At 44.8% G+C, this 115343-nt stretch carries 119 protein-coding genes (2 of these 119 cut by a window edge); 3 read left to right on the top strand and 116 right to left on the bottom strand.

Annotation, left to right across the window (positions count from 1 at the left end):
- From yfmH to smc, 92 genes are all read right to left on the bottom strand, one after another.
- Nucleotides 1-740 carry the 5' portion of an EF-P 5-aminopentanol modification-associated protein YfmH gene (gene yfmH, locus LOR49_RS06110; protein WP_240375374.1) on the bottom strand. 553 nt of this gene lie to the left of the window's left edge, so 740 of the gene's 1293 nt are visible here — the first part of the coding sequence; its start codon is at nt 738-740; the stop codon falls past the left edge of the window.
- A complete protein-coding gene (gene yfmF, locus LOR49_RS06105; protein ID WP_240375373.1) occupies nt 740-2017 on the bottom strand; it encodes an EF-P 5-aminopentanol modification-associated protein YfmF in 1278 nt (425 codons plus the stop codon). The genes yfmH and yfmF overlap by 1 nt, the downstream gene beginning before the upstream one ends.
- 43 nt (nt 2018-2060) lie before the next feature.
- On the bottom strand, nt 2061-4406 hold the full coding sequence (locus LOR49_RS06100) for a DNA translocase FtsK (protein WP_240375371.1): 2346 nt from the start codon (nt 4404-4406) through the stop codon (nt 2061-2063).
- A 137-nt stretch (nt 4407-4543) separates the two neighbouring features.
- On the bottom strand, nt 4544-4756 hold the full coding sequence (locus LOR49_RS06095; RefSeq protein ID WP_240375370.1) for a YlzJ-like family protein: 213 nt from the start codon (nt 4754-4756) through the stop codon (nt 4544-4546).
- Nucleotides 4753-5514: a ClpP family protease gene (locus LOR49_RS06090; protein WP_240375369.1), complete on the bottom strand. Its 762-nt coding sequence runs from the start codon at nt 5512-5514 to the stop codon at nt 4753-4755. Before LOR49_RS06090 ends, LOR49_RS06095 begins: the two co-directional genes overlap by 4 nt.
- 124 nt (nt 5515-5638) lie before the next feature.
- Complete coding sequence (locus tag LOR49_RS06085; RefSeq protein ID WP_240375368.1) at nt 5639-7306, bottom strand: ribonuclease J; 1668 nt, start codon at nt 7304-7306, stop codon at nt 5639-5641.
- 531 nt (nt 7307-7837) lie between these two features.
- Nucleotides 7838-8707, bottom strand: a complete 870-nt coding sequence (dapA, locus tag LOR49_RS06080) for a 4-hydroxy-tetrahydrodipicolinate synthase (RefSeq protein WP_240375367.1) — start codon at nt 8705-8707, stop codon at nt 7838-7840.
- An 89-nt stretch (nt 8708-8796) separates the two neighbouring features.
- On the bottom strand, nt 8797-9993 hold the full coding sequence (gene dapG, locus LOR49_RS06075) for an aspartate kinase (protein WP_240375366.1): 1197 nt from the start codon (nt 9991-9993) through the stop codon (nt 8797-8799).
- A 16-nt stretch (nt 9994-10009) separates the two neighbouring features.
- The gene (gene asd / locus LOR49_RS06070; protein ID WP_240375365.1) at nt 10010-11062 is read right to left on the bottom strand and encodes an aspartate-semialdehyde dehydrogenase; all 1053 of its coding nucleotides are present in this window, start codon (nt 11060-11062) and stop codon (nt 10010-10012) included.
- Between the two features lie 134 nt (nt 11063-11196).
- Complete coding sequence (locus LOR49_RS06065) at nt 11197-11793, bottom strand: dipicolinate synthase subunit B (RefSeq protein WP_240375364.1); 597 nt, start codon at nt 11791-11793, stop codon at nt 11197-11199.
- Nucleotides 11780-12685 carry a dipicolinic acid synthetase subunit A gene (dpsA, locus tag LOR49_RS06060; RefSeq protein ID WP_240375363.1) on the bottom strand — a complete coding sequence of 302 codons (906 nt, stop codon included), beginning with the start codon at nt 12683-12685 and terminating at the stop codon, nt 11780-11782. Before dpsA ends, LOR49_RS06065 begins: the two co-directional genes overlap by 14 nt.
- 283 nt (nt 12686-12968) lie before the next feature.
- A complete protein-coding gene (locus LOR49_RS06055; protein WP_240375362.1) occupies nt 12969-13214 on the bottom strand; it encodes a YlmC/YmxH family sporulation protein in 246 nt (81 codons plus the stop codon).
- 31 nt (nt 13215-13245) lie between these two features.
- Nucleotides 13246-14481 (bottom strand): M16 family metallopeptidase, encoded by a 1236-nt coding sequence (locus LOR49_RS06050; RefSeq protein WP_240375361.1) that lies wholly within the window; start codon nt 14479-14481, stop codon nt 13246-13248.
- Between the two features lie 35 nt (nt 14482-14516).
- Nucleotides 14517-15473 carry a polysaccharide deacetylase family protein gene (locus LOR49_RS06045; protein ID WP_240375360.1) on the bottom strand — a complete coding sequence of 319 codons (957 nt, stop codon included), beginning with the start codon at nt 15471-15473 and terminating at the stop codon, nt 14517-14519.
- A gap of 125 nt (nt 15474-15598) precedes the next feature.
- A complete protein-coding gene (locus LOR49_RS06040; protein ID WP_240375725.1) occupies nt 15599-17704 on the bottom strand; it encodes a polyribonucleotide nucleotidyltransferase in 2106 nt (701 codons plus the stop codon).
- Between the two features lie 159 nt (nt 17705-17863).
- Entirely contained in the window at nt 17864-18133 is a 270-nt protein-coding gene (rpsO, locus tag LOR49_RS06035) for a 30S ribosomal protein S15 (protein ID WP_240375359.1), read from the bottom strand.
- 143 nt (nt 18134-18276) lie between these two features.
- Nucleotides 18277-19233, bottom strand: coding sequence for a riboflavin biosynthesis protein RibF (gene ribF / locus LOR49_RS06030; protein ID WP_240375357.1), 957 nt, complete (start codon nt 19231-19233; stop codon nt 18277-18279).
- Between the two features lie 30 nt (nt 19234-19263).
- Nucleotides 19264-20172 (bottom strand): tRNA pseudouridine(55) synthase TruB, encoded by a 909-nt coding sequence (truB, locus tag LOR49_RS06025; protein WP_240375356.1) that lies wholly within the window; start codon nt 20170-20172, stop codon nt 19264-19266.
- Nucleotides 20173-20331: 159 nt separating this feature from the next.
- Nucleotides 20332-20679: a 30S ribosome-binding factor RbfA gene (rbfA, locus tag LOR49_RS06020; protein ID WP_240375355.1), complete on the bottom strand. Its 348-nt coding sequence runs from the start codon at nt 20677-20679 to the stop codon at nt 20332-20334.
- A gap of 20 nt (nt 20680-20699) precedes the next feature.
- Nucleotides 20700-20978 (bottom strand): DUF503 domain-containing protein, encoded by a 279-nt coding sequence (locus LOR49_RS06015; RefSeq protein ID WP_240375353.1) that lies wholly within the window; start codon nt 20976-20978, stop codon nt 20700-20702.
- Nucleotides 20975-23119, bottom strand: coding sequence for a translation initiation factor IF-2 (gene infB / locus LOR49_RS06010; RefSeq protein ID WP_240375352.1), 2145 nt, complete (start codon nt 23117-23119; stop codon nt 20975-20977). The genes LOR49_RS06015 and infB overlap by 4 nt, the downstream gene beginning before the upstream one ends.
- Before the next feature lie 18 nt (nt 23120-23137).
- Nucleotides 23138-23440, bottom strand: coding sequence for a ribosomal L7Ae/L30e/S12e/Gadd45 family protein (locus LOR49_RS06005; RefSeq protein ID WP_240375351.1), 303 nt, complete (start codon nt 23438-23440; stop codon nt 23138-23140).
- Entirely contained in the window at nt 23433-23756 is a 324-nt protein-coding gene (gene rnpM / locus LOR49_RS06000; RefSeq protein WP_420830404.1) for an RNase P modulator RnpM, read from the bottom strand. The genes LOR49_RS06005 and rnpM overlap by 8 nt, the downstream gene beginning before the upstream one ends.
- Nucleotides 23728-24909 carry a transcription termination factor NusA gene (gene nusA / locus LOR49_RS05995; RefSeq protein ID WP_240375349.1) on the bottom strand — a complete coding sequence of 394 codons (1182 nt, stop codon included), beginning with the start codon at nt 24907-24909 and terminating at the stop codon, nt 23728-23730. Before nusA ends, rnpM begins: the two co-directional genes overlap by 29 nt.
- 53 nt (nt 24910-24962) lie before the next feature.
- A complete protein-coding gene (gene rimP, locus LOR49_RS05990) occupies nt 24963-25433 on the bottom strand; it encodes a ribosome maturation factor RimP (protein WP_240375348.1) in 471 nt (156 codons plus the stop codon).
- Between the two features lie 239 nt (nt 25434-25672).
- Nucleotides 25673-29965 carry a PolC-type DNA polymerase III gene (locus LOR49_RS05985; RefSeq protein WP_240375347.1) on the bottom strand — a complete coding sequence of 1431 codons (4293 nt, stop codon included), beginning with the start codon at nt 29963-29965 and terminating at the stop codon, nt 25673-25675.
- An 8-nt stretch (nt 29966-29973) separates the two neighbouring features.
- Nucleotides 29974-31677, bottom strand: a complete 1704-nt coding sequence (locus tag LOR49_RS05980; RefSeq protein ID WP_240375345.1) for a proline--tRNA ligase — start codon at nt 31675-31677, stop codon at nt 29974-29976.
- 75 nt (nt 31678-31752) lie between these two features.
- Nucleotides 31753-33015, bottom strand: a complete 1263-nt coding sequence (rseP, locus tag LOR49_RS05975; protein ID WP_240375344.1) for an RIP metalloprotease RseP — start codon at nt 33013-33015, stop codon at nt 31753-31755.
- A 13-nt stretch (nt 33016-33028) separates the two neighbouring features.
- Nucleotides 33029-34177 (bottom strand): 1-deoxy-D-xylulose-5-phosphate reductoisomerase, encoded by a 1149-nt coding sequence (locus tag LOR49_RS05970; protein ID WP_240375343.1) that lies wholly within the window; start codon nt 34175-34177, stop codon nt 33029-33031.
- Nucleotides 34178-34314: 137 nt separating this feature from the next.
- Nucleotides 34315-35112 (bottom strand): phosphatidate cytidylyltransferase, encoded by a 798-nt coding sequence (locus LOR49_RS05965; protein ID WP_240375342.1) that lies wholly within the window; start codon nt 35110-35112, stop codon nt 34315-34317.
- A gap of 14 nt (nt 35113-35126) precedes the next feature.
- Nucleotides 35127-35891, bottom strand: a complete 765-nt coding sequence (locus tag LOR49_RS05960; RefSeq protein WP_420830415.1) for an isoprenyl transferase — start codon at nt 35889-35891, stop codon at nt 35127-35129.
- Nucleotides 35892-36012: 121 nt separating this feature from the next.
- On the bottom strand, nt 36013-36570 hold the full coding sequence (frr, locus tag LOR49_RS05955) for a ribosome recycling factor (protein ID WP_240375341.1): 558 nt from the start codon (nt 36568-36570) through the stop codon (nt 36013-36015).
- Nucleotides 36570-37289 (bottom strand): UMP kinase, encoded by a 720-nt coding sequence (gene pyrH / locus LOR49_RS05950; protein WP_240375340.1) that lies wholly within the window; start codon nt 37287-37289, stop codon nt 36570-36572. Before pyrH ends, frr begins: the two co-directional genes overlap by 1 nt.
- A 152-nt stretch (nt 37290-37441) precedes the next feature.
- The gene (gene tsf / locus LOR49_RS05945) at nt 37442-38323 is read right to left on the bottom strand and encodes a translation elongation factor Ts (RefSeq protein WP_240375339.1); all 882 of its coding nucleotides are present in this window, start codon (nt 38321-38323) and stop codon (nt 37442-37444) included.
- A 157-nt stretch (nt 38324-38480) separates the two neighbouring features.
- The gene (gene rpsB, locus LOR49_RS05940; RefSeq protein ID WP_240375338.1) at nt 38481-39236 is read right to left on the bottom strand and encodes a 30S ribosomal protein S2; all 756 of its coding nucleotides are present in this window, start codon (nt 39234-39236) and stop codon (nt 38481-38483) included.
- Between the two features lie 150 nt (nt 39237-39386).
- On the bottom strand, nt 39387-39842 hold the full coding sequence (locus LOR49_RS05935; RefSeq protein ID WP_240375337.1) for a DUF6115 domain-containing protein: 456 nt from the start codon (nt 39840-39842) through the stop codon (nt 39387-39389).
- 9 nt (nt 39843-39851) lie between these two features.
- On the bottom strand, nt 39852-40169 hold the full coding sequence (locus LOR49_RS05930) for a hypothetical protein (protein ID WP_240375335.1): 318 nt from the start codon (nt 40167-40169) through the stop codon (nt 39852-39854).
- Between the two features lie 34 nt (nt 40170-40203).
- The gene (locus LOR49_RS05925) at nt 40204-40974 is read right to left on the bottom strand and encodes a FliA/WhiG family RNA polymerase sigma factor (protein ID WP_240375334.1); all 771 of its coding nucleotides are present in this window, start codon (nt 40972-40974) and stop codon (nt 40204-40206) included.
- A 19-nt stretch (nt 40975-40993) separates the two neighbouring features.
- Entirely contained in the window at nt 40994-41494 is a 501-nt protein-coding gene (locus LOR49_RS05920; protein ID WP_240375333.1) for a chemotaxis protein CheD, read from the bottom strand.
- A complete protein-coding gene (locus LOR49_RS05915) occupies nt 41491-42126 on the bottom strand; it encodes a chemotaxis protein CheC (RefSeq protein ID WP_240375332.1) in 636 nt (211 codons plus the stop codon). The genes LOR49_RS05920 and LOR49_RS05915 overlap by 4 nt, the downstream gene beginning before the upstream one ends.
- 15 nt (nt 42127-42141) lie before the next feature.
- Nucleotides 42142-43212: a protein-glutamate methylesterase/protein-glutamine glutaminase gene (locus LOR49_RS05910; RefSeq protein WP_275899537.1), complete on the bottom strand. Its 1071-nt coding sequence runs from the start codon at nt 43210-43212 to the stop codon at nt 42142-42144.
- The gene (locus LOR49_RS05905) at nt 43209-44084 is read right to left on the bottom strand and encodes a MinD/ParA family protein (protein ID WP_240375330.1); all 876 of its coding nucleotides are present in this window, start codon (nt 44082-44084) and stop codon (nt 43209-43211) included. The genes LOR49_RS05910 and LOR49_RS05905 overlap by 4 nt, the downstream gene beginning before the upstream one ends.
- Nucleotides 44077-45210 carry a flagellar biosynthesis GTPase FlhF gene (flhF, locus tag LOR49_RS05900; protein WP_240375329.1) on the bottom strand — a complete coding sequence of 378 codons (1134 nt, stop codon included), beginning with the start codon at nt 45208-45210 and terminating at the stop codon, nt 44077-44079. The genes LOR49_RS05905 and flhF overlap by 8 nt, the downstream gene beginning before the upstream one ends.
- Nucleotides 45207-47243: a flagellar biosynthesis protein FlhA gene (gene flhA / locus LOR49_RS05895; RefSeq protein WP_240375328.1), complete on the bottom strand. Its 2037-nt coding sequence runs from the start codon at nt 47241-47243 to the stop codon at nt 45207-45209. The genes flhF and flhA overlap by 4 nt, the downstream gene beginning before the upstream one ends.
- 38 nt (nt 47244-47281) lie before the next feature.
- Entirely contained in the window at nt 47282-48364 is a 1083-nt protein-coding gene (flhB, locus tag LOR49_RS05890; protein WP_240375327.1) for a flagellar biosynthesis protein FlhB, read from the bottom strand.
- Between the two features lie 4 nt (nt 48365-48368).
- Entirely contained in the window at nt 48369-49148 is a 780-nt protein-coding gene (gene fliR / locus LOR49_RS05885) for a flagellar biosynthetic protein FliR (protein WP_240375325.1), read from the bottom strand.
- A 7-nt stretch (nt 49149-49155) separates the two neighbouring features.
- Entirely contained in the window at nt 49156-49425 is a 270-nt protein-coding gene (gene fliQ / locus LOR49_RS05880; RefSeq protein ID WP_240375324.1) for a flagellar biosynthesis protein FliQ, read from the bottom strand.
- A 43-nt stretch (nt 49426-49468) separates the two neighbouring features.
- Entirely contained in the window at nt 49469-50152 is a 684-nt protein-coding gene (gene fliP, locus LOR49_RS05875; protein WP_240375323.1) for a flagellar type III secretion system pore protein FliP, read from the bottom strand.
- A complete protein-coding gene (gene fliO, locus LOR49_RS05870; protein ID WP_240375322.1) occupies nt 50149-50835 on the bottom strand; it encodes a flagellar biosynthetic protein FliO in 687 nt (228 codons plus the stop codon). Before fliO ends, fliP begins: the two co-directional genes overlap by 4 nt.
- A gap of 17 nt (nt 50836-50852) precedes the next feature.
- On the bottom strand, nt 50853-51215 hold the full coding sequence (locus LOR49_RS05865; protein WP_240375321.1) for a response regulator: 363 nt from the start codon (nt 51213-51215) through the stop codon (nt 50853-50855).
- Nucleotides 51216-51232: 17 nt separating this feature from the next.
- Nucleotides 51233-52474: a flagellar motor switch phosphatase FliY gene (fliY, locus tag LOR49_RS05860; protein ID WP_240375320.1), complete on the bottom strand. Its 1242-nt coding sequence runs from the start codon at nt 52472-52474 to the stop codon at nt 51233-51235.
- A 1-nt stretch (nt 52475) separates the two neighbouring features.
- Nucleotides 52476-53459, bottom strand: coding sequence for a flagellar motor switch protein FliM (gene fliM, locus LOR49_RS05855; protein ID WP_240375319.1), 984 nt, complete (start codon nt 53457-53459; stop codon nt 52476-52478).
- A 33-nt stretch (nt 53460-53492) separates the two neighbouring features.
- The gene (gene fliL / locus LOR49_RS05850; protein WP_240375317.1) at nt 53493-53921 is read right to left on the bottom strand and encodes a flagellar basal body-associated protein FliL; all 429 of its coding nucleotides are present in this window, start codon (nt 53919-53921) and stop codon (nt 53493-53495) included.
- Between the two features lies 1 nt (nt 53922).
- Nucleotides 53923-54135 (bottom strand): flagellar FlbD family protein, encoded by a 213-nt coding sequence (locus LOR49_RS05845; protein ID WP_240375316.1) that lies wholly within the window; start codon nt 54133-54135, stop codon nt 53923-53925.
- A gap of 59 nt (nt 54136-54194) precedes the next feature.
- A complete protein-coding gene (flgG, locus tag LOR49_RS05840) occupies nt 54195-54983 on the bottom strand; it encodes a flagellar basal body rod protein FlgG (RefSeq protein WP_240375314.1) in 789 nt (262 codons plus the stop codon).
- A gap of 88 nt (nt 54984-55071) precedes the next feature.
- On the bottom strand, nt 55072-55458 hold the full coding sequence (locus tag LOR49_RS05835; protein WP_240375313.1) for a TIGR02530 family flagellar biosynthesis protein: 387 nt from the start codon (nt 55456-55458) through the stop codon (nt 55072-55074).
- A 27-nt stretch (nt 55459-55485) separates the two neighbouring features.
- Nucleotides 55486-56013 (bottom strand): flagellar hook assembly protein FlgD, encoded by a 528-nt coding sequence (gene flgD / locus LOR49_RS05830; RefSeq protein WP_240375312.1) that lies wholly within the window; start codon nt 56011-56013, stop codon nt 55486-55488.
- Nucleotides 56014-56022: 9 nt separating this feature from the next.
- On the bottom strand, nt 56023-57429 hold the full coding sequence (locus tag LOR49_RS05825) for a flagellar hook-length control protein FliK (protein ID WP_240375723.1): 1407 nt from the start codon (nt 57427-57429) through the stop codon (nt 56023-56025).
- Between the two features lie 70 nt (nt 57430-57499).
- The gene (locus LOR49_RS05820; protein ID WP_240375311.1) at nt 57500-58069 is read right to left on the bottom strand and encodes a MotE family protein; all 570 of its coding nucleotides are present in this window, start codon (nt 58067-58069) and stop codon (nt 57500-57502) included.
- A 4-nt stretch (nt 58070-58073) separates the two neighbouring features.
- Nucleotides 58074-58520: a flagellar export protein FliJ gene (gene fliJ / locus LOR49_RS05815; RefSeq protein WP_240375310.1), complete on the bottom strand. Its 447-nt coding sequence runs from the start codon at nt 58518-58520 to the stop codon at nt 58074-58076.
- A 3-nt stretch (nt 58521-58523) separates the two neighbouring features.
- Entirely contained in the window at nt 58524-59840 is a 1317-nt protein-coding gene (gene fliI, locus LOR49_RS05810; RefSeq protein WP_240375722.1) for a flagellar protein export ATPase FliI, read from the bottom strand.
- Entirely contained in the window at nt 59815-60618 is an 804-nt protein-coding gene (gene fliH / locus LOR49_RS05805) for a flagellar assembly protein FliH (RefSeq protein ID WP_240375721.1), read from the bottom strand. The genes fliI and fliH overlap by 26 nt, the downstream gene beginning before the upstream one ends.
- A gap of 1 nt (nt 60619) precedes the next feature.
- Nucleotides 60620-61633: a flagellar motor switch protein FliG gene (fliG, locus tag LOR49_RS05800; protein WP_240375309.1), complete on the bottom strand. Its 1014-nt coding sequence runs from the start codon at nt 61631-61633 to the stop codon at nt 60620-60622.
- A 16-nt stretch (nt 61634-61649) separates the two neighbouring features.
- Nucleotides 61650-63239: a flagellar basal-body MS-ring/collar protein FliF gene (gene fliF / locus LOR49_RS05795; protein WP_240375308.1), complete on the bottom strand. Its 1590-nt coding sequence runs from the start codon at nt 63237-63239 to the stop codon at nt 61650-61652.
- Nucleotides 63240-63272: 33 nt separating this feature from the next.
- Nucleotides 63273-63569, bottom strand: a complete 297-nt coding sequence (gene fliE / locus LOR49_RS05790) for a flagellar hook-basal body complex protein FliE (RefSeq protein WP_476693202.1) — start codon at nt 63567-63569, stop codon at nt 63273-63275.
- A gap of 52 nt (nt 63570-63621) precedes the next feature.
- Complete coding sequence (flgC, locus tag LOR49_RS05785) at nt 63622-64086, bottom strand: flagellar basal body rod protein FlgC (protein ID WP_240375307.1); 465 nt, start codon at nt 64084-64086, stop codon at nt 63622-63624.
- 4 nt (nt 64087-64090) lie between these two features.
- Nucleotides 64091-64483: a flagellar basal body rod protein FlgB gene (gene flgB, locus LOR49_RS05780; RefSeq protein ID WP_240375306.1), complete on the bottom strand. Its 393-nt coding sequence runs from the start codon at nt 64481-64483 to the stop codon at nt 64091-64093.
- Between the two features lie 337 nt (nt 64484-64820).
- The gene (codY, locus tag LOR49_RS05775; protein WP_240375305.1) at nt 64821-65603 is read right to left on the bottom strand and encodes a GTP-sensing pleiotropic transcriptional regulator CodY; all 783 of its coding nucleotides are present in this window, start codon (nt 65601-65603) and stop codon (nt 64821-64823) included.
- A gap of 24 nt (nt 65604-65627) precedes the next feature.
- Nucleotides 65628-67019 (bottom strand): HslU--HslV peptidase ATPase subunit, encoded by a 1392-nt coding sequence (gene hslU / locus LOR49_RS05770; protein ID WP_240375716.1) that lies wholly within the window; start codon nt 67017-67019, stop codon nt 65628-65630.
- A 30-nt stretch (nt 67020-67049) separates the two neighbouring features.
- Nucleotides 67050-67610: an ATP-dependent protease subunit HslV gene (gene hslV / locus LOR49_RS05765; protein WP_338021131.1), complete on the bottom strand. Its 561-nt coding sequence runs from the start codon at nt 67608-67610 to the stop codon at nt 67050-67052.
- Nucleotides 67604-68536 carry a tyrosine recombinase XerC gene (gene xerC / locus LOR49_RS05760; RefSeq protein WP_240375304.1) on the bottom strand — a complete coding sequence of 311 codons (933 nt, stop codon included), beginning with the start codon at nt 68534-68536 and terminating at the stop codon, nt 67604-67606. Before xerC ends, hslV begins: the two co-directional genes overlap by 7 nt.
- A 71-nt stretch (nt 68537-68607) precedes the next feature.
- The gene (gene trmFO / locus LOR49_RS05755; RefSeq protein WP_240375303.1) at nt 68608-69912 is read right to left on the bottom strand and encodes an FADH(2)-oxidizing methylenetetrahydrofolate--tRNA-(uracil(54)-C(5))-methyltransferase TrmFO; all 1305 of its coding nucleotides are present in this window, start codon (nt 69910-69912) and stop codon (nt 68608-68610) included.
- 165 nt (nt 69913-70077) lie between these two features.
- A complete protein-coding gene (gene topA, locus LOR49_RS05750) occupies nt 70078-72150 on the bottom strand; it encodes a type I DNA topoisomerase (RefSeq protein ID WP_240375302.1) in 2073 nt (690 codons plus the stop codon).
- Nucleotides 72151-72411: 261 nt separating this feature from the next.
- Nucleotides 72412-73245, bottom strand: coding sequence for a DNA-processing protein DprA (gene dprA, locus LOR49_RS05745; RefSeq protein ID WP_240375301.1), 834 nt, complete (start codon nt 73243-73245; stop codon nt 72412-72414).
- A gap of 140 nt (nt 73246-73385) precedes the next feature.
- The gene (sucD, locus tag LOR49_RS05740; RefSeq protein WP_240375300.1) at nt 73386-74294 is read right to left on the bottom strand and encodes a succinate--CoA ligase subunit alpha; all 909 of its coding nucleotides are present in this window, start codon (nt 74292-74294) and stop codon (nt 73386-73388) included.
- Nucleotides 74295-74313: 19 nt separating this feature from the next.
- Nucleotides 74314-75474: an ADP-forming succinate--CoA ligase subunit beta gene (gene sucC, locus LOR49_RS05735; RefSeq protein WP_240375298.1), complete on the bottom strand. Its 1161-nt coding sequence runs from the start codon at nt 75472-75474 to the stop codon at nt 74314-74316.
- 182 nt (nt 75475-75656) lie between these two features.
- On the bottom strand, nt 75657-75857 hold the full coding sequence (locus LOR49_RS05730; protein ID WP_240375295.1) for a hypothetical protein: 201 nt from the start codon (nt 75855-75857) through the stop codon (nt 75657-75659).
- Nucleotides 75858-75900: 43 nt separating this feature from the next.
- On the bottom strand, nt 75901-76176 hold the full coding sequence (locus LOR49_RS05725; RefSeq protein ID WP_240375293.1) for an EscU/YscU/HrcU family type III secretion system export apparatus switch protein: 276 nt from the start codon (nt 76174-76176) through the stop codon (nt 75901-75903).
- A complete protein-coding gene (locus LOR49_RS05720; RefSeq protein WP_240375292.1) occupies nt 76173-77564 on the bottom strand; it encodes a hypothetical protein in 1392 nt (463 codons plus the stop codon). Before LOR49_RS05720 ends, LOR49_RS05725 begins: the two co-directional genes overlap by 4 nt.
- A gap of 99 nt (nt 77565-77663) precedes the next feature.
- On the bottom strand, nt 77664-78449 hold the full coding sequence (locus LOR49_RS05715; protein WP_240375290.1) for a ribonuclease HII: 786 nt from the start codon (nt 78447-78449) through the stop codon (nt 77664-77666).
- A gap of 23 nt (nt 78450-78472) precedes the next feature.
- The gene (ylqF, locus tag LOR49_RS05710) at nt 78473-79339 is read right to left on the bottom strand and encodes a ribosome biogenesis GTPase YlqF (RefSeq protein WP_240375288.1); all 867 of its coding nucleotides are present in this window, start codon (nt 79337-79339) and stop codon (nt 78473-78475) included.
- Nucleotides 79340-79343: 4 nt separating this feature from the next.
- The gene (lepB, locus tag LOR49_RS05705) at nt 79344-79907 is read right to left on the bottom strand and encodes a signal peptidase I (protein ID WP_240375286.1); all 564 of its coding nucleotides are present in this window, start codon (nt 79905-79907) and stop codon (nt 79344-79346) included.
- A 151-nt stretch (nt 79908-80058) separates the two neighbouring features.
- Nucleotides 80059-80403: a 50S ribosomal protein L19 gene (gene rplS, locus LOR49_RS05700; protein ID WP_240375284.1), complete on the bottom strand. Its 345-nt coding sequence runs from the start codon at nt 80401-80403 to the stop codon at nt 80059-80061.
- 118 nt (nt 80404-80521) lie between these two features.
- A complete protein-coding gene (trmD, locus tag LOR49_RS05695; protein ID WP_240375712.1) occupies nt 80522-81259 on the bottom strand; it encodes a tRNA (guanosine(37)-N1)-methyltransferase TrmD in 738 nt (245 codons plus the stop codon).
- Complete coding sequence (rimM, locus tag LOR49_RS05690; RefSeq protein ID WP_338021130.1) at nt 81259-81780, bottom strand: ribosome maturation factor RimM; 522 nt, start codon at nt 81778-81780, stop codon at nt 81259-81261. The genes trmD and rimM overlap by 1 nt, the downstream gene beginning before the upstream one ends.
- Nucleotides 81761-82177 carry a YlqD family protein gene (locus LOR49_RS05685; RefSeq protein WP_240375280.1) on the bottom strand — a complete coding sequence of 139 codons (417 nt, stop codon included), beginning with the start codon at nt 82175-82177 and terminating at the stop codon, nt 81761-81763. Before LOR49_RS05685 ends, rimM begins: the two co-directional genes overlap by 20 nt.
- Nucleotides 82178-82330: 153 nt before the next feature.
- Nucleotides 82331-82561, bottom strand: coding sequence for a KH domain-containing protein (locus LOR49_RS05680; RefSeq protein WP_240375711.1), 231 nt, complete (start codon nt 82559-82561; stop codon nt 82331-82333).
- Nucleotides 82562-82585: 24 nt separating this feature from the next.
- Nucleotides 82586-82858: a 30S ribosomal protein S16 gene (rpsP, locus tag LOR49_RS05675; protein ID WP_240375279.1), complete on the bottom strand. Its 273-nt coding sequence runs from the start codon at nt 82856-82858 to the stop codon at nt 82586-82588.
- A 102-nt stretch (nt 82859-82960) separates the two neighbouring features.
- Complete coding sequence (ffh, locus tag LOR49_RS05670; protein ID WP_240375278.1) at nt 82961-84307, bottom strand: signal recognition particle protein; 1347 nt, start codon at nt 84305-84307, stop codon at nt 82961-82963.
- On the bottom strand, nt 84297-84656 hold the full coding sequence (locus tag LOR49_RS05665; protein WP_240375710.1) for a putative DNA-binding protein: 360 nt from the start codon (nt 84654-84656) through the stop codon (nt 84297-84299). The genes ffh and LOR49_RS05665 overlap by 11 nt, the downstream gene beginning before the upstream one ends.
- Before the next feature lie 91 nt (nt 84657-84747).
- Nucleotides 84748-85743 (bottom strand): signal recognition particle-docking protein FtsY, encoded by a 996-nt coding sequence (ftsY, locus tag LOR49_RS05660; RefSeq protein ID WP_240375277.1) that lies wholly within the window; start codon nt 85741-85743, stop codon nt 84748-84750.
- 5 nt (nt 85744-85748) lie between these two features.
- Nucleotides 85749-89366, bottom strand: a complete 3618-nt coding sequence (gene smc, locus LOR49_RS05655; RefSeq protein ID WP_240375276.1) for a chromosome segregation protein SMC — start codon at nt 89364-89366, stop codon at nt 85749-85751.
- Between the two features lie 212 nt (nt 89367-89578).
- Between smc and LOR49_RS05650 the strand changes: the two genes are divergently transcribed.
- A complete protein-coding gene (locus LOR49_RS05650; protein ID WP_240375275.1) occupies nt 89579-89800 on the top strand; it encodes a DUF1128 family protein in 222 nt (73 codons plus the stop codon).
- A gap of 97 nt (nt 89801-89897) precedes the next feature.
- On the opposite strand, the gene rnc is transcribed toward LOR49_RS05650, so the two are convergent.
- The 10 genes from rnc to LOR49_RS05600 form a co-directional block, all read right to left on the bottom strand.
- The gene (gene rnc / locus LOR49_RS05645) at nt 89898-90674 is read right to left on the bottom strand and encodes a ribonuclease III (protein WP_275899531.1); all 777 of its coding nucleotides are present in this window, start codon (nt 90672-90674) and stop codon (nt 89898-89900) included.
- Nucleotides 90675-90766: 92 nt separating this feature from the next.
- On the bottom strand, nt 90767-90997 hold the full coding sequence (gene acpP / locus LOR49_RS05640) for an acyl carrier protein (RefSeq protein ID WP_240375274.1): 231 nt from the start codon (nt 90995-90997) through the stop codon (nt 90767-90769).
- 172 nt (nt 90998-91169) lie between these two features.
- The gene (gene fabG / locus LOR49_RS05635) at nt 91170-91913 is read right to left on the bottom strand and encodes a 3-oxoacyl-[acyl-carrier-protein] reductase (RefSeq protein ID WP_240375273.1); all 744 of its coding nucleotides are present in this window, start codon (nt 91911-91913) and stop codon (nt 91170-91172) included.
- Nucleotides 91914-92867 carry an ACP S-malonyltransferase gene (fabD, locus tag LOR49_RS05630; RefSeq protein ID WP_240375272.1) on the bottom strand — a complete coding sequence of 318 codons (954 nt, stop codon included), beginning with the start codon at nt 92865-92867 and terminating at the stop codon, nt 91914-91916.
- 1 nt (nt 92868) lies between these two features.
- Nucleotides 92869-93864, bottom strand: a complete 996-nt coding sequence (plsX, locus tag LOR49_RS05625) for a phosphate acyltransferase PlsX (protein WP_240375270.1) — start codon at nt 93862-93864, stop codon at nt 92869-92871.
- 37 nt (nt 93865-93901) lie between these two features.
- Nucleotides 93902-94456, bottom strand: a complete 555-nt coding sequence (gene fapR / locus LOR49_RS05620; protein WP_240375268.1) for a transcription factor FapR — start codon at nt 94454-94456, stop codon at nt 93902-93904.
- A 76-nt stretch (nt 94457-94532) separates the two neighbouring features.
- Nucleotides 94533-96578, bottom strand: a complete 2046-nt coding sequence (gene recG / locus LOR49_RS05615; protein ID WP_240375266.1) for an ATP-dependent DNA helicase RecG — start codon at nt 96576-96578, stop codon at nt 94533-94535.
- Between the two features lie 3 nt (nt 96579-96581).
- Nucleotides 96582-97445 (bottom strand): DegV family protein, encoded by an 864-nt coding sequence (locus LOR49_RS05610; RefSeq protein WP_240375264.1) that lies wholly within the window; start codon nt 97443-97445, stop codon nt 96582-96584.
- A gap of 55 nt (nt 97446-97500) precedes the next feature.
- Nucleotides 97501-99183 (bottom strand): DAK2 domain-containing protein, encoded by a 1683-nt coding sequence (locus tag LOR49_RS05605; RefSeq protein WP_275899556.1) that lies wholly within the window; start codon nt 99181-99183, stop codon nt 97501-97503.
- 66 nt (nt 99184-99249) lie between these two features.
- Nucleotides 99250-99612 carry an Asp23/Gls24 family envelope stress response protein gene (locus LOR49_RS05600; RefSeq protein WP_240375262.1) on the bottom strand — a complete coding sequence of 121 codons (363 nt, stop codon included), beginning with the start codon at nt 99610-99612 and terminating at the stop codon, nt 99250-99252.
- 217 nt (nt 99613-99829) lie between these two features.
- On the opposite strand from LOR49_RS05600, the gene rpmB reads away from it, so the two are divergent.
- On the top strand, nt 99830-100018 hold the full coding sequence (rpmB, locus tag LOR49_RS05595; protein ID WP_240375261.1) for a 50S ribosomal protein L28: 189 nt from the start codon (nt 99830-99832) through the stop codon (nt 100016-100018).
- Between the two features lie 89 nt (nt 100019-100107).
- Here the strand turns inward: rpmB and spoVM are convergent, their stop codons facing one another.
- Nucleotides 100108-100188, bottom strand: a complete 81-nt coding sequence (gene spoVM / locus LOR49_RS05590) for a stage V sporulation protein SpoVM (protein ID WP_240375708.1) — start codon at nt 100186-100188, stop codon at nt 100108-100110.
- 243 nt (nt 100189-100431) lie between these two features.
- Between spoVM and LOR49_RS05585 the strand changes: the two genes are divergently transcribed.
- A complete protein-coding gene (locus tag LOR49_RS05585; protein ID WP_240375259.1) occupies nt 100432-101979 on the top strand; it encodes a BCCT family transporter in 1548 nt (515 codons plus the stop codon).
- Nucleotides 101980-102040: 61 nt separating this feature from the next.
- On the opposite strand, the gene rpe is transcribed toward LOR49_RS05585, so the two are convergent.
- From rpe to LOR49_RS05520, 13 genes are all read right to left on the bottom strand, one after another.
- On the bottom strand, nt 102041-102700 hold the full coding sequence (rpe, locus tag LOR49_RS05580; protein WP_240375258.1) for a ribulose-phosphate 3-epimerase: 660 nt from the start codon (nt 102698-102700) through the stop codon (nt 102041-102043).
- Between the two features lie 4 nt (nt 102701-102704).
- Nucleotides 102705-103583: a ribosome small subunit-dependent GTPase A gene (gene rsgA / locus LOR49_RS05575; protein ID WP_240375257.1), complete on the bottom strand. Its 879-nt coding sequence runs from the start codon at nt 103581-103583 to the stop codon at nt 102705-102707.
- An 8-nt stretch (nt 103584-103591) separates the two neighbouring features.
- Nucleotides 103592-105553, bottom strand: a complete 1962-nt coding sequence (gene pknB / locus LOR49_RS05570; RefSeq protein ID WP_240375256.1) for a Stk1 family PASTA domain-containing Ser/Thr kinase — start codon at nt 105551-105553, stop codon at nt 103592-103594.
- Nucleotides 105553-106305, bottom strand: a complete 753-nt coding sequence (locus tag LOR49_RS05565) for a Stp1/IreP family PP2C-type Ser/Thr phosphatase (RefSeq protein WP_240375255.1) — start codon at nt 106303-106305, stop codon at nt 105553-105555. The genes pknB and LOR49_RS05565 overlap by 1 nt, the downstream gene beginning before the upstream one ends.
- Nucleotides 106306-106313: 8 nt before the next feature.
- Nucleotides 106314-107399 (bottom strand): dual-specificity RNA methyltransferase RlmN, encoded by a 1086-nt coding sequence (rlmN, locus tag LOR49_RS05560; protein WP_240375254.1) that lies wholly within the window; start codon nt 107397-107399, stop codon nt 106314-106316.
- Between the two features lie 17 nt (nt 107400-107416).
- Nucleotides 107417-108763 (bottom strand): 16S rRNA (cytosine(967)-C(5))-methyltransferase RsmB, encoded by a 1347-nt coding sequence (rsmB, locus tag LOR49_RS05555; protein WP_240375253.1) that lies wholly within the window; start codon nt 108761-108763, stop codon nt 107417-107419.
- A complete protein-coding gene (gene fmt, locus LOR49_RS05550) occupies nt 108760-109701 on the bottom strand; it encodes a methionyl-tRNA formyltransferase (RefSeq protein ID WP_240375252.1) in 942 nt (313 codons plus the stop codon). Before fmt ends, rsmB begins: the two co-directional genes overlap by 4 nt.
- A 57-nt stretch (nt 109702-109758) precedes the next feature.
- Nucleotides 109759-112170, bottom strand: coding sequence for a primosomal protein N' (priA, locus tag LOR49_RS05545; RefSeq protein ID WP_240375250.1), 2412 nt, complete (start codon nt 112168-112170; stop codon nt 109759-109761).
- A gap of 2 nt (nt 112171-112172) precedes the next feature.
- Nucleotides 112173-113375 carry a bifunctional phosphopantothenoylcysteine decarboxylase/phosphopantothenate--cysteine ligase CoaBC gene (gene coaBC / locus LOR49_RS05540; RefSeq protein ID WP_240375249.1) on the bottom strand — a complete coding sequence of 401 codons (1203 nt, stop codon included), beginning with the start codon at nt 113373-113375 and terminating at the stop codon, nt 112173-112175.
- 116 nt (nt 113376-113491) lie between these two features.
- A complete protein-coding gene (gene rpoZ, locus LOR49_RS05535) occupies nt 113492-113695 on the bottom strand; it encodes a DNA-directed RNA polymerase subunit omega (RefSeq protein ID WP_240375248.1) in 204 nt (67 codons plus the stop codon).
- A gap of 2 nt (nt 113696-113697) precedes the next feature.
- Entirely contained in the window at nt 113698-114312 is a 615-nt protein-coding gene (gmk, locus tag LOR49_RS05530; RefSeq protein ID WP_240375247.1) for a guanylate kinase, read from the bottom strand.
- 33 nt (nt 114313-114345) lie between these two features.
- Complete coding sequence (gene remA / locus LOR49_RS05525; RefSeq protein WP_240375246.1) at nt 114346-114606, bottom strand: extracellular matrix/biofilm regulator RemA; 261 nt, start codon at nt 114604-114606, stop codon at nt 114346-114348.
- A gap of 84 nt (nt 114607-114690) precedes the next feature.
- On the bottom strand, nt 114691-115343 hold the 3' portion of the coding sequence (locus tag LOR49_RS05520; protein ID WP_240375245.1) for a YicC/YloC family endoribonuclease. 229 nt of this gene lie beyond the right edge of the window; only the last 653 of its 882 coding nucleotides appear in the window; the start codon falls outside the window, past its right edge; its stop codon occupies nt 114691-114693.

Raw genomic sequence — 115343 nt, 5'->3', positions numbered from 1 at the left:
CGAGCCCGCACCACTTCCGGCGGTTCCTCCTCAAAAAACCTCTCAATCGGTTCCGGCTGTGAAAACGTTTTAGCTTCTTGGTTTTGTTTTACCAAATCAATAATATGGTCAGGGTCAGCGTCACCGACAACGAAAAGCATCATATTGGAGGGATGATAAAAAGTCTCATAACATTCATAAAGATCATCTTTTGTGATTTTCTGTATGGATTCTGCGGTTCCTGCAATGTCAATCTTTGCTGGGTGATGGTGATACAGATTGCCAAGCAGATTAAAAAATAACTGCCAATCTGCGTTATCTTCATACATCCGAATTTCTTGTTCGATAATTCCTTTTTCTTTTTCCACACTTTCCTCTGTAAAGTAAGGGTGCTGTACGAAATCAAGCAGTGTTTTCAAGTTCTCATCTACGTATTGTGTGCTTGAAAATAAATACGCAGTTCTCGTAAAGCTTGTAAAAGCATTTGCGGAGGCACCTTGTTCACCAAATGTATGGAACACATCACCTTTTTCATCTTCAAACATTTTGTGTTCCAAAAAATGGGCAATGCCATCCGGTACCAACACCGGTTTATCTTTACCAAGCGGAATAAAACGATTATCAATGGACCCGTAATTCGTCGTAAAAGTTGCGAATGTTTTATGAAAATCCTTTTTTGGGATCACATAAACCGTTAGACCATTAGGCAATACTTCTTTGAAGACTGTTTCCTGCAGCTGTGTGAATTCCATTGTTTCCATTAGTTAATTTCCTCCTCTCCATGTAAAAAATAAGTTGTATCCAGTGATACGTTTAGAGCGCAGTCGGTAATGTCTTGTTTGGTTACGGCGTCAATTTCCGCAAGCCAGCTCTCTAGATCTCTTTTTCTACCGCCAATCACTCCTTGATAGTATAAATCAATGAGGCCGCGTGCAGAGTCTGCGGTTTCTAAGAGCTGATTTTTCAGCATTTTTTTCGTTTGGCTGATGCTTTCTTCTGTAAAACTGCCTTCTTTTAATTCGGCGAGCTGCTGTTCAATGATAGAGGTAACCTTCTTATAGTTAGATGCTTCAATACCGGCAAAAGCAAGCAGCAAGCCTTTTTGGCTATCATAACGAGAAGCAGCATAATACGCAGCACTTTCTTTTTCACGGACATTCATAAATAATTTAGAATGAGGAAAGCCACCGAACAATCCATTCATTACCTGCATAGCTGCAAATTCATCGTCTGCAAACCGGATCGGCACACGGTAGCCGATATGTAGCTTCCCCTGTTGGATATCGTCCGTTTCTAATACTTCATCTGGCTTCGTTTTCACATGGTCAAGAGCAGGCGCCGGTGTATGAAGTTCTGGGTGGGAAGACAGAGAAAACACATTTCCAGCGTTCACCGCCTCTTCTTCCGTGATGTTTCCAGTAACGAATAAGCGTATATCGTCTTCTGCAAGCATCCGCTCATACTCTTCTTGCAAATCCTTTGTTGTTAAATTGTCAATCTGATCGAAAAATCCGTAGGCGTGGATTGCATACGGTTCACCTTTACACATTTCTTCAACAAGACGCTTATTGGCGTAACGGATTTTATCATCGTAGATGGATTCGATTTGCTGTTTCAATATCCGCTTTTCCTCACGAATAATTTTTTCTGAGAAATCCCCCTCCTTATCAAGGTAAGGATCTTCAAGAACACTTTTTAAGAAATCTGTACTCTTCTGAAAGAGCGGTGTATTATCTTGCAGGAATTTTTCGTTAGCTGTTTCCATCTTCATGGTGATAACATGCTCTTCGCCTCTTTTCTGTACTTCCATCATAAAAGATGCGCCGTACAGATCATCTAAATATCGGCGTATTTCCTTACGTGACGGCAACGTTCGCGTAGCACTCTTTAACACTTGTGCAAGTAAAGCTCTTGCAGTCACGGTCTCCTCCTCTAACTTTGTGCTGATTTGCAGGACGAGAGTAGTTGTTTTGTATTTAGGTGAAGGCAGTAAGTGGATAGCTAGTTTATTTACGTCTAAAACCTTTTCTTTGATCATTCCAGTAAACCTCCTTTATATACTAGTAACTCTTATTTTCTCTTTATTGGGAGTTCAGTTCCCTTTCCTGTTGTTCAGGATGCTCGCTTATTAACACTTCTCTTGGCTTGCTCCCCTCATATGGACCAACGATACCGCGCAGCTCCATTTCATCAATTAGGCGAGCAGCCCGTGTATAGCCGATTCGAAAACGGCGCTGCAGCATGGATACGGAAGCACTTTGCATGTGTAAAACCAGCTGGACCGCATCCTCGTATAGTTCATCTTGTACTTTTTCCGTAATTTCCGGTTTTTCATCTGGAATCATTTCTTCCTGGTAATGCGCCTTCTGCTGCGAGACAACAGCCTCTACAACCTGCTCGACTTCTTCATCAGAAACAAACGCTCCTTGAATACGGGTCGTTTTATTGGCGCCAACCGGATGGAACAACATATCCCCTTTTCCTAACAATTTCTCTGCACCGGCTGCATCCAAAATGGTACGTGAGTCCGTCTGGCTCGAAACGCCAAAAGCAATCCGGGAAGGAATATTCGCTTTGATGACACCGGTGATCACATCGACAGACGGACGCTGGGTTGCGATGATCATATGAATACCGGCGGCCCGTGCCATCTGCGCCAATCTCGTTATCGCATCCTCCACTTCCCCGGAAGCAACCATCATTAAATCAGCAAGCTCGTCAACAATCACTACAATATAAGGCAATGCCGGCTGTTTAGAATCCGACTGCTTATTTTGCTTGTTAATCGATTCATTATAGCCCTCAATGTTACGGACGCCGGCATGTGAAAAAAGATCATACCGTCTTTCCATCTCTGCGACTACTTTTTTCAATGCTTGTGCTGCCCGTTTTGGTTCTGTTACAACTGGAGCCAGCAGATGAGGAATGCCATTATATACATTCAGTTCCACCATTTTCGGATCAATCATCATCAATTTCACCTCATGGGGCCTTGCCTTCATTAAAATGCTCGTAATAATTCCATTAATACAAACACTTTTCCCGCTTCCGGTTGCACCAGCGACAAGTAGGTGCGGCATTTTGTGCAACGAAGCAAGGACCGGTTCCCCCGAAATATCCCGTCCTAGCGCGACAGAAAGCACATGATCATCTACTTGCGAACCTGCTTCGAGCACCTCCTTGAGCGTAACCATTGCTACTTCTTGGTTCGGAACTTCAATGCCGATCGCGGCTTTTCCTGGTATTGGTGCTTCGATACGGATCCCTTTGGCTGCCAATGCAAGGGCTAGATCATCGGCAAGGTTGACAATTTTACTTACTTTAACACCAGTATCCGGCTGTACCTCGTACTTCGTAACTGCCGGTCCTAAATGCACTTCATTCACACGTGCTTTCACACCAAAACTGTTTAATGTTTCTTCTAGTTTACGCGCATTAGAAGAGATTAATCCCCGTTCCTGACTTTGGCTGTTGTACTTTGGAGAGCCCAACAACGTAAGAGATGGGAGTTGATAGTCCTTGTTTTCTGTTTCATTCGCCATAAAAGCCGCTTCAACCTCAGGAATATCCTCTTCTGCAACGGTTGATCCACCACGATCAGGCTGTGGTTGTTGGGGCTGAGGGGCCTGAATTGCTTGTTCAGCAAAGTTATAAATAACCGGCTCAGGAGGTTCTTCTTCTTTTTGCTTCGGTGACTCTTCTGGTATAGAATTGGTTTTTGAATGCGGAACAGCAGACTGCCGAACAGCTTTTTCTTTTTCCTCTTTACGTTTACTAAGCCATGCTTCTTTTTGCTCTTTTATTTTTTTTCGCAGGTTCATGAATCCGGTTTTTAGCGAAGGGCCGGCCTTCTTTGACAAGTACTGAACCATATCTTGTATAGAAAGTCCTGTAATTAGTAAAAATGAAAGCAAGAATAATAAAACAGCTATAACACGCGTGCCTCCAGCGTCAAACAAGAAGCGGGTTAACACGAACAAGAGTGCCCCTGCCAGCCCGCCGCCAAGATCATCTACTGCCCCTTGATCAAATGGGTCAAGTATAAACAGCTCCCATGTCGTGACAAGTGCGGAGGTCTCTTCATATTTACCTTGTGCAGCCAGATTTTCAAACATTTGCACATGGCTCATTAACAATAATGTCAACACTGCCAGATAGAAGCCAGTAAGACGTTTGCCAATGAGGACAGGCATTTTTCGATAAATAATAAAATATGCTGCTATTACGAGCATTCCAAGCGTTAATACCGGATACCACTCTCCAGCAAACAGACGAAAGAGCGCAAGCGTCACTTCCCCGGCTCGTCCTAAATGAAAAAGAGCAAGAATTCCGATTGTGAATAAAAAAAGTCCGGTTAATTCATATTTCATTTGTTCCTGCCATTTTTTGTCTGAACGTTTTTTACGTTTTTTGGACTTTTTTGCCATTCCATCACCTCGTTCCTCTTGACCTTTCACTTTGTTATGTAAGCACAAAGCAGGCTGTCTCTCTGTATCGAACGAGACAGCCTTCCACTCTATTAGTATAGCACAAATTTACTTTGTTTCCTCCCAAAACCTAAATATTACGGATTCTTCCATTCAGCTCCTGGCTGATATTCGGCCCGTAAATAATCTTGTGGATCGGAGCTCTGAAGTGCGCACACTTCCCAGGCGTCTTCCGATGCTCTCCTAATTGTTATCGTACCATTTTTAATAGCCACTTCTTTTCGATTTTTCCATTCTGTTTCATCGCAAGGAAATACATCTTCCATCGCAAGCGGTGTGTAAATAATCATTGTAGCATCTCCCCATTCTGCTGCTTCTGTTCTTCAATAAGACTGTTCAGTTTCTGGAGGGCGCGACCAATCCCGCCTACTTCTTCAATCAAACCAAATTCAACCGCATCAGTGCCGATCACATTTGTACCAATATCACGCGTTAAATTGCCTTTCGCAAACATTAAATCTTTAAATTTCTCTTCTTCAATATTCGAATGCCGCGTTACAAACTTAATGACCCTTTCCTGCATTTTGTCCAAGTATTCAAACGTTTGGGGCACCCCGATAACAAGCCCTGTTAAGCGAATTGGATGAATTGTCATTGTTGCGGTTTCCGCGATAAGCGAATAATCTGCGGCTACTGCCATCGGGACACCGATTGAATGACCGCCGCCTAGAACTAAGGCAACGGTTGGCTTGCTCATGCTCGCGATCATTTCTGCCATCGCAAGCCCTGCTTCTACATCGCCGCCTACTGTATTGAGAGTAAGGAGCAACCCTTCAATTTTAGGATTTTGTTCAGCTGCCACCAGTTGGGGGATAATATGTTCATATTTTGTTGTCTTATTTTGAGGCGGAAGCTGCATGTGCCCCTCAATTTGGCCGACAATTGTGATGGAATGGATATTGGTGTTTTCCATCTCTGCTACATTCGTCTGTCCTAGTTCCTGGATCTTCTGTACGATATCCGATTTATTATTGCTGTCTGGATTTTGAGCCGGTTGTTCCGAATTTGATGTCGGTTGGGAAGACGAGGGATTTTCATACTCTGCCATTGTTAAACCTCCTTATTCGTCATTATTTCTTAGTATGACAATTACCTGGTTTATCATGCAGATTAATAAAAGCTGCCTCACAAAAAGGAATATATTCCTTTGTGAGACAGCTTCTGAATGAAAGCTATACTTCCATGATTATTGGTAAGATCATCGGACGGCGCTTCGTTTTTTCGTATAGATAGCGGCTCAAAACATCACGAATATTACTTTTCAACGCAGACCATTCTTTGATATTTTCATTCATGCATTTCTCCAAGGTAGCGGACACCTTTTTATTCGCTTCTTGAAGCAGTTCTTCCGATTCCCGCACATACACAAAACCTCTTGAAATAATATCCGGACCGGAAGCGATCCCTTTTGTTTTTTTGCTCAACGTCACAACAACGACAAGGATCCCATCTTCTGCTAACAAACGGCGGTCGCGCAAGACAATATTACCAACATCGCCTACTCCAAGACCGTCTATCAATACATTGCCAGAAGGTACTTTACCGCCTTTTCTCGCTTCACCATTCGTAAATTCCACACATTCGCCTTTCTCAATCAGAAAAATGTGTTCACGGGAAACTCCAGTTGTTTCCGCCAATTCTCCATGAGCATGTTGCATTCGAAACTCCCCATGGACCGGAATGAAATATTGCGGTTGCAGAATGTTCAGCATGAGCATGAGTTCTTCCTGACTAGCGTGTCCGGAAGCGTGCACATTTCTGTGGCCATACACAACCTCTGCCCCAATTCTATAAAGAAAATCAATAATCCGTGAGATCGATTTTTCATTTCCTGGAATCGGGTTAGCGGCAATAATGACGGTATCACCTTTTTCAATCGTAATCTGACGGTGAGCTCCTTTCGCCATTCTTGCAAGTGCCGACATCGGCTCCCCTTGACTGCCTGTACATAAAATCGTCACCTTCTCTGATTCAAAATCATTCACTTTATCAGTATCAATAAATAAGTCATCAGGATAGTTTAAATGGCCGATTCGACGGGCAATATCAATTACTTTACTCATGCTTCGACCGGCAATCGCAATTTTGCGGCCTTGCTTTTGGGAAGCATCAATGACTTGTTGAATACGATGGACATTCGAAGCAAAAGTTGTAACAATAATTCGACCTTCCGCTTCTTGGAAAACATCTTTAATTCCTTGCCCGGTTGCTGTTTCTGACAATGTAGTGCCAGGGCGTTCCGCATTCGTGCTGTCGGACAGCAAGCAAAGTACCCCTTCTTTTCCTAGTTCAGCCAGCTTGTCGACATCCGTGAAGCGGCCGTCTACTGGTGTTTGATCAAATTTAAAGTCACCAGTATAGACAATCAGCCCCTGCGGTGTGTGGATAACAATTCCAACTGAATCGGGAATACTATGGTTGACATGAAAAAAACTCACAGGGAGCTGACCAATTGTGATACGGCTGTTGTGATCCACGACGCGAAGGTCTGATTTTTTTTGCAGCCCTTTTTCTTTCAAGTGATCTTCCACAAGTCCTAATGTTAATTCTGTGCCGTATACCGGTACGTTTACTTTTCTTAATATATATGGCAGCGCCCCGATGTGATCCTCATGGCCATGAGTCAGAACGATCGCGCGAAACCGGTCTTTATTCTGGACGACATAAGAAATATCCGGAATCACAATATCGACACCAAGCATGTCATCCTCTGGAAACATCAATCCTGCATCTACCATAATCATATCTTTGTCCGTTTCAACGATGTACATGTTTTTGCCGACTTCTCCGACTCCGCCCAGCGCAAAAACACGTATGTTATCTAAAGAATCTTTTGACAACGTGTCTTCCTCCTAGTATTTGATTTTTATGTGTGATAATACGTTAACGTCAACTTCTGTTTAAACTGTACCCCGATTTTATTAACGATTTCGCACCCGAACAGATCACTTCACGTAAGTATAACGCAACCTAATTTGAAAATACAAGTAAATTACCCAGAAAGTGTGCATCAAGTTTTTCTCTAAATGGTTATGAGAACAATGCTTTCAACACTTTGTTTTTACACATCTACAACCAACTTCCAATCGCTCTGGGCGGACGCTTTCCGCGGGCAACGCTTCAGCTTCCTCGTGAGCAAAAACCGCTCACTGCGGGATCTTCAGCTGTTGCTTTTCCCTCTGGAGTCGCCGCCCGACGCTCTTTTCAGTCCACAACTATCAGTTTTCTTTTGAAGTTATCGAGTAATATTTTACATATACACCTAGAAAAACCCAGACGCATTTCTTGCGCTTGCCAAACAGCCTTTATTATTTTTTGTCGCAGGTAAGATTGTCGTTTTTTGAATTCAAACATAGTAAAAAGACCTGGCTTTAGGCCAGGTGAAATGTATCAGCTAATTCTTTTGTTTCCGAATCGCTTAAAGGCAGGAGCGGTGATCTCGTACAGTTCGCAATTAAGCCGAGACGAGCAAGCAATGCTTTTAATGGAACAGGGTTCGGAGCGGAAAAACAGGCATTCATTTTCGGCAGCAACTGTCTATGCGCCTGTGAAGCCGCTTGGACATTTCCATGAACAAAATGATCAATCATCTGTCTCATTTCGTTGCCGATTAAATGAGAAGCAACAGATACAACACCGGTACCACCCACCGACATAAGCGGTATTGTCAGCGAGTCATCCCCGCTGTATACGTGAAATTCATCAGGACTGTTTTCTACTACAGCCGCTACCTGCTCCAGGTCACCACTCGATTCTTTCACTGCTGTTATATTTGGTATTTTAGTTAATTGGATAAGTGTGTCTGCCTCTAAGTTGACGATACACCTGCCCGGTATATTGTAAATCATAAGCGGAAGTGTACAGGCCTCCGCAATGCTTTTGAAATGGTGGTACATGCCCTTTTGATTCGGTTTATTATAATAAGGCGTTACCGCCATAATGCCATCCACGCCGAGAGAAGCAGCTTTTTCCGTTAAGAAAACGGAGTAGGCGGTGTCATTCGTCCCGGTACCGGCAATTACCTGCGCACGCGACCCAGTAATTTCTTTTACCCTTTTAAACAGTGACATTTTCTCCTCCGTGCTTAAAGTCGGGGATTCACCGGTAGTCCCTCCGGCAACAATCCCCTCCGTTCCAGTTGATAATAAATGTTCAATAAGCGGCTCTAAAGCCGGAAGGTCCACTTCACCCTTTTCATTAAAAGGGGTGACCATTGCGGTTAGCAAGCGACCGAAATCCAATTACATCCCGCCCCTTTCTTGTTGTCCGCTTTCCATAGCGGGAAGCTGTCTCAGTCAGTATAATGACTCTCTGAAAGCTGTTGGCAGTATTATTGGGCGTTATCTAATTGGAAGACGTTGTGCAAAGCGCAGACCGCTTTTTCCATGTCTTCTCCCCTTACTAATACCCAAATCGTTGTATGAGAGTCGGCTGACTGATAAATTTGAATGTTTTCCTCTGTCAAAGCAGCGACTATCTTAGATGCAACACCGGGCACTCCTGTCATACCAGCTCCAACAGCTGATACCTTGGCACATCCAGGAAGACAATGGGGCTCATAACCTTTATCTTGAAGAAGCTTCACTGCTTCATCTTTCCGTGCATCTGGAACTGTGTAAATCACGGACGACGGTTGAATATTAATGAAATCAACAGAAATATCTGCTTCTGTCATACTCTCAAAAACATCTGCCGATACATTCAGATTTTCTTCACTTTTCACTGTAATCTGAGTAATCCCCGAAAGATGGGCAATACTGGTGACAAGACGATTATTATACGATACACCTGCTGCAACCAACGTTCCTTTGTTTTCCGACAAGGTAGACCTTATCCGCATTGGAATCTTTGCTTGCATCGCTATTTCTACGGCCCTCGGATGGATTACTTTAGCACCTTGATTGGCAAGATTACAGATTTCTTCATACGTTACCGATTGGATCATGGCAGCTTTTTCAACAATACGTGGGTCTGCTGTCATAATCCCTTCTACATCTGTAAATATTTCAACTCGGTCTGCTTCAAGTGCTGCGGCGAGAGCAGCGGCCGTAGTATCACTGCCGCCCCGCCCCAGTGTCGTAATGTCACCTTGAGAAGTAGAGCCTTGAAAACCGGCAACAACGACGACATCCGTATTTTCCAGTGCTTTCTGTAATCCTTGGCATTCCATGTTCATGATACGGGCTTCCCCAAAAGCATCATTGGTGCGAATGCCTGCCTGTGCACCAGTCATCGCCTGCACCTTAATACCAGACGAACGCAGCAAGTCTGTCAATACAACGGCCGATATGATTTCTCCGCAGGAAATAAGCAGATCGGATTCTCGTCGAGCGTGGTGGTAATTGTTATCGAGGAGGCTTAAGAGCGTATCCGTTGCATAAGGATCACCCTTTCTGCCCATTGCAGAAACGACAGCAACTACTTTCCTGCCCTGCTTCACTTCATGCTCGACATGATGCGCTGCGGCACGTCTCATTTCCTCATTACGAACAGATGTACCTCCGAATTTTTGGACAACGACGTTCATATCCCACCCCGCGACCTTATTTTTTTAGTAGATGAAGACGAACAACACTTTCGGCTATTTGTACAGTATTATAAGCCGCTCCTTTGAGTAAGTTATCTGAAACAACCCACATATGATAGGCACTGTTATTATCTAAATCACGGCGGATTCGTCCTACAAACACATCAGGAAGCCCTACGCTGTCCACAGCCATTGGATATTCCTGTTCGGATGGATTATCTTTTAACGTAATACCCTGCCCTTCGGCAAGCGTACGTTTAATGTCTTCCACATCCGGATTTCCCTTTTCTACTTCAATATAAACAGACTCAGAATGGCCAGTCTCCACCGGAAGACGAACACAAGTGGCCGCCACGGCAAGATCTTCCTCATTCATGATCTTTTTCGTTTCATTGATCATTTTCATTTCCTCGAATGTATACCCATTATCTTCAAACGTATCGATTTGCGGGATTGCATTAAAAGCAATCTGGTAATGTTTTTTTTCACTTCCAACAGGAAGGATGGCTGGTTTTGCCTCTTGCCCATTCAACACGGCTTGTGTCTGCTCTTTCATTTCATCAACTGCAGAAAGTCCTGCACCAGAAACCGCTTGATACGTTGAAACAATTACTTTTTTCAGGCCATATTTATCACGCAGTGGTGCAAGGGCAACGACCATTTGGATCGTCGAACAGTTAGGATTTGCGATAATGCCGTTGTGCTTTTCAAGTGCTGCTTCATTTACTTCAGGGACAACGAGCGGAACATTGTCATCCATACGGTATGCACTCGTATTGTCAATGACAACCGTTCCTCTTTTAACCGCTTCAGGAGCAAGCTGCTTAGAGATAGAGCCGCCTGCCGAGAAGAGGCCGATGTCAATCCCTTCAAATGATTCAGGTTTAGCTTCTTCTACAATATAATCTTTACCTTTAAAAGACAGCTTTTTTCCGGCAGAACGTTTTGAGGATAATAGTTTTAATTCCTTAATAGGAAAATCTCTCTTTTCCAGTGTTTTCAAAATTTGTTGACCTACTGCTCCAGTCGCACCTAATACGGCAACTGAATATCCTGTTTGATTAGCCATTTCAAAAATGCTCCTTCCAACTTTTCATTTACTTCCAATTCTAGCTTTTGCATAAGAGTAAAGGAAGCTGCTATTTTTTCTTTATCTAGTTTACCATAAAAGATGCTAGCATAATTAGCAACAGGAAAGAGCGGCTAATCTTTATACTTTTCTACTATTACAGGCTGATACTGGCGTCCAGACAGTGCTTCTTCCAAAGTCGGCGCAATTGCTTCCATTCTTGCTACTAATGACGTTGGCTTTTTGTCCGGATTATCTTGGCCAAAAGGGACAAAATAAATGTTTTTGGCGCCCATCAGTTTCATAATATTTGAGCCATTCAAACCAAGGGCGTCATTTGTAGAAATAGCTAATACGACCGGGTTGCTGTTACGAAGGGTTGCTTTCGCTGCCATAAGCACTGGTGAATCGGTAATAGCATTTGCGAATCTGCTAATTGAATTTCCTGTCATCGGTGCGATTACCATCGCATCGAGTGGTATTTTCGGTCCAAATGGTTCTGCTTTGACGATAGAATCAATAACGTCTTCTTTTCCTGATGCCTTCTGAATTGCATTCAGCCATTTTTCGGCTGCCCCAAATTTGGTATCCGTTTTTAATACTGTTGGTGTGATAAAGGGGTAGACATCCGCCCCTTTATCACGCAGTTCTTTCATGTAAGGGATTGCTTCTTCCAGCGTGCAATGAGATCCTGTAACACCAAAGCCAATTCTTTTATTATGAAACGGCATTTCCATCCTCCTTTGTTGTTCCCTGTTCCGCGAGCAGCTGTGTAATTACATTAGCCAATATTTGACCGGCTGTTTTTGGAGCAACAGCTCCTGGCAGTCCCGGAGCGAGCAGCGCTTTAATGCCTCTTTGTTTTGCATACTTAAAATCTGTTCCTCCGGGATAGGAAGCAACGTCAATAATGAGACAATGAGACGGCATTTGAACAATAGTCTCTTCTTTTAAAACAGGTGCCGGAATCGTATTAATACATATATCTGCTGATTCAATAATCGAGTTTAGTTCCCCAAGATCAAATGTTTCCATTCCTAGCGCTTGGGCTCTTGCCTTTTCTGCAGGTACCGCTGTGCCTACTTTTACATATGCACCAAGCGCTGAAAATGTGTGGGCAATTGTCAGGCCCGTGCGTCCTAAACCTAAGACAACCGTATTAGATCTATGAATAGTAATGTTCGTTTCACGGAGGGCCATTAATAACGTTCCCTCCGCTGACGGCACCGAATTATAGATGGCGACATCATCACGTTCGAGCAGTTTTATCCAACGACGCTTCCATTCCACTGTTACCTTTTCAAGCTGCTCTGTTTGAATTCCCGTCATTAATAAACAACTTTCCTTGGTCTGTTGCACCCAGGCTTCTTCCAACACAATTTCCATGGACGAAAACTGCGCTTCCACTGTATTCCCTTTTTTCAACCCGCTGACAGGGAGTAAGATCGCGTCAATTTGAGACCAAGGTACATCTCCATTTCCAGAGACCTTCACGATCCCAGCTTCTTCCCGATTCCAGCGGTCGAATCCAATTAGAAATACAGTTACACCTGCTTCCCGCAAACTTAGCGCAATTTCAACCTGACGAGCATCTCCTCCAATAATTACTGCTTTCTTATCCATGTTATTTCCTCCCCTTCACCCAACGGTCCACCTTTAATACTTTATGAGTTCTTAAAAAGATAGTGAAAGGTTATTAAAAAAAAGTTAGGCAGCAGTAATTGCAAGTAGTGTTTTTATGCTCAATGCCATCATTTGAACGTTCTGTTCATAGGTCTAGAAAACAATAAAAAATTCGAAAATAAACGAAACAAAAGCACAAAAAAACTGTTTCAACAAATGCTCAAAGCTTTGCGCAAGCTTTAAGTTTATTGAAACAGTTATCTATGAGGAAGACAGATGGATGTTAGTTCGTAACATGATGCGGATCGATTATGATAAAGTCTTCACCAATTCTTTGGATGCTTTCCCATGGGATGACCCATTCTTTTGCCTTTTTACGAAAAGGGAGACTAGGGGCAGCAGGCAGAACAAGTGCCTCAATTTTTCCAGTTGTCTCATCAATAATGAGATCAATTGCTCCCGGGGCTCCCAACTTCTGACCAGCACGAGCATCAATCACTTCTTTATGGCTGATGTCACGGATACGCATGAGTCACCGTACTCCCTTCGGTGGAATAGTTTTAAAGAGACGATGGCAACTTGCCGTCGCGGCTTACCAGTGCAAGAGCAAAATCACGCCGAAACACTTCTTCAGCTACGTCATTGATATCACCGAAACTTACTCGGTCAATTGCGGCCATCACTTTGTCCAACGAGCGGTGGCAGCCAAACATCAACTCATGTCGGCCGTTTCGGTTCATCCGACTGTTCGTACTTTCCAGACTGAGTACTAAATTACCCTTTAATTGTTCTTTACCATTCTTTAACTCTTTTTCTGTCAGGCCGTGTTTGCGTAGAGTATTGATGCATGCCATCGTGGCATCAAACAATTGATCGAGCTGATCCATTCCTGTCCCGCCGTAGATCGTAAGCATCCCATTATCTTTAAAGGAAGAATGATAGGAAAAGACAGAATACGCAAGTCCTCTTTTTTCTCTAATTTCCTGAAACAAACGACTGCTCATACTCCCGCCAAGAATATTATTTAAGAGAATAAGAGCATACATGCGTTCATCGCCAGCGGCAAGCCCCGGATAACCGATACAGAGATGGGCTTGTTCTGTATCTTTTTGGCGGGTAATTTTGTTTGTATGAAAAGCCGGTTTTACTATTGCAGCCTCTGTATTAGCAGCCGGCAGTCCGCTAAACTTTTTTTCTAATTCCCTTATTAAATGGTCAGGGATATTTCCAGCGATCGAGATGACCACATTCTCCCCGGTATAAAACTCTTCCATATGATCAATGAGGTGCTGCTGCTCAAAAGAGGTTACCGTTTCTTCCGTGCCGAGTATCGGATTTCCTAATGGATGATTTCCAAAATAAGCCTCTCCTAAAATGTCGTGGATAATATCATCGGGCGTATCCTCTACCATTTTAATTTCTTCAAAAATTACGTTTCGTTCCTTCTCTAGTTCTTCCGGGTCAAAAGTAGAATGAAAGAACATATCCGTCAATACATCTAACGCAATATCAGCGTGCTGGTCCAATACCTTCGCATAAAAACACGTATACTCTTTAGAAGTAAAAGCATTCACCTGCCCACCAATTTTGTCAAAGCTTTCAGCTATGTCAGAAGGGGAACGTGTCGTTGTTCCTTTGAAAAACATATGTTCAAGAAAATGAGAAATACCATTTCTATGCTGTGCTTCAAAACGGGAACCGGATGCAACCCAAATTCCCATAGAAAGGGAGCGCACGTAAGGTATTGGCTCCGTCACGATGCGCACCCCGTTATTTAAAGTCATTGTTTGTACCAAATTGCAGTACCTCCTTCTAGATGACGGCAGCCTCCTTAATCTAAACGGGATTCATCAAGTAAACGGCTGACGGTATTTAATTGGATATTTTTTTCTTTTATTTGCTGGATCATCGATTTAAGCCCAGTTACAGCGGAATCTGTTGGGTGCATCAGTATGAGAGAACCGTTTTCCACTTTTGATGCTGTTCTATCAGCCATTTGGTAGGGATCAGGGTCTTTCCAGTCAATCGTATCGATCGTCCATAAAATGGTAGTCATATTCATACGATCAGCAATCCGCACAACTTCTTCATTATAACTTCCGGAAGGCGGTGCGAACAAGGTTGGTTTTACAGACAATACCGCTTCAATCGTTTCATTTGTCTGCTTGATTTCCTGTGTTATCCGTCCTTTTGAGATAGTGCTCATGTCCGGGTGGGAGTACGCATGATTGCCAACCTCATGCCCTTCTTCCAATATCATATTCGCTAGTTTCGGATTTTTCTGTACCCATTTCCCTTCCAAGAAAAAAGTTGCTTTTACTTTCTCTTCACGTAATATTTTTAACATTTTAGGGAGATGCTCTTCTCCCCATGAGACGTTAATTAAAAAGGATGCCATTGGCTTTGCCGGATTGCCTTTATAAAGAGGCGCCGGCGGTAAATCTTTCAGATGAACTTCTGGTGGAATTTCCTTAAAAATTAATTTATTTTTGTCAAATTCCCTTGATTTCTCCATCGCTTCATAAGAGGCTTTCATATCTACTACTTTGCCGTTATAACCTGGAATCGCTTTCCAAACCTTATCAACAACAGCATCTATTGGCGGTTCATTAAATGTTTCCGCAGCTTGTTCCAACTGATCGTATAATGAGGATTTCTCGGAATCAACCGGGGCCGTTGCTGCTGTTTGGCCATGTATGTAGGGGTCAGAATCAAAAGTTGCTCTATTTTGGGATACAAGAACCAAGATCAGAACAAATATCGTTAATGCGAATAATTGTTTTTTCATGTCATTCCCTCCTGTCCTTACTATATGCGAACAGGAAAGAATGAAGAACATATTTGCAGTTGATAGAATGGAAGCAAAAAGAACTTGGCCGCAGCCAAGCATCTTTTCAAGGATAGTGTATATCTTTATCTAGATTCGTTTTCGTTTTCGTTTTGTTCTTTAAGCAGTACTTTCCGAGATAAATTTACTCTTCCTTGCTTATCAATCTCTGTTACTTTTACCATGATCTCATCACCGATACTGACGACATCCTCCACTTTATTGACCCGTTCTTCAGCTAGCTGTGAAATATGGACCAATCCATCCTTACCTTTAAAAATCTCTACGAAAGCACCGAATTTCTCGATACGTTTCACTTTTCCGAGATAGGTCTCGCCAACTTTTACTTCACGGACGAGATCTTCAATTATTTTTTGAGCGTTTTTATTCGCATCGGCATCCGTAGAAGAGATATAGATCGTGCCATCTTGCTCTATATCAATTTTGACGCCAGTGTCTTCAATAATTTGGTTAATAACTTTGCCGCTCGGCCCAATTACGTCACGGATCTTATCAGGATCAATTTTCATGGTTAGAATTTTTGGTGCATACTCGGAAAGCTCACTTCGGAATTCGCTGATAGCTGTCAGCATATTATCCAGCACCTTCATACGGGCAGCACGAGCTTTTTCTAAGGCGTGTTCAAGGATCTCACGGTCAATTCCTGCAATTTTAATGTCCATTTGCAGCGCTGTGACCCCTTTAGCGGTTCCTGCGACTTTAAAGTCCATGTCACCAAGTGCATCTTCCATTCCTTGAATATCTGTTAATACCGTCACATCTTCGTCTTCCTTAACAAGCCCCATAGCAATACCTGCTACCGGTGCTTTAATCGGAACACCTGCGTCCATCATTGCAAGAATGCTTGCACAAATGCTCGCTTGTGAACTAGAACCGTTTGACTCCAGAACTTCGGAGACGAGACGAATGGTGTATGGGAAGTCTTTTTCTTCTGGGATAACCGGCTCCAGTGCTCTTTCTCCTAATGCACCATGTCCAATCTCACGGCGGCCAGGTCCGCGCATCGGGCCGGTTTCCCCGACACTAAAAGAAGGGAAGTTATAATGATGCATAAAACGCTTAGACTCTTCCATTCCAAGACCATCGATAATTTGCACATCACCTAAAGCTCCAAGTGTACAAACACTAAGTACTTGAGTCTGACCGCGAGTAAACAATCCTGATCCATGTGTGCGTGGAAGAAGCTTGACTTGAGAAGCAAGATCACGGATCGCATCAGGATGCCGTCCATCTGGTCGCCGTTTTTCCTTCGTAATCAGTTTCCGTGTCTCTTCTTTCAAGACGTTTTGCAATATTTCCTTCACTTCTTCTTGTTCTTCTTCGGTAAACTTTTCTGTAACAGCTGTTTTCACATCATCAATCGCTGCTTCACGGGCTTTTTTCTCCGTTACTTGCAGAGCCTCTTTTAAACGAGCGCCACCCAATTCCCGAACTTGTTCATCTAGTTCTGCACTTGGTAGTTTCAGCTCAATTTCCATTTTTTCTTTTATTCCGGCTTCATCTACGATTTTCTCTTGAAAAGCAACTAATCGTTTGATTTCGTCATGTCCAAACATAATAGCGGCAAGCATCACATCTTCAGGCACTTCTTCAGCACCAGCTTCCACCATATTAATAGCATCTTTCGTACCAGCAACTGTTAATTCAATGTCACTTTTATCCTGTTGTTCGGAAGTAGGATTAATAATGAATTCTCCGTCTACTCTCCCTACATTCACACCAGCTATCGGGCCGGCAAATGGGATGTCAGACAGCGAAAGGGCGAGAGATGAACCGAGCATCGCCGCCATTTCTGATGAGCAGTCTTGATCAACACTCATCACCATGCTGATCACTTGCACCTCATTCCTGAAGCCGTCTGGGAACAGTGGTCGGATCGGGCGGTCAATTAAACGACTTGTCAAGACAGCCGTTTCACTTGGACGACCCTCTCTTTTGATAAACCCGCCTGGTATTTTACCTGCTGCATATAATCGTTCCTCATAATTCACGGTAAGAGGAAAAAAAGGCAGATCTTTTGCTTCTCTTGAGGCTGTTGCTGTTGACAATACAGCCGTATCACCATATCTTACAAGGACGGAGCCGTTTGCCTGTTTTGCAAGTTGGCCTGTTTCAATTGTGAGCTCTCTTCCAGCCCAATCAAACGTAAAAGTTTGCGTATGTTGTTCCATATTCAAAGGATTTCCTCCTGTTATTCTTCATTTGTTTTATTTTAGTGTTTCCATTTGTCTTTTTACTATTAGAAATGTCATGTTTCATTCTCATACAACAAAAAGCGGGATCCCTCCCGCTTTTCCTTGTATGTGCCGACACTCCATCGGCATTTTTATTTATCGGCGCAACCCGAGCTTTTGAATAAGATCACGGTAACGGGTAACGTCTTTATTACGCAAATAAGTCAGCAAGTTACGACGCTTACCAACCATTTTTAAGAGCCCGCGACGAGAATGGTGATCTTTTTTATGATCACGCAAATGTTCATTCAGTGTGTTAATCTGTTCAGTGAGGATCGCGATTTGCACCTCAGGAGAACCTGTATCCTTGTCGTGAGTCTTGTACTCATCAACGATTTGTTTTTTTCTTTCCAATGTTAATGCCATCAAAGGCACCTCCTCTTATTTTTAACGCCGATTCCCTAGCCAGCCGCCGGAGGAACGTGCTGGCCAAGCAATGGGCTTTTGCTTGGTACAGTGACTAGAATACCTTTTTTTTACCAAAATTGCAAGCAATTATACGTTCAGACTCATATTTGTCCGCTTTTTAACAAGCGATATGCTGTTTCTTTATCTTTATTTATTTGCTTTATTAATTCTTCAGCAGAAGAGAATTTTTTTTCGCCGCGAATAAAGTGATGCCACTGAACAGTGGCAGGCTCTCCGTATATATCGTCCTCAAAATCAAACAGATGGACTTCTACCGCAGGTTCTTCGGTCTTGTCTTCATGGAAAGTAGGCTTATAGCCAATGTTGGCGACACCATCATGCCACTTCCCTTTCACTTTCATTTGCACAGCGTAGACACCAGAAGCTGGCAGTAAATACAGGGGGTCTGCATAAATATTTGCCGTTGGGAACCCGATCGTTCGTCCACGTTTTTCCCCTTCGCCGACCGTTCCTGCAATCGTGTAGCAGCGCCCGAGCAACTCGTTTGCATCTTGAACCCGCCCGGATTCCAGGTCACTTCGTATTTGGGTTGCACTGATTTTTTTACCGTTTTCACACACTTTCTCTACAGTTGTACTGCCAGCTCGATCTCCCAAATGATATGGAAGTGTTTCCATCGTCCCTGATCCCCGATTCCCATATGTAAAATCGAATCCCGCTACTACATGAACTGCCTGGAGAGCAAGCACATAGTCGTCAATAAATTCCTGTGGTTCAAGCGTAGCGAATGCCTGATTAAATTGGACAATAAACAAGTAATCCATCCGTTCCTGCTCTAATAGCTGTTCTTTTAAGGGAAGTGGTGTAATATAACGTACACTCTCTTCTCGAATATGGGGAGACAATACTGTTTTAGGATGCGGGTGAAAGGTCATTGCCGCGACCGCTGTTCCTTTTTTGGCAGCCAGCTCACGCGCAGTCCTAATCACTTTCTGATGGCCACGGTGTACACCATCAAAGTAGCCAAGTGCAAGAACTATGTTTGGGATCGATAACGCTTCAAGATCGCTTTGTTGACGAAGATAGATCGTTTCCACCGTTCAGTTCACCTGCCGTTTTCTAATAGATTATATCGTTCGAAGCATTGTTTTTGGCTTAATCAAACCTTCTTTCGTCGGGTGCTGCTGATACACCGCTAACAGCTCATCAGCTGAGACGAATAAAAACATCTTCTCTTTCATCTGCTTATCTGCAGGAAGCACACGTCCATTCAGTATTTTGGCTTTTGTTTGTTCATCGACTTCAACACGTGGAAGATGCGCTAGGCCTTTTGCCATTGGATAGATAACACTGCTGCCGCTCCCTTCTTGAAGCCGATTTTCAATTTCTTCCAATTTGATCGCTTCTTCGCAAGTAAATGGTCCAGAACGAGTTCGTGTCAGTTCAGACATGTGAGCTGGAAATCCTAATGATCTTCCAATATCCGTACAAAGAGTTCGTACATACGTCCCTTTGCTGCACGTCACGATAAAGCGAAAGGAAACGGTGTCCTCATGCTGGACAAGAGTGTTTCCCTTAAAAACCAACTCATAGATCTCAATGTCCTTGACCGGGCGCTCCACTTCCAAACCGGCACGTGCATATTCATATAGCTTTTTCCCTTGTACTTTTACCGCTGAGTACAGCGGTGGAATCTGCTGCTGTCTACCTTGGAAGGACTGGAGTGTTTTTTTTATGTTATTTTCATCAGGACAGGGCATGACTTGTTTCTTATCTATTATATCACCGCTTGCATCCTCAGTAGTCGTTGCATAGCCAAGTGTGATTTCTGCTTCATATTGTTTTGGGAGGTCCGTAATATATTCGGCAATTTTAGTAGCTCGTCCAATACAAATAGGGAGAACACCTTCCACATCTGGATCAAGTGTTCCTGTATGACCGACCTTTTTTGTTTTAAACAACTTTCTGATCTTAACCACACAGTCATGAGACGTCATGCCTTTTTGTTTATAGAGTGGGATAATTCCTGATTCCATATGTAATCACCTGCAATAGACATAACAGGATAAAAAAAGCTGTCTCTAAAGAGGGTTGCAGCGAAATTTAGTCTCCGGCCTTCCGGGCGGCATACTGCATTTCATGTCTGCACCCTGTCCCTAGAGACAGTACCTGGTTCTGAGCTGTTATTCATCCGGTTAGTCTTCATTATTAATTTCTTTTAAAAGCGTTTCAATGCGATTGCCATATTCGATAGACTGATCAAAGTGGAAAAAGATTTCCGGGGTTTTCCTCAACTGCACCCGGTTACCGATCTCCTTCCGGATAAATCCACGTGCTTTTTCCAGTGCTGCAAATGTTTCCTTTCTGTCTTCTTCTTCTCCTAAGATCGTCACAAAAACATTGGCCTGCTGTAAATCACCAGTAACCTCCACATCGGTTACCGTGACAAACTGGATACGAGGGTCTTTCATTTCGCGGGTAAAGATATCAGCCAGTTCCTTTTTAATCTGCTCTCCCACACGTTCCGCCCGAAGATTAGCCATCGTCACGGCCTCCTTTTCCATTAAAACCACTCATATTCTGTGATGGTTCTTTCCACTTCTGGAGTGCTGTCTATCAAATCAAGTGCTTTCTGAAGCTCTTTTTCCACTACCCGACGGTCTTGATTGACGGATACTACCGTAATAGCCGTACGCTGCCACAGGTTTTGATAACCGGTTTCCGCAACCGCTGTGTTTAGTCTTTGCCTCAATCTCGTTATTATGCTTTTAACGACTGCTCGTTTTTCTTTCAAAGACTGTGCCTGATAAATGAGACATTCACAATAAACGGATCCGATCATGTACGTTTAATTTCCTCCATAACATAAGCTTCAATGATGTCGCCTTCTTTAATATCATTAAAGTTCTCCAGCGTGACGCCGCATTCATAGCCGTTGTTTACTTCTTTTACATCGTCCTTAAACCGTTTTAGCGCGTTCAGCTTCCCTTCATATATCACGACGCCGTCACGGATGAGACGGACAGTAGAATCTCTTGTAATTTTGCCCTCTAAGACATAACTACCAGCAATAGTGCCGATGCGTGATACCTTAAACAGCTGGCGAACTTCAAGCTGACCGATTACTTTTTCTTCATATTCCGGATCAAGCATTCCTTTCATTGCTGCTTCTATTTCTTCAATCGCGTCATAGATGACACGGTGTAAGCGGATATCTACTTTTTCAGCTTCAGCAGTACGTTTAGCATTCACGTCAGGACGCACGTTAAACCCAATGATCAACGCATTCGAAGCAGAAGCAAGGATTACGTCAGATTCTGTGATAGCACCGGCACCCGCATGAATAATATTAATTTTGACTCCTTCTACGTCAATCTTCTCTAAAGAGCCACGCACCGCTTCTACTGATCCTTGTACGTCTGCCTTAACAATCACATTAATTTCTTTAACGTCACCTTCTTGAATTTGACTGAACAGGTCGTCAATACTCACTTTTGCGGTATGGCTTCTTTCTTCTTCACGGGCTCTTGTAGCACGTGCTTCTCCAAACTGTCGTGCTTTCTTTTCATCTTCAAAGATTAAAAATTGGTCTCCTGCTTGCGGCACACCATTTAGACCAGTGATCTCCACCGGTGTAGACGGCCCGGCTGTTTGAACCCGGCGTCCAATATCATTTACCATTGCCCGGATTTTACCGAACATGTTCCCAACCACAATCGGATCGCCGACGTTCATTGTTCCTTCTTGTACTAAAAGAGTTGCCACAGGACCGCGTCCTTTATCAAGCTCCGCTTCTACAACGGTTCCACGCGCCCGTTTGTTAGCATTTGCTTTCAACTCCTCTACTTCGGAAACAAGGAGAATCATTTCTAACAACTCGTCAATTCCGTCCCCATTTAAAGCTGACACATTTACGAAAATTGTCTCCCCGCCCCAAGCTTCAGGAACAAGCTCAAATTCCGTCAACTCTTGCATAACGCGATCCGGATTTGCAGCCTCTTTATCCATTTTGTTAACAGCTACGATAATCGGAACTCCTGCTGCTTTCGCATGGTTAATTGCTTCTTTTGTCTGCGGCATTACCCCGTCGTCAGCTGCTACTACTAAAACGGTAATATCGGTTACTTGTGCCCCTCTTGCACGCATCGTTGTAAATGCAGCGTGTCCGGGAGTATCAAGAAATGTAATTTTTTTACCGTTCTCTGTTACTTGATACGCACCGATATGCTGGGTGATACCTCCTGCTTCTCCTTCACTCACTTTCGTATGGCGAATAGAGTCAAGCAAAGTTGTTTTCCCGTGATCAACGTGACCCATAATTGTTACGACCGGCGGGCGCTCGGCAAGCTCAGATGGATCGTCTTCTTCCACTTGATTGTCAATATCCAGCTCATCGACAACGACCTCTTCCTCAACTTCTACACCGTAATCTTCAGCAAGTAATTCAATGGTATCCTTTTCTAAATCCTCGTTTTTCGTAGCCATTACGCCAAGAAACATCAGTTTTTTAATAATTTCAGACGAATCTTTGTTAAGTTTCTCAGCAAGTTCCCCCACCGTTAATGTACCGGAATAGGTGATTTTTTCAGGAGGTGCTGATACTTTTGGTGCCGCTTGCTGACGATTCCGATTATCGCGGTTATTTCCTTTTTGCTGTTTACCGCGTTTGTTAGTCTTTTTATTTTGGTTATTCTGGTTGCCTTGTTTTTTCGTGTTTTCCGTTTTAGTTTTGTTCATTGGTTTTTTATTACTATCCTCTCGTTTTTGATTTGTGTCCTGCTGTCTATTGTTTTTTTTCGGTGCAGATGCAGTGCTTGCTGCTTTATTTGCCTGATTGCTGCCTTCAAGCTTGGCAATCGTTTGTTCATCAATGACGGACATATGATTCGCTACATTCACATTCATATTCTTCAATTTATCTACGATTTCTTTACTTGTTTTGTTAACCGATTTCGCATATTCATAAACTCGCATTTTTTTCATAAGCACAACCTCCACCTTCTAATAATCCAGCATTGAGATCATCTTATCGGCAAACCCTTTTTCTGTAATCCCGATAATCACACGACTGCCTTTTCCTATCGCTTCGCCGAGGCTGTCCCTCGAACCAGCAACCCGTAGCGGAATTCGATAGGAGCTGGATTTATCTTTGAATTTTTTTTTCGTATTTGGTGAAGCATCTGCGGCGATTAAAACGAGATAGAGGGACTGATTCCTAATCTCTCTCAGTACTAATTCTTCCCCAGTTTTCACCTTCCCTGCTTTCGCTGCTAAACCAAGAAACGAGTAAAAAGCTTTATCCATGAGTACGGTCCTTTCTTTCAGCAAGCAGACGATCGTAATCTTCGGGAGATACTTGAACATTTAGATGCCGGGAGAGAACATCTTTTTGTTTCGCCTCCAGAAAGCAATGATCGTCGTCTGTCAAATAAGCACCGCGCCCGTTTTTTTTACCAGTATGGTCTACAGACACGGTGCCATCCGGAGCTCTTACTATCCGTACAAGTGCTTTTTTTTCTTTCACTTCCCCGGTAACTACACACTTTCGTAAAGGCTTCTTCCGCTTCACTTCTTCCGCCCCTTTGTCCCTGTTATTGTTCGTCCTCGTAATCCACTTCATTGGCTGTCACTATTTCATCGTCTATCGAGTTATCCTCGAGCCAATCATCATCTAGCAGTTCTTGTTCATTTTCTTGCGTTTCTGGCTCAGCCGGCTCATCCTTGTTCAGGAGACCTAGCTCTTCTGCTTCGGATTCACTTTTAATGTCAATCTTCCACCCTGTTAATTTGGCAGCGAGCCGTGCGTTTTGGCCCCGCTTCCCGATTGCGAGCGAAAGCTGGTAATCAGGCACAATAACAAGTGTACTTTTATCTTCTTCGTTCACTTGTACATCGATTACTTTGGAAGGACTGAGCGCGTTTGAGACATACACGAATGTATCCTCTGACCATTCTACAATATCAATTTTTTCCCCTTTTAGCTCATCAACAATCGTCTGGACGCGCTGTCCTTTTGGCCCGACACAAGCACCGACTGGATCCACTTCAGGATCTTGAGCGTAAACCGATATTTTAGAACGGTCACCCGCCTCTCTCGCTACAGATAAAATCTCTACAGTTCCATCATAAATCTCCGGAACTTCCAATTCAAATAATCGTTTTAGAAGCCCGGGATGACTTCGTGAAATAAGGATTTGCGGACCTTTGGTTGTTTTTTCTACTTTTGTAATATAAGCTTTCATCCGGTCATTATGTTTGTAGGTCTCATTTGGCATTTGTTCACCTTGTGGCAGCAGTGCTTCCACTTTACCCAGATCAACATAGATGAACCGATGATCCTGTCGTTGTACAATACCGGTTATAATATCTTCTTCACGATCAATAAACTCAGAGTAGATAATGTCCCGCTCTGCTTCACGGACACGTTGTGTAACTACTTGTTTCGCAGTCTGAGCAGCAATACGCCCGAAATTTTTAGGGGTGACTTCAAGCTCGATAATATCGTCAAGCTCATAGTTAGGGTCGATCCCCTTCGCTTCCTCAAGTGACGTTTCCAAGCGTGGATCAAACACTTCTTCGACGACTTGCTTCCGGGCAAAGACTCGTATGCTTCCATTCTCCCTATTAATATCAACACGAACATTCTGTGCTTGGTTAAAATTACGTTTGTAGGCAGAGATTAACGCCGCTTCTATCGCTTCAATGATGATCTCTTTCTCTATTCCTTTATCGTGTTCTAACGTAGTCAAAGCATCCATAAAATCACTATTCATGGAGTTTAATCCCCCTTTTCCAGCACCACACTCAAATCCCACTGATCAGTCTTTTAAAATTGAACAGCCAGCCTGGCTTTAGCAACCTTGTCGTATGGTACCGTATATGTTATCTGTTTTTGTTTTACTTTTGCCGAAATTGTTAAATGTTTTCCGTCAAATTCAGTAAGCGTGCCTTCAAATGCTTTAATACCGTCAATCGCTTCATACGTCGTCACGTATACCTGTTTTCCAACAGAACGTACAAGATCCTTTTCAGTCTTTAAAGGACGTTCTGCACCTGGTGAGGACACTTCTAAGTAATAGGCACCTTTTATCGGATCTTCTTTGTCAAGCTCGTCACTAAGCTTTTCACTGACTGTTCCACAATCCTCAATATCTACACCTTCAGGACCGTCAATAAAAATACGCAAAAACCAATTTTTTCCTTCCTTTTTATACTCCACATCAACTAATTCCAAGTTCATCTCTCGTACGATCGGCTCTGCCAGCTGAGCAGCTGTTTCCTTGATATTATTACTCATCTTTTTTCTCCTTTAAATCTAATTGTCGTGCCCATAGTATGCTGCAAATGCCACCTTTCCAATCATCCTCATCAGGAGGAAAAATCCATCTAAACAAAAAAATATCTATAAGTGCAAACGAAAGAGTGGGTAAAAACCCACTCTTTGGCACGTGCTTATTAAGGTATCCACTAAGAAAGACTACCATATTTGCCAGAAGAATGCAATTAGAAGGATAGGGAGCTCCCAGTACTACGCACTTAGAATAAAGAGAGCTGGTTCGACTCCGGCAGTCCTTCCAAGCAGCCGTGCAGGTCAAGGTGTTCCATTACGGTTTTCGTTGCCCGGCTTCGCTGCTGCAAATCCTCTTTTGAAAGAAATTCACCATGTTTGCGTGCTTTGACGATGTTGACTGCTGCGTTCGTACCAACTCCATCCAGAGAACTGAACGGAGGGATCAGCGTATCTCCGTCTACAACAAATTCCGCGGCTTCGGAACGGTAAAGGTCTACTTTTTGAAATGTATATCCACGTTCGCACATTTCTAAGGCAAGTTCGAGCACGGTGACAAGACTTTTTTCCTTAGGTGAAGCCTCGAGTCCCTTTGTTTGGATATACTCTATCTTCGAGCGAATCGCTGTACTGCCTTTTACCATAGTCGGGATGTCAAAATCAGCCGCACGGACCGTAAAATAAGCCGCATAAAAAAGAATTGGGTAATGAACTTTAAAGTAGGCGATTCGAAGTGCCATCAGTACATATGCAGATGCGTGCGCTTTCGGGAACATGTATTTGATTTTCAGGCACGATTCAATATACCAATCTGGGACCTCATGCTTTTTCATTTCGTCAATCCATTCTTCTTCCAGGCCTTTGCCTTTTCGGACAAACTCCATAATTTTAAAAGCAAGCGAGTGCTCTACACCTTTATAAATGAGGTACACCATAATATCGTCCCGGCAGCCGATAACATCTTTCAATTCACAAGTACCGCTTTGAATTAACTCTTGAGCATTGCCTAGCCATACATCCGCCCCGTGAGAGAGACCAGAAATTTGGACCAGTTCGGAAAAGGTACTCGGATTGGTTTCTTCCAGCATTTGTCTTACAAAACGAGTGCCAAATTCCGGGATTCCGTACGTACCAGTCTTGCACAAAATTTGCTCAGGCGACACGCCAAGTATTTCCGGCCCGCTGAATATCTTCATGACATCCTCATCGTCGACCGGTATCTTACTCGGATCAAGACCGCTCAAATCTTGAAGCATACGGATCACGGTCGGATCATCATGCCCAAGGATATCAAGTTTTAAAAGATTATCATCAATAGAATGGAAGTCAAAATGTGTTGTTCTCCACTCAGATTCTTTATCATCAGCTGGATACTGAATCGGACAAAAATCATGAATATCGTACTCGTCGGGGACTACGATAATTCCACCTGGGTGCTGGCCGGTTGTCCGCTTTACACCTGTACAGCCGGAAACAAGCCGGTCGATTTCCGCACTGCGGAAGTGTGTGTCGAGATCACTCTCATATCCTTTCACAAAACCGTAAGCTGTTTTATCAGCGACTGTACCGATCGTTCCGGCACGGTAAACATTGTCGGCACCGAACAGTTCTCTTGTATACTGATGAGCTCGTGCCTGATAATCCCCTGAAAAGTTCAGATCAATATCGGGCACCTTATCTCCTTTAAAACCTAGAAATGTTTCAAACGGGATATCTTGGCCGTCTTTTACATAGGCCGTTCCACATTTTTCACAATCTTTATCCGGCAGGTCGTATCCTGATCCGACAGTACCATCATCAAAGAAATAAGAATGACGGCAAGACGGACAAACATAGTGGGGAGGAAGTGGGTTCACTTCCGTAATCTCCGTCATCGTTGCCACAAAAGACGAGCCGACTGACCCCCTGGAACCGACGAGATAACCATCATCGAGCGATTTCTTTACTAGTTTGTGAGAAATGAGATAAATGACTGCAAAGCCGTGTCCAATAATACTTTTTAATTCTTTTTCTAGCCTTTTCTCTACTAGTTCAGGAAGCGGATCACCGTATATTTCTCTCGCTTTCTCATAACTCATTTCTCTGATCTCCTGATCAGCCCCCTCGATAAACGGGGTATACAAATCTTCTGGTACTGGCCGGATCTCATCAACCCGGCTGGCAAGTGCTTTCGTATTATCAATTACAATAGCACGCGCCGTCTCGTCATCAAGGAAAGAAAAACTGGCAAGCATCTCTTGTGTCGTTTTAAAATGCACCTGCGGAAGGGTTTGCTTGTTTAATGGATTAGCTCCCCCTTGTGACGCGATTAAAATTTTGCGATAAATGTGGTCTTGAGGCTCCAAATAATGAGCATTACCGCCAGCTATAACCGGTTTCCCCAATTCTCTGCCGATCGTTATTATTTTTTCAATGATTTCATGTACAGCCTCTTCATTCCTCACCAGTTCTTTCTCGATCAAGTGCGCATAGTTTTCAGGCGGCTGTACCTCCAAATAATCATAAAACTCCGCAGCCTGCCGGGCCTCTTCCAACGGCTTCTGCATGACCGCTTCAAAAACCTCCCCTTTATCACAGGCTGAACCGACTAAAATACCACTACGATATTTTTGTAAAGCAGAACGGGGGATGCGCGGTGTCCGGTAAAAATAATGAAGGTGTGACATGGAGACCAGCTGGTAAAGGTTTTTCAATCCTTCTTGTGTCTCAGCAATTAATGTACAGTGGGAGGGACGAAGGCGATGGAAGCCCCCTTGACCCATATTGTCATTTAGCTGTGCGTGATGCGTGATGTTTTGCTCAACGGCATCTTTCACCATTTTCCAGAGCAAATAGCCAGTAGCCTCCGCATCATAAATGGCACGGTGATGGCTGACAAGCTCTATATCAAATGTTTTACAAAGCGTATTCAGCCGGTGGTTTTTTAATTGGGGGTATAAAAAACGCCCCAATTCTAGCGTATCAATGACGGGATTGTCTGCTTTACCAATTCCTGCCTTTTTGTACCCTTCGTTTAAAAAACCCATATCAAAGCTCGCATTATGAGCAACGAGAACAGCATCACTGCTAAACGTATGAAATTCCTTTAAGACATCATCCACTTCCGGTGCATCCCTCACCATTTCATCGGTGATGCCCGTTAAATTTGTAATCGTTTCAGAGAGATTTTCGTGTGGATTGGCAAACGATTCAAACCGCTCAATAATCTCTCCGTCTTTTATTTTCACTGCTGCAAGTTCAATGATCGTATCATAGACGACCGATAGTCCTGTAGTCTCTACGTCAAACACGACAAAGGTGTCTTCAAGCAGGAGTCGGTCCGCTTCATTGTAGGCAATTGGAACACCGTCATCAACAAGATTTGCTTCTAAGCCATACAAAACCTTTATGCCGTGTTTCTTAGAAGCTTTGTAAGCTTCCGGGAAGGATTGGACGACACCGTGATCCGTAATAGCTATTGCCTCATGTCCCCATTCAGCTGCTCGCTCTATATACTCCGCTGCTCCAACTGTCGCGTCCATTTGACTCATTACCGTATGGCAGTGCAATTCCACTCGCTTCTCTTCACTTTCATCGCGGCGCTTTTCCGGGGTGATTTCAAGCACATCATTACCGATCATCACCAGGTCACGAACGAAGGTGTCATTTTGTACCCCGCCTCTTACTTTCAGCCACATTCCTTTTTTCACAGCTTGAAGAAGCGGTACATCTTCTTTATCCCGAGAAAACATTTTTACCATAATGGAATCGGTATAATCCGTGATTTTAAAAGTCAACAGGGTGCGCCCGCTTCGCAATTCACGCGTTTCTGCATCAAAGACATAGCCTTGTACTGTGATGCGTCTCTCCTCTTCTTGAATCTGTTCCAAGGCGATCGGCTCTTCTTTTATCGGATACCCAATACGTAACGGTGCGCCGTCAGCTTGCCCGGATTCCTTTTCTTGCTTTTTCCGCTTCATCATCGCTTCAATGACTTTTGAATGATCTTCCTGTTTCTTCTTCTCTTCAAAGCGCTCTTTTTCTTCTGTGGATGTGTTTACTTTTGTTTTTATTTGGCAAGAAGCAAACCCCAGTTCCGTTAATACCTTTTGAAGAGGCTCTGAGAGTCTTCTTTCAAGGGCAACCCCTTCTGCTTCATTTTTGCACGTAATGAATATCGTATTGCCATCTACACCCGGCACCTCATCGTTTAAACGTTGCTGCACATAAGGAGTAAGGCCTTCGAGTCGATTCATTATCGAAGGCCAGTAAGACGGCAACTCCTGAAGAGGCAGAGCTTCACTGTCATAGGTGACAGAAAATCGAACGGATGCAATGTGCTGAAAGGCTGCAGATAGCCGTTCCTCTAAGTACACAAAAACCGGATAAGAAAGCGGCTCAGGCAACGCAAATTGAAAATGCCACTTTCGTTTATCTTTCCAGATCGACAACTTTTCAACACGGCCGTTTTGTAACAATTTCGCTGTTTCATCTGTTATCCCAATTTGCTCAAGGAGTAAGCTGAAACGTTCTTCTCTTATACGGCGATCTTCAGTAGTCATGACCCGCCTCACTTCCTGAGTGTTTCTAAATAAGAAAAGAGCTCATTGACATGGACTTCCTCCATTTTTCCGTCACGTCTTCTTTTCACTTCAACGATTCCATCACCGGCTTTTTTTCCGCACGTGATACGGACGGGAAGCCCGATGAGATCGGAGTCATTGAATTTCACTCCCGCTCTTTCTTTACGGTCGTCATATAAAACAGCATATCCGTTGTCTTGCAAGCGAGTATACAGTTGCTCGCCAAGCTCATGCTGATCATCCTGCTTCGGATTAAGAACTAACAAATGAACATCGAATGGAGCAACACTCCCTGGCCACGTTATGCCGTTTTCATCATGATGTTGTTCGATGACAGCAGCAAGTAAACGGCTGACACCAATCCCATAACAGCCCATCACCATCGGTTGGGACCTGCCATTTTCATCCAGATAAACTGCGCCCAGGGCTTCACTGTATTTCGTTCCTAATTTAAAGACATGTCCGACTTCAATTCCTTCGGCAAACCGAATCTTACCTTGACCATCAGGTGACGGATCTCCTTCTTGAACGATTCGGTAATCACCATATTCCGTTATAGGAAAATCCCGTCCAGGATGGACGTTTTGATAATGCTTGTCCTTCTCATTAGCCCCACAAATACCTGATGAAATGGTTTTCACAGCCGCATCTACGAGAATTTTCACTTGCGAAGGCGCTCCAACCGGGCCAACAAAACCGGCTTCTGTTCCCATAATATCTTGCACTTCATCTGGTTCGGCAAGCCTTACTTCGCGGGCATCAAGTGCATTCCCAACTTTGATGTCATTCACTTCATGATCTCCGCGGCACACGACGAGGACCGGTTCTTCATCTGCTATAAACAGCACAGATTTCAGCAAGCTGGCCTTTTCCAAGTTGAGGCCTGCCGTCAAGTCATCAATCGTTTTCATCTGGGGCGTATCAATCACTTCTAGGGAAGCTGCAGGCGGTACTGCTTTTTCATACGTATCCAGAACTGCAGCAATTTCAACATTTGCGGCGTACTGAGACGTATCAGAAAAAGCTATCGTATCTTCCCCAATTTGGGACAAAACCATAAATTCATGAGTGCCACCTTTTCCGCCAATTGCACCAGCATCTGCTTCCACTGCGCGGAAATCAAGCCCACACCGTGTGAATATGTTTTGGTATGCCTCGTACATACGTTCATAATTAGTATCAAGGCCGGAACGATCCGTATCAAACGAATAGGCATCTTTCATAATGAATTCACGAGAACGGAGCACGCCAAAACGCGGGCGGCGCTCATCTCTATATTTCGTCTGAATCTGGTATAACGTGATTGGAAGCTTTTTATACGTTGTAATGTGATCACGAACGAGGCTTGTAATGACTTCCTCATGAGTAGGACCTAAAACAAAGTCACGGTCGTGACGGTCTTTAAGACGCATTAGCTCAGGACCGTAATCCTTTAGACGACCGGACTCTTCCCATAGCTCTGCGGGTTGGATGGCCGGCATTAACAGTTCCTGAGCGCCCGCCTTCTCCATCTCCTCTTGTATAATACGCTCTATGTTCCTTAACACTTTCAGACCAAGAGGGAGAAATGTGTAAATGCCTGACGCCGTCTGCCGGATCAAGCCTGCTCTTAGCATCAGCTGGTGGCTGGGAACATCTGCACCTTGCGGGATGTCCCTCATCGTTGGATTGAAAAATAGTTGTTGTCTCATAAGCGAAATAAATCCCTCTCTCTCTTCTATTTCGAACAACCTATATAAATGAAAAGTATGTCTAAAAAACGTTCTTTACATGAAAAACTTGTTAATGTCATTCCAAGTGACGACGAGCATCAGCAGGAACAGTAACGCAAACCCGATAAAATGAATCATGCTTTCTTTTTGTGGATCAATCGGCTTGCCGCGGACTGCTTCCGCTATAATAAATAGCAATCTGCCGCCGTCAAGCGCCGGAAGCGGCAAGAGGTTGACAATCCCGAGGTTCACACTGAGCATCGCAGCCCATTGAACAAGCACAGCCATTCCAAGGGCCGCTGCTTCCCCTGTATAATTATATATTCCTACCGGACCTGATAAATAGTCCAGAGAGAACTCCCCTGTCACAATCATGCTCAATACGTCAAAAATCAGCATACTCACTTCATATACCTGAGAAGCCCCGTACTGCACAGCCATTAATGGGGAATGTTCAATAACACGCATGACCCCCAAGAGGCCAACTTCTTTTTCTGCAAATTCATCATAGCGAGAAGAGGTCTCAACCGGTACAGTCATTGTTTTACCGTTTCTAACAACCTCTACACTTATTTCTTCATTCGGATGTTCTTGAATAGCGAGCGTCATATCTTCCCAGTTTTCTACTTCTTTTCCATCGATCGCCGTAACTTGGTCGCCTTCTTTTAGGCCTGCCTCCCGAGCCGGACTGTCTTCTGTTAATTCTCCAATCGCTGCATCATTTTGCGGCACGCCGTTCGCTACACCGAAACCGACGAGAATCACAAAAGCGAGGAAGAAGTTCATAAAAGGTCCTGCGAAAATAGCAAGCGCTTTTTGCCACGGCTTCTTAGACTGAAATTGGCGATTGTACGGAGCAATTTGCTCTGCTTTCTCATCGACGACGAGATCACACTGCTCGTCAACATCATACTTCTTAAGTCCATCTTCATCATCGCTGTATGCTTCAATAAATAAGCGATTCTCCAAGTCAATCCGTTCGACAGAGACCACTTTTGCTTCCGGATGTTTTGCCTTATTGTTTACGATTATTTGACGTACCTTGTGACGGTCATTAAACACAAGTCCGATTTCATATCCGGGCTTGATCTGGACTGTCTCAGGGTCTTCCCCAGCCATACGGACAAAGCCGCCCAATGGCAGGAGACGGATTGTATACACGGTTTCATTTTTCTTCGTTGAAAAAATTTTCGGCCCGAAACCAATAGCAAATTCCCGGCAAAGGATGCCTACTTTTTTTGCAACAAAAAGATGACCCCATTCATGCACGGCTACGAGCACTCCAAATATGACGATGATCGCTATTAATGTATCCACGTTATTACCACCTTCATCCTAATTGAGCCCGGACAAACTCTCTTGTATCCCGGTCCGCTTCCAGTATCGTCGCAAGGTCCGGATCGTGTATGACACGGTGCCGTGCTAACGCTTTTTCAATGTACGTTTCAATGGCTAAAAAAGAAATATGCCCTTTTAAAAACAAACCGACAGCTTCTTCATTAGCAGCATTCAGCACCGTCGTCATCGTTCCGCCGGTGCGCCCCGCCTCATACGCATATCCTAGGCAGCGGAATCGGTCCCTATCCGGCTTTTCAAAATGAAGAGTACCGATTTCCCATAAGTTTAACCTGTTTGTACTTTCTATTTCAAGCCTGTCCGGATAGCTCATTGCATACTGGATCGGCACTTTCATATCCGGTGTTCCGAGTTGTGCCAGTACGCTTTTATCACAATATTCAACGAGGGAGTGGATGATGCTCTCTTTATGAAGAACAACCTCAATGTCTTCATATGGAATCCCAAACAGCCAATGTGCTTCGATCACCTCTAAGCCCTTATTCATCATCGTCGCAGAATCAATCGTAATCTTCGCTCCCATCTTCCAGTTAGGGTGACAAAGGGCATCTTCAACCGTGACATTTTTCAGAGCAGAGCGCTCGTAATTACGAAAACTCCCTCCAGATGCAGTTAAAATCAGTCGCTCTACTTCTTCTAGACGGTTGCCTGCCAAACATTGAAAAATAGCTGAGTGCTCGCTGTCAACCGGAAGCAGCTGAACACCGTGTTTACGAGCAAGACCTGTCACAAGGTGTCCGGCTGTAACTAACGTCTCTTTGTTGGCAATGCCGATATCAATACCTGCTTCAATCGCTTGAAGGGTGGGCTCCAACCCAAGACTGCCTACAACGGCATTTATTAAAAGGTCGGCTTCTTCCGGTACTGCTGCCGCAAGCAGTCCCTCCTTTCCGTAATATACATTTATCCGGTTGTCGGCCTCACGCTTAATTATCTCAGCATCTTCCTTATTAGCTACTGCTACCGTTTGCGGCTTAAATTCATGTACTTGTTCTAAGGCAAGTTCTACGTTGCGGCCTGCTGCAAGTGAAACGAGTTGGAATTTCTCCGGATGTGCACGTATCACTTCCAGAGTCTGGGTGCCGATAGAACCTGTGGAACCGATTAAGGCTATTTTTTTCATTGCTGTGCTCCTTCTTCGTCTAAAATGACTCATTCCGAATCATTTGTTGCTTTATATTCGGAACAAAAAAGTATTCGGTCAGAATGATACTGAGCTGAAACAATTGCCTTCATGGAAAGACAATCGCTAAGGTTACCTTAAAAAAAATCAAACAAGTGCAATATAGGCATGACGAATATTAAACTGTCAAACCGGTCGAGTATTCCTCCGTGTCCCGGCAGAAGATCCCCAGAATCCTTTACTTCGTAGTGTCGTTTTAATGCCGATTCCACAAGATCGCCAAACTGCCCGAAAATAGACGTGACAATTAAAAAAAGGAGTAAGGTTGAGACCGAGGGAAACAGCGGAACGAAAAAGTGAAGTGAAAAACCTATCACGATTGCAAGCCCAATTCCACCCACAAAACCTTCGATTGTTTTTTTCGGGCTGATGGCCGACCATAGTTTGTGCCTTCCCCATTTTCGTCCTACTAGATATGCACCTGTATCCGTCGACCAAATTGTAAACAAAATATAAAAGACGAGTAAAAGTCCTGTCTCTTCGACCGAACGTGCCAACAAAAAATGATGCAGGCCGAACCCGATGTAAACGGAGGATAATATTACGAAACCTGCCTCATCAAAGGAAAACGTATTTTTCGTAATAACGGTCAGTGCCAGTAAAAACAAAATCAGTATTAAAAAAAATTCTGCTTTTGAGAGGTGACTCATAAAAGGCAGTTTCAGCCAAGTTGTTGGAATAAGCAAAAACCACACGAACAAAAAACTGAGGGCGCCAGCGAAAGAAAATGGCTGGATATTTTTCATTTTAAGTAATTCATACATGGCGATCGTTCCGATAAGAAGAAAAGCAAGTAAACATATGAATCCACCCGCAATTACTGCTCCCAATAAAATCAGACCGCCAATAACTCCTGTAATAATGCGCTGTTTCATCACTTATCCTCCATCTATATCCCGCCATAACGCCTTTTTCGCTGCTGATAGGTTCGAATGGCTTCTTCTAAATCCTCTTCACCAAAATCGGGCCATAGTACGTTTGTAAACCAAAATTCACTATAGGCCAACTGCCAAAGCATAAAATTACTGAGACGGATTTCACCGCTCGTTCGGATTAACAGGTCAGGGTCCGGCAGACCGCTGCTTAAGAGTCGTTCCGTTAGTAACTTTTCATTAATATCAGCCGGGGAAAGCGTATTAGATTCAATCTCTTCACCAATCTGCTTTACCATATTCACAATTTCATGACGGCTGCCATAATTCAAAGCGAAATTCAAAATAAGACCTGTGTTTGCGGCCGTTTCGTCAACCGCCTTATGAACAGCACGCAGTGTATGAACGGGAAGCACACTTTCGTCCCCCATAATCCGGACTTTCACGTTGTTTCGTTTCAGCTTCGGCAGTTCTTTATCAAGAAATTGTTCCGGCAATTTCATTAAAAAATCGACTTCTGTTTTTGGACGCTTCCAATTCTCTGTGGAAAAGGCATACAGCGTTAAATATTTCACCTGCAAGTCATTCGCTTTCTCCACAATCCGATGAATAACCTTCATGCCTTCACGATGCCCCGCAATTCGAGGGAGTCCCTTCTTTTTGGCCCAGCGTCCGTTGCCGTCCATGATGATCGCGATATGTTTCGGTACATTGCTAGTATCTATCGGGACATCATTATCTCCACTTCTTTCTTCCGCCTGCTGAAAAAATCGGTCAAATATCATCAGCGCACCAGCCTTTATCCATATATCACTTTTCATTTCTATGTATGGGTAGTTCAAAAAAACCCTCCTTTTATAGAAGAGGGTTTCTTTGTATAATCCTATTGTAACGTTGTTTTCATTAAACTTCCATGATTTCTTGCTCTTTCTCTTCCGCAGCTTTGTCAATAGCACTGATATGCTTATCAGTAAGTTTTTGCACTTCCTCTTGATGACGGCGCAGCTCGTCTTCTGTGATTTCTCCGTCTTTTTCCATTTTCTTCAAGTCATCGTTCACATCACGACGAATATTACGCACAGCTACCCGATTTTCCTCCGCATATTTCTTCACCAATTTACTTAATTCTTTACGACGTTCTTCGGTAAGAGCAGGAATTTGGATACGAATAACAGTACCATCGTTGTTGGGTGACAGTCCCAGATCTGCTTTTTGGATAGCTTTTTCAATGTCTCCAATCGATGATTTGTCAAACGGCGTAATGACCAGCAGGCGTGCTTCCGGTACCGAAATCGTTGCCAGTTGGTTTAATGGGGTGTCAGCCCCATAATAATTAACAAATACCTTGTCAAGCATCGCCGGATTAGCCCGACCTGCCCGTAATGTTGAAAGTTCACGGGAAAGAGCGTCTACAGACTTGCCCATCTTTTCGTTTGCAACATTGATTTTTGACTTAGCCATTAGTTTTTCCCCCTGACTACGGTCCCGATATCTTCACCGAGAACCGCTTTTTTTATGTTTCCCTCGTCAATGATCGAGAAAACGAGCAACGGTATGTTGTTATCCATACAAAGCGTAGATGCCGTTGAGTCCATTACACCTAAACCGTCATTTAGAAGATCGAGATAGGTTAATTCGCGGTACTTTTTTGCATTTGTATCTACCGACGGATCAGCATCATAAACACCGTCTACTTTATTTTTAGCCATTAAAATAACTTCTGCTTCAATTTCTGCTGCCCGCAGTGCCGCTGTCGTGTCAGTGGAAAAATACGGATTGCCGGTACCGGCCGCAAAAATGACAACACGCTTTTTCTCTAAATGACGGATCGCTTTTCGGCGTATGTACGGTTCTGCTACTTGGCGCATTTCAATTGAAGTCTGTACCCGAGTTTCTACTTCATTGTTTTCCAGACTGTCCTGCAATGCCAGAGCATTCATCACCGTCGCTAGCATGCCCATATAATCTGCAGTCGCCCGGTCCATCCCTTGGGCGCTTCCAGCCATCCCCCGCCAAATGTTGCCTCCACCGACAACAACAGCTACTTCAACATCCAAACTGACGATTTCTTTAATCTGTGAAGCAATCGATTGAATGACGTCCGGATCAATGCCATAACCTTGTCCTCCAGCTAAGGCTTCACCGCTTAACTTCAATACAACTCTCTTATATTTTTCCATGGTGTACCCCCGATTTCTTAAACATTCATTTAGAAAAGATAGGGGCGGGAGATCTCTCAAAAAAGCGGAAGTTTTGACTGCCAAACCTCCGCTTTTTCTTTGTCGAGAAAGATGTGTGGACTCATCCCGCTATGAAGCCCTGTATTTATCCATTATTTTTTTACTTGTGACATGACTTCGTCCGCAAAATCATCGTCCCGTTTTTCCATTCCTTCGCCAACTTCATAGCGGATGAATGTCTTCACAGAAGCACCGTTCTGCTTCACATATTTGCCAACTTTTTGATCTGTATCTTTGACAAATTCTTGATCCAGCAGACAAATTTGCTCGAAGTACTTATTCAGTCGGCCCTCCACCATTTTTTCAACAATGTTTTCCGGTTTCCCTTCGTTCAAGGCTTGTTGTTTCAATACTTCACGCTCTCGGTCTGCTTCCTCCTTGGGTACTTCATCACGGGAAACATAATTAGGATTAATAGCGGCTACGTGCATCGCAACATCCTTCGCAAGCTTCTCATCCGTTGTCCCTTCCAGAAGAGTGAGCACCCCGATCCGGCCGCCCATATGCAAATACTCACCAAAAGCTGCATTGTCGTCTTTTTGAACGACTTGGAAACGACGCAATGAGATCTTTTCACCGATCTTTGCAATCTGGTCATTAATATAAGCTTCGAGTGTATTTCCATCAGCCATCGTTCCAGTCATTGCTGCTTCCACATCCGCTGGCTCGTTTGTCAACAAATAATCAGCGATCGTATCCACCAGCGTTTGGAAGTTCTCGTTTTTAGAAACGAAATCGGTTTCAGCGTTCACTTCTGCAATAACTGCTTTATTGCCAGAACTTTTCACATAAGCGAGACCCTCAGCAGCGATGCGGTCGGCCTTTTTCGCCGCCTTGGAAATACCTTTTTCACGTAGGTAATCGATTGCTTTATCCATGTCACCTTCTGTTTCAGTTAGTGCTTTTTTGCAGTCCATCATACCTGCGCCTGTTTTTTCACGAAGTTCTTTTACCATGCTTGCCGTTATTGCCATTGATATTCCTCCTTAAGGTGGTTGTAATCCAATCTAAAAGATGGTACTGTCTGCCGTGCGCTGTAAAAAAGGGTGAAAAAGGGCACTCCCCTTTTATCACCCTTTTTTCATTCATTCTATAGCTGCCCGGAAGAAGCCGCAGCTTTTTTAGTTAATCTTAGGAGAGAGATTCCTCTTCTTCCTTTACTTCTTCTTGTAATGCTTGCTGCTCTTCTGCTTCTTGTTGTGATGCACCTTGTGTACCTTCAATAACAGCATCAGCCATTTTAGAAGTTAAAAGACGGACCGCACGGATGGCGTCGTCGTTTCCAGGGATCACTTTATCAATTTCATCCGGGTCACAGTTTGTGTCCACAATAGAGATAATTGGAATGTTCAACTTATGAGCCTCTGCTACTGCGATCCGCTCTTTACGCGGATCAATAATGAAAATAGCATCCGGAAGATCGTTCATTTCTTTAATTCCGCCCAAGAACTTTTCCAGACGGTCCATTTCTTTTTTCAACAACATAACTTCTTTTTTAGGAAGTACATCAAATGTGCCGTCTTCCTGCATTTTTTCAATATCCTTTAAGCGGTTGATACGCTTACGGATGGTCGCAAAGTTAGTAAGCGTCCCACCGAGCCAGCGATGATTAATGTAGTACATGCCAGAGCGGATCGCTTCTTCACGCACAGAATCTTGCGCTTGCTTTTTCGTACCGACAAAGAGCACTTTGCCGCCGTCTGCAGCAAGGTCACGAACGTAATTATACGCTTCTTCTACCTTTTTAACGGTTTTCTGTAAATCAATAATGTAGATGCCGTTTCTTTCTGTAAAGATGTAACGGCTCATTTTTGGGTTCCAACGGCGCGTTTGGTGACCGAAATGAACCCCTGCCTCAAGCAGCTGTTTCATAGAGATAACTGCCATTTTTTATTCCTCCTTTGGTTTTTTCCTCCGCTCGCATCTTCTTTAAACAAGACCTGCTATCAGGCACCTTTGCTTAAATCAGCCGAACGTGTGTAGTAACACCGTGAATTAATATATCACACGTCTTGCTGCAACGCAAGAAGATCTGCTTTATTTGTCGTAAAATTTCAGAAGCAGTTCAACTTCTGTTTGACCGATCTTTAATTTCTTGGCTATTTCTTTATTTTCATACCCATGAGAGGCAAGTGATAACACTTCCGCTTGCAGTGATTTCTCCACGGTAACAGCTTTTTCTGGAGAAGGGGGATGGTATTCTTCTTTCTCAGTAGTGCTAAGAAGTTGAACAGGATCATAGACTTTCTCCTGCTCTTCCCAGCGCCTCGGCTCTCTTTCAGCCTCTGCTGCCTCAAGAGCTTCTTTTAGTTCACTGTTTTCAGCGTTGATATCGTCCAGTGCCTGGGTGAGCAACTCTTCTATTTCCTCACGGAGCCCTTGCAAATCACGACGTTCTTTTTTTAAGCTGCGTTGTTCCTGAAAGATAATGATAATGAAAAAGAAAGCAAGCAAATGCAGTGAAAGGCTGACAACGATAAAAAGAATCATCATAATGGATTCCTACCCTGTAAAATCAATTGTATTTCCTTTATAAGGATGGGAGGGAGAAGGGGTGTCCTTCTCCGCTTCCTGTCGTCTTCTTTGGTGAAATTGCGAATCACGGTCAGAGTGGCGGCTGTCCTGATCTTTTGAAAATGTATTTTTTTCTGTCTGCTGTTTAGCTGTTACTTGAACTCGCTCTTGTTCCTCTTCTCTTTCCTGCTGAAAAGCAAGTCTGTCTTGAGCGGCCTGCCCGCGTTGTTGCAATTGTTCTTGCATTTTTCCGACCTCTTGTGTCCGTGGAATAGCGACTTGTAATTCCACTGCTTTCCAACTCATAGGCATTTACTCCTTTTCCTTAGGAAGTAGCTTTTCAGACGTGGTTCCATCTTTTAGTAAGTACTTGCTTGAGGCGGAAAAGGGCTTTCGAGTGAATCTGTGATATTCGTGATACGGATAAGCTCATGATCTCGCCAATTTCCGTTAGTGTTATTTCTTCTTCGTAAAACAAACCGAGTACTGTTTTTTCCTTTTCAGGCAAGCGGGCGATTTCCTTAGCAAGCTCGTCTACTAAAACGGCTTTCAGCAAACTGTCTTCAGGAGATAATGCGGACTTATCTTCAATGGCAGTGCGGAATGTTTCCTCTCTATCTCCTTCCGGTGTCTCCTCATCTATGGAAAGTGTATTAGCAAACAATGTTTCTGTCACTATCTTTCTCACTTCTTCGGCGTCCATATTTAACACCTTGCCGACTTCTTCTTCTGTCACAAAACGGCCCTGCTCTTGCTCCAGCCTACTGATGGTCTCTTCAACTTTTTTTGATTTTTCTCTTAGAGACCTTGGCATCCAATCTTCCTGGCGAAGCCCATCAATAATAGCCCCTCTGATGCGGATCGATGCATACGTGTCAAATTTCAAATCTCGTGTGAAGTCGAATTTTTTCATAGCATCATAGAGTCCGGCTAATCCATGGCTTACTAAGTCATCTTTGGAAACGTTACGTGGAAGGGTAGAACCTATTCGCTGCACGTGGTAGTGGACAAGCGGCATGTATGCTTCAATTAAGTGATTAGCCGCTTCGTTATCATCCTTTTCGAGCCATTGATCCCACCACTGTTGATGGGCATGAGATGTAGAACGCATTATCGACAACCTCCTTTCTTTAAATCACTGTCTCGCCTTGGTGAATCGTACGGATATGGAGCGATGTTGTTTCAGGATAAAATGTTATCGTCCTTCCTTTATTCCCTCCTGTATCTTCAGCGAGGAGGGGGATGTTATTTTCTTTCAAAATGTGCTTTACGGCTTCGGCATTACGAGGGCCAATACGCATCATGTCACTTCCTGATGAGAAGCTAAACATCTGTGCCCCACCTGCCATCTTTGCTTTTAATTGGAAGGCACTGCAGCCCTTTGCCTTTAATGCAAGCAGAACATCAGCGATCGCTGTATCGGCAAATTTCGCACGATTCAGCGCTTTGTTTCTCGCCATTTTTGAATCGGGAAGCATAATATGGGCAAGTGCTGCTGTATGCCTTTTATCATCATAGATGACAATTCCTACACATGAGCCGAGCCCGGACGTGCGGATTGCATCTGGAGCTGACACTGCTTTCCAGTCGGCCATCCCCACTTTAATAATTTGTTTTTCGGTTACCGTCATGGCATGTTTACCCCTAAAGCCCGGAAAATCTGTCGAAAGGCATCAGGATCCGGCAGCAGAAAAAACTGACCGATTGATGCAGATTCCCCTGTTTTTTCTGGTTCTTCCATTACGGTATCGATCACGATTGCGTAGTCGCCAACCTGTGACATTTCAACAAATCCTGCATCCAACAAGGCACCTGCCATATCAATCGCAAGTGCAGGTACAGACGGCTGCATATTAATGGAAGTGAAATCTGACAACGCAGACAAATATGAGCCGGCCAATATATTACTCGTCTCTTGCAAAGCAGAAACTGCCATTTCCTCTAAATCGTCATTGCCGATGTCCACACGTTGTCCGGTGAGTGCAGCAGCTAAATGCTCTGCTTCACTTTTTTGTAGTATTAGAAACATGCTGCCTGGCGCTTCTCCGGTAATGCGAAGAAAAGCAGCCACAACAAGTGTCTCGGCCCCTCCGGCTAAAGCCTGAACTTCTTGAAATGAAACAACACGGACAGCGGGCACCTTCATGTCAATCGTTTTATTCAAAAGACTTGATAAAGCTGTAGCAGCATTCCCTGCCCCAATATTCCCTGCTTCTTTTAACACGTCTAAATGCAACGGTTGAATACGTTGTATCAGTTCCATTCTTTTACCTGCCTTTTAGTGATGTAGTGAAAGGGAGTGTTGACTATTAAGAAAGGAGGGGAGTTCACCGAGTTCCAAGCTATAGTCAATATCCGTCTCTTCGAACGCAGCCTTGGGCATACCGTACACAATCGCTGTCTTTTCCGATTCGGCCACCGCCACACAGTTACCCTGTTGCTTCATTTCTTTTAATCCTCGGGCACCGTCACGGCCCATTCCGGTCAAAATAATGCCAGTCATATCATAATCGTGAAGGCGTGCAAGCGATGAAAACAAAACATCCACAGACGGTCGATGGCCATTCACCGGTGGTGCTTCGGTCACTTTCATTACGAGAGAGTGTTCTCGTTTTTCTACGGATAACTGTTTCCCCCCCGGCGCGATATAAACCGTCCCTTTCTCAGCTGTTTCGTCATGAGCTGCTTCCTTAACGGTGATAGAGCTTTCTCGATTAAGACGGTCCGCAAGCGAACGGGTGAAACCGGGAGGCATGTGTTGAACAATAAAAATAGGTGCGCGCAAATCAGCCTGGAGCCGCGGCAGAATATACTGAAGGGCTTTAGGGCCGCCAGTCGATGTCCCGATGCCAATCACAGCGCTGCCTGTAACAGCTGCCGGCTTCGTCGGGATTCGAACAACCATCTCTGCCTTCCTTCTGCCTCTATTGAGGTGTGCTTCCATATTGACACCTGCAGCTGCTCTAATTTTATAAATTAATTCCTCCTTAACTTCATGCAGATTAAGTGAAATAGAACCGGATGGCTTGGCCACAACATCTACGGCACCTATATCCATCGCTTCAAGCGTCTGTGTAGCACCTTGTACCGTTAATGAACTGACCATGACAACCGGAAGCGGCCGTTCCTTTATCATGATCTTTCGTAACGCTGTCAAACCGCCCATTACAGGCATCTCAATGTCTAGTGTAACGACATCATAATGGCCGGCTGCTAATTTATTCAAGGCGTCTTCCCCGTTTCGGGCCGTCCCTGCTGCCTTCATATCTGATTGTTCATTAATAAAATCAGAAATTAGTTTCCGCATAAAAGCGGAGTCATCTACGACTAACACATGAATCACTATCATTCCCCCTTGTTCAACAACAATTTGAGTTTCCCGATGAACCGTTGGTACGTTCTTCGTTCTGAAGTTATTGTTCTCTCGCCGCTGAAAGTTGCAGCACAGCGCTTTACGGCAAGTGCTGCTGGTGAAGCTGGATATGCAGCTAAAAAGGGTCTTTGTTGAATTACTGACTTATAGACATGCTTATCATGAGGTATAATCCCTAACAACTTTACTTTTTTATGAAGGAAACGTTCTACTGCATGGCGGATATTATTCGCAGCCTGCTCTCCTTCCTTCGTTGAATAGGCACGGTTAATAACGAGCGAGGCCGGTAATTCTTGATTTTTTCCGTACATGTATTTAAGCATGGCGTATGCGTCTGTAATGGAAGTCGGCTCAGGGGTTGTCACAACGACCGCCTCGTCTGCTGCAAGCACAAACTGCAGGCTTTCCGCACTGGCACCGGCACCCATATCAAAGAGAATATAGTCAAAATAACCATCCAGCATCTCCATTTGTTTGGAAAAGCGTTCCTGTTTGTCGCGGGTCAAATGAAAGATATCGCGTAGACCTGAGCCTCCGGCAATCACTTGAATACCGAACGGCCCTTCCGTCATCACGTCCCAGATCCCCTGCTCACCGTTTAGCAAATCAGCAACGTGAAAAACAGCCTCTTTTCCCATTAAAATATCAATGTTCGCCATCCCGATATCGAGATCAATAACGAGTATTTTTTTTCCTTGTTTGGCAAGTGCCATGGCAAGGTTTAAGGAGATATTCGATTTGCCGACTCCTCCCTTTCCACTCGTTACTGCGACCACTTTCGTTTCTATACTGTCTGTTCGCTTTGCCTCGTTCATCCATTTCCGCAAATTACGTGCTTGATCATTCATAACGGTACCCCGCCAGCAGCCAATCTACCATTCTCTCAGCTGCCGCCTTCTCCATGTCATCGGGAACATTTTGTCCTGTTGTGATGTAGGCGGCGCCGACGGACGTCTCCGCAATCATGTTGAAAAGCGCCCCGCAGGAAGCTGTTTCATCTTTTTTTGTGAAAATAAATTGATCAATCGGGATGTGAGAAAATTGATCGAATATATTTTTCATATCTTGATACTTAGACGTTAACGCCAACACGAGATACGTCGCCATACCGTCGTCGAAATCAATAACTTTCTGCAACTCCTTTACGTAAAGCGGATCTTGAAAATTACGTCCTGCTGAATCAACGAGTATTAAATCTTTATCGCGAAAAAGCTCTTTTGCTTTTTGAAAGTCGTCCAGGGAGTATGCTGTCTCGATCGGAATTTCAAGGATTTTCGCATATGTTTTTAACTGTTCAACCGCCGCAATCCGGAACGTGTCTGTCGTAATAAACGCCACGGATTGCTTTTTTTCGAGATGATAATGAGCGGCGATTTTCGCAATGGTAGTTGTTTTTCCAACACCCGTCGGACCGATGAGGTTAATGAATTTTCTAGGAGGCTCTGCCGGTCCCATTCCCACTTCCGTCAACAGCTTTTCCATGTAAATCCTTGCTTCGTCTGCAACTAAAGCAGCATTCGGGACGTCTGCACGATACCAAGCTGTTAAGAGTTTTTCAGCAAGGTTACTGCGGATTTTGCTCGTTATGCCTTGTTCCCTCAGCAACTCGTCCATAGACTTAATCGGCGGCGGATAATGCTTGGTTTCTGCAGTTTTACTCCCTTCAAGCGAGGCAAGCCGATCTTTTAATAAACGCATTTCTTTTTCAATATTTTTCTTCTGGTGAATGTCACCATGAATAGGAGCAACCTTTTCTTTCGTTTCTTTCGATATTCTTTTCGAATTCCGGAGCGGTGCTGCTGTTTCTTCATCAATTGCTGCGATTACTTCGATGCCCTTTTTCATAAACAAACCGAAAAATCCACCTGTCACCGCGGGTTTGGAATTAAGAATCACCGCGCTGTCTCCTAACTCCGCCCTGATTTTCTTCATCGCTTCCGGCATATCTTTAGCAGTAAATTTTTTTACTCTCATTCGGTATTCACTACTCCTACGCTTTGGATTTCCACCGTCGGCTCCAGTTCATTATAAGAAAGTACAGGTACTTGTGGGAAAAACCGCTCAATCATCTGGCGAATGTACATACGGACGGCCGGTGAACATAAGAGAATAGGAGATTGCCCCATCTCCGACAATCGTTCAGCCTCGCTTGCAATATTTTCCATAAACTGTTGGGACTCTTCCGGGTTCATTGCTAAGTAATTGCCATGCTCTGTCTGCTGAACAGCATCGGCTATTTTCTTCTCTGCCTGCCCGCTTAAAGTCACCACATAGAGCGCTTCACCCGGCACGGCATACTGCTTTGTGATCTGCCGGGATAAAGATTGGCGGACATACTCAGTGACAAGGGTCATATCCTTTGTCAGCTGCCCATATTCAGCGAGCGTCTCGAAGATTGTCGGCAGATTGCGAATCGATACTTTTTCCTTTAGTAAATTAGCGAGCACTTTCTGGATATCGCCGAGCGTTAGTATCCCAGGGGTCACCTCTTCGACCAAGGTTGGATAGCTTTCTTTCAAATGATCAACCAGTTGTTTTGTCTCTTCGCGCCCTAAGAGTTCATGAGCATGTGCTTTTATGACTTCTGTCAAGTGGGTAGATACAACAGATGGCGGGTCTACTACCGTATATCCGGCAAGTTCCGCCTGCTCTTTCTTTTCCTCACCTATCCAGAGAGCCGGTAGTCCAAAGGCGGGTTCTGTTGTCTCAATACCCGTAATATTTTCATCCTCTACACCCGGACTCATTGCCATGTAATGATCAAGTAAGAGTTCCCCGCGTGCCACTTCATTTCCCCTCATCTTGATCACATATTCATTCGGTTGGAGCTGTATATTATCGCGGATACGAATAACGGGAACGACCATTCCCATTTCAAGCGCAAGCTGTCGACGTATCATAACGACTCGGTCTAATAGATCGCCGCCTTGGCTTGCATCCGCAAGCGGAATAAGTCCATAGCCAAATTCAAATTCAATCGGATCAATCGTCAGCAAGCCCACAACATTCTCTGGCGAATTTAATTGTTCTTCCTCGGCTTCTTCTTCCGGTTCCGCTTCTTCCTCGATACGTTTTTCTTCCGCCTGACTCATGACAAACGCCAGGACGGCGATCCCCACTGCAATCATGGTCGTAAGCAATACGTGAATTGGTGTGAACACACCTAGCATGAAAACAACCCCGGCGGCAATATACAGCATTTTCGGATAAGCGAGCAGTTGCCCTGTCACATCTTGGCCGAGATTTCCCTCGGATGCGGCTCGTGTAACGACGATACCGGTAGCTGTTGATACGAGGAGAGCTGGAATCTGGCTGACAAGGCCGTCCCCGACAGTAAGGAGCGTATACGTACTCGCCGCTTCGCCAACACCAAGTCCGTGCTGAACCATCCCGATAATAAGCCCGAAAATCATGTTGATAATGACGATTACTATGCCTGCAATCGCATCTCCTTTGACAAATTTGCTGGCACCGTCCATCGAACCGTAAAAGTCTGCTTCCCGTTCAATTTTTTGGCGGCGTTCCTTTGCTTCTTGATCTGAGATCATTCCCGCATTTAAATCCGCATCAATGCTCATCTGTTTCCCCGGCATTGCGTCTAACGTAAAGCGAGCGCCGACTTCTGAAACACGCTCCGCCCCTTTTACGATGACGACAAACTGAATGATGATCAATATAAGAAAGACGACAAAACCTACTAGCGGACTGCCGCCGATTACAAAGCTTCCGAACGTGTCAATGACGTTTCCTCCGTCCGCATTCCCAAGTATCGAACGGGTGGTGGATACATTCAGTCCAAGACGAAAGAGGGTTACGAGTAAAAGTAGTGTCGGGAATATTGAGAATTCCAGCGGCTCTTTCGTGTTCATCGAAATTAAAATAATAACGAGAGCAAGAGAAATATTTATGATGATTAAAATATCGAGTATCACTGTAGGCAGCGGGATAATAAGCATAATAACAATTAAAATAACACCAAATAATACTGAAAATTCTCTTGCTCCCATCGTGATGCTCCTTTTTCATTTTTATAATCTGTTTTTCATTATATATACTCATTTTTCAAGCGGTAGACATACGCTAATACCTCTGCGACTGCCTTAAATAATTCTTCCGGCACCTCATCACCAATCTCTGTTTGGCTGTATAATGCCCGGGCAAGCAGTTTATTTTCGACCATGACAACATCGTGTTTTTTCGCAAGTGACTTCATCCGCATGGCGACATAGTCTGCCCCTTTTGCGGTTACTTTCGGAGCCGCCATCTGTTCTTCCTTATAAGAAAGCGCGATTGCAAAGTGGGTTGGATTTGTAATAACGACATCCGCTTCCGGCACCTCTTGCATCATCCGCTGCATCGCCATGTCCATTTGCTTTTTACGGCGTTTCGACTTGATAAGCGGATCGCCCTCCATCTTCTTATGCTCATCCTTAACGTCCTGCTTTGACATTCTAATCTGTTTTTCATGATCATACTTTTGATAAATATAATCCGGTACTGAAAGCAGTAATAATAGGATTGCAACCGACACGCCGATGATGCCCGTCAGTCTCGCAATTTCGCTAAAACCATCGGCAACAGGGCGTTGGGACAGAAAGACGAGTGAGTCTAAACTAAACCAAATAATCGAAAAAACGAGAACACCGACGAGCGTTATCTTCAAAAGTGATTTCAGCAATTCGACGAGTGCTCGAATAGAAAAAATGCGTTTCACGCCACTTAACGGATTAATTTTTTCTAATTTGAAATTAATCGCTTCAGGCGTAAACATAAAACCAACCTGCAACATCGACGCCCCAGCCCCAACTATAAGAGCAACCAACATTACCGGGATGACAACGAACGCTGTCTCAGCTGTAAGTTCATTGAAAATAACGGGGATTGTCTCTTCGTTAATATCCCATTGTACGTATTCTGTAAATACCTGCCTCATCATTCCAATAATGAAATGGAAGAACGTGCCCCCGTAAAAAAACAGGAATAAAAAGACGGCAAGTAAAAGAAGAGCGGTATTCACATCATTGCTTTTTGGGACTTGGCCTTTTTTACGGGTATCCTGTCGTTTTTTCGGAGTCGCTTTTTCAGTCTTCTCCTGGGAGAAAAACTGCAAATCTAATCTAACCTTCATCGATTTATCCCCCTCCGAGAAGCCCCATCAACGTTCTCATCGCCTGGAACATATCCTGAAAAAGATGATCTGCCGCCATGAAAAATACAGGAAGAGTAATGGCCAAGAGTGGCAGGCCGGCAAATATCTTCAAAGGCAGTCCGACAACAAATACGTTCATCTGCGGAACAGCTCTTGACATCATCCCGAGAGCGATATCGACAAGGAAGAGCGAACCAATAATCGGAAAGCTCATTTGAAAAGCAATTGTAAACATTTTTCCAAACGATTCTACAACGTGTTTAATCACGGCTTCTCGACCAAATGGCAAGGTCAGCTGATCAAGCGGAATAAACTCATAACTGTAATAGATACCGTCCATGACCACATGGTGACCGTCAACTGCCAGTAAAAACATGAGCGCAAATGTGTATAAAAAACCGCCCATGAGCGGGCTTTGAGCACCTGTTTGCGGATCAATAACATTAGCAACTAAAAAGCCTAACGAAATATCGAGAAACATCCCCGCAACTTGGATCGCATAAATTAAAATCCCAGCGAGAAGTCCGATACTTAACCCAACGAGTAGTTCTTTCAGAATAAGCAGCAAAAAAGAGCTGTTGACCGCCACATCACCAGCGTCAATCGTAAACATAATAATAAAAGCAAAAAAAACAGCAAGACCTACTTTAAAAACGGCCGGAACATTCCGATATGAAAAGAGAGGCATGCTTGAAAAAAATGCGAGCACTCTTACGAAAACCAATAAAAACAGCGGCAGTTGATCCATCCATTCTAAATTCATAAGCGTGTTATCCTATAAATTCAGGAAGATTGCTTAATATTTGGTATGTAAAATGAATAAGCTGTGACAGCATCCAAGGCCCGAATAAGATTAGTGCCAGGAGCACTCCTAATATTTTCGGAATGAACGCAAGCGTCTGTTCTTGAATTTGTGTCGTAGCCTGGAAGATCGCTACTCCGAAGCCGAGCACGAGCGCAATCACAAGAAGCGGTCCGGCTACGAAAAATACCGTCCATACCCCATTTTCTGCCAAGCTGATGACTGTTTCAGGAGTCATAACTTCATCACCTTCTACACTAAAATACATCACACAGGGTTGTTTACCGGTAACTGATTAACAGTGACTCAACAACCAAATACCAGCCGTCCACTAGAACAAACAATAGGATTTTAAACGGCAGAGAGATCATTACCGGCGGCAGCATCATCATCCCCATCGACATAAGAACACTAGCGACGATCATGTCGATAACGAGAAAAGGAACAAAAATTAAAAATCCTATTTGAAACGCTGTTTTTAATTCACTGATCGCAAATGCCGGGATGAGCGCTGTCAGCGGAATATCAGCTAATGTTTCCGGTTTATCCATGCCGGCATAGCCCATAAAAAGAGCTACGTCTTTTTCACGCGTATGCTTCGACATGAATTCCTTCATTGGAACTGCGGCTTCGCTAAACGCTTCTTCTTGACTGACTTCCCCGTCGAGAAGCGGGGAGAGCGCATTTTCATTCACTTCGGAAAAGACAGGCGCCATAATAAAAAATGTCATAAAAAGAGCGAGGCTGATTAAAATTTGGTTGGGCGGCATTTGCTGTGTGGCAAGCCCCATCCTCACAAACGAAAGCACAATGACAATTCTTGTAAAACAAGTCATCAGCACTAAAATTGCTGGTGCAAGTGATAAGATTGTAATGAGAGCAATTAATTTTAGCGTCGTTGCAACCTCAGCCGGCTCATCGCTTACGATATTGCCAAAATCAAGCGCAGGAATAAAATAAGTCATGAGTCATACTCCTTTAAATGCTGTCGCGCTTTCTTTCTCGTTTTCTTTAGATCGTGAAGCTGTTCTCTAAAGAGATCTTGAAACGAGTCCTGCTTCCCGTTTTTATTAGAAGCGCCTGCCTGCTTAAAGCGGTCAAAAAAAGAAAACCCTTGCCTGCCCCACGACTCTCCTGGCGCTTGTTTTCTCTCTATCAACTGGTTGATTTCTTCCTCATTCATAATTTCTGTTAATAGTTGAATAGATTCTCCTACCCCAACGACGAGCAGGCGCTCTCCCACTTTAACGAGCTGGATAGATTTATGCTGGCCAAGCGGTACGCCGCCAAGATTTTGCATCGTTTGGTGAGCTTGAAATGTTTTCGTTCGCTTATTCAGTATTTTTACCAGGAGGTACATGAGGCCGATAACGACAGCAAGCGCAACAATCAACTGAAAAAACACTGCAAACAAACTACGTTCTTCCATTAAATCTGCTTCTACTTGCTCAGGCTCTTTCTCGGTGATCGTTGTTCTCTTAGAGGGCTTATCTGCCTCAGTGTCGTTCTTCTCGTTGTTATGCAACGCTTCGCTGATTGTGCGGCTGTCGTCGGATGGGGCGGCATGTGCCGGCAGGGCAGAAAGCCCTGCGGCCGCAGCGACGATCACCACTATCCACAATAGCGCCCACTTTCTTATTTGTATCACGTTCGTCCCTCCGCAGATCAGCCTAATGTTTTATTTATTGCTTCAAGAACTCGATCCGCTTGGAACGGCTTAACAATAAAATCTTTCGCGCCTGCCTGTATCGCATCTATAACCATCGCCTGTTGGCCCATCGCAGAACACATGATCACTTTTGCATGTGGATCTGCTGCGCGAATTTCTTTCAAGGCGGAAATACCGTCCATCTCCGGCATCGTTATATCCATCGTCACCAAATCCGGTGACATGTCCTTATACAGTTGCACTGCCTCCTGGCCGTCTTTTGCTTCCCCTGCTATTTCAAAACCATTTTTCTCCAAAATATCCTTGATCATCATGCGCATAAATGAAGCGTCATCTACAATTAATACGGAATGTGCCACGTTACGTCCCCCTATAGTTAATTTAATTTTCTAAGTCTATCAGACTGGCTGACAATGTCCGTGATACGAACACCGAAATTCTCATCAATGACGACAACTTCCCCTTTAGCCGTCAACTTCTGATTGATTAAAATATCAACCGGCTCACCTGCTAGTTTGTCAAGTTCAATAATAGATCCGGGCGCAAAGTCAAGAATATCCTTGATAGAGTGCTGCGTTCTGCCAAGCTCTACTGTCACCTCAAGTGGAATATCAAAAAGCATATTAAGATTTCGCGATTCGGATTCATTAAGCGACGGCGTTTCAAAAGACGAGAATGCGACTGGCTGGACTTGTTTAGGCTGTGCTTCCTCGGGCCTTCCCTTTGTCGTTCTATTTGTCTGCGACTCCGCAGAAAACGATGAGCTCGGTTGTGGTGCCGGTCTCTCTTTATTTTGCGGCTGTCTTGGCGGCTCCAACGACGGATCAGGCTCCCGTTCCTGCATAAGTGGTTCTGCTTGGGCGGGAGGTGCTTCATTGACCACTGGGTTCATTAGATCAGTGACCATTTGTTTTGCAAACGGGATCGTAAATATTTGCATGATCGACGAATCAATTAAGTCACCAATTCGGAGGCGAAAGGAGTTCTTCACTAACATTTCGTCATCCGGTATGTTGCTCGTCCCCTCATCCTCTTTCACGTCCATAATGTCTATCCCGGGCGGTGAGATATCGACTCGCTTGTTAAAGACAGTCGACATTGATGTCGATGCTGATCCCATCATTTGATTCATCGCTTCCTGCACCGCGCTTAGCTGCATGTCATCAAGTTCTCCTGGTGGGTTTTTCCCATCCCCGCCAAGCATGAGATCAGCAATGATCGCTGCATCGCTCGTATGAATTGTAAGCAGATTCGTCCCTTCAAAGCCATCTGTATACTCAACGTGAACGGCAATGTATGGGTGCGGAAATTCAATATCCAGGTTTTTTCGTTCTATAATCGACACAATTGGTGTCGTAATGTCTACTTTTTGATTTAACAGCTGAGAGAGGGCGGTGGCGGCACTGCCAAATGAAATGTTACCGATCTCACCAAGCGCGTCTTGTTCGATTGGATCCAAGTAGCGATTGATCTCGTTGTCAGTGTCCGAATCATCTTCTGGGACATCCGGGGATGATCCCTCTCCAGCGCCTTCCCGTTGCTCCTCTTCATCCTCATCGGCGCCAACGCTCTTTAGTAATTCATTGATTTCTTCCTGGGAGAGCATGTCATCATTCATACTAATCCCCCTCCTCGATTTCTTTAGTAATCTGCACGGCCATATGCTGTTTTAACTGTCCAGGCTGAGCATAAAACTTCACCTGTTCTCCGGCCATTACGAGCAGGGGGGCGTGGATGTTTTGATCCAGTTGAATCACATCCCCTGCACTCAGATGTAAAAATTCCTCCACCGTGAGCTGAGAGCGGCCTAAAATGGCTGTTACCGGCAGTGGGGCGGATTGTACGGCTTGCTGTAATCGTTCTTTTTCCTTCTCATCCCGCTGGCGAATTTTGTTTTGCATCCAGTGGTGTACCGTCAGTTTCGGAAGCGTCTCTTCAAGAACTACGTGTGGCAGGCAGACATTCAGCATCCCTGTCGTTTCGCCGATAGTCGTTGCAAGCGAAATGACGACTACCGTTTCATTCGGTGAAACCATTTGTAAAAACTGCGGGTTCACTTCAAGGTCTTCCATCACAGGCTCAATCTCCAAAACTGACTCCCAGGCGTTGCGAAACTCTTCTAGCATTCTCTCAAATAGCTGCGTCATAATTTTCGTTTCAATTTCCGTTAAATTATCGATTTTATTGACGCTCGTCCCTTTACCGCCAAGAAGGCGGTCAAGCATGGCATAGCCGATATTCGGATTCACTTCAATGAGCAGCCTGCCTTCTAACGGATGTGCTTCAAACACGTTCAAGAGCGTCATTCTTGGAATCGAACTAATGAATTCATCATATGGAAGCTGATCAACTGACGCGACTGAAATTTGTACAAACGTCCGCAGTTGCGCAGAGAAAGCAGTCGTTAACAGCCGTGCAAAATTTTCATGAATCCGGGACAGGCTGCGTACCTGATCCTTGGAAAAACGGAGTGCTCGTTTAAAATCATACGTCCGTACTTTTTTCTCGGCATCCTCTTTTTTTAATTCGTCCGCGTCCATTTCACCGGTTGATAATGCGGAAAGCAGCGAATCTATTTCACTTTGCGAGAGAACATCTGCCATTACCATCACCCTTACTTCGCGAATCCCATATTCCTACTGCACGATGCGGTCCGTTGTATACACACGGACCACTTGTCCTTCCTGCATCTTTTCATTGATTTTGGACCGAAGTGTTTTTTCGAGATCTTCCAGTCCTTCCTGGGCCCGAACCTCATCTGCGGTCCGACCAGCCAGCTCGTGAATGATAATATTGTTTACTTGAAAGTCCCGTTTCGCAAGCTCCTTACGCGCTTCTTTTGAATCCGTGTGAATTTGAAAACGAGCTTTCAAAAAATGATTATCTTGGAGATTGGTCGTAATTTCTTCGGTTTCCCAAGAGTTTTCGATAATCTCATCAATCGTCGGCTCCGCTCCAGCTTCTGGGGTCGAAATAAAATTCATAATGACAAGGGCAATAACCCCGACACACGTTAACGATAATAAAAGGATAAGCATAATGTTCACTAATCTGTTTTGAAACATGTTAGACCCCCTCCTCTCTTACGGTAAGCCCGATAAGACCGATGCGCCGGTAGAAAGCATTCGCCAGGTCACGAACTTCCTGTTTGCTTTCTTTCACGACCATTTTTTTGCCGTTAATGAGTGTAATCGTCGTATCCGGCAGTGCTTCAACTTGTTCGATTAACGGAGCACTCAACAAGAAAACTTGACCATTTAATTTTGTCAGCTCAATCATACATATGACAGAGCCGGGACACTTCCCGGGCTCCTCCTCCTTTTACACTGCATCACGGATTACCGTTTCAAATTCATAAGCTCCTGCAGTATTTCATCCGCTGTCGTAATCCCACGCGTATTCGCCTGGAACCCGCGCTGTGCCACAATCATCTCTGTGAACTCCTCTGAAAGGTCTACGTTTGACATCTCAAGTGTTCCGGCGACTAACTCACCAGCCCCTCCAGCACCAGGGACCCCTTGAGTTGCGTCACCGGAGTTGTCTGAGACTTGGTACAGATTATTTCCAGCCTTTTGTAAGCCTTCCGGGTTATCGAACTGAGCTAATTCTATTTGTCCTGCTTCTTGTAAATCCCCATCTTCATCCACATAACTAACTGTTCCATCGGCCCCGATACTAAAACTTTCTGAAGATGTTGGAATTTGTATGTCTCCGTTTGTTCCCAAAAGCTTCAACCCATCGCCATTAACAATGGTACCTTCCGCGTCAAAATAAAAATTCCCCGCCCGTGTGTAAAACGTCATCGCCCCATCAGTCACTTGAAAAAAACCATCTCCGGAAATACCAATGTCGAGTTCCCGATTTGTACTTTGCAAGCTCCCTTGAGTATGGATCGTATCAATACTACCTAACTGTGCTCCCAAACCAACTTGACGAGGGTTAACACCTCCACGGTCCCCTGTCGGTCCGGTAGCACCGGCGATTTGCTGACTGACCATATCTTTAAAAGTAGCACGGCCTTTTTTAAATCCGTATGTGTTTACATTAGCAATATTGTTGCCGACGACGTCTAGTTTTTGCTGAAAATTTCTCATTCCGGAGATACCGGAGTACATGGAACGAAGCATAGGCTTCATCCTCCCTTTTTCTGGTTGATTTTCTACGGCGTCCATCGTTCAGCCGTATGCCGGTTTCCTAAGGTCAGGTCGAACCGGGTCAGATGACAATTGTTCCGTTAATGTTTGTAAAGATATGTTCAGCTGCTTCTTGCCTGCTCATGGCGGTGATTACTGTGTTGTTTATGGCACTTACGACTAAAGCGGCCTCAGCGGTGAGGACAATTGAGTCCTTGACACCTTTTTCTTTGGCCTCCGCTACCTTCACGGTAATCTTTTCCCATTCCGCTGGAGTGACGGTTACCTCACGTGCGTGAAAGCGTTTTTCCGCGTGTTTGCTGATTTTTAAAGAGCTTTCCCCGTGCAGCTGTTCGCGAATAACATCTTTGAACACGGCGCGTGCGTTAGGCCGAGCGATCGACTGCGGACCTGGTTTCTTTAGATGAGGCAGCTGCTGCAGTCCACTCGTATGGATGCGTGAATGCATGGCGTTCGCCTCCTGTGTTATATCCCTTTATTCAACTACCGGCTCATCCGCTTTCTCTTCGTTATGTGAATCATCCAAGTCGGGTTCTTCTGAAACAGAAGATTCCCGGCCTACTTGAAGAAGCTGCTCGCTATTAATCCAGCGGCCATCATCGAGAAGCAGGCGAATATTGCCGTCAAGATCACGCTTTACCGACTGAACAGTATTTTCAATCTCTTTCGTCTCGATAACGTGGCCGTCTTTTTCAATTAATTTGATCCAGGTGATATTCTGGCCAATCAATTCACTATGTTGAACGAGCGCACCGCTTTCCTGGGCATTGACAAAACGCTGTAGAGCCGTGTTCATGTTTGTCATTTGCTCCAGGGAAGAGAACTGCGCCATTTGGGCGATGAATTCTTTATCTTCCATCGGGTTCAGCGGGTCCTGGTTGGAGAGCTGGGCAATGAGTATTTTCAAAAAGTCATCTTTCCCCATCATGTTGCCTTGCTTACTCGTGATTTTGGGCTCATTTTTCGCGGGTAGTGCGTATGTTTGCTGTACCGTATTTGACATCCTTGTCACCTACACTTTTTCATTAAACGTTAGCTCATCAAGCATGGCTGCAAAAAGTTGCGGGGGTTCTTCCTCATCCTCATGCCGGTTCTGTTCATTGCGGCCATCATCCGGCGCAGACTGCTGTTGGTCATGTGGTTCACTATCTTGTTGTAAGTAGGAAGGCGTTTGCTGCTGGATATCAATGCGCTCTACCGGAATCTGCTGCTGGACGAAAGTCTGCCTTAAATGAGGGAGCTGGCTCTCTACGATGTCACGTGCCGCTTTCGTAGTTGTTAACAGTTGGGCATGTATCTGGCCGTTTTGCTGGATCAGCTTAATATCAATGCGGCCGAGATGTTCGGGATGGAGCTTAATTGATAACTGCTGGGAACCATTTTGAAATGATTGCAAGCTGCTCTTTCCAAGTAGATCGTGAAGCTGCCTCATGAACTGCTGGCCGCGAGCATGGACTGTTTTTTGTTCGCCAATATGGATGACCGTCTGCTGTACTTTGTCCAGAACGATTCCTGCTTCCTGTAACGGGAGCGCCGTTTTTGTTTTGCCATTCTGTACTCCCGGGTTCAGTATTGTTCGCCGAAGCAGGTCTTGTAAATAGGTATCCTTTTTTGTGTTCCCCAGCGTGTCCTCGGATCGCAGAACGCTCCATGGTGACGAGTTTTCCAGCTGTCGGGACAGATCAAACAGCGATCGTACTCCTTGCTGCCATATTTCTGTTTTTTGATGAGGAGCTTGCTGTCGACTTAATAAGCTCGTGTGCTGCAAGGTAAGCCGGTCGACATATGTTTCTTTTTGTTGAACTTTCTTAGCATGCGGAACTAAATCTGTGTCTGCAAGCTTATGAATAGCCTGGTGAATGGCTTGGACAAATTCACGAGAAGGTAACGCTTGCGATCGTTCATCTGTCGAATTGCCTGCAAGGTCGCCTATCGCTGCTTTAAGAAGTACAAGCATTCCTGTCACCGTTTCTGACAGCTGTTCATTTGTTTGAACTTCTGTTTCTCCATTCGCTGCCGGCGAAGTCTGAAACACATCCGCAAGGAAAGAGAGTACTGTTTCCTCTGAAGCACCTGCTAATTCATCAATCTGTTTCTGTAAGGCGTCGGGCAGAGCAGCAAACAATTCCAACTCCCCTATTTCTCCTCTGCCGAGCAGCTCTGTTATTTCCTCTTTAAATGTCTCTAGAACAGCACTTCCCTCTTTTTTCAAAAGCTGAAGGATACTCCCTGCTGCTAGTTCTGTCGTTTTCTCGCTGTTTTCAGGCTTTTCTATACCCGGAATTAAAAAATCCGTTAAAACAGCTTCAAAAGCACCTTCCTGTCCGGGATCAGAACCCTGAACTGGTTTTGCAATTCCACGTGTCGCTGCGCTTTCTACGAAACTTGCAAACAAAGGACCATTGCTATTAGTCGTCATCTGCACATCTATCACCTCCTTTCAGATCCTCTTGGATGATTTTGCATAAGATCACTTGAAGTTCCTATTTCTAGTCATTCAGCTTCTTCATGATTGCAGCTGCTTTTTCTGGTTCCATTTTTCCTAGTATTGCCGCCTGGGCATCGACACTCATCTCCTGCATATGTAAAAGGATCTGTTCGATGTTCATCTCTGAAAGGATAGCAGCCGCTTTTCCTGCTGACATCGCTTCGTAAATTTTTGCCATATCCTTTGATTGAGACGGGGCTTCGTCGATTTCTTCTCCTTCTGTTTCCAACTCAATTTGTAACGTCTCCAGCTCTTCTTGTACATTTCGCAGCTCCAATTCCTTTGCTTCCAACTCCTGCTTCAGTCTCGAAACTTCTTCTTCTTTTGTGGTTAATTTCTCCAGTGCTTCTTCTCCAGAAAGTCCGGAAGCTTTGTTTCCATCTTCGTCTTCGAGGAAATCTACGACAACCGGGATGTCTTGCATCGCATTTTTGCCCAGATCGATGACATTAACCCCCAGGATCGATAGAAAGACAACACCAAGTATGACTGCAAACAGAGTGGGAATACAGACGATCAACATGAACCATTGCAGTTTTCCTGCCTTTTTTTCGGTTTGTTTTTTCGGCATACGTTCACCTATTTTCAGAGAAAACGAAATTACGTATAGAGATTTCATCCATCATCGCGGCTTCGTCTTTTTTTAATTGCTCCGCAAATTTTTCTTGTTCCCGTTCTTTCATTTTTTCATATTTTTTCCATTCAATAGCAGCAACCTGCAACTCTGTTTCTTTTTGTTGCATGCGACTGCGGGCGGTATCAGTCTGTTTCGTTGCAGTCGCTATCCTGTCATGAAGATGGAAGAGCATGCTCTCATTCTGCTGAAGTTCTTGTATTTTTAACCCTGATGCCATTCTCCCGCTGAAGAGAGTCTCTATTTGTTCTTTCTGGCTTAAAAGTTTATATAACGACTTAGCCGCCAATTCGAATTGCGTGACGGAATGCTGATATTCTTGTTCTCTTTTCTCTTTTTCTTGTTTTTTCATTTCTAAGATTTTTTGGAAAGAATACTGAAAGACCATCTGTTATTCTCCTCTGTTCGTATAAGTCGCGATCAGAAAATCGACAGTATGTTGAAATCGTTCCGGCGAGTTCGTCTCTTGCTGCAAGAAATTAATCATAGCCGGGTAAAGAGCAACTGCTTGATCAATAGCCGGAGATGCACCTTTCTTGTAAGCCCCGATATTAATCAGGTCCTCGGACTCGCTGTACGTTGCTAAGTGTTTTCGGAAATTTTCCGCTGCTTTTCGGTGAGGTTCGCTTACAATTTCATTCATGACCCGACTCACACTTTTCAACACATTAATCGCCGGATAATGGCCTTTGTCCGCTAGTTTACGGTCAAGAACGAGGTGCCCATCTAGAATTCCGCGGACAGCATCTGCAATCGGCTCATTCATATCATCTCCGTCTACAAGCACGGTGTAAAATGCGGTAATCGTTCCTTTATCACTCGTACCTGAGCGTTCCAACAGCCGGGGGAGCAGGGCAAAGACGGACGGAGTATATCCTTTCGTAGTAGGAGGCTCTCCAACGGCTAAGCCGATCTCGCGCTGCGCCATCGCAAACCGTGTTACCGAGTCCATCATTAAATTGACATGTTTTCCCTGGCTGCGAAAATGTTCGGCTATGGCGGTTGCCGTCAGTGCGCCCTTAATCCGCATCAACGCTGGTTGGTCAGAAGTCGCTACCACAATGACCGATTTTTTCATGCCCTCTTCTCCGAGATCACGTTCGATAAAATCTTTCACTTCACGGCCGCGCTCGCCGATTAAGGCAATGACATTCACATCGGCATCAGAATAGCGAGTGATCATCGAAAGCAGAGTACTTTTTCCGACGCCGCTTCCAGCAAAGATACCGATTCGCTGTCCCTTTCCGACGGTCAACAGTCCGTCTATCGCCTTGACACCGAGTGGAAGCGGTGTATGAATACGAGGTCTTAAAAGTGGGTTAGGCGGTTCCTTTTCTGTCAGCACCGTTGTGAGCCCTGCCGGAAGTGGTGACCCGTCCAGCGGGTTTCCAGCGCCATCTAGTACTTTGCCGATAATACCACTTCCGGTCTTAATTTGAAGCGGCTTTCCCGTTGCCTCGACAAGACTGCCGGGACCGATTTCAACTGTTTGTGTCAGCGGCATTAATAAGACAAACTTGTCCTTAAAACCGACAACTTCTGCTTTTACCGGTTCTTTTCTCCCATAAGTATGAATGAGACAGAGATCACCCACAGATGTGCGTGGCCCTTGTGATTCAATCGTCAGGCCGATTACCCTCGTCACTTTGCCGTATTGTTTGTAAGGATTCATAGCGGAAATTTCAGGAATGAGTTCCACTGCTTTCATCATCGTTTCCTTCCTTCAACAGTTCGTGAAGTTTTGTTTTTAATTCAGTAAGTTGACTGTCAAGCGCGGCGTCCACCTTTCCGTAAGGCGTTTCAATCATACAAGACCATGGCTTTAGGTCAGCGTCAGGAAAGATCGTTAAGTTCTGGCCGTACCCGAGCAATGCCGCCAGTTCCTCACGATGCCGTATCGTTTCTTCGTATTGACCTGGAGCAACAGAGACAGTGATATCCTCATGATCTTTCACTTCCTGAATCGCATTCTTCACAATTTCAATCCAGGCACTGTCTTCCCTGTCGAGGGCGGTGTACATAATACGATTTGCCACCGCAAGGGCCAAATCCAAAATGACCGGTTCTGCTTTTTCTACACAATGCTCGTACTCTTCTTTAGCAGCGATAATCGTCTCCCGTGCTTCCGTAATTGCCGCTTCAAAAGATGACCGGCCCTCTTCCTGCCCCTTTTGATACCCTTCGCTGTAACCTTCTCGCTCCGCATTACCAAAGGCTTCCTGTATGCGCAACTTAGAATCTTCTTCTTCCTCACTGATCTTCCGGCGTACTTCCGCTAATTCATATTCGGCTTGCCGCATTATCCTGTCTGCTTCATCTTTCATGTGTGCCGCCTGCTGTTCAATTTTCTTTATTTCTTCCATTTTGAAGTCGTGCGGGTTATCGGTGTCTTCGTGGGCACCCTCCGGAAACAACGGTACGGCTGCTTGCAGGTGAACAGGACGTTTTTCCTGACCAAGTGTACGGGCATTGGCTGCCTTTATCACTCTAGACAATAACGTCATCTCCCCCGCCACGGGCAATAACAATCTCACCAGCATCCTCAAGGCGGCGGATGACAGAAACGATTGTCGTCTGTGCTTCCTCTACATCGCGTAGCCGCACCGGCCCCATAAATTCAATTTCATCTTTGAATGTATCTGCCATCCGTTGGGACATGTTGCTGAAAATAATTTCTTTCACTTCGTCACTGGATACTTTTAGAGCAAGCTGCAAGTCCTCGTTATCAACGTCTCGAATAACACGTTGAATGGAGCGGTTATCCAGAGTAACAATGTCCTCAAAAACAAACATTCTCTTTTTAATTTCTTCAGCAAGATCGGCATCTTGCATTTCAAGTGTTTCTAAAATCGTGCGTTCCGTGCTGCGGTCGACCCCGTTCAGAACTTCAACAAGTGATTCAATCCCGCCCGCTTCCGTATAATCCTGCATTACTGTAGTAGATAACTTTTGCTCCAGTATCGTCTCGACTTCGTTGATAATTTCAGGAGAAGTACTGTCCATCACAGCGATTCGCTTTGCAACGTCGGCCTGCACTTCCTGAGGAAGGCTCGACAGAATCTGTCCTGCTTGGCCAGACTCTAAATACGATAAAATGAGGGCGATCGTCTGCGGGTGTTCGTGCTGAATGAAATTAAGAATTTGGGTCGGGTCCGCTTTTCTAGCAAAATCAAAGGGCCGCACTTGTAAGGTAGAAGTGAGACGGTCTATAATGGCCATCGCTTCATTTTCTCCGAGAGCTTTCTCAAGAACACTCTTTGCATAGCCGATGCCGCCTTGGGAAATGTATTCTTGGGCAATCGCAATCTGGTGAAATTCCTCGAGAACTTTTTCCTTTGTGTCGTTGTCTACTTTGCGAACATTGGCGATTTCAAGTGTCAGCTTCTCAATTTCCTCTTCACTTAAATGCTTGTAGATTTCCGCGGATACATCCGGTCCGAGTGAGATAAGAAGCATCGCCGCTTTCTGTTTACCACTGATTCTATCTTTCGTCCTTGACATGACTTCTTACCCCCTCTTAATCTTCAGACAGCCACGTTCTTAATAGTTTTGAGAATTCTCCAGGATTTTCCCTGGCGAGTTTCTCCAACTGCTTGCGTCGGACTGTATGTTCTGTATTCTCCTCTTCAGGGAGATCCGGTATTTCTTGTTCCGTACCTATATCTTCTAAGAATTCTTCTTCATCGGCATCTGTTTTACGTCTCTTCCATAACAAGAAGAGCAAAACGAGCACTGTCACTGCTAAACCGCCAGCTACGATATACATCCACATCGGAACGGTCGGTTCTGGTTCTGGTGTGAGATCAGTTTTTCCCGCGAATTCCTGTGCAGAGACAAAGATTTTGTCGTTCAGTTCATTAGCTGTCATGTCTTGTTTATAGGCTTCATCAATGCTCGTACTAATCACCGTGCTCAGAATCTGTTCAATATCCCCAATGGTCTGAGGGTCTAAAGAACCAGGATTTGCCGGGTCAGGTGGCTCCACCATTACTTGAATGCCCATATCTCTTACTTTATAAGGACTTTCGACGATCTCTTTTTGGATACGATTAACCTCGTGATTAATACGGCTTTCGGTACGTTCGTAGTCTCCATCTCCTGCATTTGCAGCTGCCGGATAATTGGCGACATCACCCTCACCTGCTCCCGGGATACCGCCTTCTTCGGGACGGCCCCCTTCATAGGTTTCCGTAATGCGCTCAGCACTGATTTCAATACCTTCCATGTTTTCCTCATCGACAGGTTCTACAAGCCGTTCTTCGCGATTTTCCTTCGTGAAATCGAGATCAGTCGTCACTGAAACAACTACTTTATCTCTACCGATCATCGTCCCAAGCATTCTCTGAATCTGTGATTGAATGTCTTTCTCGATGTCATTTTGAATGCTCCGTTGTTCTTCATAGACACTGAGAGCAGAATTGGATATATTTTTATTTTCATAATCAAAAGGCTCAAACATTTCATTCATAATGACGATATTATCAACAGACAGATTGGGAACACTTTTTGCGACGAGATGGTATAAAGCACGCACTTGCGGTTGTTCGAGACTGCTCCTTCCTCCCGTGTTTAGAACAATAGAGGCTGACGCTCCCTCCGCCTCATCTGCTAGCCACGTTGATTCTTCCGGCAATGTGATCATCACATTTGCCTTTTCTACTCCGTCAATATTTTCAATGAGGCGACCCAATTCGGTCTGCATCGCCGCACGCTCCATTACACTAAACTCATTATCCGTCATTCCAAAGCCCATCTGATCTTCGATAAAGGTGTAATCGATAGATCCGCTCTTTGGAATGCCCTCTGCTGCCAATTCGACTTTCAGCGCGTCTACTTCTGCTTCCGGCACACTGATTGTAGTCCCGTCATTTGTCAAGCGTGAGGAAATCCCACGTGAATCAAGGCTTTCTTTAATCTGACCAGTTTCATCGGGAGGAAGGCCTGAGTATAGAGGAGCATACTGGGTGCGCGTACCGAAGAAAATGGCGAGAAACAGAATGAGCAATAGGAGAGCAATAAGCGCGACTAACATTCCTTTTTGCTTTTTGGACCGTTCTTGCCAGTATTCTATTAATCTATCTTTTTGATGTAGTACTTTCTCTTTCATAGGTCCTCCCGAAACTACTCACACGATCGCTCACTACACTTGCATACGCATGATTTCCTGATAAGCTTCCAATGCTTTATTTCGTACTTCGATTGTCGTTTGCAGCAATACGCTTGCTTTCTCTGCTGAAATCATCACATTATGCAAATTTTCTGTTTCGCCGGTGACTAGCTTTTCTGTCATGCGATTTGATTCCAGCTGGGCTTCGTTTACATTGTTAATGGCTTGTTGAAAAGCCGTCTTAAATGCCGTTTGTGCTTCTACTGGTGTTTTCATCCTTGGTTTGCTTTCCGTTTCGTTTGAAGCGTCAGGCAGACCATATGTATTCATGATAGAGTGAATACTCATGTAAGAGCTCCTCCCTTCCTTCCCGTATCAGCCTTTACTGGCCGCGTCCTATTTCGAGTGCTTTCAAAAGCATATTTTTGGAGGCATTCATCGCTGTAACATTTGCTTCATAGGATCGAGTTGCATTCATCATGTTCACCATTTCCTTTAGAGGATCTACATTCGGAAGTTGTACAAAGCCGTTAGCATCGGCGTCAGGATGTTCCGGATCATACAGTTGTTTAAATGGCGACTGATCTTCTACAATACGATGAACACGCACGCCTCCTCCATGGGCCGCAGTTCCTTTTTCTGCTTGGGCCCGCTTTAAAGAGGAAGAGAAAGTGGGATTAGCAGGGGTAAAGGATACCATTTTTCTCCGGTAAGGTTCCCATTCCCCATTTACGAGACGGCCTCTAGTCGACTGCGCGTTGGCCATGTTAGCCGCGGTGACGTCCATTCGCAAACGCTGGGCGGTAAGCGCGGATGCGGATGCATTCACTCCGTCAAAAATCCCCATGATTCTAACCTCCTCTCACAGCCGATTTGAGACTGTTGTACTTACTGCTCAAACGGTCTGTAAGAGCATTGTAGTAGATTTGATTTTCAGCAAGCTTCGACATTTCTTTGTCCATATCCACATTATTACCGTTATGGTTGTACATCGTAGACGAGTCCTCGGAAAGGTAGAGGCCCGCTCGCTGGCTGCCAAACTCCAGATGGCGCGGTGAGGTGCGGTGAGCTTTTACATGCTGATCTTTAGCCGTTTCTAAAACCTGCCGAAAATGCGCACGTTTGGCTTTATAGTGGGGCGTATCAACATTAGCAATGTTCTGAGATATCGCACGCTGTTCCAACGCAGCTCCATTAAGACCGGCCTCGAGCCGTCGCAATGAAGCGGAGTCAAAGAATCCCATATTCTCCCTCCTTCATGATTTAAAACGTCCTAACTGCACATGTGAACTGGTGAAAAAGGTAATTATGACAATAGTAGGTGGTTCATTATGACAATAGTAGGTGGTTCATCCTTCATTTTTCGCCATTTTTTTACGGAATACTCCTTAAACATCTTTCATTGTATATAATTCTGGTAAAAATGTCTACAAGCTTTTTACTCGATTTACCATTTCAAGATGAAAGACCCACCTCTTCCATATATCTATTTCACTATGGATTTCACGATGGCTCTTTGTCGCAACCAACAAAAAAGCTGCCTGGAAAGGTTTTTCTTCCCAGGCAGCCTTTGATTTTTCATTAACCGTTTTCTTTTATTCTGTCTAATTCAAATAAGAATTTATCGTTAAGCACTTTAATATAGGTTCCTTTCATTCCAAGGGAGCGGGATTCAATAACCCCCGCACTTTCTAGCTTTCTTAACGCGTTAACGATAACGGAGCGAGTAATGCCGACACGGTCTGCAATTTTACTAGCGACGAGCAGGCCTTCTTTCGCGTCCAGCTCTTCGAATATGTGTTCCACCGCTTCCAGCTCACTGTAGGAGAGTGAGCTGATCGCCATTTGTACGACCGCTTTACTACGGGCTTCTTCTTCAATTTCTTGTGCTTTCTCATGTAGAATTTCCATGCCGACTACCGTTGCGCCGTACTCGGCCAATACAAGGTCATCATCGTTATACTCATCATGCAATCGGGCAAGTACCAGAGTTCCAAGACGCTGTCCTCCACCAACTATCGGTACAACAGTTGTAAGACCACCCCGGAACAGTTCCTTATCTTCCACCGGGTATGCTGTATACTCACTGTCTACACTCAAGTTAGACGATGTCTCTGACACTTCAAAAAGACCTGCTGTATATTCTTCCGGGAATTGGCGGTCGGCGATCATTTTTTCCATTCTTTCGTTTTCAATTTCTTGTTTGATTGCATAACCTAACAATTTACCGCGACGGCTGATCACAAACACATTAGAGCTGAGCACCTCCTGAAGGGTTTCAGCCATGTCGGTAAAGTTCACACTGTCGCCACCAGCTTTCTGCAGCATGTCATTAATCTTTCGGCTTTTTGTTAATAAGTCCATTTTCAATGTCTCCTCCTGTTTTCCTTACAAAATATAACGACTTAAATCTCGGTTTTTTGCGATCGTTGATAATTTCTCTACTACATACTCAGGTGTGATCGTTATCTTTTCCATCGTAATGTCTGGCGCTTCAAAAGAAAGGTCTTCTAGTAGACGCTCCAGTAAAGTATGCAGCCGGCGGGCACCGATGTTTTCCGTATGTTGATTAACATCTTGCGCAAGTTCCGCGATTTTATCTACAGCATCGTCAGAAAATTCCACGTTTATACCTTCTGTTTGCAATAAAGCTTGATATTGCTTAATTAATGCTTGATCTGTGTCCAACAATATTTTAATAAAATCTGCCTGGCCAAGGCTGTCTAATTCTACTCGGATCGGAAACCGCCCTTGCAATTCAGGGATAAGATCAGATGGTTTCGACATATGAAAGGCACCAGCCGCCATAAACAAAATGTGATCGGTTTTCACCGGACCATACTTTGTTGTTACCGTCGAGCCTTCCACTATCGGCAGTATATCACGCTGTACGCCTTCTCTCGAAACATCTGCACTGTTTTGCTGTTTCCCTGCAACTTTATCAATCTCATCTATGAAAATAATACCCAGTTGTTCAGCTTTCGAAACGGCAATTTGGCTGACTTCATCCATATCCACCAATTTTTGTGCTTCTTGTTCTGTTAACACTTTGCGTGCTTCTCTAACAGCAAGACGACGTTTTTTCTTCTTTTTCGGCAACATGTTGCTGAACATTTCCTGCATGTTCATCCCCATTTGTTCCATACCGGATCCTTGGAACATATCGATCATATTGCCGGCCTGTTCCTCTACTTCCACGGTTACGAGATGATCTTCAAGTTCCCCCATAGCCAACTGATGTTCAATCTGCCTTCTTCTTTGGGAAATGCTTTGATCTTCTTCGGTCTGCTGTTCTGACTCTTCCTGATTTTGCTGCTGAAAAAGCATTTCAAACGGATTTTTAGACGTCTGCTGTTTCCTTTTCGAAGGCACTAGCAATTTTACCAACTTTTTATTCGCTTCATGTTCCGCTTCTTTTTTTACGTTATCCAACTTCTCTTCTTTCACAAGCCGGATGGAAGCTTCCACCAGGTCACGAACCATCGACTCCACATCACGTCCAACATAACCAACTTCCGTAAATTTGGTCGCTTCTACTTTCGTAAACGGCGCACCAGTCAGCTTCGCAAGCCGCCGTGCTATTTCCGTTTTTCCAACACCAGTCGGTCCAATCATTAAGATATTTTTCGGGGTGATTTCTTCCCGTAACCTATCTGTAAGTTTGCTGCGTCGATAACGGTTGCGCAAAGCTACAGCTACCGAGCGTTTCGCCTTATCCTGACCGATGATATACTGATCAAGCTTTTCAACAATTTGTTTAGGCGTAAGCGAGACCTCCATCATGCATCATCCCTTCCTATTCAGTATCTATTAACTGTCTTGATCGGGAAGTTCTTCAACGATTATGTGATCGTTAGTATAGACGCAAATATCACCTGCTGTTTTCAAGGCAGCTTTAGCTATTTCCCGCGCTTCTAAATGAGGGGCGTGAGCTTTCAAAGCTCTACCTGCTGCCAAAGCATAATTACCGCCAGAACCAATCGCAATAACACCATCATCAGGAACGATCACTTCACCTGTACCGGCAACAAGTAGCAGTGTATCTTGATTCATTACGATCAGCATCGCTTCCAGACGGCGAAGCATTTTATCACTGCGCCATTCTTTCGCCAGTTCTACGGCCGCCCTCTCTAAATGACCATTCCACTGTTCGAGTTTCCCTTCAAACATGTCAAACAAGGTAAAGGCGTCAGCAACGGACCCGGCAAAGCCTGCCAGTACTTGATCGTGGTAAATCTTACGTACTTTTTTGGCGGTGTGTTTCATGACAACAGACTCACCGAACGTAACTTGCCCGTCGCCTGCCATTGCACCTTTTCCTTGATGATGGACCGCAAATATCGTCGTAGCGTGAAAGGGTGAGTTCAAGATGATTCTCCTTTCTTACGAGCCCGTGGATGGGCGTTTTCGTACACACTTTTCAACCTATCTTTCGTCACATGCGTGTAAATTTGCGTAGTTGACAAATTCTCATGGCCAAGCAGCTGCTGGACACTGCGCAAATCTGCCCCGTTGTTTAATAAATGGGTAGCAAACGTATGACGCAAATCATGGGGCGATATATGGAGCATTTGCGATACATTCTGCACACGTTTGCGGACAACATAATACACCCCTCTTTCAGACAGAGCGGTTCCTTTGTTACTCAAGAAAAGCGCAGCAGAAACACCTTGCTTCTGTTTAGCAGCTAAACTCTGCCTCGCATTGTTTTTGTAATAAGAAATGGCCTCGAGAGCAAAACTTCCAACTGGAATGTAGCGTTCTTTGCGGCCTTTTCCTTTTACCAAAACAGTCCCCACGTCTTCATCCAGATCCTCAAGTTGTATGCGGCAACATTCGCTGACGCGCATCCCAGTCGCGTACAGTAGTTCAAAAATAGCCAAATCACGTTGATCGAGCGGCTTTTTCACATCGAAGGAAAGAAATAACTGTTCCAACTCATTTTCATACAAAAAATGCGGCAGTTTTTTCTCTTTCTTAGGCATATTCGCTAATAGAAAAGGGTTCATTTCAATATCTTCTTCTCTTTTTAAAAAGGAATAAAACGATCGTAGCGCAGAAATCTTCCGGGCGACCGTTGCCCGCTGATGCTTTTCATCATATAGACGGCTGAAAAAGAGCCGTGCTGTGCCGCTATCCGCATCAGTTGGCGACTCAATGCCCTCCGATTTCAAAAATTCCCCGTACCCTTTTAAATCATTAACATATGCTTTTAATGTCCATTCCGAAGCATTTTTTTCAACTTGTAAGTATCGCAGAAACTTGTGTAAATAATTGTCAAGCTTATTCTCTGCCATAAACTAGGTCACCCCATGCTCAAAAGCCAATTAATTCTATCATAGTCTTCCACCGTAAGCAAGGATGTTAACTATTTTTTCATAAAATTCTGAATGGATCCCAGTGCCCGTTCTGCCAGCTTTTCATTACGTTCTTTTTTATTTTTGATCCGTTTATCCAGCGGCGGCAACAGACCAAAATTAGCGTTCATTGGTTGAAAATTGCCAGGATCAGCGGTTGTAATGTAGTTTGCGAGCGAACCGATAACTGTTTCGGCAGGAAATACTTTAAGGGTTTCACCGGATGTCAGCCGTGCTGCATTCCGCCCGGCAATGAGACCGGCAGCCGCTGACTCCACATATCCTTCCACCCCGGTAATCTGTCCTGCAAAGAACAAATCATCACGGCCTTTGAATTGATAAGTCGGCCGCAAGAGATTAGGGGAGTTAATGAAGGTGTTGCGATGCATAACTCCATAACGGACAATCTCAGCATTCTCAAGCCCTGGAATGAGACGCACCACTTCTTTCTGCGGTCCCCATTTCAAATGTGTCTGAAAACCGACAATATTATAGAGTGTTCCCGCTTGGTTGTCTTGACGGAGCTGGACTACCGCATAAGGTCTTTCACCAGTCTCAGGGTGTTCAAGTCCGACCGGCTTCATAGGCCCGAACAGCAGTGTTTTTTTTCCACGGCTCGCCATAACTTCAACCGGCATACACCCTTCAAAAAAGATCTCTTTCTCAAATTCTTTTAAAGGTACTGTTTCCGCTGTCGTCAGCGCTTCATAGAAGCGGTCAAACTCTTCCTCTGTCATCGGGCAGTTGATATAGGCAGCCTCCCCTTTATCGTAACGGGACTTGACATAGGCCTTTTCCATATCAATGCTGTCTGTTTCAATAATAGGAGCGGCCGCATCGTAAAAATAAAGATGATCTTCCCCACTTAATGCTTTAATATCAGTTGATAGCGCCTTTGAAGTCAGGGGCCCGGTTGCAACAATAACGGGGCCTTCCGGTATGCCTTCAATTTCCTCATGAATGACTTCGACGTTTTTATGACCCTTTACCCACTCTGTTACTTTCGCCGCAAACTCGTGGCGGTCGACAGCTAGTGCTCCTCCGGCCGGTACAGAGCAGGCATCAGCAGCCTGGATGATGACCGAATCAAGCATCCTCATTTCTTCTTTTAGTACACCTACTGCATTGGCCAGGCTGTTTCCCCGCAGCGAATTACTACATACAAGCTCGGCAAATTTATCCGTATGATGGGCAGGGGTTTGTTTTTCCGGCCGCATTTCGTAAAGACGGACCTTCACCCCGGAGTTCGCCAGCTGCCAAGCCGCTTCACTGCCGGCAAGTCCTGCTCCAATAACCGTTACTTTTTCTGTAGACATATAATTCTCCTTCATTCTAAAAAGTAGGATCTAAATCTAATAATGGGGTCCGCACCTTACTCTACTATGGTGCTCGGTTAACGCTACGGAAAGATACTTGCTTTCCGTGGGCAACAGAAAACCCCCTTTATTGAAAAAGGGGATCTGCGGCGTACTCCTGACCTGTTAGTTCGGCTCTTCCTTATAATCACACTGGCTGCATTGGACGTGGACACCTTTTTTCGTCTTCTTTTCCACCAGCATGGAATCACACTTCGGGCATGGCCGGGCAATCGGCTTATCCCAAGAGACAAAGTCGCATTCCGGGTAGCGATCACAGCCATAAAATTTCCGCTGCTTCTTACTCTTTCTCTCGACGACATTCCCCTCTTTACATTTCGGGCAAGTGACGCCGATTTCTTTTACGATCGCTTTCGTATTACGGCAGTCCGGGAAGTTTGAACAAGCCATGAATTTCCCGTAGCGCCCCATTTTATAGACCATTTCATGGCCGCATTTCTCACAATCTTCTCCTGCAGGTTCATCGCGGATTTCAACTTCTTTCATTTCCTCTTCCGCTGTTTTAAGACGTTTTTCAAACCCTTGGTAGAAATGATCGATAATCTCAATCCAATTTTGACGTCCTTCTTCTATATAGTCAAGATCATTCTCCATTTTTGCCGTAAATTCGACATCCAGTATCTCTGGAAAAAACTCGACTATTAATTCAAGTACAATCTCGCCCAACTCAGTTGGAACGAAGCGGCGGTCTTCAAGAGCTACATAATTCCTTCTTTGAATCGTATCCAAAGTCGGTGCATAGGTAGAGGGCCGCCCGATGCCTAGTTCTTCCATCGTTTTCACGAGACGTGCTTCTGTATAACGCGGCGGAGGCTGCGTAAAGTGCTGGTTATCAATGAGTTCGACCCGTTCTACCTGCTCTCCCTCCTGCAAATCAGGAAGGAAACGGTCTTCCTCTTTCTTTTCGTCGTCTTTCCCTTCGACATACACTTTCATAAAACCAGGGAATTTAATTTTAGAGCCGGTCGCCCGGAAGAGGACACCACCGTTTTCAAGGTCGACGCTCATCGTATCCATGACAGCCGGTGCCATTTCACTTGCGACGAGCCGTTCCCAAATGAGTTTATAAAGACGATATTGATCGCGGCTCAAATAAGATTTAATCGATTTCGGGTTCTTAACAACTGTTGTGGGCCGGATCGCTTCGTGCGCATCCTGTGCATTGCTGTTTTTCTTCGTTTTTCTCTTCTCGGAACGCGCATACTCAGCTCCATAGTGCTCTTCAATATAGGATTTTGTCTCCTCACGAGCGGATGAGGAAATACGCGTTGAGTCTGTTCGCATATAGGTAATCAGCCCGATCGTGCCTTCTTTTCCGATATCGACACCCTCATAAAGTTGCTGGGCAATCATCATCGTTTTTTTCGCGCGAAAGTTTAGTTTTCGAGCTGCCTCTTGTTGTAACGATGAAGTAGTAAACGGCTGTACGGGATGGCGCTTCCGTTCTTTTCTCGTTACCTTTTCAATCGTAAAAGAATCGTTGGTTATTTTCTTATGAATGTCATTCACATCTTCTTCGGAGCGTAGCTCTCTCTTTTTTCCATCCACTCCGTAAAACTTGGCTGGGAATTGATCTTTCCCTCTCATGAATGATCCTTCAATACTCCAATATTCTTCCGGCTCGAAGGCACTTATCTCTTTCTCCCGGTCAATAATCATCTTAACAGCAATGGATTGGACACGTCCGGCACTAAGTCCCTTTTTCACCTTTTTCCATAGGAGCGGACTTATGTTATAGCCAACAAGCCGGTCGAGTATTCGTCTTGCCTGCTGTGCATCCACTAGATCCATGTTTATAGGACGAGGATGTTTAAAAGCATCCTTAATAGCAGTCTTCGTTATCTCATTAAAGACAACCCGGCAATCTGATTCTGTATCGATGTCAAGGCTGTTTGCAAGATGCCAGGCAATCGCCTCTCCCTCTCTGTCAGGGTCCGCAGCGAGGTAGACTTTCTTTACTTTTTTTGCTGCTGCTTTCAACTCTTTTAAAATCGGGCCTTTTCCCCGAATTGTTATATATTTAGGTTCATAATTATCCTCTGTATTAACTCCCATTTGACTTTTCGGCAAATCGCGCAAGTGACCCATAGATGCCTTTACGCTGTATTTCTTCCCGAGATATTTGCCGATTGTTTTTGCTTTCGCGGGAGATTCAACGATTACTAAATAATCTGCCATGTTTTTTGTTTCCTCCCCCTTCTACTCCCTCTTAAAGTCCTCATAGTATTAAACATTTTTAGGCTTATTGTCAAATAATATACATGAAACTATAAGCGGCATCTATCCGAATTGTCAACAAAATCTTCTTATTTGAACCAATTTCATAAAAAAAGAGACCCAGTTAGCGCGAAATTTAAAAAGAATCACAACTATTTTTTCACAGTTTATGTGCACTGTCTAGATAAAATGTCTTACATTCTAATCAAACGTACTACTTTCCTATTTATCTGTCCAGTGATCATGCCATAAATCGTGAGGACTCTTCACTGGATCGGCACCTTCTGCGATCAGATGGTTAGTACCTTTGGACATCGAGGAAAAAATGGTACCTGGAAGAGCCCTTACTTCTTTTCCCTGATCCAATGCTTGATAAGCCGTTATCAGGGAACCACTGCGTTCACCTGCTTCCGCAATAAAAGTGATATCGGATAAACCGCTGATTAAACGGTTACGCATTGGGAAATGCCATTTTTGAGGCGGGACAGAGGGTGGAAATTCACTGAGCAGAAGATGATGAGAGGCAATATTCATAGCAAGATTAGTATTTTCCCGTGGATATATATAGTCGAAACCAGAACCGAGCACGGCAATCGTGCGACCTTGGGAGCGTAAGGTAATGTGGTGAGCAAGCGTGTCAATTCCGCGAGCAAGCCCGCTCACTATTAACACTTTTTTCTTAATAAGTGGCGGGAGTAAATAATGGAGTGCTTTCTTCCCGTAATCGGTAGGTGTCCTCGTGCCAACAACCGCAAGGCTGCGCTGTCTCTGTAAAAGTTCAACACTACCTTTTGCATACAAAATCCACGGTGGATCATAAATGTGTAAGAGTCTTTCAGGGTATTCATCATCAAATCGGGTAAGTATCTGGATACCAAGCGCTTCGTAAGCGCGATAAGTGGCAAGCGGGGAAATAGAATGCAAATGGTGGTAAACATGTGCAGACTGTCCGGGAGAAAGACGGAGGATATTAGAAAGATAGGCTGGGTTCATTTCATAAATTTGTCGAAAAGATGTGTCGATTTTCCAACATCGGTGCAATCTTTTCCATGTCATATGGGGGGCTTCTCGCAGATGAAGTAAACGCGCTGTTATCGTAACCGTTTACAACTCCTTTCACAAAAGAAGAGTTTCTTTTTTAGCTAAAGAAAAAGGTAGAGGGAGGGCGTTACCTGCCCTCTACCCTCGCCTTCTTCTTATGCCTTATGTGTCAAGCATTTATCGTAGAGGTCATTCTCTTTTAAAGAAGCGATTAACGTATCGCCAATTTCCGCTGGTGTATCAGCTACTTTAACGCCACACTTCTCGAGGGTATTGATTTTTTCATCCGCTGTCCCTTTTCCGCCGGAAATAATGGCGCCAGCATGGCCCATCCGCTTCCCTGGAGGCGCAGTACGCCCACCGATAAAGCCGACAACTGGTTTTTTCATGTTTGCTTTTATCCACTCAGCAGCTTCTTCTTCTGCGGTACCGCCGATTTCTCCGATCATAATAACCGCTTCAGTATCATCATCATCGTTAAACGCCGATAACACATCAATAAAGTCTGTGCCATTTACCGGGTCACCACCAATGCCGACTGCGGTGGACTGCCCGATTCCGTTCGTGGAAAGTTGATGAACCGCTTCATACGTGAGTGTACCGGAGCGGGAAACAACGCCGACGTGGCCTTTTTTATGAATATAACCCGGCATGATACCAATCTTGCACTCTTCCGGTGTGATTACACCCGGGCAGTTTGGCCCAACTAGACGGGTCTTCTTTCCCTCCATGAAACGCTTCACGTTTAACATATCGAGAACTGGGATCCCTTCTGTTATACAAATAGCGAGGTCTAACTCCGCATCGACTGCTTCCATGATAGCGTCTGCTGCAAATGCCGGCGGTACATAAATAACAGAAGCATTCGCACCTGTTTCTTTCACTGCGTCTTCCACCGTGTTAAAGACTGGAATCCCTTCTACCTCGGTCCCTCCTTTACCGGGAGTTACACCGCCGACTACCTGAGTTCCATACTCGACGGCTTGTTTCGTATGGAATAAACCCGTTGACCCAGTGATTCCCTGTACAATCACCTTCGTGTCTTTGTTAATGAAGATGCTCATTTCTCATCGTCCCGCCTTTCTATTTCACAAGAGATACAATTTTTTGTGCCCCGTCTGCCATAGAATCAGCAGCTGTAATATTTAATCCGGATTTTTCAAGAATTTCTTTTCCTTGCTTTACGTTTGTTCCTTCCAGACGTACTACGAGAGGAATCTCTAAGCCGACTTGCTTCGTAGCTTCTACGACACCTTCCGCAATGACGTCACATTTCATAATACCGCCGAAAATGTTGACATAAATGCCTTTGACGTGTTCGTCGGAAAGAATGATTTTAAACGCTTCGGTCACTTTTTCAGCTGTGGCACCGCCGCCGACATCCAAGAAGTTAGCCGGATCACCGTTATAATGTTTAATAATATCCATCGTCGCCATCGCAAGACCGGCACCGTTAACCATACAGCCGATGTTGCCATCAAGCGCAATATAACTTAAATCATATTTCGATGCTTCAATTTCTTTTGGATCTTCTTCTTCCAAGTCTCTAAACTTCATTACATCTTTCTGGCGGTACATGGCGTTTGAATCAAAGTTCAGCTTCGCATCGAGAGCCATGACCTTACCGTCACCTGTTGTAACGAGCGGATTGATCTCTGCAATCGAGCAGTCTTTTTCTACATAAACTTTGTAGAGGCCAAGCATAAATTTAACTGCTTGTCCGACAAGCTCTTTTGGAATATTGATATTAAAGGCGAGTCGGCGGGCTTGATACCCCTGCATGCCGACAGCCGGATCAATATATTCACGGAAAATCTTCTCCGGGGTTTCCTCTGCTACTTCTTCAATTTCCGTGCCCCCTTCTTCGGACGCCATCATAACAACTCGAGAAGTAGCCCGGTCTAACACGATACCAACATAATATTCATTCTTAATATCGCAGCCTTCTTCAATCAGCAAACGCTTGACTTCTTTTCCTTCTGGCCCGGTTTGATGGGTTACGAGCGTTTTGCCAAGAATCTCATCGGCGTACGTTCTTACTTCTTCCAGATTTTTAGCGACCTTTACACCGCCTGCTTTCCCACGCCCCCCGGCATGGATCTGAGCTTTTACTACTGATACGTCTGAGCCGAGCTCTTTTGCAGCTTCAACTGCTTCTTCAACAGAATAGGCCACTTTACCACTTGGTACAGAAACCCCATATTCTCTCAGGAGCTCTTTCCCTTGATACTCGTGAATATTCATGTTCTCTCCATCCTCCTAACGATTCGATACGAATATCCGTTCACGTTACATTTTATAGAGCAAGAACGAAGTGTCCGCATGACAAAGAAGCCATGTTTCACACACTCTTTATCGTATTAAAATTTCCCATGGAATTCAACAATTTGTCATAAGTTTCTCGAAAACAAGATAAAAATAACTGCTTATTCATCGGAATCTGTTTCTTTATTTTCTTGTTTTTCTTTATCATCACTTCTTTTAAGCAGGTGGCCGAGTGCTGCAAGGGCCTTTATTTCTTCCATGCTGCGGAAAAATCCGAGTTCTTGTCCTGCTTCCTCCATATACGGGGCATTTTGTTTCCGGATACGGGCACGTATTGGGACATTGTTATAATTATGAGACATATTCATCTCTCCTTTTCCTATTACGATGCCCTTTTACCGTTAATTAATGACTGTTTTTTTCCATTCTATATAAGAAAGCGAATACTTCTGCCACTACTTCATACAGCTCCGGTGGAATTGTTTCGTTCACGTCAAGCTGATCCAGAAGTTCTGCAAGTGACGAATCTTCCTTTATCGGGACATTATTTTCCTGTGCCCTTTTAATTATTTCTTCGGCAATATAGCCTTTTCCTTTGGCCTTTACAGTTGGAGCGTTGTCTGTCGAAGCCCGGTAACCTAAAGCAGCAGCTGATTTATCTTTATGTTTCTTTTCTCTCATATCCGAATATCAACTCCTCCCCGTCCTGACTGCGGGTGATTAGCTGACTGTTTGGTTTTTTTATTTTCTTTCACTTGGCGCCAATTGACTGAACTTAATTTGTAATCCAATGCGGTGAGCCGTTCCTCGAGGAGCGGTCGCAACAATTCGAACAGACGGTCAGGTTTCGGTTGATCATTAAAAATGTGCACCGTTACGAACCTATTTTGAATATGAACATCCGCTATCGTCTCCCCTAAAAATTCCATTTCTAAATAAAAAAGAATGCGGCAGTAGTCCGGATCAAGCGAGCCATCCTGCTTCTTTTTTCCTTCCCAGTGGATGTGAAGATCCGTTTCATAGTTTAATATTGTCAATGGCAGCTGTAGAACGGTCTGCTGCACAGTATCTGAAGATCCATGAGAAAGAAGCTGCTGACCGACTAGTTTCTGAAGCAGTGTTTCGGCTTGTTTTCGCACGGGTCCCTCTAGTTCAGTCACACAGTCGATGAGGGTTTTTCTTAGTGACTCAAGATGATGGAAATTGTCTACTTCCCGAGCAGAAGAAGGCTGATGGCTCTCTAGACCTAACTGTTTGATGAGTGCTAATACTTTCTCTGCTATATAAGACTGCCCTGCGGAGATTTTCGGATTCGGAAATGCCTGTTCTAGCACGTCGGTCAATGCAGTCTTTTCCTGGTCAGTCAGAACTCCCTTCGAGAAGTGTGCCACTTGTGGGGATGCCGACTGCTGTAAATGATCGATGCGCATGCTACTCCATGTCCTTTCCAGAACACGGCGTAGCCTATTTTCGCTTCCGGAAACTGCTGTATCGCTTTGAGAAAGTAATGCTGAGAGCTGTTTCATGTGAAAGGCGAGCGTTTTCTCTCCGTATAAAGCTTGATAAGCAGACTCAAACATAAATCGGTTTAGCGGAAGCTGCTTCTGTTCAAGAAACGAGAGGGTCTGTGCTCCTTTCGTATTCAGTCTGTTCAGCTGCTTTAACAGACGGCTTCCTTCTTGCAGCATTTCTTTCGTAAAAGGAAGCTGTTCTTGTTGAAAAAGGGAGAGCAATGTTCTATTCGTTCGATTATCGGGAAGACCCAGCGAATGCAATGTCTTGACGGCACTGTCTACCCATAAATGAGTATGTAATCCCTCTTGCTGGGAGAGTACTCTCAGCTTCGGAATACCTTCATGTTCTTTCACTTGGAACAGATAAGACTGCTCTGCCGTTAATGCAGCTTCTAAATGCGCAGTGAGAGTAGTTGTCCCAAGACGCAAAGCTGCCATGTGATGAGGAAAAAGTTTTAATACTCTTCCAGTAAAAACTTGTCCGGGTTGTAGTCGAAGCGGGTGGGACCGGACATCTTTTGAAAAAAGGGAAGACAGACCGTTCATTCGTTCCATTCTATCATCGCACCTTCCAGTATCATTTATCGCGAAAGGATTTTCTCAACCTGTTTTTATGACTTCTCCTTTATATAACACCTTGTTATTCTTATTTCACTACCCATTCAGGCGGGATACAGCTGATTGTACGGGAGAAAAACTGCGACGGTGTTCAGGAGTTGGGCCAAATTCTTGCAGCGCGGCCAAATGTTCTTTTGTTCCGTACCCCATATGCCGATCAAAACCGTATTCTGGATACCGCTCCGCAAGTTCCAGCATATACGAATCTCTTGCTGTTTTTGCGAGTACCGAAGCAGCTGCGATCGAAGCACTCTTGGCATCACCTTGGATAAGACGAAGTTGTTTTGCAGGAAGAGGAAGAGTAAGAGCATCAATAAAGAGAGCGTCTGCTTCCAACGACAGACCCGTCACCGCTTTGATCATCGCTTCCTTTGCTGCCTGATAGATGTTAATCTTGTCCACAGTCTGCGCCGGCACATGAACAATCTCATATGCAAGCGCTCTCTCTTTTATTAAAGCTGCAAAATATTCGCGTTTCCCTTTCGTTAATTGTTTTGAATCGTTCAGTCCAGGAAAAAAAGAGTCATGCGGCAGGATCACAGCACAAGCAGTTACTGGGCCGGCAAGCGGGCCTCTCCCTGCTTCATCGACCCCTGCTATGTTATGAAATCCTTGCGCCCGCCATTCTTTCTCGTAAGTAAGAAGTGTTTCATAGTTTTTTTCCAGCTGTCTTTCTGCTCTCTTCTTTTTGTCATAACGTTCAAGAAGCATTTGCACTCCCTTCCGCTTGTCCGTACGAAGCATGTCCAGCCATTCTTCCGTTACCGTTCCTGTTCGTAAAGCTTCTTTTATGTTTGCAATCGTCATCTCTTTATCCAGCATACTTCCTATCCTTTCGTTCCGTACTATCGTCCGTTTCCCCAGTCCAATGGGGTTTCTAAAGTGATTGCCCCAAGCTTCAAAGAACGAATATCACGAATAATAATCTCTGCTGCTTTTTCATAATCAATGATTCCGCCCGCTTTTAAACAGCCTCTTTTCCGTCCGATTTCCTCGTATAAATCGATTCCCTCAACCGGCAATGGATCCGCCAAGCTGTAACGCTCTTTTAATGCGTCGGAATAGCGTTCTTTCAGTAAATTGACTGCAAATAAGGCGACGTCGCCAAAGTCAAGGAGCTCATCCTTAATGGCCCCGGTTACCGCGAGACGATAGCCGACAAGGGGATCTTCGAATTTAGGCCAGAGAATTCCCGGTGTGTCCAACAGTTCCATCGTACTTCCGACTTTTAGCCATTGTTGGGCTTTCGTTATCCCCGGCTTATTTCCCGTTTTTGCTGTGTTCCTGCCGACCAATCGATTGATCACAGTCGATTTACCAACGTTCGGTATTCCTACGACCATCGCTCGGATTGCCCGGGGACGGATTCCTTTTTTCATCCTTTTTTCAAAAAAAGGTGCTGTGAGCTGTTTTGATTTCTCAATTAATGATTTCACGCCTTGCTGCTTGCGTGCATTTATAGAAATAACTTCTAAGCCATCCTGCTTGTACGCCTCCAACCAAGAAGCCGTCACAGTCGGGTCGGCCATATCGCTTTTCGTCAGAACTAAGAGTCGTGGCTTATCTTTCATAATGGAATCAAGCATTGGATTTCGAGATGAATTGGGGACCCGTGCATCCGCCAGCTCGATTACCATATCTACCCGTTTCAGCTGCTCTGTCACTTCCCGTTTTGCTTTTTCCATGTGCCCCGGGTACCATTGGATACTCATTTCGTTACTCCCTTTCTCCTTCTGAATGACGCGGTTGTAAAAGCGGCCAATATGTAAAAGCGGCCTCCCCAACAATATCGTCTTTTCTTACAAGCCCAATGATTCTTGAATCTAGACTATGCCTACGATTATCACCGAGAACAAATACGTAACCTTGTGGGATGACTACGCTTCCAGTCGTCTGTTCCAGGGTGAAATCCTGTGTAATAAGTTCTGGATCATATTCGTTTTTCAGCGGTTCTAAAAACGGCTCCGGCACCGCTTTATTATTCACATAGAGCGTGTCGTCCCGATAGTATAACGTATCTCCCGGCAGACCAATGATCCTCTTTATGTAGTCTCTCTCTTTTGAAGCATGAAATACGATGACATCAAAACGTTCCGGTTCTGAAAGCCAATAGCTTGATTTATTCATAATCACACGGTCTTGATCCATTAATGTCGGGTTCATCGAATCACCTTCTACAATGATCGGTGCTATAAATAAAAGACGCGTTATGCCGGCAATCATCACCGCAAAACTAAACAGGACAGCTGCCTCGCGCCACCATTCACCTTTTATGTACATAATTGGATCCTTTCTTTCTCGACAAAGCCTCTCTAACTGCCATTATATCATGAAACCCTTGAGCAAGGCGTTTCTTCTAGTTGTGTGTATTTCCTGCAAAATACAAAAAAACTGCAACGGGGAAACCGCCACAGTTTTTCTGAGATCGTTCTTAACGAATTTCTTTGATACGCGCTGCTTTACCGCGCAAGTTGCGAAGATAGTAAAGTTTAGCACGACGAACTTTCCCGCGGCGCTTCACTTCAATCTTATCGACACGCGGAGAGTGAACAGGAAATGTACGTTCTACACCGATGTTATAAGATATTTTGCGAACCGTAAATGTTTCGCTAATACCGCCGCCGCGACGCTTAATGACGACGCCTTCAAACACCTGGATACGCTCCCGTGATCCTTCGACAACCTTAACGTGAACACGAACCGTATCACCGGCTCTGAAATTCGGGATGTCTGATTTTAACTGTTCTTTTGTAATCTCGCGAATTAGTTCTTGCATGCAATCCGCCTCCCTTTCTCCAAATGCTCTTGCCGTTTACCAATAGCAGCGGAACATCGTAGTAACGGGCTTTCGCCACAAAGTTTATCTTAGCACAGGCAGCTTTTTGAATCAACCATTATTCATCTATCTCCCATGCTTTGAGCCACTTTTTTTCTTTATCAGATAAAGGACGTTCTTTCAGTAAATCTGGACGCCTTTCGGCTGTCCTTTTGAACGATTGTTCTTCCCGCCATGCGGCTATTTTTTGGTGATGACCGGACAACAGCACGTCGGGTACTTTCCAACCTTTAAATTCAGCCGGCCTAGTATAATGGGGGTATTCCAGAAGACCTGTCGAAAAAGAATCCTCCGGAGCGGAGGCAGCATTCCCCAGGACACCAGGAAGCAATCTTGTGATACTATCTGCCATGACCATTGCGGCAAGTTCTCCGCCCGTTAAGACAAAATCGCCAATCGAGTACTCGTCCGTTGCTAAGTGTTCGCGAATCCGTTCATCATAACCCTCGTAATGGCCGCAAATGAAAAGAAGATGATCTTCTGAAGCTAGTTTTTCAGCATCACGCTGTCTAAACGGCTTTCCTTGCGGACATACAAGAATCGTTCTTACATTCTTATTACTAGCCTGTCCAATTACAAATTCAGCTGCGTCAAATACCGGCTGTGGCGTCATGACCATACCGGCTCCGCCTCCGTATGGGTAATCATCAGTCTTTCGATGTTTATCAGCAGAAAAATCACGGATATTATGAACACCATAAGAAACAGCGCCCCGATCTTCCGCCTGTTTGAGAATAGAGGAAGAGAGCACACCTGGGAACATGTCGGGAAAGAGTGTTAAGAAGTCCATCTTCATCATGGCAAGAGCCCCTCCATTAGACGAACCACAATCTTTTTGTTTTCGATATCCACTGATTTGACGACTTCCTCAATATAAGGAATAAGAATATCTTTTTTACCATGAAACGGCTTGACGACCCAAACGTCATTGGCTCCAGGTGACAAAATTTCACTCACCTCTCCAAGTAACTCATTTTCCTCCGTAGTGACGACACAGCCGATAATTTCATAATAATAGAACTCGCCCTCCGAAAGGGACTGCAAAGCCGTCTCCGGCACTTGTAGCATGCTGCCTTTCCACACTTCCGCCTCGTCTAACGAATTTATTTCCGCAGCCGTTAACAGTATGAATTGCTTATGGTGCCGTGCCTGCTCAACTGTTACTTTTTTTCGTTCTTGGCCTTCCTGCTCTATATACAGCTCTTGTCCAGGTGTAAAGCGCTCGTTTTCAAAATCAGTAATCGGCAATACTTTCAGTTCGCCTCTGACCCCGTGCGTATTAATGATCTTACCTACATTAAACCATTCCATTGTTATCATCCGTCCTATTACTGATCGAAATAATGATACCGTCCTTCACGATTATTTCTTGTTCTTCCTGGGGCCATGCGTCCCCTACTTTAATCTCTTCCACGGCATCCACATAACCGGCTGTAATCTTGGAACCTTCCGGGAGCTGGTCAAGTTGTGATCGTTGAAAAGTCACTTGTTTCATCTGTTCTTTTCTTCTTTCTAATTCTTTACCAAATCGATTTTTTACATCCGTTTTCTGTCGGGAAGTGTCCACTGACTTTAACTGCTTTTGCATCTGAAAGCGGAGCTGTTCGGTCTCGCGTTCCAGACGGCGCTCTTCCTCGTTAAAATCCTCTATCATTTTTACTTTAAATGATTCCGTCAATACATGTTTAACCGTCACTTTTTTAATAATCCGCATATTGACCCCCGATCACAAGAAAAGCATTAGCGCTGGCAGCAGTACACGTTGACGGCCACAAATGAGGAGAACGAACTGCAGCACTTTCATGCAATACTGCCTTTTTTCATCAAAAAAGGCAAGGATTATATATCCTCGCCCTTTTTTCCGTTATTACTCTCCAATATCAAGACGAACTCGCTTGTGATGATGAGACGCACTTGCATATAAAACAGAGCGGATTGCGCTGGCGATTCTGCCCTGTTTTCCAATTACTTTTCCCATATCACTCTCATGGACGGATAACGTCAGAACGAGGGTGTTGTCTTGTTGATGCTCTTTAACAGTAACGTCATCAGGATGATCCACGAGGGAGCGGGCAATGATTTCTACCAGCTCTTTCATCATAATCCCCCCCGCTATTCACACTTACTTGCCGTACTTCGCGTTATGAAGCTTCTCCATCAATCCTTCTCTCGAGAAAAGGTTGCGGACTGTATCAGATGGCTTCGCGCCGTCAAGCATCCACTTTAATGCTTTTTCATTATCGATGCTCACTTCTACTGGATCTTTCAATGGGTTGTATGTGCCAATTTCCTCAATGAAACGTCCATCACGCGGAGCGCGGGAATCTGCCACAACGAGACGATAATAAGGTCTCTTTTTTGATCCAATACGTTTTAATCTAATTTTAACTGCCATAATAGACACCTCCAAATATATTTCACAATAGCATATTATAATAGGGATTGCTGTCCCTGTAAAGTGTTTTTACTTGAATAGGGATATTTCGGTTTCATTCATTTACATAAAAGGAAGTTGAAAGCCGCCTTTTCCTTTTTTCTTACCTTTTTGCATGGAGGTCATTTGCTTCATCATTTTTTTCATATCTTCAAATTGTTTCAGAAGGCGGTTCACATCTTGAATGGATGTCCCACTTCCTTTCGCAATTCGCCGTTTTCTGCTTGCATTAATGAGAGAAGGCTGTTGTTTTTCTTTGGTAGTCATCGAGCGGACGATTGCTTCGACACGGCCAATCTGACTTTCGTCAATCTGTACATTTTTCAGTGCTTTCTTATTCGCACCCGGAATCATCGCTAAAAGCTCATCAAGAGGCCCCATACTGCGCACTTGTGCGAGCTGTTCAAGAAAATCATCAAACGTTAAATCGGCATTGCGCATCTTCTTTTCCAGCTCTTTCGCCCGTTCTTCATCCACATTCGTCTGGGCTTTTTCAATGAGAGACAGAACATCACCCATACCGAGTATCCGTGAGGCCATCCGTTCAGGATGAAAGGCTTCCAACTGATCAATCTTTTCACCCATCCCGACAAATTTAACAGGCTTACCCGTCACCGCTTTAACCGAAAGTGCAGCCCCGCCTCGCGTGTCGCCATCAAGCTTCGTCAGTACGACACCGGTAATTCCAAGCTGCTCATTAAAGCTTTCGGCAACATTTACGGCATCTTGTCCGGTCATCGCATCGACAACTAACAAAATTTCATCTGGGTTCACTTGGTCTTTTATTTCTTGGAGCTCACCCATCAACTCCTCATCGACGTGTAAGCGACCGGCGGTATCAATGAGAACAAAATCAAGATGATCTTCTTTTGCCTGCTTGACAGCTCCCGTTGCAATCTCTACGGGACTGACCTTGTCTCCGAGACTAAAGACGGGCATACTAAGCTGTTTTCCTAACGTTTCCAACTGGTCAATCGCTGCCGGCCGGTAAATATCTGCAGCTGCCATAAGCGGCTTACGATTGTTGCTTTTTCGCATATGATTGGCAAGCTTTGCAGTAGTCGTTGTCTTACCAGCCCCTTGCAGGCCAACCATCATAACTACTGTCGGCGGCTTTTGTGCTTGGATAATTTTTGCCTGTTCCTCGCCCATCAGCTTCGTCAATTCTTCATTTACGACTTTAATGACTTGCTGGCCGGGGGTCAGACTTTTCATTACCTCTTGACCGATTGCACGCTCTTTCACATCATTGACAAACTTTTTTACAACTTTAAAGTTGACGTCTGCCTCCAGCAGCGCAAGCCTCACTTCACGCATCATTTCCTTGACGTCTGCCTCAGATACTTTTCCGCGGCCTTTCATTTTATCAAAGGTGGCCTGCAGGCGTTCCGCTAACCCTTCAAATGCCATCAGCTTGTCCCTCCTCCTCTAGTTTTTCAAGAGCATTTATCGCCTCTATTAGGCCGGAGGAGGGAGCACCGCTTTCTTCTACAGTATTCCGAAGCAGCCGGTACAACTCCGTCCGCTCTTTGTATTTTCGGTAGAGGCCGAGCTTTTCTTCATACTCCTCCAGCGTCATTTCCGTTCGTTTTACGTTGTCATAAACAGCTTGACGGCTGACGTGAAACTCATCAGCTATTTCGCCAAGCGAAAAGTCATCCAAATAGTACAGTTCCATATACTTTTGCTGCTTTTCCGTTAATAACGGCTGGTAAAAATCGAATAAAGCGTTCATACGCACTGTTTTTTCAAGCATGATTATCCACTCTCTTGCGTAAAGTGTTAAGTCTTTACACCATATTATCATACTAAACTCAGGATATGGCGTCAAGAAAATATCTTAACGCGTACTAAGCATCGGAGATAGTTTCGTCTTCCACTAATTCTTTAAACAATCCATACACAAACGACTCTGCATCAAACTGCTGCAAATCTTCCATTCCTTCTCCCAAACCTACTAGTTTGACCGGGATATCCAGTTCGTTGCGAATCGCAAGGACGATACCCCCGCGTGCAGTGCCGTCCAACTTTGTCAGTACAATTCCCGAAACATCTGTCGCTTCTTGAAAAGTCTTCGCTTGATTAAGAGCATTCTGGCCCGTTGTCGCATCTAAAACGAGCAACACCTCATGAGGCGCATCGGGCATTTCACGGCTGATGACACGTTTTACTTTTTCAAGCTCTTTCATCAAGTTTACTTTGTTCTGGAGCCGGCCCGCGGTATCACATAAAAGAACGTCCGCTTTTTTGGCACGTGCAGACTGAATCGCGTCGTACATAACCGCTGCCGGATCAGAACCTGCCTGCTGCTTCACAACATCAACGCCGACACGCTCTCCCCATACTTCAAGCTGTTCAATAGCGCCTGCTCGAAATGTATCTCCCGCTGCCATAACCACTTTCTTTCCTTCGCCTGCAAATTGATGAGCAACCTTTCCAATTGTCGTCGTTTTTCCGACCCCGTTGACACCAACGAAAAGAATGACCGTCATATCTTCTTCCTGGATATTTAGTTCTGTGTCATGCCCGCTCTTATCGAGCATTTCTGCCAGCTTTTCACTAATAACCGGCGCAATATCTTTAGACTCTTTTATATTACGGAGTCTTACCTCGTCCTTCAGCTCATCAATAAGTTCCATAACGGTAGTAACACCGACATCTGCGCTGATTAAAATCTCTTCCAACTCCTCGAAAAAGTCCTCATCAACTTTCCGATACTGTGCAAACAATTCATTCATTTGTCCAACAAACGAAGTCCGTGTTTTCGATAATCCCTCTTTAAATTTTTCTGTAACTGCATCTGTCTGCTCGGTGAATTTTTCTTTTAGTTTTTTAAAAAAACCCATATTTCTTACTGTTCGGCCGTGCCGGACAGGACGCCCCCCTTCTTTTTGTCTAGACTTGCAGGTGTCTCTATTAATTCATCGGTGTCTTCTAATTTGACTGCGACCTTTTTGGAAACACCTGATTCTTCCATCGTAATCCCATATAATACATCTGCCTCTTCCATTGTAGCCTTGCGGTGGCTGATAACAATAAATTGAGTTGTTTGGCTGAACGTTCGCAAATGGCTGGCAAAACGTACTAGATTAGCTTCATCAAGTGCTGCTTCAACCTCATCAAGCACACAAAAAGGAACCGGCTTCGCTTTAATGATCGAAAACAAAAGTGCGATGGCTGTCAGTGCTTTTTCACCGCCGGATAAAAGTGTTAAATGTTGTTTTTTCTTACCCGGCGGCCGGGCAGTAATATCAACTCCTGAATCTAACAGGTTTTGTGGCTCTGTTAAATAAAGATCCGCTTCTCCGCCGCCGAAAAGCTCTTGAAAAGTAGCTTGAAAGTGATGACGGATAGCGGTAAACGAATCAGTAAAACGTTGCTTCATAACAGCATCCATTTCCTGGATCACTTCAAAAAGAGCCGCTTCCGCATCAATTAGGTCATCCTGCTGGGCACTTAAAAACATTACCCGTTCTTGCACGCGATCATATTCTTCAATAGCACCAAGATTTACCGTTCCAAGCTCTGCTATTCCTTTTCTAAGTAATTTTATTTTATTTTTCGTTTCCACTGGATCAAATGGATGGATAACGTAATTTTTCGCTCTTTCAAAGCTTACTTCATACGTTTCCTGCAGCCTTTGCAATCGTGTGTCCAGTTCTACTTCGATCCGGTTATGCGCCACTTGCATTTCCTGATGAGCCTCTTGCTGTTCATTATAGTCATGGGTGAGCTGTTGAATACTTGCTTGTAGCTGTTCCGCTTGTTCCATCCCATCAACTTTTTCCTTGCGGAGCTGGGTTAGTTGAAAGGTCAGCTGTTCTTTCTTTTCCTTCGCATCAAGGATCATTGACTCTACATTTTCACTATTAGAGAAAGGGGATAGTTCCTGCTCCAGCTGATTGAGAGCTTGCTGCAAGGATTCGATCTGTTTTTCTTCCTCCTGCTGTTGTGCCTCCAAGCGCTTCTGTTCCGTCCGGTCATGCGCAGCTGTCTCTTTTGCCCTGGCAAGCTCTATTTTTAAAACTGTTTCTCGTTCAGCCAGCTCTTCCTTTTGTTCCTGCCATTCTTTTTCCGCGTGTTCTAAGCTGGCAATCTCGCTTTCTAGCTTTTTAATGTTTCTCTCGACAGCCGCTTTGTTATCTTGAAGTACTTTTTGCCGTTGCTTAATCCGTTCTTTTTCTTCCTCAAGTGACATCATTTCTCGGTCAAATAAGGACAGCTGGGTATTTAAGCGGGCTGATTCTGCTTCTCGTTTCGTTAACTCTTCTTTCGTCCTCTCAAAACGGTCCCGCTTCGTCTCCACACTCTTCCGGTATGTCTCCACCTGGGTTAACGCATCGTTACGCTTTTTTTTCAAGTCGTGTACGGATGTCTCTAATGCTTCTGTCTGCTTTTCCATTTTGCTGCAAGTGGCTTTACGCTCCTCCAGCTCCTGTTGACGGCCGAGCACTTGGTTTTGCCGGTTATGATAAGTCCCTCCCGTCATCGAGCCTCCTGGATTTACAACATCACCTTCAAGCGTAACGATCCGCGCTTTAAAGCGAGCTGAACGGGCCAGCTGATTGGCGGATTCAAGAGAATCAGCTAAGACTACTTGTCCAAGCAAATTCCCGATGATATGCTCGTATTCCACTGCTACACGGACGGCGTCTTCTCCAAAAGCGACAAACCCCTTACTATTTTGCAGTAGTTGCTTGACGTCTTGAGGAAGTTGCCGCGGTCGTATCACATTTGCCGGCAGAAAAGTCGCTCTTCCTTTCTTACGACTTTTCAAATAATGAATCGCTTTACGCGCATTCGCTTCCGTATCAGTCACGATATGCTGAAGCGCACCGCCGAGTGCTGTCTCTACGGCACGTAAGTAAGATTTTGGTACGTCGATGAGCTCTGCAACCGCTCCAGCAATCCCGCCAAGGGACTGGTCGCGTGCTTTTAATATTTCTTTTACCCCTTCGAAAAAACCTGCGTAATCAGCTTCCATCTCCTCGAGCACCCGAATGCGGGATTTCATCTGATCGACGTGCCGGTACGCTTCGTATAGCTTTTTCTCTTTTTCATTGACATCGATGCTGTATTGCTGCCACTTTTCCTGCCAGTCTTTTAATCTAGCTTGCTCGTCTTCATAAAGGTGATGCGCTTCTTCTGTCTTACTTAAGCTATCTAATCGTAACTGTTCCACTTGCTCTCTTTCCTGTAGGTATTGCTCATTTTCCCGCAGGAGTTCTTGAGATTTTCGTAGCAGATGGTTCTGTTGATCTGTGACATAACGTTCTTCATTTCGGATCGTCGCTTGTTCGTTTAACCGTTCAATATATTCACTTTTTAAGTGTTCGATATCAGCCTTGTTATGGTGGGAAGCTCGCTTCCGTGCGGCCTCTGCCTCCATCAGCCGATCCTCTAACTCTTTTACCCGCGCTGAACTTTTTTTAGTAGATTCCCGCTGTTGCTCCAATGCTCTCATGGTTTGCTCAGCTTTATGCTGAACAGCCGCGATACGTTCGCTCCACTCGGCTTTTTTTTCGTTCGCATTTTTTCCGCGTTCTTCTAATAAACGGCGCCTGCCCTCTTCTTTTTCAATCCATTCACTTATAGCAAGCAGTTCATCTTGCAAATTTTGAAGGTCCTTATCTAATTGATCTGCTTTAGCCTGGACAAGTTCCTGACGCTCTTTATCCTTTTTTAACTTGTTCGTTAATTTATCCTTCTTCTCCTCGATTACTTCAAGTTCATCAGCTAGAGTCGTCCACTTCTCATGTTTATCTTCTATCTCCCAAGCGAGAAGCGCGATATCTTTGCGCTCTAAGTCTTCCTGCTTATAAAGATAATCCTTCGCAACAGCTGCTTGTTCTTTTAACGGCTCTAGCTGCCCTTCTAACTCAAATAAAATGTCTTGCACCCGCTCAAGGTTGTCTTTCGTTTCAGAGAGCTTTTTTTCTGCTTGATATTTACGCTGTTTATACTTTAAAACTCCTGCCGCTTCTTCAAAGATGGTCCGTCTTTCTTCTGGTTTACTAGATAGTACTTCTTCGACTTTCCCCTGCCCAATAATAGAGTAAGCAGCTTTGCCGATACCAGAATCTGTAAACAAGTCTACGATATCTTTACGGCGGCACGGCTGACGATTAATTAAATACTCGCTTTCGCCATTCCGATACAACTTCCGAGTCACGCTCACTTCGCTGTATTCTAAGTCAAACGCACCGTCTTCATTATCTAAAACGAGCGTTACTTCCGCCCTGTTTAACGCACGGCGTGAGTCACTGCCGGAAAAAATAACATCCTCCATTTTCGCCCCTCGAAGGGAGCGTGCGGACTGCTCGCCAAGTACCCAGCGAATACTGTCAGAAATGTTACTTTTCCCACTCCCATTCGGGCCGACTACAACGTTCACCCCAGGGACAAACTCAATATTCATTTCTTCTGCAAACGACTTAAAACCTTTAATTTCAAGCTTCTTGAGGAACAAAATTCTGTCCTCCTCTGTCATTATTCTATGGTTGTAATTTTCTTGATCTTCGTTCAGCTCGGTTCAGCCCCCATTATTTTACCATAAGAGCCTGTCTAGAAAGAACCGTTGATACATAAGTAAAACGCGAAAATACATTGCGTTTTTCATAGAAAACTACTACAATTAAGTGAAAACTTTTAATATGAGGCGCGCAGGAAAGGAAGATACAGATGAACTTGGAAGAACCAACACAGGAAAATTTAAACACCATGGTCGAGGAGATCTCAGCAAAGCTGGACGTTGTTAACACTGCTGCCATGGAACCTAAACATTTTGATATCGATAAATACGACGACATTAAAGATATTTATGAGTTGATAGCTAACAAAGATAGTATCAGTGTCAGCGAAAAAGAAGCTATCGTTTCCGAACTTGGACGACTGCGGAAATAAAACGGGGCTTCAATTTCATGTAGTGAAGGCTTTTACTGTAAAAACCACGCGGTTACATAATGAACCCGCGTGGTTTTTCAACTCTTACAGACCGCCATTACGCCTCCGTGCTTAGTTTTGCCAGAGCTTGCTGAGCAGCGTGCTGTTCCGCTTCTTTTTTAGAGCGGCCCTTCCCTTCACCAAGTTGTTGCTCGTTCAGATAAACAGCAGCCACGAACTCGCGGCTGTGCGCAGGACCAACTTCATTGATAATGTCATATTGAATGACCCCGTAGTGATCCTGCTGAATATGCTCTTGCAGTTGGCTTTTGAAATCCATCATATGCGAAAAAGCACCGTCATCAATCTTCGGGTAAATGGTTTGCTCTAAAAAGGAGTAAACTGCCTCAATCCCCTGGTCTAAATAAAGGGCACCGACGAACGCCTCGTATACATCCGCGAGCAGAGCCGGACGCTGTCTTCCTCCCGTCATTTCTTCTCCTTTTCCGAGGAAAACAAGATCACCGAACTGAAGCTCTTCTGCCAGCACAGCAAGGGAGGCTTCACAAACGATGGCGGCACGGAGTTTGGTCATTTCTCCTTCACTCATCGTAGCAAAGCGTTTAAACAGATGTTGCGAGACAGCAAGCTCGAGGACAGCGTCTCCCAAAAATTCAAGCCGCTCGTTATCATGGATAGAGCGGATACGATGCTCATTCACATAGGATGAATGCGTAAATGCTTGAATAAGAAGCTTCTCGTCATTGAAAGAAAGACCAAGCTTCTCCAACATAGCATACAGCTTGTCACGGTCTTCTTTTGACAAGACTAACTTTTTCCGCTGTTTTCGTCTACGCGGGTAATGGTTTACTGGTTTGTTAGATGAATATGCCATGAAAGCTCCTCCATTATACAAGATCCTCCACAGCTGGAGGTATAAGAAGGAGGCCGCCTTATTTCTCATAACGGCCCCCGCTTTTCTGTGCTTTACTGTGCTTCTATGTAATTGACAACATCAGCGACAGTAGAAATTTTTTCTGCTTCTTCATCTGAGATTTCCAGGTCGAATTCATCCTCTAGTTCCATTACAAGCTCCACAACGTCAAGGGAATCTGCTCCCAAGTCATCCTTAAATGTCGCTTCCATCGTAATTTCCGATTCTTCTACCCCGAGACGATCGGCAACGATTTTCTTCACACGGTCTAGTGTTTCAGCCATTTGTATTCACCTCCTTTAAAGGTATAAATAAAGTTATAAAGAAACGTCTCCTGACACACTCTGTCTGTTTGTCATTATAGAAGATGTCCACCAAAAATGCTATACAACCCGTAATAATTTCCCTTAATTTTTAGGATTGAATTTCAAATAGGATGAAGCATTTATGGTGGTCCTATACCATCGTCATACCACCGTCTACGCTGAGTGTCTGGCCGGTAATATATCTTGCGTCCTTAGATGCAAGAAAACATACGGCGTGCGCTACATCTTCAGGTTCTCCTAAAGCACCGTACGGGATTTGCGAAAGAAGCGTCTCTTTCGCTTCTTCTTGAAGCTCTTCTGTCATATCTGTTGCAATAAAACCGGGAGCAACGGCATTCACTTGAATATTGCGGGGCGCAAATTCTTTAGCCAACGACTTCGTGAGCCCGATGAGTCCAGCTTTTGCGGCTGCATAGTTCGCCTGTCCCGCATTTCCGACCACACCTACGACAGAAGAGATGTTAATGATTTTCCCGCTTCGTTGTTTCATCATTGTACGTGCTGCCGCCTTTGCACAGAAGAAGACTCCCTTTAAATTCGTGTCGAGGACGGTATTCCAGTCCTCTTCTTTTAGACGCATAACGAGATTGTCTCTGGTTACACCGGCATTATTCACGAGGATGTCAAGTGTTCCAAATTCCTTGGTCACTTCTTTGATCATATTTTTCACATCTTCTTCGGACGCCACATTGGCTTGGACTGTAAATGATTGGACGCCTCGATCCCGACAGGCAGCTGCCACTTCTTCCGCTTTTTGAGCACTTCCCGCATAGTTAATCGCCACATTCGCTCCCTTTTCAGCCAATTCAAGCGCGATGGCTCTACCGATCCCCCGGGAGGCTCCTGTCACTAAAGCTGATTTCCCGTTAAGCATTTATACCCCTCCTTCACTTAGCTTGTCCGTCAACTCATTAATTGATTCGATATCTGCGACCGCATAAACTTCAAGCCCTCTCCGTTGGACACGGCGAACGAGACCACTTAGTACATTTCCAGGGCCAACTTCAATAAAAGTCGTTACGCCTAACTCCAAGAGGCGGCGGATCGTATCCTCCCAATAGACTGGTGCTGTCACTTGCTTAACGAGCTGTTCTTTCAGGAATTCCGCATTATCCGCTTCTTTTGCGCTAACATTGGTAATGACTGGTACGCGAGCATCGCTAAAGAAGACTGGTTCAAGTGATTGTCTTACCTTTTCCTGGGCCGGTTTCATTAATTCAGAATGAAACGGTCCACTGACCGGGAGAGGGATAACACGCTTCGCCCCAGATTCTTTAGCAAGCTCTCCAGCTTTCTCTACTGCTGACTTTTCCCCCGAAATCACAATCTGTCCCGGTGCATTTAAATTAGCAAGCTGAACTACCTGGCCGGTTATCTTACTCGCTTCCTCGGTCACACTCTGAAGCAGAGATCGTTCAAGTCCCATTACCGCTGACATTGCTCCCACCCCAGCAGGTACAGCTTCTTCCATAAACAATCCCCGTTTACGTACGATTTGCACAGCATCAGCAAAAGAAAGCACGCCAGCGGCAACGAGTGCCGAGTACTCTCCCAAACTGTGACCAGCAGTATAATCAGGTTCAATGCCCTTTTCCTTAAGAATCTCAAAAGCGGCTATACTTGCAGTTAAAAGTGCCGGCTGGGCATTTTCCGTCCGTTTTAATGTTTCTTCCGGGCCGTTAAACATAAGCTCAGACAAAGAATACTCCAGTGTTTCATCCGCACATTCGATAATTGCCTTCCCGCCGGCGTGACTGTTATAAATTCCTTTTCCCATGCCAGGATACTGGGATCCTTGGCCAGGAAATAAAAAAGCTGTTTTTGCCATTTTACTGTTCCCCCTGTTTTTCGGCTTCCTTCTCTATGATACCAGTTACATTTTCGCTAACCATCTGTTTTGCTTGGCGAATAGCGTGATAAACAGCTGTGTGATCAGAAGAACCGTGGGCTTTAATTACAGGTGCCTTGAGACCGAACAAACCGGCGCCGCCATAATGAGAATAGCTCATTTTCTCTTTCACATTCATAAAACTAGAGCGTAAGAGTCCGGCTGCTATTTTATTTGTAAAGCTCGATGTCAGCTCTTTTTTTAAGAGTGTGAAAAGAGTGGAGGCAGTTCCTTCAATCGATTTCAAGACAAGATTTCCAGAAAATCCGTCGCAAACGGCGACATCGCATACCCCGTTTAGCAAATCTCTTGCCTCCACATTACCGATAAAATGGAGCGGTGCTTCCTGTAGCAGTTGAAACGTCTCTTTTGACAATTCATTACCTTTTCCGTCCTCCGTTCCAACATTCACGAGGCCCACGCGAGGTTGGCGTACCTTCTTGACCATTTCCATATAAGCGGATCCCATAAAAGCATTCTGCACCATGTGGGAGGCTTTCGTGTCCACATTAGCTCCGACATCCAATAACAGAAAACCTTCTCCGTCAATCGTTGGCAGCATTGGAGCAAGGGCAGGTCGTTCAATCCCTTGTATCCGGCCGACATGCAAAAGGCCGGCAGTCATTAATGCGCCCGTGTTTCCGGAAGATATACAAGCATCGGCACGGCCTTCTTTGACTTCCCGCACTGCCAGCACCATTGACGAATCCCGCTTTCGCCGGATCGCTTTTGTCGGCACGTCGTCATCTTCAATTTTTTCATCAGTATGTATGACAGAAATTTGACTTGTCGCTTTTGGGAGGTGCTTCTCGATTTCCCTTTCATCGCCAACGAGTACAACATCCACGTCTTTAAAAGATCTGACAGCAGCAAGCGCCCCTGCCACATGAGCTTTCGGAGCGTGGTCTCCGCCCATGGCATCGATGACTATCTTCATATGTTATTCTCCTTTTTATCCGCACGTTCAGGTTTGGTTATAACCGAGACCGGTACATCGTGAATTCTCCGCGAAACACGACTTCTTGGTTCACTTTACTTGTTACAGAGACAGTTGTTTTTGCTTTCCCTGCTTTTTCCACAACCGCTCTGGCAATGACCCGTTCGCCTTTTTTTACTTGCCTGCTGAAATGAACGGAAGCTTTACTCGTAAGGGCAAGCTCATCATTTATGATCGCCACCGCAAGTGAATTGGCCTGCGCAAACAGGAAATGCCCGCGTGCTATGTCATTTCGCGCGAATACATGTTCTTCCTTAATATCGAGTATGGAGATCGCTTCTTCGTCTAAATGCAAATCGATCATCTCCCCAATCACTTCTTCGGGGGAGAGCGCCTTTACTTCATCATAACGTTCACGAGCTGCATGCTTCATTCGTTCTCTTAGTTCAGGTATGGATAACTCCATGCGGTCAAGACGGATCGTCTGGATGCTCACAGCAAAAAAAGCCGCCAACTCTTCATCCGTTATAAAAGGGTCTGTCTCAATTTTATCCTTTAAAAGTTGCTGCCGGTCTTTCTTGCTTCGCTTCACGTTGATGCCACCATCCACTTCTATGACTAGGTACTAAAAGTAGTATATTACCCTCTTTTCTGTTACGCAAGCACTTTTAGTCCAGCTTCCGGTCGTCTAACGCTCCGCTTGTTTCAACATATTTTCTGAGCGCAGCCCATTCTTCCTCTACCCAAAAGGCCTTACCCGCGATTAGTTCCGAAGCATCTTTCCGGGCTGTTTCAAGCGCGCGGTAATCATGGACGACATCTGCAATTTTAAAGTCCGGCAGACCGCTTTGCTTGTGACCAAAAAAATCACCCGGGCCGCGTAGTTCTAAATCTTTTTCAGACAAAACGAAACCGTCATCAGACTCCTGCATAATCTGCATTCTTTCCTTGCCAGTTTCCCCTTTCGGATCTGCTAAGAGAATACAATAAGACTGATGATCTCCCCTGCCGACCCGGCCGCGCAGCTGATGAAGTTGCGAAAGACCGAAACGATCTGCGTCATAAATGAGCATCACCGCTGCATTCGGCACATTCACCCCAACTTCGACAACAGTCGTTGACACTAGAATATGAACCTTCCCGTCTGTAAAGTCTGTCATTACTCGTTCTTTTTCGTCGGCTGTCAGGCGGCCATGCATCAATCCTACTCGGTAGTTCTTAAAATAATACTGAAATTGCGCATGAACATCAATCGCATTTTGGACATCTAACTTTTCTGATTCCTCAATAAGCGGGCAAATGACATAAGCTTGGCGTCCGCTTTGTATCTCTTTATCAATAAATTGAAGCACTCTTTCCAGCTGCTGATGCTTCACCCAGTACGTTTTAATCTGTTTGCGGCCGGCAGGAAGCTCATCAATAACCGATACATCCATATCACCAAAAACAGAAATCGCAAGGGTCCGCGGTATCGGTGTGGCCGTCATGAACAGCACATCTGGCTCAGTCCCTTTATTACGCAATACTCTACGCTGTTCGACACCAAAGCGATGTTGCTCATCGGTAATTACAAGGCCAAGACGATGAAAGACCACATCATCTTGGATAAGTGCGTGTGTACCAACGATAATGTGAATATCCCCACTCGCAAGTGCTGTTGTCACTTCTTGACGCTTTTTTCCTTTGAGAGAGCCGGCTAATAATGCGACACGAACCTCTGTACCTTGAAATAATTCTGTTAACGCCTGGCAATGCTGCTCTGCTAAAATTTCAGTCGGCACCATTAAAGAAGCTTGGAAACCAGATAAATAAGCGGCATACATGACGACAGCAGCAACTGCTGTTTTACCAGACCCAACATCACCCTGTAGAAGCCGGTTCATTCTAAACGGCTCTTTCATATTGTCTAAGATTTCTTTAATAACACGGTTTTGCGCCGCTGTTAAAGAGAATGGCAACGTCTGAATGAAAGCCAGAACTTTCTCCTCGGTAAATGCGTGGCTTATTCCGTGTGTACCCATGCGCTGCCGCCGTTTGAACAATTGCATCTTCAATTGAAAATGCAGGAGTTCTTCATAGACAAGCCGGCGTCGAGCGTGCTTTAACTGTTGTTTCGTTTCCGGTCGGTGGATCGCAGCATAAGCCTCACGACGTAAAGGGAGTTTGTAATCCCTTCGGTACTGCTCTGGAAGTGTTTCTGTAAGGTGTTGCCCGTATGTATCAAGTGCCATCCCTATGGCACGGCGAAGCTGTTTCATTGTCACTTTACCAGTGATGGAATAAACCGCCTCTATCTGCTTAGTAGGATCAGGCATTCCAAAGCTGACATCTTGAACAGTTATCGTCAATTTGTATTTGTCCCACTTCCCTGTTAAAGTGACCGCAGTCCCACGGTTTAATCGGTTTTTTAAAAAATGGCGATTAAAAAAAACCGCTGTAATCAAAATGTTTTCGACAGCAACCCGTATTGTCAACCGTGACTTCTTCTTTCCATAAAAACGGATTGCGGGCTCCGTTTGAATCTCACCGGCTACGGTCACCTTCTCCCCGTGACGAAGTTGTTCAACAGGAAGTACTTCATGATTTTCATAACGGTATGGAAAATAATTAAGCATATCCGCAATTGTATAAATCCCCAGCTGCTGAATTCTTCTTTCGGTTTCTATACCGATTCCTGCCATAGCAGAAAGCGGTTTTTCTAAACATTCATCCATGCCTCATTCCGCCCCTGTAACCGTAACCGCCACCGTGCCGCGGCCGGTATGTGATCCGATAACCGCTCCGATAGTAGTGACGACCTCTGATTGGACATTTAAAACATCCCGTACATGTTGCAGCAGTTCATCAATGGTCCCCACATCCCCTGCATGCGCTACTCCGATATGAACAGGCTTATCCTTATAGCGTTCCTGAAGGGCATCGCGTATGACACTTAATGCTTTTTTGCGGCCACGCACCTTTTGATACGGATAGACTTCGCCATTTTCCGTCAAGCTTAGCACCGGTTTCATTTTTAATAACGAGCCAATCAATGCAGATGCCTTGCCGATTCGACCATTCTTCTGCAAGTATTCGAGTGAATCAACTAAAAAATAAACCGGAGTATCCTCCATCAGCTGCGAAAGCCTGTCTTTGCATTCTTCCATGCTGGCCCCCGACTGCGCCATTTTAGCAATTTCTACCACAATAATACCGACTGCATAGGACGCCCTTTTCGAGTCCACTACTTCCACGTCGAAGTCCTTCTTCACTTCTTCAGCCGCAAGCATAGCTGATTGCACCGTTCCGCTCAAGGCGGCCGATAAGTGAATAGAGAGCACTGCTAGATCCTCATTTCCCTTTTTTTCATAGAGGCGTCGATACATGGTCTCAAATTCATACGGAGACGGTTGCGAAGTGGTTGGCAGACCATCCATTTTTTCGAGATTCTCATAAAAACGTTCTGGTGTTAGATTGACACCGTCCAAATACGTTTCATTCCCCATGAGAACCTTAAGGGGGACAACAGAAATATCAAATTTTTTCAGGAGTTCAGATGGTATGTCTGACGTACTGTCTGTGACAATTTTAACACGTGCCATATCGTTATCCCCTTTCTAAAAAACACGAGACGTGTTTGCAGATCGGATCGCTCCGTCACTCTACAGAAATGATAAACGGATAAAGGGGCTGTCCGCCCTCATGTACTTCAACTTCTACATCTTCGTAGTGTGTCTCAATAAAAGTGATAATGGTGTGTTCCGTGTCTTCATCCGCTTCTTCACCACGCAAGAGTGTTACAATCTCTGTTTGCTCATCGATTAACTTTTCCAAGAGTCCTTCTGCTGTTTTCTGCAGATCCGTACCTGAGGTTACAATTTCCTTTTCGGCAATCCCCATGTAATCTCCTTCTTTAATTTCAAGGCCTTCAATGACGGTATCCCGGACCGCGTAGGTTAATTGCCCCGTTTTCACTTGTTTTCTTGCCTCGTTCATCGCCTGCTCGTTCTCATCTAATCCTGCCGTTTCATTAAAGGCAAATAACGCACTTAATCCTTGCGGAACAGAAGTAGTCGGAATAATGTGCACATGATAACCCGATACTTGTGCAGCCTGTTCTGCAGCCATTACAATGTTTCCGTTATTCGGTAGGACAAATATATGACGGGCATGAACTTTTGCTATCGCCTTCACTATATCTTCCGTGCTGGGATTCATCGTCTGGCCACCGGCTATGACTTCGTCAGCATTTAATCCCTTAAACAATTCCTCGATTCCTTTTCCCATTGAAACCGTCACGAAGCCATACTCCTGTGTCGGAGAGGCATCCTTATCCTCCTCGTCAGAGCTCCCGTCTTCCATTGGTTTATATGTGGTATATCCTTGCGATTCGGAGGATTCGTTCCGAATAAGCGCCTGATGCTGCTCACGCATGTTTTCAATTTTCACGTGCGTTAAACTTCCGTATGCTTGGGCCTTCGACAGAACTTCACCTGGGTATTCAGCATGGATATGTACTTTTAATAAATCGTCGTCACTCACAACTAAAAGAGAATCACCTAGTTTTGCCAATTCTTCACGAAAAGATGACTCTTCAAATGTATGAGTACGGAGCTTCTCTTCTTCAAATTTCACCATTACTTCTGTACAATACCCAAACTCAATATCCTCGGTTGAAAGCTGGGCATGCGCGTTCTGATGATGTTCAACTTTCACAAGGTCCTCAAGTGATGGCGAGGCTTCCTGCTCGTTTTGCTCTGTAAACTTTCCTTCGAGTGCCTGCAGCATCCCCTGGTAAATATAGACAAGGCCTTGTCCACCAGAATCAACAACACCGACTTCTTTCAAAACCGGAAGCAAGTCCGGCGTTTTTTTTAACGCTTGTTCTGCTTTAGCTACTACTTCTGCCATCCATTCTTCTGGAGGAACAGCATGGGAAGACTTTTTCGCGCCTTGTGCCGCCTCTTTTGCAACTGTTAAAATAGTGCCTTCCACCGGCTTCATTACTGCTTTATAAGCAGTAGAGACTCCTTCTTCCAATGCTTTCTTTAGATGATACGTCGTCAATTCCTTTTCCTTCTCCACTGCCTTTGCAAACCCTCGGAACAGCTGAGATAATATCACTCCCGAGTTCCCACGGGCTCCCATCAATAAGCCTCTCGAAAAATATTTCGCCACTGTACCGGCATGTTCTTGCGGTTGAGTGTTAATTTCCTCAATGCCGGACGTCATCGTTAAATTCATATTTGTCCCCGTATCCCCATCAGGAACAGGAAACACATTTAATGCGTCCACCTTTTTGACGTTTTTACCTAACAATGAGGCCCCCTCCATCAACATAAGGGCCAACTTTTTTCCATCAATTGTCGCTTCTGGCACGTTTTCGTTCCCTCCTCCTTCGTTAACCTAAGATTGTGTCACTCGTACTCCTTGTACGTACACGTTTACAGAGTCAACAGTCAATCCAAGCATTTGCTGAAGCTGATATTTCACTTTGCTCTGTACGTTATAGGCAACTTCTGAAATTTTTGTTCCGTAACTGACGATAATATACATGTCAATATGGATTTCGTCCTCTAATTCCCGAATCACAACACCACGGGAGAAGTTATCACGTCCGAGCATTTCCGAGAGGCCGTCTTTTATCTGCTTTTGCGAGGCCATACCAACGATCCCGTAACAATCGATAGCTGCTCCTCCGGCAATTGTAGCTACTACCTCTTTCGACACATCAATAGCACCTAACTGTGAATTCATTTCTATGGACATTCAGAAGCCCTCCTTATTCGTTTCCAACCTTTAGATACGGTTATTTTACTATACTCTATTCCTAAATAAAAGCGGTGTCTTTCTTCGTCGGCAAGCAATTTGCCTGCTGTCATTCATTTCAACTTCATATTGCGCTAGCGTTATGCTTATGCTAAAATATTCAAGTATGACTGATTGTGTATTTGAAATGCTTGACGGATAGAAGGAGGTGCACACAATGGCACGTAAATGCTATATCACAGGAAAAGGTCCTAAATCTGGTAATAACCGTTCACACGCTAACAACGCGACCAAACGCCGCTGGGGAGCGAATGTCCAAAAAGTGCGCATTATGGTTGACGGCAAACCGAAACGAGTTTATGTTTCTGCACGCGCGTTGAAATCTGGTAAAGTTGAGCGTGTATAAAACATGATAAAAAATCCGGAACCGTATTAATAAATACGAAAGTTCCGGTTTTTTTATCTTCCCCTATTAGTTTACATAATAATAATATGTCAATCTTTCTTGACCGATCCGAGCACGGCGCGCACAAACCCCCCGAGAAACTTAGGTAACTTAATGGTGTAAAACTTCATAGAATCTCCTCCCATTTCATGTATATTTACGCGGCACGCCGCCATTCGCATTGTCCCCTATTTTATTGGCGCTGCTCCCTCTTACCACTTTCTCAGCAATTACGTTTTCTTTTATATGTATATTCAATAATTGCCAAATAGTACATAGAAAATTTAATACTATCTCTTTTCCAAGATATATGAAGGAAAGCGGGCATAAAGTACATCGTTTTGTCAGACACTATCCATAAAGGAGGCTGCCTCATGGATAAAGTAACAAGAGTATTTTGGGTTTCGATTATTCTATCTATTCTTTTCGTTCTATTCGGGGTATTCTTTCCTGAAATTCTCGGAAATGCAATGGATGCAGCGCTTGCATTCTTCATGCAAAATTTCGGTTGGTTTTACCAGGTGTCCGCAACTTTATTTTTATTTTTTGCTCTGTTTATGATCTTCAGCCGAAAATTTGGAAAAATTAAGCTCGGAAAAGATAACGATACTCCTGAATTTAGCCGTCTCACCTGGATAGCAATGCTTTTTAGTGCAGGGATGGGGATTGGCTTGCTTTTTTTTGGAGTCTCCGAACCGATTTCCCACTTTGCCGATCCGCCGATCCTAGCAGAAGGCGGGACACAAGAGGCCGCCATTATGAGCCTGCGTTACACCTACTTACATTGGGGATTTCATGCTTGGGCCATCTATGCTTCCATCGCCCTCGGGCTTGCTTATTTTAAATTTCGAAAAGGATATCCCGGTTTGATGAGTTCTACCTTGCGGCCGCTTATCGGGGATAGGGCGAGCGGACGTACAGGGGAAGTTATTGATACCATTGCTGTGTTTGCAACCGTATTTGGTGTGTGTGCTTCACTCGGATTAGGTGCCGCTCAGATAAACGGCGGGCTGCACTTTTTAACAGGGATCCCAAACAATTTCGTCACCCAGCTTATTATCATTGCTGCTGTGACTGTACTGTTTATGCTAAGCGCAGGTACTGGCCTGAACAAAGGAATTAAATATTTAAGCAATGCAAACATGGTGCTTGCAGTACTCCTGTTTGCAGCACTGCTTATTATTGGCCCTACTATTTTTTTACTGAATTTGTATACAACAACGTTTGGCTCCTATATTCAGAATATCATACAGATGGGACTGCGTTTGGCACCTTTTAACCCTGAGGATGCCGCTTGGTTTCAAAACTGGACTATTTTTTACTGGGCTTGGTGGATTTCGTGGTCACCATTTGTCGGCACGTTTATCGCACGTGTCTCAAAAGGAAGGACCGTACGCGAATTTATGATTGCTGTTTTAGTCATACCGGCAGTTGTCTGTACGCTGTGGTTTGTTGTCTTTGGAGGTACTGGTATCTTTCTCGAATATAACTTAGGCCTTCCCGTCTCCCAGCAGACACTTGAAACGGCTCTGTTTTTCGTTTTCGAGCAACTACCACTGGGTTGGCTTATGTCTATCATTACTCTGTTTCTTATTTCCACCTTCTTTATTACTTCTGCCGATTCAGCAACGTACGTGCTCGGTATGCAGACAACGAAAAGCGGGATAGAACCTCCAAACCTTGTTAAATACAGCTGGGGCATCATCTTAGCAGCCTCGGCGGTTGTTTTAATGGCATCGGGCGGTCTTGAAGCGATTCAAACGACAATCATTGTGAGTGCCTTTCCACTTTCTCTTGTATTGCTCGCTATGATGATCTCGATCTTAAAAGCCTTTAAACAAGAACGGAAACCGGCTCCGCGCACTGACACATTACAGCAGACAAGAAGACGAAAAAAAGGTACACAAATCCGGCCCACATAACAGTTGCCCCGCAAAAAACCAGACTCCCTCTTCATCTACAGGAGTCTGGTTTTTCCTTCCTTTAAGAAGTAGTTGCAGCTTCGCGGATAGCGGCAATAGCCTCTTTTCGGTTTGTTTTTTTATAGATAGCAGAACCTGCAACTAGGACATCCGCACCTGCACGGGCACATGCTTTCGCTGTTTCCGTGTTAATTCCGCCATCAATTTCTATTTCTGCATGATGGCTGATGGCCTGGAGTTCGGCTTTAAGTTGCGTTATTTTAGCAAGAACCTCAGGGATGAACGCCTGTCCGCCGAAACCGGGGTTAACGGTCATTAAAAGAATAAGGTCTACTTCTTTTAAAATGTACGTCAGCGATTCAATCGGTGTTGCTGGATTCAGAACAACTCCTGCTTTTACACCTTCGCCTTTAATCAGCTGTATTGTCCGATGCAAATGAGGACATGCTTCGACATGAACGGAAATAATATCTGCACCTGCGTTGGCAAACTCTGGTATATACCGATCCGGCTCTTCAATCATGAGATGGACATCGAGTGGTTTTTCCGTATGGGGGCGCACCGCTTCAACGATAAGGGGACCAATCGTAATATTCGGGACAAAGTGCCCGTCCATCACATCAATATGAATGTAATCCGCCCCTCCTTCATCTACTTCTTTTATTTCCTCCTGCAGTCGTGCAAAATCAGCTGATAATATCGATGGGGCAATTTTAACCATGGTACTAATACCTCCGTATTTTCGAAATCTCTTCAAAGAATTGAACATAATGTTTATAGCGATAATCTGCAATTTCTCCATCCAAAAGTGCAGCTTTCACAGCACAACCCGGTTCTTTCCGATGAGTGCAGCCACGAAACTTACAATTTGGCAAACGTTCGCGCATCTCTGGAAAACAGACATCTAAGTTCTCTTCTTCGGCAAATTGAAAATCCAGTGAGCTGAAGCCGGGAGTGTCTGCAATAAGGCCGCCAAACATACGAATCAGCTCAACATGCCGGGTCGTATGCTTTCCGCGACCAAGATGAGTCGAAATTTCCCCTGTTTTTAATGAAAGAGAAGAATCAAGGCTGTTTAAAAGCGTGGATTTCCCGACTCCCGACTGGCCAGCTACGATCGTCAACTTGTCTTTTAAATGGGCTGAGAGCTGTTCTAGCCCCTTCCCGTTTGTCCCGGTGACAAAATAAAACGGGTAGCCGGCACTTTCATAGTCGCTGCGATGCGTTTCAAGCTCTCTTTTCCGTTCCTCATTTGCTAAGTCCATCTTATTAACAACAATAATTGCTTCTACGTCTTTTGCTTCCATGTGCACGAGAAAACGGTCTAATAACAGAGTTGAAAAAGCCGGGTCTTCGGCGGAAAAAATAAGAAATGCTTGATCAATGTTAGCGACCGGGGGACGAGTAAGTATATTTTTTCTATCGCTTATTTCATATACGTACCCCTCTTTGTTTTTTTCAGCCTCAAAAAAAACATGATCACCGACGAGAGGGCTGATTTTCTGTTTACGAAACAAGCCTCTTCCCCTGCATTCATGGATGCCGTTGTCATTTTCCACGTAGTAAAATCCGCTGAGTGCTTTTACAATGATTCCTTCTTGCATAATCCCTCCTAATATTCATCGCCGTAGTTAAAACGGTTCGATTGGACTTCTTCATCATTTACATAAAGCGTATAAGTTCCCGGTTGTTCCCGAGTGATCTCTAAAGGAATACGATATGTCTTGGTTTCCGATATCGTTTCTTCTATAAAAACACTCGTCCCTTCTGTCGTAGCATCCTCATACTCAATCCGTATATCAAATGAATTGCCCTTTCCCTCTGCTACTTCAACTGGAACAACCGCTTCCACCTGTTCCGGTTCGTTTTCTTTTTCTGGTTCTTTTGGTCCTGCAGAAACGACAAAAGAAATTTTATCATTCGCTTTTACATTGCTATACGGGCCGGGGGAGTGTTCAATAATCCGTCCTTCCCGCACTGCATCAGAATGCCTGCTCTCAAAGGTTCCGCTTAAATGGTTATTTTTCAAGTAGTTTTCGGCAGCTTCCTTGGAGGCTCCTTCTAAGTTTTCCAGTTGAAATTCTTTCTCAATACTAGACGTTAAATAGATTGTTGTGTCAGCAGGGATTACTGTTTCACCTGCAGCTGGATTTTGTTCGATTATTTGACCAGGAGGATACTCGGTTGATTCTTTTTCAGTGATATCAATATTTTTATAAGCGCTTAATACGTCTTCGGCTTTTGTGGGGCTGAGCCCGGTTACGTCCGGCACCGTTTCTTCTTTTTGCCCGTCACTTACGTAAAGCTTCACAGTGGTGTCCACTTTCACTATTTTTCCGCTGCCTGGGGCTTGCGAGATGACGTAGTCTTTCTCCACATCGGCATCAAAGACCCGTTCGATTTCAGGCTTTAACTGCGCTTCTTCCAATTCTTCAGCAGCAGCTGCTTCCTCGAGATTCCGAACGTCCGGTACTTTTGTTTCGGCAACGCGCAGCATATTGGGTATAATCGTAAACGCCGCAATCGCAGCCGCCAGTAAAAACAGCGTGAAAAATAAAAGGAACCTGCGCCAACGTCTCCGTTTTTTGGGCGCAGCAGATTCTTCTGCTTGCTGCGGAGGCGGATTATGCTGAATTGTCTTGTGATTTGTTATTTTCGTACTGTCGTCGGCGTCATCTTTTATGATAGGGATCGCTTTCGTTGCTTCTTCATCATGCGGAACTTCAAAACGTGATTCATTGCGGCGTTCCGGTGAAAGTGCTGTCTTTAAGTCACGCTGCATGTCTGCGACGCTTTTATAGCGAAGCTGCGGGTCTTTCACGGTAGCTTTTAAAATCACATTTTCAAAGCTTTGTGGCAGCTCGGGACGCTTTTCCGAGGGCAGTGGGAGCGGTTCCTGCAAATGCTTTAAAGCAATACTGACAGCAGAATCTCCCGTATAAGGCAAAGCCCCGGTTACCATTTCGTAAAGAACTACTCCGAGAGAATAGATATCTGACTGCGCGGTGACGATTCCGCCTTTCGCCTGTTCCGGGGAGAGATAATGTACAGAACCCATAACGGAATTTGTGTGCGTAATAGTCGCGGCCGACGCCGCCCGTGCGATGCCGAAGTCGGTAACTTTCGCTTCTCCACTCTTGTTTAAAAGAATGTTATGTGGCTTTATATCGCGATGAATGATTTGATTTGCATGCGCATGACTGATGGCGCCGAGCACTTGGTCCATTAAGCCGGCGGCTTCTGCAAGCGGCAGCGGACCTTCCTTTTGGATCTTTCCCTTTAATGTATCACCATCAATATATTCCATGACGATATAATAAAGCTGCTGTTCCTCACCGACGTCATAAATATTGACAATGTGTGGGTGAGCTAAGCTCGTTGCGGCTTGAGCTTCCCGGTAAAAGCGACGGATAAATTCGTCATCCGTATTGTACTGCGGCTGCAGCACTTTTACAGCGACGGCACGTTCTAAAATAAGGTCATTTGCCTTATAAACGTGAGCCATACCGCCCCCGCCAATTTTTTTCTCAATATCATAACGCTCACTAATTCTCTTCCCGATCAGATCTGACATTACGTCAGCCCCTTTTCATCAGGAGAGTGTAGAACTGCAGCCAAGGTAATATTGTCCTCTCCCCCTCGTTCATTAGCCATATGTATAATCTCTTCGGCTTGTTCCGTAAGCGGCAGATCGGAAAGCAGGATTTCCGAAAAGTCCTCTGCACTTACTTTGTTCGTTAATCCATCTGAGCAGAGCAGCACTCCTTCACCAGCTACCCATTCAAAGACTACCCGTTCGATTTTTGTTTGTTCTTCAGTACCTAAGGCCCGGAGCAGTACGTTTTTGCGCGGGTGGTTTTCCGCTTCTTCTTCTGTCAACTGACCGTTCTTCTTTAATTCATTGACCAGCGAGTGATCTTCCGTTTTCAAAAGCAGTTCTTGACCGTTAAAAAAGTAAGCCCGGCTGTCACCCACATGGGCAATCGCCACAAAAGATGATGTACAAATGGCTGCGACAATGGTAGTGCCCATTCCCCGTAACGAACTGCTTGCTTCCGCTTTCCGAAAAATAGATTCGTTCACTGTCTGGATTTGATCCCGGAGCCACTCCTCTGCTTTTTCTGGAGTAAAAGAATGTTCAAGCGGCTCCCAGGCATTTTTTAATAAATCTTTCGCCATTTGGCTGGCGACATCTCCAGCTTGATGGCCGCCCATGCCATCAGCCACCACTGCCAAATAGTCACCGGCCTGGTTTTGAAAAATGCCACCCGCGTCCTCGTTATGTTCGCGAAGCTGCCCTACGTCTGTTCGAAAAACAGTTTCCACGATGCGAGTCACCTCGTTTCTTCTTTACGTTCCTTTGCGCGAAGCTGGCCGCATGCTGCATCAATATCATGGCCTTGTTCTCGTCTAATCGTCACGTTTACGCCTTTTTCTTTTAACTTTTTTTCGAACGCAAAAACATCAGACCGGCTTGTGCGGACGTAATCTCGCTCCGGCACATAATTAAACGGCATTAAATTAACGTGGCAGTTAATTCCCTTGATTAACTCAGCCAGTTCCTCCGCATGTTCCACACGATCATTGACACCGTTGAACAGCCCGTATTCAAACGTTACCCGGCGGTTCGTCTTTTTCTGATAATACCGAACAGCCTCAATCAACTTTTCCACCGGCCAAGCCCGGTTAATCGGCATTAATCGAGAGCGAATTTCCGAATTCGGGGCATGTAAGGAAATCGCAAAATTGATTTGCATGTTTTCATCGGCAAAATCATAAATGCGTGGCACGACACCACTTGTCGATACCGTAATGTGGCGGGCACCGATGTTTAAACCGTTGTTGTGATTAATCACTTTTAAGAAAGAAAGAAGAGCATCGTAATTATCAAATGGTTCTCCGATCCCCATGACGACGATCGAATCGACACGCTCCTCCCGCTCATCAAGCAGGCGCTGAACAGCGACTACTTGTGCTGTGATTTCACCGGCTTCTAGGTTACGTTTTAAACCTCCGAGAGTGGAGGCGCAAAAGGTGCAGCCAAGCCGGCAGCCGACTTGTGTCGTTACACAAACACTATTTCCATAATTATGCTTCATCAAAACCGTCTCAATCGTATAGCCGTCATGCAGTTCAAAGAGCAGTTTTATCGTGCCGTCCACTGATTCTTGCCGGGCCGTTTCTTTTAAAACAGAAATGGATAATCGATCCGCTAATTTGCGGCGCAGCTCTTTCGACAAATTCGTCATCTCTGAAAAGTCAGCTGCTCTTTTTTCATAAAGCCATTCAAATATTTGTTTCGCGCGAAAAGTCGGTTCTCCTTCTTCTTTTAGCCAATCTTCCAGCTGTTCGTACCGAAATGAATAGATGGAAGGCTTCTCCGGGGCTGCGACGGCGGCTTTTTTCTTCAAATGATGCATAGGGTGTTTTCTCTCCTTTATCGTTCGTCTTTCTTTTTTAAGGCTGCCATAAAAAATCCATCAGTTCCGTAGTCATGTGGTAAAATGGTCACTTGTCCGGCTGATGCCGCAGGTTTTTCCTGGAGCGGCGCCGGAAAATTAACTACAGCATCAACATCTCTTTCAAATTCCGGGTGTTCCTTTAAGAATGCCTCGATGACGTCTTCGTTCTCTTCTTTTCGAACGGTACAAGTACTATAGACGAGCCGGCCCCCGCTTTTTAAGAGATGGGAGGCCTCTTTTAATATTTCCAGCTGGATAACCGGAAAACGCTCGAGATCAGTACGTGTTTTCTGCCATTTAATTTCCGGCTTTCTGCGGATAACGCCGAGTCCGCTGCACGGTGCATCGACAAGGACCCGGTCCATACGGCCGCGCTGTAGCTTCGCTGTCAGTTTCCGGGCATCCAGAGCCTCTGCATGAATAATTGTCAGCCCAAGCCGTTCACTCTGTTCTGTAATCAGGTGAACTTTTTTTTCATGTAAGTCAAATGCACGGATGTCCCCTTCATTTTTCATAAGCTCCGCCAGCTGGGTCGTTTTGCCGCCGGGAGCTGCACAAGCATCGAGCACGTGCATGCCTGCCTCTGGGTGAAGAAGCCGGGCCGGGAGCATCGAGCTCTCATCTTGAACCGTACAAAAACCTGCTGCGTATGCCTGAGAATCTACCACATTGCCGGATACGATCCGGAGAGCTTCGGGGGCCAGTGCCCCTTCTTCTGTTTGGCAGCCTTCCCTGTCCAGTTTCTCTTTCACTGTCGCCTTTTCAGCTTTCAACGTGTTGACACGTACACTTACATGCGGGGCCTCTAAATTTTTCAGCGCCATCTTCTTCGTTTTTTCCTCTCCGTAGGCGTGAATCCAATCTTCCAGGAGCCAAACGGGGTGACTCGTTTCAACAGCCAGTTTTTCAAGCGGGGGGAGATCAATTTCAGGGAGCCCTTGGCGAAGAATAGAACGTAGCACACCATTTACCAGGCTGCTTATCCCTTTGTGACCCTTTTTTTTGGCAATGTTAACTGCTTCATGGACTACGGCACGGTCCGGAATACGGTCGAGATAGACGAGCTGATACAAGGAAACCCGTAAAAGCTGAAGAACCCAGTTCTCTAAGGATTTCAGCTCCTTCTTTATAAACGCGTCTAAGTAGAAGTCGAGCGTATTTTTGCGTTTAAGTGTGCCGTATACGAGTTCAGTCAAAAGTCCGGCATCTTTTTTGGCTATCGTGCCACTTTTTAATACGTGATTTAGAAGCAGATTACTGTAAGCCCCTTCTCGTTCGACACGCTCCAATAAGCGGATCGCTTCTTCCCTGACATTCTTCATTGTCCAAATCGCTCTCCTAGTTGAAATTCATGTTTACCACGCAAGTAGTCAGCAGCACTCATTCGTTTTTTACCAGCGGGCTGGATTTCACTCAGAGAAATGGCAGTCCCGCCTCCTGCTGCAACGGTAATTTCGTCAGTTAGTTCAAGGATTGTGCCAGGCTCTGCTTCCGGCGCTAGGGACACGTCTCGCTTTCTTGCTTGCCACACTTTAAAATTCTTCCCTTTGTACGTAGTGTAGGCTACCGGCCATGGATTCATGCCGCGAATCTGATTATATATGTCACTACTATGCTTCTCCCACTGAATTTCCTCTTGGCCGCGTTGAATATTCGGGGCAAACGTTGCTTCCTCGTCACGTTGAGGAACAGCTTCAGCCCGTTCATTTATAAGCGCCGGAATTGTTTCCAGTAAGAGGTCACGACCGATAATACTTAATTTATCATGAAGCGTTCCGACGTTATCTGTCTCGGCTATTTCAATTTCTTGTTGAGCAAGCATATCACCTGCATCCAACTGCTTCACCATGTACATTATTGTAATTCCAGTTTTCTCCTGACCATCGATAATCGCCTGATGAATCGGGGCCCCTCCTCGGTAAAGAGGCAAAAGCGATGCGTGCACATTGATCGCACCATAGCGAGGCGCTTCCAAAACCGCTTCCGGCAAAATCTGTCCGAATGCTGCGGTAATGATCATGTCCGGTTTTTCCTCTAAAATTTCGTCCACGTTGCCGGCTTCTTTCAGCGTCTCCGGCTGCAATACCTTTAAACCGTGGGCAAGAGCCGCTTCTTTCACCGGCGGAGGGGTAAGTGTTTTCTTTCTACCTTTCGGCCGGTCTGGCTGCGTAATAACAGCCCCAATCGTGTATCCTTCCGCTACTAATCCGTTTAGAATGGGCACCGCAAAATCAGGCGTTCCCATAAATACAATATTCATAACGATCAGCCTCTCTTATCAAAACAGCCCCGCTCTCAGACACTGGCGGGGCTCTAGTTACATAAACATCTGGGGATTCATGTCAATCGAAATAAAAAATCGGTCAGCTGCCATTTCTTTTTGATATCGCTTCGTTATTTGGTTTAAAATATCGGTCAACTTCGGTTCACTTCTGTATTTTATCATGCATTGATAGCGATATCTATCTTTAATACGAGCAATTGGCGAAACAGTCGGTCCCAGTACTTTACTTTCCGACGTGAGGGAGTTTCGCAAAAAAGCTGCCACTTTGTCTGCTGTTTTCATTACATTCACTACGTCCTCATGGGAGATGGTAATGAGCACTAAATAATAATAGGGAGGATAACCGCCCCGTTTTCTCTGGCCCATTTCTTCCAGGCTGAATGCTTCAAAATCATGGTGTTTGGCATATTGGATACTGTAATGATCCGGCGTATAAGTCTGGATCACCACTTCCCCGGCCAATTTGTCACGGCCTGCTCTTCCGCTTACTTGGGTTAAGAGCTGAAACGTCCGCTCTGAAGCACGGAAATCCGGCAAATGCAGCATCGTGTCAGCCGCAAGAACTCCTGCGAGTGTAATTCGAGGAAAGTCAAGCCCTTTTGCGATCATCTGCGTGCCGAGTAGAATATCCGCTTCCCCGGCTCGGAACGCTTGCAGCAGTTTCTCGTGAGAACCTTTGCGGGAAGTCGTATCGACATCCATCCGGATCACCCGCGCTTCCGGGAGCAATTTCGTTAATTCCTGTTCTACTTTTTGCGTCCCGGTACCAAAATAGCGGATTTGTTCGCTGCTGCATTCTGGGCATGTTTGCGGGAGAGCCGTCTCAAATCCACAATAATGGCATTTCAACCGGCGGTCGTTATGATGATACGTGAGAGTTATCTCACAATGTGGGCATTCAGCAGTATACCCGCAATCGCGGCACATGATAAACGTTGAGTGGCCGCGTCGGTTTAAAAATAGAACAGCTTGTTCTTTTTTAGCCAGTCTGTCTTTCAGCTTTTCGAGCAGCAGGGCAGAAAAAACCGATCGATTGCCGCTTTTTAGTTCATCTCTCATATCAATGACATGAACAGGAGGAAGTGCATTTTTGTTCACCCGCTCCGGTAATTCCAAAAGCTCATAGACCCCGCGTTTGGCACGGGCGTAAGACTCAAGAGAGGGTGTTGCACTGCCTAGTATGACCGGGCAGGCGTGATACTCTCCTCTCCATATCGCTACCTGACGGGCGTGATAGCGGGGATGATCTTCTTGTTTATAACTACCCTCGTGTTCTTCATCAATGATGAGGATGCCGAGGTTTTCGAAAGGTGCAAACACAGCCGAGCGCGCCCCAACCGCTACCTGGACTTCTTTACGGTGGATCCTCCGCCATTCGTCGTATTTTTCCCCCGCCGATAAAGCACTATGCAACACAGCAACCTTACTGCCGAACCGTCCTTTAAACCGTTCAACCATTTGCGGCGTTAATGAGATTTCAGGAACAAGTACGATTGCTTCTTGTCCGGCTGCAATCACCCGTTCTATCGCCTTTAAATAAACTTCAGTCTTGCCGCTTCCGGTCACTCCGCGTAATAAAAAAACGGTGTGACGTTCTTCTGCGATCGTACGCTCAATTGGAATTAGTGCCTCTTTCTGCTGTTCAGTAAGAGCTGGGTGAATTTTATCTGTAAACGTTCGGTTCTCATACGGATCACGGTATATTTCCGCCTCTTCCTCCACAAGAATGCCTTTTTTCAGCAATTCTTTAATGACCGGCCTTCCCGCTCCTGTCTTTTCTGTCAGCTCAACAAATGGAATTGCTTCTCCGTTGCTGTTTTCAAGCATCCATTCCATTACCTCTCGCTGCTTTTTCGCCCGGTTCCCCAGTATGTCTGCAGCTGTAACATCTTTGTAGTTGGAAGAAACACGGATTGTGCGAATCATCTTTTTCTTTGTTTTATCCTGCACTAGGTAATCTGCCGTTACCATTTTGCTCTCTAACGCCTGGGTGAGAAGCTGAAACAATCCTTTTTCTTTCGGAAGCTCATTCCAATCTACTCGTGTTTTACCGGCGAAGACAGCTTGCAGCGCCGGAGGTAATTCTTCTTGCTCCACCTGAAGCTGCAGTACTTTTTTCGATTTCGCTCGTATGGCCGCAGGTATCATTGACTGATAAGCTGTTATGAGGAAACAAATCGTTTCTTCTGCAAGCGATTCTCCGAGCGATAAGAGTTCCTTCGTTAACACCGGGTAGGGATCAAGTATATCAACAATCGGCTTAACTCGCTCAAGCTCTGTCGTCGCGGAAAGCTTCCAAACAAAACCTTGGATTTTCCGCGGACCAAACGGGACAATGACCCGCATTCCCGGTTTGACCAAATTCACAAACTCAGCAGGTACGGCATAGTCAAACGCTTTGTTAAGCTGATCAGCTGCAACATCTACAATGACTTGCGCGTACATCGTCAGCTCCGTCCTTTAAGTAACGATTCTGTGTGTGTGAGGATTGCTTTTGCTGTCTCGTGCTTAGACATGCACGCAAGCGGACGGGGAGGCTCTTCATTCGTTAACAAGATCACTTCATTTGTATCTGTGCGAAATCCTGCATTCTCCGCGGAAATGTCATTAGCAACTACCATATCAAGGTTTTTGCGTTCCAGCTTGCCGCGAGCATACTCCACGACACGATCCGATTCCGCTGCAAAACCGATGAGCAGCTGGTTTTTTTTTCGCCTTCCAAGCTCCGCTAAAATATCCGGAGTCCGTTCCATCGAAATCACGACGTCCCCATCCTGCTTTTTTGTCTTGCTGGCATCACGGGTTGCAGGGCGGTAATCCGAAACAGCCGCTGCCTTAATAACGATATCGGCGTCTTCAAACCATTCCAATGCTGCCTCATACATGTCTTGCGCGCTCGTCACATCCACTCTTTTCACGTGAGGGGGAGTCTCTAGCTGGCACGGACCGGCAATTAACGTCACATCTGCTCCTAAGGCAGCTGCTTCCTCAGCAAGAGCGAACCCCATTTTTCCGCTTGACGGATTCGTAAAGACTCGAACTGGGTCGGCGTACTCGTACGTTGGTCCCGCGGTTACGATCATTTTCTTCCCTTTAAGATGAGATGGATGCGGCTCTTGCGCATCCAAAAACGATACTATCTCTTCCGGCTCTGCCATTCTCCCTTTGCCAATCCACCCACAGGCGAGATAACCTTCTCCCGGTTCAATAAACCGGCAGCCACGTTTTTCTAAATGACGCATGTTTTCCTGGACGGCGGGATGGGAATACATATTCACATTCATTGCCGGAGCCAAATAAACCGGACACGTTGCCGCTAAATAAATAGTCGTTAACATGTCATCGGCAATTCCATGTGCCGCTTTCCCGATTACATTAGCTGTTGCTGGAGCGATCACTATCATATCTGCCCAGTCAGCTACATCAATGTGGGCGACTTTCTCTGGTTCTTTTTCAGCAAAGGTGTCATCATAAACGCGCTCGCGAGTAAGCGCCTGAAACGTAAGTGGCGTGACAAATTCTTTCGCCTCCCTCGTCATGACAACTTTCACCTTCGCCCCATGTTGAGTAAGTCTGCTTGCCAGCGCAGCCGCTTTATAGGCGGCAATACCTCCGCTGACTCCTAACAATATGTTTTTATGCTGCAGCATAGCATTTCCTCTCCTCAAGCAATAAACTAAGTATAGACAAGCGACGTGCTCGCCCTAAAACTACGTTTGAAGCAAAACAACAACCTATCACGTAAGTAGGTTGTTGTTATTGTCCGTTACTCTTTATGTTTATAGGAAAGTTTCCCTTGTTCAATTTCTTCGAGGGCAATTCCGACTAACTTGGACGAATCATATTCATCAAGCATCGGGTCAGTCACTTCAATCTCTTTCATTTCCCGTGCTCTACGTGCGGAAATCGTCACGAGGGTGTACTTGGAATCGATATGTTTCAATAAGCTGTCAATCGATGGATATAACATGTTTAGTCAACCTCCGCTAATTGTTTATATTTTTCAATCAGACGTTCCCGTCGACAGTGCTCGGCGGTTACAATGGACTGAATTCGGTGAACCGCCAGTTCGACTTCATCATTTTCTACCACGTAATCGTAATTCTCCATCATCTCTAGTTCTTCGCGCGCAACGGACATCCGTTTATCAATGATGTCCTCTGTCTCTGTTCCTCTCCCCTCAATTCGGTTGCGAAGTTCAGCAAGACTTGGGGGCATTAAAAAAATGAATATACCATCTGGATAACGTTCTTTTACTTTTTTGGCACCCTGTACTTCAATTTCTAGGATGATGTCTTTTCCTTCTGAGATTGTGTTATTCACATTCTCAATTGGAGTCCCATAATAATTATCCAAATACTTGGCCCACTCCAAAAGTTTATCTTCAGCGATCATCTTCTCGAATTCCTGCTTCGTTTTAAAAAAATAGTTGACCCCTTCCATTTCCCCCGGCCTCGGCTTTCTTGTCGTAGCGGAAACGGAATAATCAATATTGGTTACTTTTTCACGAAGTGCTCCACATACGGTCCCTTTCCCAACTCCTGCAGGACCGGAAAGCACGATCAAAAAACCTTTATCATCTTTCATTTTTCCAACGCCTTTCTTGCCATAATACTAGGATCAATCATCCGAATCGTCATCTTTGTTATTTAACCGTTGTGCTACAGTTTCCGGCTGTACAGCTGATAATATGACATGATCACTGTCTGTAATAATGACAGCTCTCGTTCTCCGGCCATAGGTGGCATCAACGAGCATATTCCGATCTCGCGCTTCTTGAATGATTCGTTTAATTGGTGCTGATTCTGGGCTGACGATGGATATAATACGATTAGCAGAAACAATATTTCCAAATCCAATGTTTATTAGTTTAATATTCAATCAAATCCCTCATTTCAACAGAAGCGACAACTATGAATATCTTTACCGCTTTTAGATAATAATATACGAAAATGCGTTCGTTGGCTATTCTATATTCTGCACTTGTTCTTTTATTTTTTCAAGTTCACTTTTTAATTCAACGACGAGGTGACTCATCGACGCATTATTTGCTTTCGAGCCGATCGTGTTCATTTCTCTATTCATTTCTTGAACGAGAAAGTCGAGCTTTCTTCCTTTCGATCCCTGTTGCGTTAAAATCTGCGAAAACTGGCTGCAATGAGAAAACAGTCGGGTGATCTCCTCCGCTGTATCTATTTTGTCCGCAAAAATTGCTGTTTCTGTTATCATTCTTTGTTCATCCACTTCACCGTGACCGTGTAAAAGAGCGTGAATCTTCTCTTTTAAACGAGAGCGGTACTCTTCAACCACAGCCGGTGCCTGCTTCTGTAACGCTGTAGTTAATGAAGTGATGTTCTCCAGTCGCTTTTCGAGATCTTCATGCAGCTTTTCGCCTTCACTTCTCCGCATCACGGTCAACCGGCGGACAGCCTCGGAAACCGTGCTTTCGGCCGCATGTACCCAACTTTCATTTAACTCTGAGCTCTCCTCCACGGTCATAATCTCAGGATGAAACAAAAAGCTTTCCAGGTTGAGGCGCGAATCAAACACATTTAATTTTTCCAGATCATCAGCATGATCAAGAAACTGATGAACAAGGTCCCAATCCAACTGTGCTT

The organism is Bacillus piscicola (assembly GCF_022458745.1).
Taxonomy (GTDB): domain Bacteria; phylum Bacillota; class Bacilli; order Bacillales; family Marinococcaceae; genus Alteribacillus_A; species Alteribacillus_A piscicola.
Note: the sequence above shows the minus strand (reverse complement) of the source record. Positions and strands in the feature narration are given on the sequence as shown.

What these genes read in the sequence shown, in the direction of transcription:
- LOR49_RS06090 (WP_240375369.1), bottom strand. Translation starts at nt 5,514, where the DNA reads ATGGCAGAGTATGAAAATCCCTCGTCTTCCCAACCGACATCAAATTCG.
- LOR49_RS05835 (WP_240375313.1), bottom strand. Translation starts at nt 55,458, where the DNA reads ATGCATTCACGCATCCATACGAGTGGACTGCAGCAGCTGCCTCATCTA.
- rpoZ (WP_240375248.1), bottom strand. Translation starts at nt 113,695, where the DNA reads ATGTTATATCCATCGATTGACAGCTTATTGAAACATATCGATTCCAAG.
- fliI (WP_240375722.1), bottom strand. Translation starts at nt 59,840, where the DNA reads ATGAAAGCAGTGGAACTCATTCCTGAAATTTCCGCTATGAATCCTTAC.
- fliR (WP_240375325.1), bottom strand. Translation starts at nt 49,148, where the DNA reads ATGAATTTAGAATGGATGGATCAACTGCCGCTGTTTTTATTGGTTTTC.
- dpsA (WP_240375363.1), bottom strand. Translation starts at nt 12,685, where the DNA reads ATGGATAAGAAAGCAGTAATTATTGGAGGAGATGCTCGTCAGGTTGAA.
- rpmB (WP_240375261.1), top strand. Translation starts at nt 99,830, where the DNA reads ATGGCACGTAAATGCTATATCACAGGAAAAGGTCCTAAATCTGGTAAT.
- LOR49_RS06005 (WP_240375351.1), bottom strand. Translation starts at nt 23,440, where the DNA reads ATGGATAAAGCTTTTTACTCGTTTCTTGGTTTAGCAGCGAAAGCAGGG.
- trmD (WP_240375712.1), bottom strand. Translation starts at nt 81,259, where the DNA reads ATGAAGATGGACTTCTTAACACTCTTTCCCGACATGTTCCCAGGTGTG.
- ftsY (WP_240375277.1), bottom strand. Translation starts at nt 85,743, where the DNA reads ATGGGTTTTTTTAAAAAACTAAAAGAAAAATTCACCGAGCAGACAGAT.
- LOR49_RS05685 (WP_240375280.1), bottom strand. Translation starts at nt 82,177, where the DNA reads ATGCGGATTATTAAAAAAGTGACGGTTAAACATGTATTGACGGAATCA.
- dprA (WP_240375301.1), bottom strand. Translation starts at nt 73,245, where the DNA reads ATGACATGGAAAAGATTGCACCGATGTTGGAAAATCGACACATCTTTT.
- LOR49_RS05715 (WP_240375290.1), bottom strand. Translation starts at nt 78,449, where the DNA reads ATGCTGGATAAAGAGATGACGATTGCAAACATAAAAGAAGCTTTACGA.
- yfmF (WP_240375373.1), bottom strand. Translation starts at nt 2,017, where the DNA reads ATGATCAAAGAAAAGGTTTTAGACGTAAATAAACTAGCTATCCACTTA.
- fliQ (WP_240375324.1), bottom strand. Translation starts at nt 49,425, where the DNA reads ATGACTCCTGAAACAGTCATCAGCTTGGCAGAAAATGGGGTATGGACG.
- fliY (WP_240375320.1), bottom strand. Translation starts at nt 52,474, where the DNA reads ATGAATGATGACATGCTCTCCCAGGAAGAAATCAATGAATTACTAAAG.
- flhB (WP_240375327.1), bottom strand. Translation starts at nt 48,364, where the DNA reads ATGAAGGTTAGATTAGATTTGCAGTTTTTCTCCCAGGAGAAGACTGAA.
- asd (WP_240375365.1), bottom strand. Translation starts at nt 11,062, where the DNA reads ATGGCTAATCAAACAGGATATTCAGTTGCCGTATTAGGTGCGACTGGA.
- LOR49_RS06095 (WP_240375370.1), bottom strand. Translation starts at nt 4,756, where the DNA reads ATGATTATTTACACACCGCTTGCGATGGAAGATGTATTTCCTTGCGAT.
- fliF (WP_240375308.1), bottom strand. Translation starts at nt 63,239, where the DNA reads ATGAAAGAGAAAGTACTACATCAAAAAGATAGATTAATAGAATACTGG.
- LOR49_RS06055 (WP_240375362.1), bottom strand. Translation starts at nt 13,214, where the DNA reads ATGCGTATCCGTGACATCAGCCATAAAGAAGTGATTGATGCTCGTGCT.
- LOR49_RS06065 (WP_240375364.1), bottom strand. Translation starts at nt 11,793, where the DNA reads ATGCCGTTTCATAATAAAAGAATTGGCTTTGGTGTTACAGGATCTCAT.
- truB (WP_240375356.1), bottom strand. Translation starts at nt 20,172, where the DNA reads ATGGAATCAGGAATTATCCCACTCTATAAACAAAAAGGCATGACGTCT.
- LOR49_RS05965 (WP_240375342.1), bottom strand. Translation starts at nt 35,112, where the DNA reads ATGAAACAGCGCATTATTACAGGAGTTATTGGCGGTCTGATTTTATTG.
- fliL (WP_240375317.1), bottom strand. Translation starts at nt 53,921, where the DNA reads ATGTTTCAAAACAGATTAGTGAACATTATGCTTATCCTTTTATTATCG.
- pknB (WP_240375256.1), bottom strand. Translation starts at nt 105,553, where the DNA reads ATGTCAGATCTGATCGGGAAGAGAATTAGTGAGCGTTATGATATTGAG.
- LOR49_RS05585 (WP_240375259.1), top strand. Translation starts at nt 100,432, where the DNA reads ATGGATAAAGTAACAAGAGTATTTTGGGTTTCGATTATTCTATCTATT.
- trmFO (WP_240375303.1), bottom strand. Translation starts at nt 69,912, where the DNA reads ATGTCTACAGAAAAAGTAACGGTTATTGGAGCAGGACTTGCCGGCAGT.
- LOR49_RS06040 (WP_240375725.1), bottom strand. Translation starts at nt 17,704, where the DNA reads ATGGAACAACATACGCAAACTTTTACGTTTGATTGGGCTGGAAGAGAG.
- xerC (WP_240375304.1), bottom strand. Translation starts at nt 68,536, where the DNA reads ATGGCAGAGAATAAGCTTGACAATTATTTACACAAGTTTCTGCGATAC.
- rplS (WP_240375284.1), bottom strand. Translation starts at nt 80,403, where the DNA reads ATGCAAGAACTAATTCGCGAGATTACAAAAGAACAGTTAAAATCAGAC.
- LOR49_RS05605 (WP_275899556.1), bottom strand. Translation starts at nt 99,183, where the DNA reads ATGTTGATGGAGGGGGCCTCATTGTTAGGTAAAAACGTCAAAAAGGTG.
- rpsO (WP_240375359.1), bottom strand. Translation starts at nt 18,133, where the DNA reads ATGGCATTAACATTGGAAAGAAAAAAACAAATCGTTGATGAGTACAAG.
- dapG (WP_240375366.1), bottom strand. Translation starts at nt 9,993, where the DNA reads ATGAACGTCGTTGTCCAAAAATTCGGAGGTACATCTGTTCGTAATGAG.
- ylqF (WP_240375288.1), bottom strand. Translation starts at nt 79,339, where the DNA reads ATGAGTATCCAATGGTACCCGGGGCACATGGAAAAAGCAAAACGGGAA.
- rsgA (WP_240375257.1), bottom strand. Translation starts at nt 103,583, where the DNA reads ATGCAAGAAGGAATCATTGTAAAAGCACTCAGCGGATTTTACTACGTG.
- flgD (WP_240375312.1), bottom strand. Translation starts at nt 56,013, where the DNA reads ATGTCAAATACGGTACAGCAAACATACGCACTACCCGCGAAAAATGAG.
- rnc (WP_275899531.1), bottom strand. Translation starts at nt 90,674, where the DNA reads ATGGCATATTCATCTAACAAACCAGTAAACCATTACCCGCGTAGACGA.
- LOR49_RS05610 (WP_240375264.1), bottom strand. Translation starts at nt 97,445, where the DNA reads ATGGCACGTGTTAAAATTGTCACAGACAGTACGTCAGACATACCATCT.
- LOR49_RS06100 (WP_240375371.1), bottom strand. Translation starts at nt 4,406, where the DNA reads ATGGCAAAAAAGTCCAAAAAACGTAAAAAACGTTCAGACAAAAAATGG.
- spoVM (WP_240375708.1), bottom strand. Translation starts at nt 100,188, where the DNA reads ATGAAGTTTTACACCATTAAGTTACCTAAGTTTCTCGGGGGGTTTGTG.
- LOR49_RS05600 (WP_240375262.1), bottom strand. Translation starts at nt 99,612, where the DNA reads ATGTCCATAGAAATGAATTCACAGTTAGGTGCTATTGATGTGTCGAAA.
- LOR49_RS05985 (WP_240375347.1), bottom strand. Translation starts at nt 29,965, where the DNA reads ATGACTACTGAAGATCGCCGTATAAGAGAAGAACGTTTCAGCTTACTC.
- LOR49_RS05905 (WP_240375330.1), bottom strand. Translation starts at nt 44,084, where the DNA reads ATGAATGATCAAGCACGTAATTTGCGGAAATGGATGAACGAGGCAAAG.
- acpP (WP_240375274.1), bottom strand. Translation starts at nt 90,997, where the DNA reads ATGGCTGAAACACTAGACCGTGTGAAGAAAATCGTTGCCGATCGTCTC.
- tsf (WP_240375339.1), bottom strand. Translation starts at nt 38,323, where the DNA reads ATGGCAATAACGGCAAGCATGGTAAAAGAACTTCGTGAAAAAACAGGC.
- flgC (WP_240375307.1), bottom strand. Translation starts at nt 64,086, where the DNA reads ATGGGGATTTTTGACGGAGTGAATGCATCCGCATCCGCGCTTACCGCC.
- recG (WP_240375266.1), bottom strand. Translation starts at nt 96,578, where the DNA reads ATGGATGAATGTTTAGAAAAACCGCTTTCTGCTATGGCAGGAATCGGT.
- infB (WP_240375352.1), bottom strand. Translation starts at nt 23,119, where the DNA reads ATGAAAAAAATGCGAGTTTATGAATATGCGAAATCGGTTAACAAAACA.
- lepB (WP_240375286.1), bottom strand. Translation starts at nt 79,907, where the DNA reads ATGTACATAAAAGGTGAATGGTGGCGCGAGGCAGCTGTCCTGTTTAGT.
- priA (WP_240375250.1), bottom strand. Translation starts at nt 112,170, where the DNA reads ATGTACGCGCAAGTCATTGTAGATGTTGCAGCTGATCAGCTTAACAAA.
- LOR49_RS05935 (WP_240375337.1), bottom strand. Translation starts at nt 39,842, where the DNA reads ATGATGATTCTTTTTATCGTTGTCAGCCTTTCACTGCATTTGCTTGCT.
- LOR49_RS05825 (WP_240375723.1), bottom strand. Translation starts at nt 57,429, where the DNA reads ATGACGACTAATAGCAATGGTCCTTTGTTTGCAAGTTTCGTAGAAAGC.
- LOR49_RS05680 (WP_240375711.1), bottom strand. Translation starts at nt 82,561, where the DNA reads ATGAAAGAGCTGGTAGAAATCATTGCCCGCTCCCTCGTGGATCATCCT.
- rpsB (WP_240375338.1), bottom strand. Translation starts at nt 39,236, where the DNA reads ATGGCAGTTATCTCTATGAAACAGCTGCTTGAGGCAGGGGTTCATTTC.
- LOR49_RS05910 (WP_275899537.1), bottom strand. Translation starts at nt 43,212, where the DNA reads ATGATAGTGATTCATGTGTTAGTCGTAGATGACTCCGCTTTTATGCGG.
- flgB (WP_240375306.1), bottom strand. Translation starts at nt 64,483, where the DNA reads ATGGGATTCTTTGACTCCGCTTCATTGCGACGGCTCGAGGCCGGTCTT.
- frr (WP_240375341.1), bottom strand. Translation starts at nt 36,570, where the DNA reads ATGGCTAAGTCAAAAATCAATGTTGCAAACGAAAAGATGGGCAAGTCT.
- ffh (WP_240375278.1), bottom strand. Translation starts at nt 84,307, where the DNA reads ATGGCATTTGAAGGGTTAGCGGAACGCCTGCAGGCCACCTTTGATAAA.
- fmt (WP_240375252.1), bottom strand. Translation starts at nt 109,701, where the DNA reads ATGAATATTGTATTTATGGGAACGCCTGATTTTGCGGTGCCCATTCTA.
- flhF (WP_240375329.1), bottom strand. Translation starts at nt 45,210, where the DNA reads ATGAGAGTAAAAAAATTTACTGCTAAAGATATGCCGGAAGCGATGAAG.
- rsmB (WP_240375253.1), bottom strand. Translation starts at nt 108,763, where the DNA reads ATGAAGAATGTCAGGGAAGAAGCGATCCGCTTATTGGAGCGTGTCGAA.
- rnpM (WP_420830404.1), bottom strand. Translation starts at nt 23,756, where the DNA reads ATGAAGTGGATTACGAGGACGAACAATAACAGGGACAAAGGGGCGGAA.
- LOR49_RS05720 (WP_240375292.1), bottom strand. Translation starts at nt 77,564, where the DNA reads ATGGAACGAATGAACGGTCTGTCTTCCCTTTTTTCAAAAGATGTCCGG.
- codY (WP_240375305.1), bottom strand. Translation starts at nt 65,603, where the DNA reads ATGGACTTATTAACAAAAAGCCGAAAGATTAATGACATGCTGCAGAAA.
- rpe (WP_240375258.1), bottom strand. Translation starts at nt 102,700, where the DNA reads ATGGTTAAAATTGCCCCATCGATATTATCAGCTGATTTTGCACGACTG.
- fliJ (WP_240375310.1), bottom strand. Translation starts at nt 58,520, where the DNA reads ATGGTCTTTCAGTATTCTTTCCAAAAAATCTTAGAAATGAAAAAACAA.
- rpsP (WP_240375279.1), bottom strand. Translation starts at nt 82,858, where the DNA reads ATGGCAGTTAAAATTAGATTAAAACGTATTGGATCAAAAAAGAGACCT.
- topA (WP_240375302.1), bottom strand. Translation starts at nt 72,150, where the DNA reads ATGGCAGATTATTTAGTAATCGTTGAATCTCCCGCGAAAGCAAAAACA.
- fliM (WP_240375319.1), bottom strand. Translation starts at nt 53,459, where the DNA reads ATGGCAGATGTTCTCTCGCAAAGTGAAATAGATTCGCTGCTTTCCGCA.
- fabD (WP_240375272.1), bottom strand. Translation starts at nt 92,867, where the DNA reads ATGGCAAAAACAGCTTTTTTATTTCCTGGCCAAGGATCCCAGTATCCT.
- fabG (WP_240375273.1), bottom strand. Translation starts at nt 91,913, where the DNA reads ATGCTTAACGGGAAATCAGCTTTAGTGACAGGAGCCTCCCGGGGGATC.
- LOR49_RS05930 (WP_240375335.1), bottom strand. Translation starts at nt 40,169, where the DNA reads ATGAGTTGGAAAGCAGTGGAATTACAAGTCGCTATTCCACGGACACAA.
- LOR49_RS05845 (WP_240375316.1), bottom strand. Translation starts at nt 54,135, where the DNA reads ATGATTGAGCTGACAAAATTAAATGGTCAAGTTTTCTTGTTGAGTGCT.
- LOR49_RS05820 (WP_240375311.1), bottom strand. Translation starts at nt 58,069, where the DNA reads ATGCCGAAAAAACAAACCGAAAAAAAGGCAGGAAAACTGCAATGGTTC.
- rimP (WP_240375348.1), bottom strand. Translation starts at nt 25,433, where the DNA reads ATGAGTAATAATATCAAGGAAACAGCTGCTCAGCTGGCAGAGCCGATC.
- LOR49_RS06015 (WP_240375353.1), bottom strand. Translation starts at nt 20,978, where the DNA reads ATGATCGGATCCGTTTATTGTGAATGTCTCATTTATCAGGCACAGTCT.
- fliP (WP_240375323.1), bottom strand. Translation starts at nt 50,152, where the DNA reads ATGACTTATTTTATTCCTGCGCTTGATTTTGGCAATATCGTAAGCGAT.
- rlmN (WP_240375254.1), bottom strand. Translation starts at nt 107,399, where the DNA reads ATGCATCATTTGAAGAAAAAAGCCGCCGTCGCAGCCCCGGAGAAGCCT.
- sucD (WP_240375300.1), bottom strand. Translation starts at nt 74,294, where the DNA reads ATGAGCATCTTCATTAACAAAGACACGAAGGTGATTGTACAGGGAATC.
- LOR49_RS05650 (WP_240375275.1), top strand. Translation starts at nt 89,579, where the DNA reads ATGAACTTGGAAGAACCAACACAGGAAAATTTAAACACCATGGTCGAG.
- LOR49_RS05970 (WP_240375343.1), bottom strand. Translation starts at nt 34,177, where the DNA reads ATGAAAAAAATAGCCTTAATCGGTTCCACAGGTTCTATCGGCACCCAG.
- coaBC (WP_240375249.1), bottom strand. Translation starts at nt 113,375, where the DNA reads ATGCTGCAGCATAAAAACATATTGTTAGGAGTCAGCGGAGGTATTGCC.
- nusA (WP_240375349.1), bottom strand. Translation starts at nt 24,909, where the DNA reads ATGAATAGTGATTTTATGGATGCTTTGACTACGTTAGAACACGATAAA.
- LOR49_RS05915 (WP_240375332.1), bottom strand. Translation starts at nt 42,126, where the DNA reads ATGGAACTGATACAACGTATTCAACCGTTGCATTTAGACGTGTTAAAA.
- LOR49_RS05725 (WP_240375293.1), bottom strand. Translation starts at nt 76,176, where the DNA reads ATGAGAGAAAAGAAACATAAAGATAAATCAGCTGCTGCTTTAGGTTAC.
- hslU (WP_240375716.1), bottom strand. Translation starts at nt 67,019, where the DNA reads ATGGAGGTCTCGCTTACGCCTAAACAAATTGTTGAAAAGCTTGATCAG.
- LOR49_RS05730 (WP_240375295.1), bottom strand. Translation starts at nt 75,857, where the DNA reads ATGTCTCATAATTATAACAATGTCCCAATACGTGCCCGTATCCGGAAA.
- pyrH (WP_240375340.1), bottom strand. Translation starts at nt 37,289, where the DNA reads ATGGAAAAATATAAGAGAGTTGTATTGAAGTTAAGCGGTGAAGCCTTA.
- LOR49_RS05980 (WP_240375345.1), bottom strand. Translation starts at nt 31,677, where the DNA reads ATGAGACAACAACTATTTTTCAATCCAACGATGAGGGACATCCCGCAA.
- LOR49_RS06045 (WP_240375360.1), bottom strand. Translation starts at nt 15,473, where the DNA reads ATGAAAAAACAATTATTCGCATTAACGATATTTGTTCTGATCTTGGTT.
- rbfA (WP_240375355.1), bottom strand. Translation starts at nt 20,679, where the DNA reads ATGGCTAATCTTCGGGCGGAACGTGTGGGAGAGCAGATTAAAAAGGAA.
- LOR49_RS05925 (WP_240375334.1), bottom strand. Translation starts at nt 40,974, where the DNA reads ATGCGTTCTACATCTCATGCCCATCAACAGTGGTGGGATCAATGGCTC.
- fliG (WP_240375309.1), bottom strand. Translation starts at nt 61,633, where the DNA reads ATGTCAAGGACGAAAGATAGAATCAGTGGTAAACAGAAAGCGGCGATG.
- plsX (WP_240375270.1), bottom strand. Translation starts at nt 93,864, where the DNA reads ATGAAGATAGTCATCGATGCCATGGGCGGAGACCACGCTCCGAAAGCT.
- gmk (WP_240375247.1), bottom strand. Translation starts at nt 114,312, where the DNA reads ATGAAAGATGATAAAGGTTTTTTGATCGTGCTTTCCGGTCCTGCAGGA.
- flgG (WP_240375314.1), bottom strand. Translation starts at nt 54,983, where the DNA reads ATGCTTCGTTCCATGTACTCCGGTATCTCCGGAATGAGAAATTTTCAG.
- sucC (WP_240375298.1), bottom strand. Translation starts at nt 75,474, where the DNA reads ATGAATATTCACGAGTATCAAGGGAAAGAGCTCCTGAGAGAATATGGG.
- fliE (WP_476693202.1), bottom strand. Translation starts at nt 63,569, where the DNA reads ATGAATACATATGGTCTGCCTGACGCTTCAAACGAAACGGAAAGCAAA.
- LOR49_RS05920 (WP_240375333.1), bottom strand. Translation starts at nt 41,494, where the DNA reads ATGACGGTAACCGAAAAACAAATTATTAAAGTGGGGATGGCCGACTGG.
- flhA (WP_240375328.1), bottom strand. Translation starts at nt 47,243, where the DNA reads ATGGGAGCAAGAGAATTTTCAGTATTATTTGGTGTTATTTTAATTGTT.